Here is a 114692-nt window from a genome sequence, read left to right on the forward strand (position 1 = left end):
CAAAGACATCTATTTAGCCGCACAATCCGCAGCCACAGTGGTTATTTTGATGGGGATGCATAAACTAGCAGAAATCCTGTCCATTTATCAAAGTCACCGAGACGATGATTTACCTATAGCCATTATCCAAAACGGAACCAAAACAGATCAAGAGAAAGTAATCGGCACCCTTTCGACCATAAGTCAGTTAGTAGAACAAAACCAACTTTCCTCTCCCGCCATTATCATTATTGGAGAAACCGTTAGACATGCTAGTCTTGACCAACATTATTTGGAGAGTATGGGGGTAAAAGAGATTAGCTTATAGTCCTTAGTGAGTAGTCCCTAGTGAGTAGTCCCTAGTGATTAGTTCATAGTTTATAGTTTATAGTTTATAGTTTGTAGTTTATAGTCCTTAGTCTTTAGTCCATAGTAATTCGTTCTTAGTAATAAGTCTTTGAATTTTATACAGGATTTGAAGTTTCTATTTTCAAACGCTTTTTTATTTTTAATAAACTAATTAGAAACTACTATGGACTAACCACTAAGGACTACTCACTAGTGGCTAAGGACTATGTACTACACCTTACTCCAACGCCACCTTAACTTTGTACTGATTGGATTTCAAGATCGATTCAATGGTACCGAAAGTGGCAATGCTTTTTTGATACTCTCTTTCCTTTTTTAAGGCTATTTGTTGCACCCCATTTTCAAAACGACTCACCTCTTTCAGTGTAGTAAGTATAAGACCCGGAACGGGTGCGTTTCTTCCCTCTTTATCTTTGGAAACCATCGTAAAATAGGAAGAATTGCAATGTTTTATGACGCCAGTTTGTATGTTTTCGGCTTCGACTCTAATACCCACAATCATTGAACTATTCCCTACAAAATTAACACTAGCTTTCATAGTAACCAGTTCCCCCACTTCAATCGGTTTCAAAAAATTCACCGTATCTACCGAAGCGGTAACGCAATAATTACCAGAAAACTTAGAGGCACAAGCAAATGCAATTTGATCCAATAGCGATAAAATATAGCCTCCGTGAATTTTGCCACTAAAATTGGTATGAGAGGGCAACATCAATTCCGAGATGATTACATAGGACGAGCTTACAGTTTTAAAATTGATTTCCATATAAAAGAGATTGTCTATAATTATAATTTGGGCGTGCCCCGCCAGAAAAAGTCGGGTCTGGCTATACGTTCCCGCTTCCCGATGAAAAATCGGGAGAGCTCCACTGCCATCCCAATGTCATTAAGTTAAGAGGAAAAAGAAAAAAAATAGCACGCAGATTCAACAGATTTTAACTGATTTTTCTGCGTAAATCTGCGAAATCTGCTTGAAAACAAAAAGAGTAATTCCTTAACTTAATGACATTGACTGCCATCCCTCACGCAAAAAAAAAAGCGGTTTCCGAAACATTTTGCTTAGCGCTACATAAGCTAATAACTTTTTAATTTACTGATCAGTTTAAAGTCTTTTTTTTGTGCCTCACAAAGCGAACAGCAATAGGTGTCTGGCAGTTGTTCAAAAAGAGTGTCTTTTGCTATGCCTTGCGAGTCATCACCGTAAGTAGCGTTATAAATGGTTAAGCAATTTTGGCATTGATGTAATTCTTGAATGGTTTCCTCTTTTTGGGTCGGTATAGTACTAATCTCCAAAACAGAATTTCCTAATTTCTCAAAATACAATTTACTTAATTCAATCAATATAGTTGGTAATTCTAGTTTGTCTACATCTTGTGTATGAACAAGATATTCTTTGGTATTGGGATCAAAATTTTTTGCAAAAAGCACATTATAAGTGGGTCTGATTTTGATAGACTCCAAATCTTTTGGGATATCATTTCTTTCAATTACAATCGAAGTAAAATAATGTCCCTCTCTATTGTAGTCTGAAATCCCAAAGGTAAGTCCATAAGTACTAATGTCAAACTGATCGAGCGTTCTTACCAAAAAGGTTTTTAGTCCTAAAGCCCATTCTTCGGCCACTGGCAAATGCCAATTCAGTTCCAAAAGCGAATGCCTTACATTGATACCTTTCTTTCCTAAAAATTTTTCCCAATCTAATTTTCGTTCTTTTGGAATTCCTTTGACAATAAAAGATTTCCAAGGCGTGATGCAAATTTTACCAATTTTACAATCAAAACATAAATCGCACATTTCGTTCAAAAATTGCAAATCATAGAGATTGTTGCGCCAATACAAGCCCAGCCAATATTGGTCAATTCCCATTTTGTTCATTCCCTCGTAATAGGGGAAGGGATAAAACGGAATATGTAAGGGTTGATCTATCGTTCTATTATTGGTGTCTAAAGTTTCATTAATTAACTCAAAAATCATTTCGGCAGAATCAGGTTCTTCTACTAAAATGGCTTCTATAGCATAATAAAGGGATGCTATATTCCAACTGTAAACCAAAACAGGATAGCGATCCATTTTCTCCCATTGTGGCAATCGCAGATACAAAAACCAATAATCTTCATGTTCAGAGGCAATAAAGTTAACTTGTCCTGTAAAAAGGGGTACCAATTGCTGCTTTGGATCCGTTATATTGATTTTTAGCTTTGGATTTTCTTTGAATTGTTCTAAAACATACAAGAATTTGTTACCCGTAAGCCAAGGGGTGTTTCGAAAAATATCCGTCGAAACATAAGAAGAAACAATGTTGTTTCCACTTTGTTCATTTGGAAAAACAAAATGGTGTTTCCCTGTTTTTTCTTTATCAATAGTGTCGAAACCTAAACCTACTGGAAAAATAATATCCTGTCGGGATCCAAACGAAACGGCTTTTTGACCTTGAGAAAGTCCCATCGAAACTACCTCTTTCAATTCGCCTGGTGAGATTACGCCTCCTTTGACTATCAATCGTGTTAAATCCATATTTTGTATCCTTTTTTAGTGCTTAGTCTAACAGTATAAAATGCTACAATTAAAACTATTTGTATTTTGAAATGAGTTCTTTTACTTCGGTTTTACAACTGCCACAGCCCAAACCGGCTCCAGTTGTTTTACAGAGTTCTGTGAAATTTGTTACGCCACTTTTTATAGTTTCTTCAATATTTCCACTACCTACTTGACTACAGGAGCATACCAATTTACCTAAAACGGGTTTGGTATTGGAGCTGCCTCTTAGCAACGTATTTCTTTTGTCCGAAAGCTCGATTTTGCTTTCTATCATGGTCTTGAACTCGGCAAATTCGTTCTTGTCTCCCATCAGAATGGCACCAATAAGCAAATCGTTTTTGACAATGCATTTTTTATAATACCTTTTTCCTAAATCCGAAAATACGATTTCCTCATACGAATCATCGTTTTCTGGCACTTCGATTTCTCCAATACTGCATAAGTTGATATCTTCCAGTTTTAAAATATTCATCAATACCGAACCCTTGTAGTGGCTACTTACATCACCTGCCATATAATTGGCTAGAATATCGGCTTGCTCTTCGGCTGCCGAGGTGATACCAAAGAGTTTGTTTTCAAATTCAGCGATTTCTCCAATGGCAAAAACACTAGGATTTGAGGATTGTAAATGTTGATTGACTTTTACGCCTCTGGCACAAACAATTCCAGCTTCTTTGGCTATTTCGATGTTAGGAATGGTGCCAATCGTGTAAACGATAGCATTGGCCGTTAGGGTTCGTCCACTTTTTAGAGCGATTTCTAGTTCGTTGGGACGTTTGGTGCTAAATACAGTACTGACTTCATTGTCAAAGTAAATTTGGATGTCTCTAAGTTGTACTTCTTCGGCTAATAATTTACTCGAAATTCGATCCAATTGACGTTCCATTAAACGTGATGCTCGCTGAATAATGGTGATTTTTACTTTTTTATGTTTTAGAGCTGCGGCCAACTCCAGGCCTAATAATCCGCCACCAACGATTACTACGTGTTGGTCTTCAGAAGGTAGTCTAGTTTGATCTAGATAATCTCTAAGACGATCGGCATCTGCTTTTTTTCTCATCGTAAAACGGCCGGGTAAGTGCAATTGCGCATTTTCGGGAATAAAAGGACGGCTGCCTGTGGCTAAAATCAAAGTATCATAGGTATGAGAAATACCATTAGTATCAAGTATAGATTTCGTTGTGGGGTTGATAGCAGTAATAGCAACATTGGATTGTAGGGTAATGTTCAATTTAGCCAAAGCTTCGGCTTTTATTTTTTGAAGTTGTTCCCATGAAAGTTCAGCAGTCACATATTCAGGTAGTAAAACTCTATTGTAGAAAGGGTTTTCTTCATTCGAAAAGACAATGATTTCATCTTCGGTATTGAGTTCTCTATAGTTTTGAATGAATCGAAAGGCGGCAGCACCAGCACCAATTACGGCAATTTTTTCTATAGGTTTTACATACTTTGTAATGGCAACTGTGGTGTATTTAAAGTCGGGTTCTTTTGAAACAGGATCTACTAAAATATTCGTGAGATTGTTGGTGCGATTTAAATCGTTATCCAATTGTTTTCCCCAATGCATAGGTAGAAAAACAACAGACTCTCGAATGGTATTGGATACCTTTACTTTAACTCGTACTGTACCATTTTTGCTGGTAACTACCACAATATCGCCCGATTGTATACCTGCTTTATAGGCATCGATAGCGTTCATGTCCAATACTGGACTTGAAATGTGTGTCATTAATCGGGAGACTTTTCCTGTTTTGGTCATGGTGTGCCATTGGTCTCTAATTCTTCCCGTGGTAAGAATAAAAGGGAATTCAGAACTTGGGGCCTCCGAGGTATTTTCGATGGCTGTTGGAATATTGAAAATGGCTTTTTGAGAAGGAGTGTAGAATTTTTTATCTGTAAACAATCGAGGTGTGCCAGGATGTCCATAATCAGGCACGGGCCATTGAAAAGTGCCTTCGTTTTGTAGTCTATTATAATTTAAAAACGAAATATCGATAGTGGTGTTTTTGGTCAGCGAAGTATATTCACGATACACTTCTTCTGTTGTGGCATAATCAAAACCACTAAAATTCATTTTTTTGGCAAAGCGAGTGATAATTTCTACATCTGATAAAGCTTCTCCAGGAGGATTGATTCCTTTGGCTAAATAGGAGATGCGTCGTTCTGAGTTGGTCATCGTTCCTTCTTTTTCCAACCATCCAGCTGCGGGTAACAGCAAATCGGCGTATTTAACCGTATCCGAGCGATGCGAGATTTCTTGGACCACTACAAATTTGGCGTTCTCCAATGCTTTTTCTACCGCTCTTGAATTGGGCAGGCTTACTAAAGGATTGGTACAGATAATCCAAATGGCTTTCATTTTTCCAGAATTCAATGCTTCAATCATCTCAGTTGCAGTTAGACCCGGTTGTTCAGAAATATCAGAAACACCCCAAAAATCGGCAACTTCTTTACGATGTATTGGATTACTTAATTCTTTGTGAGCAGCTAATAGATTGGCCATTCCACCAACTTCTCGTCCTCCCATAGCATTGGGTTGGCCAGTTAGTGAGAACGGTCCCGAACCTGGTTTCCCGACATGTCCTGTCAGTAGAGAAAGATTTAATAGGGCAGTGTTTTTATCAACGCCAATAGCGCTTTGGTTCAATCCCATAGCCCAAAGAGATAGAAAACCTTTGGCTTTGCCTATCCAATCTGCCGCAAGTTTGATGTCATTAACCGAGACACCACATAATTTTGAGGCTTTTTCTAACGAACTCGCTCCAACTAATGCTTTATAGGCTTGGTAGTTTTCGGTATGATTTTTTATAAAATCCTGATCGGTATAGCCCTTCTCGATGATTCTTTTTGCAAGAGCGTGGTACAGTATAATATCAGTGCCTGGAATGATTTGTAAGTGTAAATCTGCATTTAAAGCCGAATCTGTTTTGCGAGGATCAATAACAATAATCTTTACTTTCGGGTTATTTGCTTTGTGTTGTTCAATTCGTCTAAATAAAATAGGATGGCACCAAGCAGGATTGGCTCCTGTGATTAAGAAAGTATCGGCAAGTTCTATATCTTCATAAGCTATAGGAACCGAATCTTCTCCAAAGGTTTTTTTGTAGCCCGCAACGGCCGAGCTCATGCACAATCTCGAGTTGGTATCTATATTATTGGTTTTCAAAAAACCTTTTACTAGTTTGTTAACCAAATAATATTCTTCTGTCAAACATTGCCCAGAAATGTAAAAACCCACACTATCAGGGCCGTGTTTTTTTATGATAGTCGAAAAAACTGCCGCTGCTCGCTCTAAAGCTTTATCCCAATTGACGCGCTCTAAAGGTTGATTTCTGCTCCAACGCATTTCGGGATATAAAATGCGATCCGAAATGTCATTGGCTACATAATGGAGATTCATTCCCTTAGAGCAAAGCATTCCTTTGTTTACAGGATGATCAGGGTCTCCTTTTACAATTACTCCATTTTTAGGGTCATTTGTAACGAGGATGCCACAACCAACGCCGCAGTAGGAACAGGTAGTTTTGATTTCAGAATTTTGCATTATTACACTTCTTTATTTACACTTTTCTTTATAATGATTATCTAAAATTGTATTTCGATAAATCAGTTGTAAAAATAAGTATTTTTACGTAAAAATACGTATGTAATTTATTTTTTTTCTTAAGTTTGAATAAAAATTCGAGATACGATAAATCCCAAGCTCATTTTTTAGAATACTACAATTTATAGCGTGGTAAAAGCAAAATAATGCAGGAAATCGTGACGGTTAATTATTTATGTAAAGTTTGAATTTAATTTTAAAAAGATACAATTATGAAGGAAGCCTTAGCACATTGCAATAGTTGTAACAATGAAAATTGTTTTATAAAAAAGCATTTGCATTTGGATAAAATGAAACCTTTTTTGGATAAAAAAAATAGCTTTTTATGTAAAAAAAGTCATCAATTTATAATTGAGGGTGCTCCTATGCAAGGGCTGTATTTTATAAAAAAAGGGAAAGTTAAAACCATAAAAACCGGTATTAATGGTAGAGAGCAAATTGTTCGCTTTACCAAAGACGGTGATACATTAGGTTTTCGAGGTTTTGGTACCAGTAAACGCTATTTGATTGGGGCTTACGCCTTAGAGGATACTGTTTTGTGTAATTTTAGTAATGAAGTTATGCTCGAAATTTTGCATACTGTTCCAGAATTTACCTATGATTTAATGTTGTTCTATGCAGAGGAACTCAATAAAAGTGAAAATAATATTCGGAAAATTGCACACATGAATGTTCGCGAACGTGTGATTGACTCTTTATTGTACATCCATAGAAAATTTGGTCAAACAGATGGCACTATAGACATAGCGTTATCCCGTAAAGAGATAGCAGATTTTGCCGGTACCACAGAGGAACAAGTGACCAGAATGATCTCTAGTTTAAAAAAAGAACAATTAATAGAAACTACTGGAAAAAGAATAGGATTGTTAAATATAACTAAGCTAAGAACCGAAATTATGGATCATAAATACATTTAAATTTAGATAGTTTACCGTATTTATTTGAAATGTAGCACGCAAAGCCTCTTTAATGAGGCTTTTTTTTTTATGTATTTGAATACTATAGCGTTGTTTTGTTGTGAACTAGTGGTAATTATCTAAGTATTGGTATTGTGCTAAAGGGCTGTTTTTATTGGGATTCTAATTTTTTTATTGCGAAAACGCATAAAATAGCCCGCTTTTTAGTACTATAAAAGAAGGGGTAAAAAGAGTTTTTTGTTTGTAAAATCACAATACGTACGTATAAATACTTAATTAAGTTTGTAATGTACTAATCAAAACCGAAAACTATGTTAACCAACAAAAAACATTCATTTAAAAAAGAAGTAGTAAGTACAGCAACAAAAGGATACAAAATCGCTTTACTAGCCGGAGTGATTACTCTTTTTTCTGTAAACACTACTAAAGCACAATTAACGGCAACAGGACAAATCAGAGAAAGGACAGAAATTAGAGCAGGATTTGGAACTTTACAAAAGAAGGGAGAGAAGACGGCCTTGTTCAATTCACAAAGAGCCAGATTAAATTTGGGCTATTCTGGATACCGTTTCAAAGTTTTTACGGCACTACAAGACGTGAGAGTTTGGGGGCAGGATGCTTCCTCAATCAATAGAACCACTACAGAAGTGAATAATGGTGTTTTGTTGCACGAAGCTTGGGGAGAAATAAGTTTGATAGATACACTAAGCACTATTCAAAATATGTCAGTAAAGATTGGACGTCAACAAATTTCTTATGATGATCAAAAAGTATTAGGGGGGTTGGATTGGTTGCAACAAGGACGTCGCCACGATGCCATTGTATTTAAATATGCCAACAAAGGATGGATTGCCGATGTAGGGGTAGCTTTTAATCAAAACAAAGAACTTAGTTCAGGAACAATTTATAATGGTACTAATCCTGCTTATGGCGCTGGTACTAATGGAATTGGGACGATGTACAAATCTTTTCAGTACTTATATGTTGACAAAAAGTTTTCTTTTGGAGACATTTCCTTTTTATTCTTTAAAGACGACTTTAATAAGTATACCACTGTAACTAGTGGAACACCAGCAGTGGTTACAAAAGTGAATACAGAAGGCGTTTGGAGCCGAAACACTGCGGGATTTTTCTTCAATACTTTTCTAACTCGAAAATTGAACCTTACAGGAAGCGTCTATCACCAAGGAGGTAAAGACAAAGACGGTCGCTCTATTAATGCAAATTTAGCTTCTGTTACTGCTACTTATCAAATGGGACGCAAATGGTTTGTAGGCCCAGGAATCGATTACCTTTCTGGAAATGACGGAACAAAAGCAGTGACTGCAACAAGTAAGAGCAATCGTTTTGATCCTTTGTATGGAACACCACACAAATTCTGGGGATATATGGACTATTTTTATGTAGCTAGTGGTTTTGGAAGCCAAGGGTTATTGAATTATTTCTTAAAAGCGAAATACAATGCTAAAGATAATTTGAGTTTCACTTTTGATTTGCACGGATTTGAATCGGCCAGTACCTTGGCAGGGAACCTTAACAAATATCTGGGTACCGAGTTAGATGTTACTGTGAAATATGGTTTGACTAAAATGATCAATTTAGAGGCTGGTTATTCTTATATGCAAGCCACCAACACTATGGCTTCTGCAGCTGTAAAAAACGTTGCTAATGCTGACTTAACGCCTCACTTTGGATATATTATGCTCAATATTACCCCTAATTTTTTAGCTAAAAAGTAATGCTATGGTGGGTGTTAGGTGTTGTGCATTAGTGATTTGATAATTCTGATTATTTCAAACCACAAACCACAAACCGCAAACCACGAACCACGAACCACCAACAATAAACTATAAAACTTAAAACAAGAAATATGAAAACATTAATAAACAAAACCATACAATCTGTTTTTTTGATTGTAACCGTCGCTTTTTTTCAATCCATTGCGGCACAAAATGACCCTGTACGATTAGGATTTATTCCTTTAACCGATTGTTCCCCAATCGTAATGGCTAAAGAATTGGGACTTTTTAAAAAGTATGGTGTTGAGGTAGTAGTGACCAAAGAATCTTCTTGGGCCAATGTTCGTGATAAGATTTTAACAGGCGAACTCGATGGTGCTCATTGCTTGTATTCTATGCCTTTCTCTGTTTACACAGGGGTAGGAGGGAAAGCAGGTTCAGAAATGATGATTGCCATGATGCTTAACGTAAACGGTCAAGCCATTACTTTATCCAATGATTTTTGTGGCAAAGTTGGTTTTAAACAAATGAATAAAGTTACCCCAGTAGTTGCGGCTAAATTGAAAGCCGAGAAAGAAGTCACTTTTGCTATGACTTTTCCAGGAGGAACGCACGATTTATGGTTGCGCAACTGGATGTCTGTAGCAGGATTGAATCAAAAAGCAGTCAAAATTATAACCATTCCACCGCCACAAATGGTTGCCAATATGAAAGTGGGAAATATGGACGGTTACTGTGTTGGCGAGCCTTGGGGTGGTGTTGCTGTAAAACAAGGGATAGGTTTTACACAAGTAGCCTCACAAGACATCTGGAAAGACCATCCTGAGAAAGCCTTGGTAGTTAACAAAGAATTTAGTGCCAAACGCAGAACCGATTTAGTAAAAGTTATGAAAGCGGTTATGGAAGCTTGTAAGTGGCTTGACGTACCTTCAAACAGAAAAAAAGCCGCCGCGATTATTGGTAAAGCGCCTTATGTAAATGCACCAGCTGATGTTATCGAGGCAAGACTTATGGGAGACTACAACTTAGGATGTAACCAAGGTGTTGAAATTTATGACAATGACTATATGTTGTTTCATAAAGGCGGAATGGTAAATTATCCTAGAAAATCGCATGCTATTTGGGCCATGGCACAGTATGTTCGTTTTGGCTACTTAAAGGAAGCGCCCAATTATACCGCCATTGCTGATAAACTTATTCTGGATGATTTATACAAAGAAGTGGCCAAAAGTATGAATGTAAAAGTACCCAACGACGATATGAAACCTTTTGCCTTAACGATGGATAAAACCGTATTTGATCCTTCCAATCCTGCGGCCTACCTAAAAGTGGTTAAAAAGTAAAGACAAACAATAATGAAAGTTGTAACATATAAGTTATTTAAGTGTTTAAAATAGAGAAAAAAACTTCAATGACTTATATGTTTCAAAAAATAAAAAAAATAGAAATTTAATTAGCATACTATGTCAGATAAAAACACCCTCACTATCGATGCTTTGAGTGCAGAAAGTATTCAAGAGCAAGCTATTGCTACAAGTAGCGATCAAGGAAAAGCAAACTTGAAATTGTTATTCACAAACCTGCTTCAAAAATCAAAATCAGCCCTATTGGCCTTAGTTGGATTGTTTTTGTTTGCCGGATTTTGGAGCCTTATGAGTTATTTTACAGAGCAAGCTTTGCCAGGTCCAGTAGCGACACTTACGGTGCTCAAGGAAATGTTGAGCGATCCTTTTTATGATTATGGTCCTAATGACAAAGGCATCGGATTGCAGTTGTTTACCTCCATCAAAACAGTGCTTTCAGGATTTTTAATTGGGTCATTATTTGCCATACCGATTGGAATATTGATGGGAGCCAGCACGATTTGCAAACAAATCTTTTATCCCATTGTGCAGTTGTTAAAACCGGTGTCGCCTTTAGCTTGGTTTCCAATAGGTTTGGTGGTTTTTAAAGACACCGGAATGGCTACTATTTTCATCGTTTTCATTACATCACTGTGGTCAACGCTTATCAATACCTCTTTTGGAGTAGGGTCCATACCACAAGATCATAAAAACGTGGCTAAGGCCTTTGGTTTTTCCAAAATGCGTTACCTCACAAAAATACTAATTCCGTATAGCTTACCACATATCATAACCGGATTGCGACTCAGTATCAGCGTGGCTTGGCTGGTAATAGTAGCAGGTGAAATGCTTTCTGGAGGCGCTGGAATTGGGTTCTTTGTTTGGGACAGTTGGAATGCCTTGAGCCTCGAAAAAGTAATATCGGCCATCATTATCATTGGATTAGTAGGACTACTTTTCGATAGGATTTTTACTTACATCGAGCATAAAGTTGCTTACAAAGGGTAAAAAAATGTTTAAAGTTTAAGGTTTAAGGTTGTTTAAACCGGATAAGTTCTTGAACAACTTAAACCCTATTAAACTTTAAACAACCTTAAACCTTGTCAAAACCTCAAAAAAAACAAATCAAAATGAGCTATTTAGAAATCAAAAATTTAGAAATATCCTTCCCAACTCCCAAAGGGAAATATACCGCTGTACGTGATATTAACTTATCCATAAAAAAAGGCGAAATCATTTCTATCATTGGGCATTCTGGTTGCGGAAAATCAACCATTATGAATGCCATCGCTGGAATGCTAACTCCCTCAGGAGGTACGGTCGAGTTAGACGGTAACACCATCAAAGGACCAGGCCCTGATAGGGGTATAGTATTTCAAAACTACTCCTTATTGCCTTGGTTGACGGTTCACGAAAATATTTTTCAAGCCGTAGATTCGGTAATGAATTGTTCCAAAAAAGAAAAACACGAGATTGTAGATGCCAACCTAAAAATGGTCAACTTGTTACAACATCGAGACAAATTGCCAGGCCAGTTATCTGGAGGAATGAAACAAAGAGTTGCCATTGCAAGAGCTTTCGCCATCAATCCTGGAGTACTACTTTTGGACGAACCTTTTGGAGCTTTAGATGCCTTTACCAAGAGTTCTATGCAATTGGAAGTGTTGAAACTTTGGAATCTCAATAATCGCGATAAAACCATCATTATGATTACACACGATATTGAGGAAGCCTTATTTTTATCGGACAGAATTGTGGTGTTAAAAGATGGTCCTTCGGCCACTATAAGAGAAATTGAAGAAGTGCATTTGCCAAGACCGAGAAACAAAATTGAGATTGTAAAAATGCCAGAATACATTGAGTTGAGAGATCGTTTGCTCCACTTATTGACCGATGCATTTTCTATTGAAGATATGGGAATGACCTATAAGAGTTAGTTTCAATTCAATTTGGTGGAAAGAATCCTTGCGTTGTTTAGGCAATTTGCAAGGATTTTTTATGGATTAAAGTAGCTTTTGAAAAGGAATGAGTTTAGCTCGTTCTTTTTTTGTAAAGTTTCAATAGAACTAAGCTTTAGTTCATTCTAATATTGTTTTGAATGTGCATTTGAATAGCAATGTTTACCCGTTCTTTTTTTGTAAAGTTTGAATAGGAATGGGCTTTAGCCCATTTTTTAAAATGAGATTCAAAAAAGGCTTTAGCCAAAATTTAACCTATTTTTGATTAAAGCCTATTTAATAATTATTCCCACTGCTGTGAGATGTATTTGTTTACATCAATCCTTGATTTGCGAAACTGCTTTGAATAATTCCCGTGTTATACAGGAACGTAAACAAGCAAAAAAAGGAATGAAAGTATATCCAAAATTGCTGGTATAATTTCATTCCTTCTTTCTTTCTTTCTTTCTTTCTTTCTTTCTTTCTTTCTTTCTTTCTTTCTTTCTTTCTTTATTTAAGTGCTAGTTACCCAAAGCGGAAGTAGTTATTCACTATCCTTTGTTTTGATGGCATATTTTACTGCTAAAACAATGATTCCTGTAATAAAGATGATGATTCCCAGTGTGTAAAAAGCATCAGTATAATCAATTAATTCTTTGGTTTTAGAAAGACCATTAGTATCAATCACGTCTTTTGTTACTTTAACTGCTTTTGCTTTAAATAAAAACGCAATTAGCATAGCACCTATGTTTCCTCCGGCTCCAACAATCCCTGCCACGCTTCCAACAGCCTTTGGATTGATAAAGGGAACAAGGCTATAAGTGGCTCCGTTTGCCATCTTTAAACTCATTCCAAAAAGAAACATTAAGAAGATTGCAAGCCCCAGCTGCTCTGTCAACCCAAAGAAAATGATTCCAATTCCTTCAACAATTAATAGCAAAGCAAGCAATACGTTTTTTCCAGAAAAACCATATATTTTGCCTGCTTTATCGGCTACAATTCCTCCTAAGGGACGACCAAAAATATTAATCATACCAAAGATTCCGGCGCATAATCCAGCCGTTTTTAGACTTGCTCCAAAAGTATCTGTAAAATAAATTGGAGCGAAATTGTCAATCGTAATTTCAACACCAAAACAAGCTGCATAGGCAACCGTTAAGACCCACGTGCGGTAGTCTTTTACGGCTAACATAAAGGTGTTTTCTTTATTTTCGTTGGCAATTCCTAATTCTTTATAATTCCCGTTGGGTAAATCTTTCGTATATCTAACATAGACAAAGGCGCAAATTAATAGTATAACTCCAGGAACTATCATAGCGTATCTCCAACTATCTTCGTGTGTACAAAATCCTAATCCTACAAAGCCAGCAGCAATTAATGGCATTGTGCTATTTGCTAAGCCAGCACCAGCATTTCCAAACCCTCCCGCTGTAGCATTTGCTGTTCCTTTTATTGAGTGTGCAAACATTACAGAAGTATGAAATTGTGTAATAACAAAAGAAGCTCCAATAACACCTATGGCTAATCGAAACAGTAAAAAGCTTTCATACGATTGTGAAGTTCCTATTAACAAAACCGGTACAGCACATATTACTAGCAGCCAAGTATACACCAATCTTGGGCCGTAGGCATCTACTAGTCGACCGATTAGTAATCGAGCTATTATTGTTGCAGAAACAGAGGCAATTTGAATATTACCCAATTGATCTTTGGTTAGATGTAACTGTTCTTTTGCCAAGGGCATTAGTGAAGCCATACCAAACTAGGCAAAAAAACTAAAGAAAAAGGTAAGCCATGTAATATGGAAAGTTCGCATTTGAACGCCTTTAAAGCTGAAAATGTTTAAACGAGTAAGCGGTTGGTGGGTTGAAATTAAGCTCATGTTCGATAGGTTAGTTATTTTACATTATTTTAATACGTAGATGAAATCCTTTGTTTAAGTATTTCGTGTGCTTTTACGGCAAAAATAATGACGAATGATGGAGTAAAACCTGTCAAAACGCAGTTTTTGAAAAATAATTAAGTATTTATACTTAATTTTTTATAAGTATTTTGCTTAAGGCGTTGTTTCGATAGCTGAAGAACTAACTAATAGTTTAAAAAAGACTTTTTTAATCGTTTTTATGGTAGCGTTGTATTTGGTGTAAACTGTAGGGAATCTATGAGGGATAGCTCATTTAGGAATTTATAAAGCAAAAAAAAGTGGTAAAATTACCACTTGTACGCATTGAATCAATAAGTTTTTGAATAAACACTAGAGCAGCGAATATTCTTTTGCTTTGTTTGCTAATTCAATTAAATTTTTAACCTTAAGTTTTTTCATCAAGTTAAAGCGATGCACTTCTGCTGTTCGTTTACTAATTTCAAGGGCTTCTGCAATTTCTTTATTGCCTTTTCCTGATAATAAAAGTTGCAAAATTTCTTTTTCTCTTTTGGTTATAACTAGCTCTTCGTCTAGTTGTCGTTTTTTTTCAGTGTTGAGTGGTGCGTTGCCATTAGTAAGTTGGTTAATTAAAATAGAGGAAATATCGCCACTAAAATATTTACCACCATTAGCAACAGTGTGCAATGCTTTTAAGAATTCTTCTTTACTAGATCCTTTAAGTAAGTAACCATCCGCGCCTGCTTTTATAGATTTTAATACATATTCTTCTGATTCGTGCATGGATAGTACTACAATCTTGAGTGGGGTGTTCTCTTGACGTATTTTTTCAACCACTTCAATGCCAGTAAAGTGAGGCATTCTAATGTCTACGATAAGTAAATCGGGTTTTTCAGAGGCTACTATAGTCAAGGCTTCTTGTCCATCTGTAGCTTCCCCAACAACTATAATATTATTTTCATTCTCTAACAGTGATTTGATACCATCACGAACGAACACGTGGTCATCTGCTAATACTACTCGAATGGGATGATTCATAAGTATTGATTTTTTTTTAAGTAAAATTAACTAATCTTGGGGCTAAGATACGTATTTTGTAATTATGTAGAATACATATCAAAACTATAAAGAGCGAATTCCTATATAGGAATATTGAAGGTAATTCGAGTACCTTCACCAGGAATTGAGTTAATAAAAATACGCCCGTTGATGTATTGTATTCGTTCTTGCATAAAAACAAGCCCCATTCCAGATGTGCTGTTGCGCTTTTTTTCTACAGATTGTAGGTCAAATCCTTTGCCATTATCATCAATCGTGATGCTTAAAATGCTAGTGCTATGCGATAATTGAACAATAATGTGTGTTGAATCAGCATATTTGATAGCATTATTTATGGCTTCTTGCGAAAGTCTATATATATTAATTTCCGTTAGTGAGTCCAAACGCTGTTCAAACTGACTTTTGTTATAAAAAACAATACTTTTCCCAGTTAATTTGGATAGTTCTTGACATAACTTAGACAAAGATGAGACGATGCCATGATCACTCAATTCGGGAGGCATTAAGTTGAAAGTAGCAGTTCGAACACCTTTTATAATGTCTAAAGAAAGTTGTTTGAGGTATTCCATTTTTTGGGAGGTCTTTTCTTTATCATCTAGATTGATACTCTCAAGACTAAACTTAAGGCCTGTTAGCATTTGGCCTATTCCGTCATGAATTTCCTTGGCAATGCGATTTTGTTCGTTTTCTTGATTTTCGATAATTTTACTCGAAATTATTTTTTGCTGATTGATTTTTGCCTCACTGCTTTCAATGTTAAGGCGCTCCACTTCTTGTTGTGCTTTTTTTCTTTCCGTTATATCAAAGCAGATAATCAACAGCTCAGATGCTCCTTTTTTTATAGTTACAGGAACCATAGATAAGTCCAGCCAAATGGTAGTGTCTTCTTTACTTGTAAAGGTAATTTCTCCTTGCCAACCGCTTCTATGTTTTTCTGCAATGATACGGTCAATGCTATGCTGTTCTTTTTCTGAAGCGGTAAGTACTTGTGAAAAACGTTGTTCAGTAGTGGATTTATTATAGTGTAATAATTTGGAAAATTTTTCTCCTATGTGAATTAAAGTTCCGTTAGGTGCTACTCTACAGTAAAGTAGTGTGTTTTCCATAGCATAATTTAAAGATTTGAGTTCTTTTACAGAGTTTTCTTTTATTTCACTCAAAACTTCGGTATTGTAAGCTAATTTAAGTGCTTTTCTTTCTGAGGTTAACAGTTTTGAAATTAGTATCTCAATCTTTTTATTAGTAGGTTTAAAGATAAAAAGGAATTCTAAAACCAATACCAGCAGGGTAAAAAGCAGTATGCCGTATTCTGTTTTGCTTTGTAACGTTACCTTTTCTAAAGCTTCTTGATCATATTGTTCAACAATTTGATTCATTTTGGTCAAAAAAACACGTTCATTGTCCAAAATAATAGTTATCAATTGCTTTAGCTTCTCAGGATTTTGCTCGTTTTTTTTAATTTGTAAATACTGATGGCTCGCGGCTATTATGGCTTCGAAATTGGGTTGAATCGATTGATACAATTTGTTCAATAGCGCGCTTTTCTCTTCAGGAAAACCTAGTTTTTCATTGCCATACACTAAAGCATTATGATTAAATTTCCATCTATTAAGAATAGAATCAATCCTTTTTTTTTCCATTTCAACTTTGGAGGGATCTGTTGCAGCATGAAGGATTAAAAGTTCTTTAGTCAACTTTTGGCTTAACATTCTTTGTTTTCCAGAAGTGTTGATGATTTTGGAATCACTTAATTGACGGTTGAGATTGTATTGTAGAATAAACTGACTTACCAAAACAGTCAATGCAATTGTTAATAGTGCAAAGAGATACAATCTCCTTAAATTTTTGAAGGAAATGGAGTCTATTGTGGTGTCGTTTTTTGAACTACTCATAGTCAATTATAATTCTAACGCTTCTTTTATGAGTTGTAAACTTGCCGTTGAAAAAGATAAGGTTAAGGCTGTTTTTTGCCCTTTTTCAGACATTTTGTTCCAGGTTTTTATAATAATATTTTTGAGCTTCTCAGTGTCGTGTTTTAGGATAAACTCTTCTAAATAATATTCAAGGAAGACCAAACAAATTACGTCTTCGAGCAATTGGGTTTCAGCATCTTTTTTGAGTAATTTTTTTTCAATTAGAAAGCAAACTCGGTCTATAAATGCGTTTTCATAACCAACTTCTTTCAGAATTGAAGTAGTTTTCGAAGCATGAAATTTTTTGAGTGCTTCTCTCCATTTTAAGTAGCCCACACGATCCATCGGATAGGTGTTTCTAGCAATTTCCCAACGGCAAATATGTTGCCCTTTGGCGGCAATTTGAATGGCTTCAGATGCATCGGGAGCAAAATCCATCAAGCGGTTTAGCATTCTATCAGAATACAATAATTCTTTTGCAACTATTGTGTCATCAATTACAACTTTATTGGGGTCTTTTGCATTGGCAGCATCAATGCGCTGTAGCGCATTTTGAAAACGATTCACATTCATTGAAAAGGAAGTTATAGACGTTTTTTTAATCGGCTTAAAATAAGAAAAAGCAATATTTTTTATCAACCAAATATACGTATTTAATCCAAAAAGCCAACGAATACTTCGTCACCTTCAATCTTTACTGGGTATGTTGCAATTTTGTAATCGTCTCCGTTTAGGTTGCTCCCGTCAATAAGAGAAAAGGTTTTTTTGTGCATTGGACAGGCTATTTTTGGAACGCCGTCAGCAGATCCTGTCATACCTCTCGATAAGACCATTTCCATTTTGTGTGGACAAGCATTTTGGCAAGCATACCAAGCATTTCTTCTTTCAAAATTGAAAACAGCAATTTGTTTGTTTTTGTATTTAATACAGCCACCTCTATTACTTGGAAAATCTTTAATGTTTCCTGCTTTGAACCAAATTTTTACATTTTCGGTAGCTACTGTTTCGTATTGATTTAATAATTCTTCCATATTTTTTTGATTTAAATAACGCTATACTCTTTCCAAGTTGAATAGAGGGAGGAAAGAGGTGGCGTTAAAGGGAAACGTTATTTTTTATATTTTTTACCAAGGTCTTGGCATTTTTTGATCTCTTAAAGGAACAAATTCTATGGCATCATCTTTCTCGTCAGTATTCACAAAATGACTAAAACGCTTTAAAAGCCTTGGTTTTTCGAGCACTTGCTTCCACTCGCATTCAAAAGTGCCCACTAGTTTTTCCATTTCATTTTCTAAAGTTTCACAGATGCCAATGCGATCGTGAATGATGATTTCTTTTAAGTAATCCAAACCTCCATCCAACTTATCTAGCCAGGTAGCAGTTCGTACTAGCGGGCCAGCGGTGCGGATATAGTACATCAAGAAACGATCGAGATATTTTATAACGGTTGCTTTATCTATTTGTTCGGCCAAAAGTACGGCGTGTTTTGGATTTGCCCCTCCATTGCCGCAGATGTAAAGATTCCAACCTCCTTCTACTGCGATTACGCCAAAGTCTTTGCCTCTAGCTTCAGCACATTCTCTAATACACGCCGAAACGCCTCCTTTGAGTTTGTGTGGGGCACGAATACCTTTGTATCGGTTTTCGAGTTCGATGGCAAAGCCAGCGCTGTCGTCCATACCATAGCGACACCAAGCATTGCCCACACAGCTTTTAACTGCTCTTAAGGATTTGCCGTAAGCATGGCCACTTTCGAAGCCATTTTCGATTAAAATTCTCCATATTTCAGGGAGATCACCCACGTGAGCTCCAAATAAATCAACACGTTGAGCACCAGTAATTTTGGTGTACAAATTAAATTGTTTGGCTACTTCACCAATCACGATTAGTTTTTCGGGTGTTATTTCGCCTCCTGCGACACGGGGTACAACAGAGTAAGTGCCGTTACGCTGAATATTAGCCAAAAAGCGATCATTAGTGTCTTGGGTCGTAACGTGTTTATTGGCTGTATCATTATAGATACTAGAAAAAATGGAGGCAACTACCGGTTTACAAACTTCACAGCCATCTCCGTTTCCATGGTGGTCGATTACTTCGTAGAAGTTGACATATTTATTGATTTTTACTAAATCAAATAGTTCTTGACGAGTATAATGAAAATGCTCACATAGGTTTTCTTTTACTTCTTTTCCAATTGATTTTTGAGCTGCTTTTACCAAGTCCACCACCATTGGTTTACAGCCACCACAACCCGAAGTCGCTTTGGTGAGTTTGACTACATCCGAAAGAGTTTCGCAACTTCCTTCGGTGATGGAACAGCAAATGGCGCCTTTGGTTACGTTTTCACACGAACAGATTACGGCTGTATCAGGCAAATCCATTGCGCTACCTATAGTGTTGCTTTCGCCTCCTCGAGATCCTAGTATTAAATCTTCTGGATTGGCAGGCAAAGCCAAAGCATTGTTGTAAATCTGAAACAGCGCATTATAATCGGAGGAATCGCCAACAAGAATACCGCCAAGTAAGGTTTTGCCGTCTTTGGTGACATTGATTCTTTTGTAAATGCCGTTGAATTTATTTTCGTAAACGATAGCAGTCACCTCTTCATTTTCTATGAAAGGATCACCAAAACTCGCCACTTCAACACCAATTAACTTTAATTGTGTCGACATGTCGATGGTGTCTCGCATCGTTTTTGAACCTTTGAGTATTTGTTCTGCCGCTACGTCTGCCATTTCGTAACCTGGTGCGACCAAGCCATAAATCATGTTGTGGTATAACGCTACTTCTCCAATAGCATAAACAAAAGGATCCGATGTTTGCATTTGATTATTGACTACAATTCCTCCACGATCACCAACAACTAATCCAGCGCCTCTTGCGAGTTCGTCACGCGGTTTGATTCCAGCAGATATGACTAGCATGTCTACTTTAAGTAGTTCATCGTTGGCAAACATCATCCCCTTGATACAATCTTCTCCATCAATATATTGTGTCGCTTTATTGAGATGGATACCTATGTTGAGCGCTTCGATTTTAGCTTGCAGCATATTACTAGCGCCCTGATCCAATTGTCTTGGCATTAATCGAGGGGCAAATTCTACCACATGAGGATTCAGTCCAAGATCTCTGACTGCTTTCGCAGCCTCCAGTCCTAGCAAACCTCCGCCAAGTACAGCAGCTTCAGTAGCACCTTTGGTTTTTATCTTTTTGGCATAGGCCATAATGGCATCTAAATCTTCGATAGTTCTGTACACGAAAACGCCTTCTTTTTCTACCCCTTTTATTGGTGGGACAAATGCCGCGGAACCCGTTGCTAGTACTAAGTAATCGTACGTATAATTTTTGCCAGTATGTGTGGTTATGGTCCGATGGGTAGTGTCGAGTGCAGTGACCAATTCGGAAGTATTCAATACAATGTTCTGCTCTTTGTACCATTCTGCTGTGGATAAGGCTAAATCATCAGCACTCTTGCCACTGAAATATTCGCTTAAATGCACGCGATCATAAGCTCTTCTCGGCTCTTCGCCAAAAACAGTGATTTCATATTTTTCTTGCCCCGATTTTGAAACAAATTTTTCACAAAATTTATATCCTACCATGCCGTTACCGACTACAATTACCTTGATCATAACTCAATAATTAAGTATTACAAAGCAAATATAAGTATAAATACTTAATTTCAAATTTGTTTTACGTATTTTTTTACGTAGAATTAAAAAAAAGGTACTTAACTTTTAAACTGCTTAAGGTTGAGTGCAAAAGTTCAAGATGTGTGGTAGTGGCGTCAGCAAGGAATACTTAAAAAGATTCCCAGCAATAGTTATAAAGTCAAAAGTAATAGTGGCTAATAAGAGAAATTAAGTTTCTAAGAATACTTTCTTTTGTAGATACCCAATGTAAATTGGTTCAGAATTAGAGACACGGTAGTGAATCAATATCGCAAAAATGTATCTCCCGTTTTTAAACCCAAAGTCAATTCTTCGAGGGTGGTATTTTCTAACATATTAGAAAGATCGTTTCTGATTGATTTGAATTTATCATGCATTGGGCACGGATGTTCTTCGGAACAATTGGATAAGCCTAAGCCACAACCTTTAAACACACGATCACCTTCTAACGCATTTACTATTTGCGAAAGTTTAATTTGTGACAAACGTTCTGTTGGGATTTCAAAACCGCCTCCGACTCCTTTTACAGAATCTATCAGTTTGTTTTTGGTTAAAATTTGCATGATTTTGGCCGTAAAAGCTTCTGGAGAATCTATTTTTTTGGCAATATCCTTTAGCCCGGATCTTTTGTTTTGATGCGATTCTGATGCCACAAAAATTGCGGCTCGAATGCCGTATTCAGTAGTTTTTGAAAACATAGCACGTTTTTTTACAAATTTATGATTTAATAGCCTCCAAAACGAACAAAGGAACCCAAAATTAGCATTGTAATCCCAATTATTGTAACACATAAAATATGCAAAGTCATTTCTGGTAAGTATTTTATGTTATTATTGAGTTTAGGGAGTACTTTAAATTGAGCACTTAAAGCAAAGAGTAGGGTTGCAAATAACAAAAGCAATTTAGTCGATACGATTTTTTCTATTGGTGTTGCAAATTCAAACCAATGCTCAATGGTCACTCCATATTTATATGCCATTAAAATCCCTGACAATACAAGTAATATCAATGACAGCATGCCTATTGGTTCAAACTTTTTTTCATAATTCAAAATATAGTTTTGATTTTTTTCTTTAATGGCTCGTGGTAAATAAGATGCAACCAATATCAAATGACCGCCAACCCAAAAAGTAGCACTCATTAAGTGAATAATAAGTAATAAATGATGGTTCATAATATTTTTATTTTACAAAGAAAACAATTGATAGTAATAGAAAGGATTCCTGAAGGCAAAAAAATACTCAGTGCAAAAAGTAGATGAGGATAAAATGGCAAAATTCCATTTTCTAAAAATTGCCAGATTCCTTGAAAAAAAAGTACAAGCTCTGTTGAACAAAATCCAATGATGATAAAGAGTATACCTAACTTGTATATTTTAGCCTCCTGATGAAAGAAGGTGCTTTTGGATAAAAATGCAAGAATGAAAAAAGTAATTATTCCCAACATTGACAAATGAATATATCCAATTATAAAAGGCCTTATATTGTGAATTGTTTTACTCATTTCAGGGTAAAGTAGTATAACTTGTAATCCTAATTTGAACAATAAAGAAAAAAATGCCAACTGATACATTTTTTTTTCAAGTTTTGTATTGCTAATGAAATACGTTTGGATTCCCTTGGTGGGCATTTTAATAAAATAACAAATTGCAATACATAGAAAAACTACACCTAAATTATTTAAATAATACAATATAGGGTGGGTTAGGGACCAACTTATAGGTAGCGAAAATGTAAGTAGTGTTCCAAGAACAAAGCATAAGTAAAACAAATTGAAAAATTTTTTCTCTAGCTTAATGTTGCTAATTCTAAGCAGCAAAGCTATTACTGTAAACAAAAACCAACCATTAAACTGAAAGTGCAAAAAAAACTGAATGGCAATTTGATAAAAGGCACTCGCTTTTCCCATTAATCCCACAGCAGGGCCTAAACACCAAACTCCTATTGTTGAAAATATCATAAAAAGTAATGCTGTGTCAAGTAGTATTTTTTCTTGGTATTTGGTGTTTTTTGTTTCTTTCCAAACCTTGTAGGCAAAGAAATAGCTACAAAAAATATGGAGTGTAGAGAAAAAAATCGATAACATTGCATAGCCTTCTATTGGGAAATCAATCATCATACCAACTACTGCAATTTCGGTTGTCCAAAATAAGCGATTAAAAACAGGTTTTTCTTGACTCTTTTTTGGAATGAAATAATGTATTATAAGACAAGAAATCGATAAATAAGTCCAGCCAAGCAAGGCAATATGAGAATGCCCATGAACTAAAAATTGAAAATTTATAGAAGGGATGGGACTAAGATACATCCACCGTAAGATTAGTCCCATTATGGCTGCCACAAAGAAATTAATCAAACAAACAATCAACCATGATTTTTTCATAATGACTAAATACAGAAAGCCCCAAATACCATCAGTTCATGCAGGAGTAATTGGGGCAAATCAAAGAATTAAGATTGAGCTATGAAGTCTTTTTCCAGAGCAACAGCTGCCGGAAATAAAATGTTGTTTTCTAAATGAATGTGTTTGTGAAGGTCTTGTTCAAATTCTTGAAGCATAGCAAAAGTTACTTTATAAGTGTTGCAAGCATCAGCTGGAGGAGCGTAATTAGAAGTTAACATAGCAATTTTTCTAAAACGTTCTCCTTCAGTATCATGTTCATGCTTCATCATTGCAATTGGATTTTCGACTGTTCCGAAATGAGGTTGGGAGATGAGTTCATCTGTAAGTGTAGCTTGTACCATTTTTTTTATAAATGGAAATAGTATTAATTCTTCTTTTTTCATGTGTTGCGCCAATTCACCAGAACACCCAATGAATAATTCATTAATCTCGAAAAGTTCCGGATGATGTGCGCCGTGTACTTTGCAAAGTTTACTCAAAAATGGTAATAGGACTTGTGTTTTCTCTACTACATAACGATGATGTGTCTTTTCTATATAGTCAGCTAATAAATCCAATGGCCAAGATTTGAAATCAATACTGTTGTCAGTTTTACTTTCTAAAACAGTTTTAATTTCAGCAAGTATGGTTTGGCTATCTGCGCCTTTTTTCTCGCTTGCTTCTTCGATAGTTCGATTTCCTTTGCAGCAAAAATCTATACCAAATTTTGAGAATACTGCTGCCGTTCTAAAATCTTTCGCTACAAATTCTCCTATGGTTGTGTTTTCAATGGTGTTCATAATGATATGTTTTAATTGGGTACAAATATATATAATTTTTAAATAAAAGATAAAATTATCTTTTATTGTTTTTTATCGTAAGTTATAGATTATCAGATTGGTTTTGTTTTTTTTATCATTACTAAAAAGAATATATTTAATTTATGATTTTTATCATGTTTTTACTTTTTAATATACTCTTAATTTGCTGTAATTAAATAAAAGATAAATTTATCTTTTATTGTTAATCAAAATTCAATACTAATAAAAACCATTTATTATGCTTTCAAAATCACAAGCTCGAGCATTTTTTCTGGGAGGAACTTTGGTCACCTTTTTAATCTTCATAGGATTGACCATTTATTCGTTTATGCCTAGAAATGACCAAACTAATTACAAGGCTATTACTAAACAAGTCGCCAGAGGAAAAGAACTTTGGGAATCCAATAACTGTATGGGGTGTCACACTATATTGGGAGAAGGAGCCTATTATGCGCCTGAACTTACTAAAGTAGTAGATAGAAGAGGAGAAGGGTATGTTAAAGCTGTTTTGATGTCGCCTGTACCTTGGGCTCCAAATGGTCGTAAAATGGTTGTTTATAATATGGGCGAACAAGACGCAGAGGCTGTTGTTGCTTACCTAAAGTGGATTGGTAAAATAGATTTGAATGGGTTTGACCGTGTGGTTTCACCTTTAGCGAAAGAGAATAATTAATAAATAACATAACAATTGAATTCACTATTGTAAGCAAGTTTACGTTTATCATCATTATTTGATAAAATCCGGGCAAAAATTGAATTCTAACAAGAAAAATACAAATATGAAATATCAATCACAAAAAGTAGCCTACTGGTTTTTTGCACTATGTATGCTATTATTTTCCTTACAGATTATCTATGGTTTTATAATGGGTTTTGACAGAATTGGAATCCAAGGATTGCATGACATTATTCCTTTTAATACCGCTAGAGCAGTGCATACTAATTTACTAGTAGTGTGGTTACTAACTGGTTTTATGGGAGCGGCTTATTATATTATTCCTGAAGAAGCTCAACGTGAGTTAATTAGCGTGAAGTGGGCTTACATTCAACTGATTTCATTGGCTGTTGTTGGAGTTGTAGCAATAGTAGGATTTCATTTAAACCATTGGGAAGGACGTAAATTTTTGGAGATACCAAGAGAATTAGATTTTCTGGTAGTTGTAAATGTTCTCTTATTTTTAGGTTTAATTTTGGGAACTTTATTTAAAGCGAAACGAAGAACTACTACAGCATTGGTTTTATCAATGGGATTGCTGTTTGCTGCCTTGTTGTATTTGCCTGGAATGATTTGGTTTGACAGCCAAGTAGTGGATTCTTTTTTCCGTTGGTGGGTTGTGCATTTGTGGGTTGAAGGTGTATGGGAATTAATTATGGGAGGTATTCTTTCCTATTTATTAATCAAATTGACAGGTGTTGATAGGGAAGTTATTGAAAAGTGGCTATATGTGATTGTAGGGTTAACGTTTCTTTCAGGAGTTTTAGGGACAGGACACCATTATTATTACATAGGAGTTAATAAGATTTGGTTAATCATTGGTGGGATTTTCTCTGCATTAGAACCTTTAGCTTTCTTGGCTATGGCTTTGTTCGCAGTCAATATGTATCGCAAAGGCGAAAAGAGTCATCCTAATAAAATTGCATTATTCTGGACTATTGGCTCGTCTATTGTTTCCTTTGTGGGGGCTGGTTTATTAGGTTTTGCACATACTCTTCCGCAAACTAATCTATATACTCACGGGACATTGGTTACTGCTATGCACGGGCATTATGCTTTTTGGGGTGCCTATGCTATGATAGTTTTAGCAATTATTAGTTATGCATTGCCCAATGTAACAGGTCGAAAACGATACCAAAGTAATACGGGAATGGCTGCTTTTTGGTTGTCAAATATTGGAATGTTGGGGATGACTGTTGCATTTGGAGTCGCTGGAGTGGTGCAAGTCTACTTGGAGAGAAAATTAAAAATGGAATTTATGATAGTGCAAAATGAAATAAGTATTCACTTCGTTGTATTACTCATCTGTGCGACAATGTTTACAACAGGAATTTCATTGTTTATATATGATTTTATAAAATATGGCCGCCCAACTAATGAAGCATTGATTGAACGATAGTTTTTTTTAATTGAAATTTTATAACGTTATTTTAATGATAAATCCAGTTTTAAGCCATAGGATTTAAATTTAATAAGAGGTGCAAATGAATTATTTAAGGATATAAAAGTTTTTTACTCAATAAAATAGATACATATAATATAACGATTCCATTTTTAACCGGAACGTTTGGATAATCGTTTAAGAATTTGCATTTCCATAGAGTGATTGTTCTACGTTTCGGTTTTTTATAATAATAAAGAAAATGCTAACAGATAATTTAATAAAAATCCCATATTACCAAGCTACAGGTAAAGAGACAGAAATCTTTGTTCATTCCTATAGTAACAAAATTCCTTTTTTGTTAAAAGGTCCTACAGGAACAGGGAAGTCACGTTTTATTGAGTTTATGGCACATCAGTTGAATAAAAAATTGATTACCATTAGTTGTCACGAAGAAACGTCTTCCACAGATTTGATTGGTCGATTCATCATTAAAGGAGCCGAAACGGTTTGGTTGGATGGCCCATTGACAACAGCTGTAAAAGAAGGTTCTATTATCTATTTAGATGAGATAGCAGAGGCTCGACCCGATGTTATTGTAGCTATTCACTCTCTTACTGATCATCGACGCCTGCTATTTATAGATAAATTAGGAGAGACTATACAGGCGCATGATGATTTTATGCTCGTAGCTTCTTTTAATCCAGGTTATCAAAGAGGTTTCAAAGAGCTTAAACCCTCAACTCGTCAACGATTTATTGCTGTTTCCTTTGATTATCCAGAACCAAAAATTGAAACAGAAATCTTAGTCAATGAAACTAATATTGACAGCGATACTGCCAAAAAACTAGTCGCAATTGGCAATAAAATTAGAAACTTAACCGAATTAGGATTGACAGAAACTGTTTCTACTAGACTTTTAGTAGATGCAGCCAAAATCATCCACAGTGGATTGCCAAAACGATTAGCCGTTCACGTAGCGGTTGTAGAACCATTAACAGATGATCTACAGACTATAGAAGCTTTGAAGGATTTATGTAATCTGATGATATGATCCCCCTAACCCCCGAAGGGGGAATTATAACTTAGAAAAATATGTTGTGTTAATAATGTTTTTTAACAATTTAAATCCTATTGACCCCTAATAGGAGTTCCCCCTTCGGGGGTTAGGGGGCTTATTATGGGTTTCGAGATAGATGAATATTTAGTTGGGAAGTTTTTCAAGCATTTAAAAAGCAGAAAAAAAATAAGTCCCGAAATAGAAGCCAGAACGGTGACTCTTGCAGAGATAAAATCGCGTCTGACCATAATGGCGCGTGCTTTGACTGGAAAACCTATCGAAATATTTCCTGCCGAAAGAGAGGGAGGGTACAAAAACAATAATTTTTTTCTGCCGATTTCCTTTGCTGAATTTCCAACTTTGGAAGAAAACCTTACTTTTTATCATTTTCGAATGCTTTATCTCTGTGTACAACAGCGGCTGAACTATAATTGGACATCTGAAGAAATAGAACCTGAATTGGCTCTTTCACAACAAAAAGCATTGGAAACATCCGATACTGTTCTTGCGATTTTGTTTGAGGAGTTTTCTATTGGCGAATCCTTTTTGGCGAAAGCCAAAGATTATTTTATCCAAAAATCAGATGCTAAAAAAGGTCCTGAGTTCTCTTGGCTTTTTGGCAAATGGATGAAAAATGAAACGGTAGTAGATAGCGAGAATCTATTGCAAAACTTCTCGGACAAGACCAAAAAACCTAATGAGATTCAGCCTTTAACGACGCTTAAAGCAAAAGCTGTTGAGGAAGTTATCACGGTGGAACTTGACAAAAAACAACAAGAGGATTATGTGATGTTGCATAATTTTGAGAAAGTAGAAACTGCTGAAGAATTCAATGGCAATTGGCGTGATTTTGACGGATCGGATGAACTCGAAGAGCATCAGGACGCATTGGAGGAACTCAATATGAAATACAATGTGCGTGTAGATGATACTGTGCATTCGGTTTATCTATCCGACTTTATAGAAAACACCACAATATCCGAAAGTGCTGAGGTAGATGAAAAAGGATTTCATCATAAATATAATGAATGGGATTGCAGTAAAAATAGTTACAAAGAAAATTTTTGCAAAGTATATCCAAAGTTGCAGTTAAAAACAGATTCCGATTATTACAAAAGAACAATAACCAAGAATGCCTCCACTTTGATGGGCTTGCGTAAAATGTTGACAAACGTTAATAACAAAATGCAACAGCAAAAACGCCAACCTCAAGGCGACGAATTTGATATCGATGCCATAACCGATTTGTATGTCGATGTGCATTCTCGAAAAACACCATCCGATAAAATTTATCTTGCGAATAGAAAAATAGAAAAGGATTTGTCGATACTGATCCTATTAGACATTAGCCTTTCAAGCGACGGATATGCTGCAGGAAATAGAGTCATTGATGTAGAGAAAGAAGTTTCTATTTTGTTTGGAGAAATCCTGAACGAGTTTAATATCGATTTTTCGATAGATAGCTTTTATTCCAAAACCAGAAATTATTCCACTTACCTAACGGTTAAAGATTTTGACGATAATTGGAATGTCGCCAAACATAAAGTAGGAGCTGTTGAACCCAGTGGTTATACTAGAATAGGAGCGGCTTTGCGTCATGCAGGAGTGCGCCTCGATAAGCGAAGTACCAAAAATAAATGGGTAATACTCATTTCAGACGGAAAACCCAATGATTATGATAAATATGAAGGTAAATATGGGGTCAATGATGTAAAACAAGCCCTTCGCGAACTCAATTCAAAAAATATTAATTCCTACGCCTTGGCCATCGAAGCCGAAGCCAAATATTATTTGCCACAAATGTTTGGACAAAACCACTATCAAATTTTGACAACTCCCGTTGAGTTGTTACAATCCTTAGTGAAATTATATGAAAAGATAAAACACCAGAAATAAAATTAAACATATAAGTCATATAAGATTTTTTGAGCTTGATATATTATGAAAACTTATATGACTTATATGTTTTAAAATTTAATTATAATGACAGAAACAATTAATTCCACAGCATTGCCGGAAGGACATCCCGTTTCGATTTACTTTCAGGAAAAAGAAATTATCAATAGCCTTTTGGAAGAAATTAAAGCGGTAAATCCTTTGAAAGATTTACCAAAATACACCAACATATTCAATCAATTACTTACAATTGAGAAACGATTTGCCCGCAAAGAGAATCAGCTTTTCCCTTTTTTGGAAAAGAAAGGTTGGGTTGGTCCATCTCAAGGAATGTGGTCGTTTCATGATAATTTGCGAGAGCAATTTCGATTGATTCAGTATTATCTAAAAATGAATAATCCCGAAAGAATAGCAACAAATACTCCTTTTTTGGTAGAGGGTATTTACCGATTAATTGGAGTTGAAGATACTGTGCTTTTCCCTAATGCATTAGATATACTTACCGAAGAGGATTGGATACAAATGCGAAAAGGCGAAGAAGAAATTGGTTGGATGTTGTCTCAAACACCACCGCCTTTCCCAAAAGTGGAATATGTGCATCCAAGTGAGGATTTCACCATCAGAGAAATGCCATTTTCATTGGAAAACACTTCGCATTATGATGAAGGATACATGACTGTAGAACAAGTGAATTTGCTTTTCAGAACAATGCCGTTGGATTTAACTTATGTGGACGAAAATGATAAAGTGATTTTTTATAATAGAGGCGAAGAACGTGTATTCCCAAGAAGTGCTGGAATCATTGGTCGAGAAGTAAAGTTTTGCCATCCTCCAAAAAGCGTAGGAACGGTTCTCAAAATTTTAGAAGAATTCAGAAAAGGAACTCAAAACGAATCGTCTTTTTGGATTAATTACAAAGAACGCCTGATCTATATTCGCTATTTTGCTGTACGAGATGCCAATAAAAACTACAAAGGCGTAATCGAAATATCGCAGGATATTACCGATATCAAAAAAATCGAAGGAGAGAAAAGATTATTGGATTGGAAATAAACAGGAATCAAACACATTGAATGATTGAGTTTTAATTTAGAAGGCTATGTTTATTGAAACTTTAAGAGTAACTTATGGAAAGATTAAAAATAAATTATAAGAATATCTACTATCCTCCTGGCGGAATCCTAATGTGGATTATCATTTTCTTAGAACTCATCACTTTCGGAATGGCATTGGTTGCATTTGTCTATTATGGGAGCGAGAACTCGACTGTATTTCATCAATCTCGATTAGAATTAAATACCACTTTTGGTGCGGTGAATACTGTTTTCTTATTGACAAGTGGTTTTTTTATGGCTAATGCGGTGCATTTATTCAAAGAGAAAGAAGTTTTGAAATCATCGGTATATTTTAAGTTGGCTATTTTGGGTGGGTTTTTATTCTTGGCATTAAAAAGCGTAGAATATTATCATAAAATTGAAAACGGAATTACATTAGACACTAATATGTTTTACACTTTTTATTGGTTATTAACAGGTTTTCATGTTATTCATGTTATTATTGGAATGGTTATTTTGGCTTGGACCAATTACGGAATGATAAAAAAAAAATCGGATACTGCTATTGAAGATGTAGAAGGCTGTGCTGCTTTTTGGCATATGTGTGATTTGATATGGTTGCTTTTATTTCCAACCTTATATTTAATCTTTTAGTATATGAAAAAATCACTTCTCTCAGTTTATGTTATTTTGTTATTCCTAACATTGGTTTCGGCAGTAATTTCAAGTGCTTCTTTCCTTTCAAAAACTATTGTTTTGCTGCTAATGGGATTAGCGGCAGCAAAATTTATATTGGTTGCTTTTCATTTTATGGAATTAAAAAAGGCACATATCTTTTGGAAAACAACCCTTATAGTTACATTATTCTTGATTATGTCTATAATGATATTGCTGAAATAATTCATAACAAAACGTTAAAAACATGATAATTGTCATTTTTTAAATAAAATAGCTATTTTAAATTTACACTTACAATAAAGGATAAATTCATCCTTTATTATAACTCAAACCTTTACAACCCAAAAAATGAAAACAAATTTTAGTATTCGCAATCGTTATCGATTACTCCCATTGCTTTTTATGGCGTTATTTTTCTTTTTTTCTTGTTCTAAAAAAGAAAAGGAAGCTCAAGATTATCATGATATAAAAATTGAAGGACAAAAAGAAGCAGAACTAACTGCACCACCCTTTGTGCCAAAACCTGTAGGAGATCGCGCTGCCACAAAATTGGTAGTCAACATGGAAATTAAGGAAGAAGAAGGCGAAATGGTCGATGGTGTAAAATATACCTATTGGACTTTTGGTGGATCGGTTCCTGGAAGTTTTATCAGAACTAGAGTGGGAGACGAAGTAGAGTTTCACTTAAAAAACCATCCCGATAATAAAATGCCACACAATATTGACTTACATGCGGTAACAGGACCAGGTGGTGGTGCAACTTCTTCACTGGTTGCTCCAGGTCATGAAAAAGTATTCAATTTTAAAACTATAAATCCTGGTTTATATGTGTACCATTGTGCTACAGCTCCCGTTGGAATGCACATTGCAAACGGAATGTATGGTTTGATTTTGGTGGAGCCAGAAGGAGGATTACCTCCTGTTGATAAAGAATACTACATCATGCAAGGTGATTTTTATACCAAAGGGGCCTATGGAGAACAAGGATCTCAACCCTTTGATATGAATAAAGCCATCAAAGAACAACCTGATTATGTGGTTTTCAACGGAAAAGTGGGTGCTGTTGCTGGTGACAAAGCCATTACTGCCAAAGTAGGTGAAACAGTACGTATCTATATGGGGAACGGTGGTCCAAACTTGGTTTCTTCTTTTCACGTAATTGGTGAGATTTTTGACAAAGTACATATAGAAGGAGGGGACATGATTAATGAGAATGTTCAAACAACCCTTATTCCAGCTGGTGGTTCTGCTATTGTTGAATTTAAAGTTGATGTTCCTGGGACATTTATTTTGGTTGACCACTCTATCTTTAGAGCTTTCAATAAAGGAGCTCTGGGAATGTTAAAAGTAGAAGGGGAAGAAAACAAAAAAATCTATTCAGGTACGACTCAAGAAGGAATCTATTTGCCTGAAGGCGGAACCATTCAAAACATGCCTAAAGAAAACGGAACTGCCAAAAAAGTAGCTGCAAAAACAGTTCCTGAACAAATTAAATCAGGTAAAGAATTGTATGGTAGAACGTGTTTTGCTTGTCATCAGTCCGAAGGACAAGGAGTTCCTAATGCATTTCCTCCATTGGCAAAATCTGATTTCTTAAACGCAAATACAGAAAGAGCAATCGGTGCTGTATTAAACGGTTTAAGTGGAGAAATTACTGTGAATGGTAAAAAATTTAATAATGTTATGACTAGTCAAAACTTAACAGATGAAGAAGTAGCTGATGTTTTGACATACGTATATAACAGTTGGGGAAATAATAAAACAGTGGTAACGGCTGCAAAAGTAAAAACGGTAAGAGCTAAACCAACACCAAAACCAGTTGCATCGCATTAATATTTTACAATCAATTATAATCTAAAAAAAAAAATCAATGAAAAAGTATGTTTTGACTAGCGCAATGCTAGTAATGAGTTGGTGTGGTTTTAGCCAAAATGCTGTTAAAGGAAAAGGAGTTTATGATAAAGTTTGTGTAGCTTGTCATCAGCCAACTGGGCAAGGTATTCCTGGTGCTTTTCCTCCATTAGCAAAATCCGATTATCTAAACAAAGATGTTAATCGCGCCATAAAAGGTGTAGTAAAAGGACTATCAGGACCTATTACAGTAAACGGAAAAAAATTCAGTGGAGCAATGCCTGCACAAGCTTTAAGTGACCAACAGATTGCTGATGCCTTAACATATGTCTATGCTAGTTGGGGAAATAACAAAACTGTTGTAACTCCTGCAATGGTCAAAGCACAACGCAAATAGATTGTTGTACAGTATAAAAGTGTAGCCATGAATAATCTTGAAGAAATAAAATTTCTAATACTTATTAGCATAAGTTGTACTCTTTTTGCCCAAGAAACAAGAATGGTGACCATCAAAGAGGGAAGTTTTGTCCCTCTTTATGGAGCTACCAGAAAGCAACCAATGGAAATAGGCTCATTTTTACTTGATGTTTTTCCTGTAACCAATGCTCAGTATTTAGAATTTATCAAAAAGAATGAAGCCTATACTCGTTCTAATATAAAAGGTTTATTTGCTGATAAGAGTTATTTGAATCATTGGGTAGCCGATGATGATTTTGGCTCTCAAAATAAAAGCAATGCCCCTGTGACTAACGTCTCTTGGTTTGCAGCTAAAAAGTATTGCGAATGTCAAGGGAAGCGTCTACCCACTATAGACGAATGGGAATATGTTGCAATGGCCGATCAAAATCGTACAGATGCTAGATACAAAGAATCTTTTAACAAATATATTTTGTCTTGGTATGAAAAGCCTAAAACTTATCTAAACCCTGTAGGAAAGACATTCAAGAATTATTGGGGAGTTTATGATATGCACGGTTTAGTTTGGGAATGGACCTCAGACTTCAATAGTATTTTTCTTTCGGGAGAATCCAGAAAAGACAAAGCTACTGATAAGAATCTTTTTTGTGGAAGTGGTTCAGTAAATGCAACCGATTTGATGAATTATGCAGCCTTTATGCGCTATGCTTTTAGAGGAAGTCTCAAAGCAACTTTTACTACAAAGAATCTCGGTTTTCGATGCGCAAAAAACCTTTAAACGTATTTTATCTTTTTTAAATCATAACGATATGAATAGCACATTTCAAGACAAAACGAATTTTAAATGGCATCCTAAGTTAATAGCTTTGGCGATAACTTTTTTCTTTGTTTTATCCAGTATACAAAGTTGTAATAAGATTGAAAAAGTGACCAAAGACAAATCAAATTCAGATTTATCAATCTATAACCTGCCTTCTCAATGGACTAATCACAACAATGAAAATATTGTTATGAAAGATCTAAAAGGAAAAGTTTTAGTGATGGTAATGATTTATACCTCTTGTAAAGCAGCTTGCCCAAGGTTAGTGGCCGATATGCGCAATATTGAGTCACGTTTGCCAGAGAAAATTAAGGATAATGTAAAACTTATACTCATTAGTATTGATCCTGAAGTGGATACTCCAAAACGCTTAAAATCTTTTGCTATAGAAAATAAAATGGATACCCCACAATGGGAGTTTTTGAGATCAACAGAGGACAATACTAGGGAATTTGCTGCTGTTTTGGCAGTAAATTATAAGAAAATAGCGCCACTTGATTTTTCGCATTCTAATATAATTAGTGTATTCAATACCCAAGGGGAGTTGGTTTTTCAGCAAGAAGGGCTTGGGGTTAATTCAGATGCTACAGTGACTAAAATAATTGATGAAGCAAAATAGTTGTATTCTTATTAGTTTTTCTGTTTTGTAATTAAAAAAAACATTTGTTTTGTTGATTTTTACTTTTAATTAAGTACTGACTTTCAAAATATTATGAGACTTATTAATTCATTTTAGAAAACTAGAACCAACAATTATACATTGATTGATTCTAGTTTTTTTCTTTTTTTTTAATTGATGATGTTTTATTCCTTGCTATGAATAGGTCATCAAGGCTTGTGGATATAACATCGAAATAATTAATTGAATAACTATAACTGAAATGAGATTTGGTCTCAGATACACTTATTGAAATTTTGCTGGTTTAATAAATAGTAACAAATTCTCCAAAGAATAGTTATAAAGACATACTTTCTTTAATTTTTTACTTCTATTAATGTGTTGTTTAATAATGGATTATATATCCTTGGCTCAAAATATTGTTATACTTGCGCCATTTTAAATATGCATATTCATATTTTTTTTAATAAATTTAACATAAAATGATTTTTATCATAACAAAGGATAAAAACATCTTCTACCTTTGAATCGTAATAAAAAAAAATATGTGTATGACTACTTTGAAAAGAATAGTACTGACTGTTTTTATAGTTGTAAATGCCAATGCAATTGCACAAGAATTTGATATAAATCTTCAATTACGCCCTCGTTTTGAATTCAGAAATGGTTTTAAAAGTCCTCTTTTAGATACAGAGGAAGCCACCTCGTTTATTGCACAACGTTCTCGATTGAATCTTGCTTTTCACCAAGAAAGATTGACCGCCAAATTAAGTGTTCAAGACATTCGAACTTGGGGCGATGCAGCTACGACGGCCACAGCAGGTAAAAATGGTTTAGCTGTTTTTGAAGCTTGGGCCAAATACTATTTTAATGAAAATTGGAGCACAACATTAGGCAGACAGGTACTTTCTTATGATAACGAGAGGATTATGGGGGGAATTGATTGGTTGCAACAAGGGCAAAGCCACGACGCAGCATTAATCAGCTACAAAAAAGAGAATAGCCTTTTGGATTTAGGTTTTGCATTAAATGCTAATGCTGAGAATTTGGTAGCCTCCACAACGCCGTATACTACTAATTACAAAGTAATGCAATATGCTTGGTTGCACCACAATTGGACAAAGGTTGGTTTGAGTTTGTTATTTTTAAACACAGGTTATGAATTTCAGAAAAGTCAAAACGATTTAGAAGTAGATTACAAACAAACTTTTGGAACGTACATAACGTTCAAAGACAAAAAATGGGATGCTAATTTTGGATTTTATGGACAAACAGGGCAAAGCGTAGGTAAGCAACTTGGTGCGTGGTATGCTTCAGGTTATGTAAATTATGCTATTGTCGATAGTTTTTCTGCAGGATTAGGCTATGAATTTCTTTCTGGTAAAGACCAAAACGATACCGATACGAAGCTAAAATCCTTTACTCCATTGTTTGGAACTAATCATGCTTTCAACGGATTGATGGACTATTTTTATGTTGGAAACCATCAAAATAATGTGGGTTTACAGGATGCTTATTTGAAATTAAATTATAAAAATAAGCAATGGCAATTTGCTTTAGTTCCTCATATTTTCAATGCTCCTAATAAAGTATTGGATGCGCAAGGCAAACAAATGGATAGCTATTTAGGAACTGAGATTGATTTGACCGCGTCTTATATAGTTCAAAAAGATATTGTGATTTCGGGTGGTTTCTCTCAAATATTTACCTCTACTACTTTAGAGCGAGTAAAGAATGTTACCAATGCTGCTGATGCCAATAACTGGGCTTGGCTAATGGTGTCTTTTAGTCCAAAATTATTTAGTACCAACAAGAATTAAATCTAAAGAATTGATTTTCAGATTTTTTTATTAAATTAGATACTTCTAAGGTTCTTTTATTTGATTTTGAAGTTTTACCATAAATTTTATACGGCACTCTCTATGAATAATTTAGCGCAGTCACACAAAATTCTTTTTCTAAATACCTTAGCATTTACCATTTGCTTTGCCTGTTGGACACTCAATGGTGTATTAGTTACTTTTTTGGTAGATAGAGGTATATTTAACTGGAGTGTGGTTGAAGTGGGGTGGCTTCTCGGAATTCCAATTCTTTCAGGGTCAATATTTAGATTGCCTATCGGAATTTTAACCGATAAGTTTGGTGGAAAAATAGTTTTTTCTATTCTATTATTACTCTGTGCGATTCCGTTGTTTTTACTGCCTTTTGCTACTAGTTTTTGGAGTTTTGCTATTTTGAGTTTTCTTTTTGGGATGGTGGGTACCAGTTTTGCAGTAGGCATTGGGTTTACTTCGGTTTGGTATCCGCAGCATTGGCAGGGTAGAGCCTTAGGGATTTTTGGAATGGGAAATGCCGGTGCCGCTATCACAACTTTTGTAGCTCCCACTTTGCTTACAAATTTTTCTCAAGATAATCCTGCAGAGGGTTGGAAAATGTTGCCCGTCACTTATGGTGTGGTCTTAGTCGTGATGGGGTTGCTTTTCATCTTTTTGGCTAAAAATAAAAAACCAGCTGTTGAAGCTAAAGAGCTTAAAAATCTTCTAAAACCTTTACAATCGATGCGTGTTTGGCGTTTTGGAGCGTATTACTTTTTGGTTTTTGGATGTTTTGTAGCGTATTCCCAATGGTTGTTACCCAATTTTATGAATGTATACCAAACTTCATTGGTAATGAGCGGTATGTTTGCCACCTTATTTAGTTTGCCTTCGGGTGTAATCAGAGCTTTTGGTGGGTATTTATCGGATAAGTTTGGGGCACGAAAAGTAATGTATTGGGTATTGGGTTCTTCTATTGTAATCAGCTTTTTATTGATGTTTCCAAAAATGGAAATATTTACCGCAGGTCCAGGTGTTTTGGCTACCGAAAGTGGGGTAGTAACCCAAGTGAGTTCTAATGTCATACAAATTGACGATAAAGTACATACTGTAATTCCTCGGAAAACTGTTGAACATGAAAAAACAGCCATTTTACCTGAAAAAGCATCTTGGCAAGAAATTGTGGTGAAGCAGAATCAATCCGTTAAAAAGAAAGAACTAATCGCTAAAGGAATCACACAAATTAAGTTTGAAGCGAATATGTGGGTATACTTAGTTTTAGTGATTTTAATCGGAACCTCTTGGGGAATTGGTAAAGCAGCAGTTTACAAACATATTCCAGAGTATTTTCCAAATGAAGTGGGTGTAGTTGGAGGAATGGTTGGATTAATAGGTGGTTTGGGTGGTTTTTTTGGGCCTATTATTTTTGGGTATTTGCTCAGTACTACTGGTCTGTGGACGAGTTCTTGGATTTTCATTTTTGCCATTTCAACGATTTGTTTGATTTGGATGCACAAAACCATTATCAAAGCCATTCGCGTTCAAATTCCTCAATTTTCAAATCATATCGAGCATAAATAAAGCCTTTGCATAACAAGCTTAGGCTATTCAGATTAATAATTTTCAAATAGTACTAACAGTAAATAAACATCATATGAAAACATGGCTAGACAAGTGGGAACCAGAGGACAATGAATTTTGGCAAAACACCGGTAGTGCAATCGCTTGGAAAACACTCACCATTACTACACTTTCATTAATCTTATCCTTTGCTTCATGGTTCATGATGAGTGTCATTGCTGTAAAATTACCTGGACTTGGATTTGCATTTTCAAAAGACGAATTGTTTTGGTTGGTGGCTATTCCTGGTTTAGCTGCTGGTTTTCTTAGAATCATTCACACCTTTATTTTGCCAATTTTCGGTACACGACACGTAGTAGCATGGGCAACTTTAATCAAATTGATTCCTGTAGTAGGTATTGGATTTGCGGTTATGGATACGAGTACACCTTTTTGGGTATTTGCAGTATTAGCTTTTACCTGTGGTTTTGGTGGTGGAGATTTCTCATCTTATATGCCCAGTACAAGTTTGTTTTTTCCTAAACGATTAAAAGGAACCGCATTGGGTATTCAAGCGGGTATTGGTAATTTTGGGGTGTCTTTGGCTCAATTTGTTACCCCGCTTATTTTGGGTGTTAGCCTTTATGGAGCTAGTGCTGTTTCTACCAGTATTGATGCTAAAGAGGCGCTGTCCGTTTTTCAAACTGTCGAGTCAACCAAACAAAAAGATGTATTTAGTGCATTAGAACCACAAGTACAAACCGCATTATTGTCATCTGTAAAACCTGCTGTTTTAGATTCGGTAAAAGCTACTATTAGTACTACTGATGATGCGACTCTATTTGTTGCATTACCCGCCAAAGCAAAAGCCAAAGTTATGGCAAATGCTAATCCAAAATTAGCTGAAAAAATAATGAATCAGATGAGCCCTGATACTAAAGCTGTCGTAAATAAATCCATTTATATTCAATCGGCAGCCTTTTGGTATGTTCCATTTCTTATTATTTTATCGATTATCAGCTGGTTTTATCTCAGAAGTATTCCGATGCATTCTTCTATAAAAGAACAAATGGATATTTTTGGTAACAAACATACTTGGTATTGTACCATAACTTATGTCATGACTTTTGGAACTTTTGCTGGACTATCAGCAGCATTTCCCTTAATGATTAAGTTTTTATATGGTGATTTTCCTAATGCTCCTGATCCTTTAGTGTATGCTTTTTATGGACCATTAATTGGTTCCGCGAGCCGTGTTGCCTTTGGTTTTGTAGCTGATAAAGTGGGGGGGGCTATATTGACAACGCTGACAGGAGTAGGGATTATTGGAGGGGCTATTGTTTTAATTACCCAAGGTTTGGTAGCGCCAACTAGTTTAGACCAATTCCCAATGTTTGTAGGGGTTATATTTTTAATGTTCTTTTTTACTGGTGTGGGTAATGCTGGAACTTTTAGACAATACCCTATCATATTTGCAGATAACCAACGTCAGGCTGCAGGTGTTATTGGTTGGACGGCTGCGATTGCTGCTTTTGGACCATTCATTTTTTCTAAACTTATTGGGGGTAATTTAACGCTTAATGGTACTGTTAATCAATTTTTTATAGGTCTCATTCTTTTTTGTATCTTAGCTACTATCATCAATTGGTGGTTTTACAATAGAAAAGGCTGTGAGAAACCAAGTTAGAAGTGAAATCTAAAAGTATTAATTTGTTATGCTATACAATGAAAAATAAAAATCTTAATACTAAAGCATTATTAATAGCAACAGCACTTTCCATCGTGATGATTGCCTTGGTGTTTTTTGGTTCTAGAAAATTGCAAAATTTCGATGCGGCTTTAATTACGTATTTGTTTGGAACTGTTTTCGCTTTTTTCGGAATTGTCTATCGCTATTCGGTGTGGTTGCAACGACCGCCCACTTGGATTTATTTCAAAAGAGGCATTACGTATTTGGTTACCGGAAAGGTGTTTTCTCATTTTTGGTTTGCTACCAAAGAGTCTATTGAAAATATCGCTTTTCAAAAGTTTATTTATCCTAGAGGAAAATACCGTTGGGTGGCGCATTTTATGATAGCCGTGGGCTGTACCTCTGCTTTTTTGATTACCATTCCACTCACCTTCGGTTGGATTCACTTTGCTATGGCACCCAATACCATTTCTACCTATGAAGCCTATTTCTTTGGATTTAAAGTAATGGATTTTGAACTCGATTCCATTATGGCGTTTCTAACTTTTCATGCCTTGAATTGGTCTTCTTATTTAGTAATTTTTGGGTCTTTATATTATTTAAGAAGACGTTTGACCAATCCTGGTTTGATTGCTACTCAAACTTTTGAAGGGGATTTATTGCCGCTGATTTTGTTGATAGCTATTTCAGTGACAGGTTTAGGATTGACCTATTCGTATCAATTCATGAAAGGTTTCGCTTTTGATTTCTTGGCGGTTTTACATGCCGTTACCGTGATTTTGTTTTTGATTTGGATTCCCTTTGGAAAGTTTTTTCACATCATTCAAAGACCAGCCCAAATTGGCGCACATATCTATAAAAAACAAGGAATGAAAATGGGTATGGCCGTATGTCCTCATACTGGAGAAGAATTTGCTACCAAATTACACATCCAAGACTTGAAAACGGTTACAGAAGAATTAGGATTCGATTTTTCGCATGAAGATGGTACTTCTCATTTGGATTTGAGCCCAGAAGGCAAAAGATCACGATTGGCACAAGCCCATTTGAAGGCAAGACAAGCGGGAGGGAATTTGTTTGGATAATTTCAGAAGTTAGAAGTTAGCCCTTCGACTCCGCTCAGGATGATGAGGTAAAGGATAGAAGGTAGATTTTAGAAGTAAGGAACGGAATACTGACAATTGTAAAAAATATAAAATGGCAAAATTACCAGTCGCAGAAGAAAATATTATTGCCAAGTTTGGTCCACATTTGAATTATGCTCCCAAAGATGGCTATGAAGGTAGAGATGAACCCGATAAAAATGTAAAAACCCATTGTTGTTTTTGTGGCATGCAATGCGGTATCGAATTGTTGGTCAAAGACAACAAAGTGGTTGGTTTTGAACCTTGGATGGAATTTCCATTTAATGAAGGGAGATTGTGTCCCAAAGGCGTACAACGCTATTTGCAAAACAACCACCCCGACCGATTACTCTCACCTTTAAAGAGGGTAGAAGGACAGGGATTTATGCCTACTAGTTGGGATGACGCCATGGAAAAAACCGTTTCTGAAATTCAACGTATTCAAGAAAAATATGGGAAAGATGCTTTTTCGATGCTCTCAGGTGTTTCCTTGACCAATGAAAAAAGTTATTTGGTGGGTAAATTTGCTAGAGTCGCTTTGAAAACCAAAAACTTAGACTATAACGGTCGTTTGTGTATGGTGAGTGCAGGAGCGGGTAATAAAAAAGCTTTTGGTTTGGACAGAGCCTCTAATAATTATTCCGATTTAGAGTATGCTGAAGTAATTATTGTGGCGGGTGCCAATATTAGTGAAACGTTTCCAACCCTAACTCATTGGATTTGGAAAGCCCGTGATCGTGGTGCTAAGATTATTGTGGTAGATCCGCGCATGATTCCTTTGGCTAGAACTGCCGATATTCATTTGGATGTTCGTCCGGGAACGGATTCTGCCTTGTATGGAGCCATGTTAAACTATTTAGTAGCGCATGATCTTTTGGATCACGATTTTATTGATAATTACACTTCCGGATTTCAAGAAACAATTGATGCGGTAAAAGACTATACGTTAGAATGGGCTGAGGAAGTAACTGGAATCGATAAGAATAAAATAAAAGCTGCCGCCGAATTATGGGGCAAAGCCAAAACCAGTTTTTTATTACATGCTCGAGGAATAGAACACCATTCCAAAGGAGTGGACAATGTTGTAGGCTGTATTAATCTCGTGTTGGCTACGGGTAGAATCGGGAAACCTTATTGTGGTTATGGAACGATAACTGGGCAAGGAAATGGTCAAGGCGGTAGAGAACACGGGCATAAATGCGACCAATTGCCTGGAAATCGAGATATCGAAAATCCAGAACACCGTAAATATATTTCGGAAGTTTGGGGTATCAATGAAAAGGATTTACCCGGAAAAGGATTGTCTGCTTATGAAATTATAGAAGCTATTCATCGTGGTGAAATAAAAGGATTGCTTTCGATTTGTTTCAACCCTCTGGTGTCTTTGCCTAATAGCAATTACGTTCGCGAAGCCTTAGAAAAATTAGAATATTATGTTTGTATTGACTTTTTCTTGAATGAAACAGCTCGTCATGCCGATATGATTTTGGCGGGTTCTTTACAAGAAGAGGAGGAAGGTACCACCACCTCGGCAGAAGGGCGCGTCATTCGTATTCGTCAAGCGGTAACCCCTCCTGGAGATGCAAGAACAGATACTTCCATTTTATTAGAATTGGCAGATCGTTTGGGGGCCAAAGATAAATTTACCTACGACAATAGTGAAGCCATTTTTAATGAATTGCGAGTAGCGTCCAAAGGAGGAACAGCCGATTATAACGGAATCACTTATAAAAGAATAGAGGATAATATGGGCATTTTTTGGCCTTGCCCTACCGAAGATCACCCCGGAACACCCCGACTTTGGGAAGATAAAAAATTTAAAACCCCCGATGGAAAAGCCCATTTTAACCCAGCACCTTATAAATTACCAGGTGAAGTAGTCGATACAGAATATCCCGTGGTTTTGACAACAGGTCGAGTGGTTTCTCAGTATTTGAGTGGTACGCAAACCCGAAGAATAGGTAAATTAGTAGATCAATTTCCAGAACCCTTACTAGAAATTCATCCCAAATTAGCTCAGCAATATGGTATCCAACAAAGAGAATTGGTAAAAGTGTCCACCCGAAGGGGAGAAGGAATTTTTCCAGCGAATATCGTTGAAACCATTAGAGAGGATACGGTTTTTATCCCTTATCATTGGTCAGGAAAAAAATCAGCGAATCAGTTAACACCAGGAACTTTAGATCCCGTTTCTAAAATACCCGAATTTAAAGTGAGTGCTTGCCATTTGGAACCTCTAAAAGAAATAGCGGGGCCATCTAAAGAATCAACAGCTTATGCTAGTGTTTAATCTATAAAAAAGAAATATGAACTACACCAGTTTCAATACAAACGAGGAATTTTTTGTAGACATGCAACGATGTATAGGCTGCAAAGCGTGTGAGATGGCTTGTGCCGAATGCGAAACCAATGGGCAAGATTCTATGATTCATGTCAATTATGTAGATAGAGCTTCGACCATTCAAACTACGGTACAGGTTTGTATGCATTGCGATGATCCAGTGTGTGCTAATGTGTGTCCAGCTGATGCTATTTCAAAAGATGAATTTGGTATAGTGCATACTGCCAATACCGAGCGTTGTATTGGTTGTTCTAATTGTGTGATGGCTTGTCCGTTTGGCGTGCCTAAAAAGGAAGAATCCTACGATTTGATGATGAAGTGTACTATGTGTTATGACCGAACAAGTATTGGTAAAAAACCCATGTGTGCAACCGTTTGTCCTAGTGGAGCATTATTTTATGGTACTAAAGCAGAAATTGAAGAAATGCGACCAAATAGTACACCCATTAATACGTTTGTATTTGGAAAAGAAGTGGTCAATACCAAAGTTAATATAATGATGCCTAAAGGAAGTACGGAATTAATCATTTATTAGAAATTCCCAACTCCAAAGGGTAACTTCACAGCACATTGAATACCCATAACTTACAACTCATAGCAGAAAACCCTTAACTGATAACAGAAAACCGAAAACAGATAACTGTCTTATGTCAAAAGAAGATAACCTAAATAAAAATTGGAAGAAAGATTTTCCAATTCTCAAGCAACAAGCTAGTAATGTGAGTCGCCGCGATTTTGCCAAATTCCTCACCCTGGTTTCTGGTGGATTGATGGTGGGAAGCGGATTAGTTGCGGCCAAAGCCTATATACTCCCAAAAGAAGTAGTAGAAGGCGAACATTTCGTGTGTAAAAAAGACGAAATTCCTGTAGGAGGTACTCGTGCTTTTGTGATTGAAGGCAGCACCATTCCTTATATTTTAATTCATTTAGAATCGGGGGAATTCAAAGCCTATGAACAAAAGTGTACTCATTTGTCTTGCTCTGTTTTTTATAAGCCCGGTACGGATATTATTTATTGTCCTTGTCATAATGGTTCTTTTGATGCCAAAACAGGAGAAGTATTAGCCGGTCCTCCACCAAGAGCATTGCCAAATCTAGAAGTATTTTTAAAAGGGAATGACATTTTTGTAAAAGCTTCCAGCAGTGAAGCACAGTCGGTTTAAACTGAGAAATAAGTATCAGTAATGCAAATAGAGCATAAACAATAAACTTAAAATAAACGGATAAATGAGCACTTTTAGAACCCGTCAAAATCAAGCGAATCCCAACAAACTGAATAATATTCTCTCCACCTTGATATTTATATTGATATTGAATGTTACGATACAAATTTGGTTATTGTATGCTTCTTTGAACAATGCTTTAGAAAACAATCGAGAGATTTTGATTCCGGCATTTATTGCCTCACTGATTCTTTTTTTAATTGGTTTTGGATGGTTGTATTATTTGCCTTCAGGGAATAAACAACAACAATAAATGCAATTTATGTTATATTCTGACACCGTAAAATCAATTCGGAATTGTACTTTTGAATGCATCAAAAACTAATTTTATGATTACCGTTTCAGAAGCGTTTTCAATTTTACAAAATAATCTACCTACTCTTAAAGAAGAAAATTGCTCTTTGCTTGAAGCTAGAAAAAAGACACTTTCACAGTCCATCCATTCTCCAATCCACATGCCACCTTTTCGACAATCGGCTATGGATGGTTATGCGGTTGGTATACACGATAAGCTGACCTATGAAATTATTGGTGAAATCAAAGCGGGCGATGCCGAATCTTTTGTTTTGCAACCCGGTCAAGCGGTGAAGATTTTCACAGGGGCTCCTGTCCCAGATACAGCCCAAGCTATGATTCCGATTGAAAAAGTTACTGTGACACAATCGGTTTTGACAGTACAAAGTGTGCCAAAACTAGAGGATAACATTCGGCCGATAGGCGAACAAATCAAAAAAGGAGAGCTAGCCCTAGAAAAAGGAACTGAGTTGGATGCCGCAGCCATAGGTTTTTTGGCGGCTTTAGGAATAACGACTGTTCCGGTATATAAAAAACCAAGTGTTGGAATAGTAGTAACGGGCAACGAATTGCTTACTCCAGGTACACCTTTAACGTATGGGAAAGTGTATGAAAGCAATGGTGTAATGCTTGAAGCTGCTTTAATGGATGCTTTTTTTCAAGAGGTTGCGCGTTACGCTGTAAAAGATGATTTTGAAAGTACCAAAAACACCCTTCAAACCGCCATAGAAAAGCACGATGTGATTTTGGTTTCTGGCGGAATATCAGTAGGGGATTATGATTTTGTTGCCCAAGCATTGCAAGAGTTAGAAGTAAAGACGTTATTTCACAAAGTCAATCAAAAGCCTGGGAAGCCTCTTTTTGCCGGAAAAGTAAATGAAAAGATGATTTTTGCATTGCCTGGAAATCCAGCCGCTTGTTTGACCTGTTTTTATGTGTATGTGTTACCTACCTTAAAAAGAATTTCTGGACAGATTACGCAATATGAAGCAATGAATAGCTTGCCATTAGAACATCATCTTTCTGTAAACAACAGCCGAGCTCAATTTTTGAAAGCAAAAATCACGAATGGTAAAGTGGCGATTCTATCGCATCAGGCTTCTTCTATGTTAAATACTTTTTCAACAGCAAATGCTTTAGTATATGTAGTTGATGGGAATTATGATTTGAAAGAAAATGAATTAGTTACGGTATATGGGGTAAAGAATTAGTATTTTATTTGCAAAAAGATAATACTATTTTTATACTTTTATGTAAAATATAATACAACTATTGATTAGTTAGTTTAATAATAACCGAAAAAATAGCCGATATGATTTTAGAATACCAAGGTACGCACAAGGGTGTTCCAACAAAATTTACGATACGAATTGTTGGAAACAATTTATCAAAAAGTAGCTCCAATTATCAATTGGACTTGTATGTAGGGGATAAACAATTGCCTATGTTTACAACCTTTATCCATCAAAGTTTGTCCAATTGTTTAAAAGAAATCTATTTATTTAGAAAGCACAATCAAATGACTTTTGATAGCCATTCTGAAAAGATTCTTTCATTATATGTGCCTTACGATAAAGTACTGTACAATTATCATAAGGGAATGATATTTAGAGCTTAGTATCTAGTTTTAAATGAAAAGCTGTCCAAAAAGGGCAGTTTTTTTTATGCGGATATTGGAGAAAAAATTTCAGTTGCACGAATTAGATATGTAACAGATTCAATGCGATAATCAATTTTTTATAAAATCAAATTCGTTATATTTGTGAAAGCATAACGAATAGTTTTAAATCTAAAGTAAGTACAGATAAATAGTAACCGTTATCAAAAATAAATTTTACAGAATGAAAATTAAAAGTAAAATTTGGATTGAATCCGAAGAGGGAGTTTTGATTAGCGAAGGGCGAGTGCAATTGCTAAAGCTAATTGATGAAACGGGTTCGCTAAACAAAGCGGCAAAAGCGATGAATTTGTCTTATCAAAAAGCGTGGAAGTTAGTCGATGAATCCAACAAGGCAGCATCAAGCCCTTTGATTACTACTCAAATTGGCGGAAGCAAAGGCGGAGGGACTGTGTTGACACCTTACGGGAAATCGTTAATCGCTTCTTTTGAAACGATCAATCGCTCTTGCTGGGAGTATTTAGACGAACAATTAAAAAAACAAAATCTATGACGGTTGCCACACTTTTTGATTCACCACTTCTGCTACTTTTATTGCCTATAGTTGCCTTTTTGTATGCAAGTGTGGGACACGGAGGCGCTAGTGGTTATTTGGCATTGATGAGTCTTTTTTCATTTCCAATGACTTTTATGAAGCCTACAGCTTTGGTGCTGAATATCTTGGTTTCGGCAGTATCGTTTTATTTCTATTATAAAGAACGAAAAATGAATTGGTCGTTGTTTTATCCCTTTGCCCTTACTTCGATTCCGTTTTCATTTTTAGGTGGTTTTTTGACCATCAACGCTTTTTATTACAAAATAATTTTGGCGACTGTTTTGGTTTTTGCAGTACTTCGATTGCTGGGGGTCTTTGGTAAAGAAAATTCAGAAATAAGACCCGTATCCATTCCTATGGCGTTGACCATTGGAGCCATTATTGGTTTTTTGTCGGGCTTGTTGGGAATAGGAGGAGGAATAATCTTAAGCCCTGTTTTGTTATTGCTACGATGGGCTACCATCAAACAAACCGCAGCGGTTTCGGCCTTGTTTATTTTGGTAAATTCTATTTCAGGTTTAATAGGATTTGCGACCAAAGGCGGTACGTTGCCAGAAGCTTCCTTACTATTAATTGCGATTGTCTTTGTAGGTGGAGTATTGGGTGCTTTTTTTGGAAGTAAAAAAATGAATACGAGTCAATTGCGATATGTTTTAGCTTTGGTTTTGGGAATTGCTATTTTTAAATTATACACGACCGCATAAGAAGATGATAGAAAATAGACGAAAGATAAAAGACTAAAAAAATCGATTTATACTTCATTGAATATTTTTCAATTAATTGAATAGAGCTATGGAAAACACAATAACTGCTTATGTTTTAGCAGGAGGAAAAAGCCAACGAATGGGTACCGACAAAGGGTTTTTGGAATGGAAAGGGCAGTCTTTTGTGGTCAACATTATCGCTGCTTTAACTCCCGTAGTGGGGAATAATATCGTACTAATTTCTTCAGATGAACGATACGATGCTTTTGGGGTAACCCGAATTTCGGATATCGTGACGAACAAAGGTCCTCTTGGCGGAATTTACACGGCATTGAAACATACCACAACCAAACGCAATCTGATTTTGAGTGTGGATGTTCCAATGATTTCTTCCGAATTGTTACAGTGGTTGGTCAATTCACATTCGGATGCCTATCAAATGACACAAGTGCAAGTTAATGATAAACCAAGTCCGTTGGTCGCGGTGTATGATCGTTCCGTTCGCATTTTGTTGCCTGAATTTTTAGCAGGAAACCAACTGAAAGTAAGAAAATTTGTGGACGAACTCACACACCAAACAATCAATGTCCCTGAACAATGGAGTGCGCAATTGCAAAACATCAACACACCAGAAGAATATAAAAATTTAAAAGGATGAGCGTTACCCTAAAATATTTTGGCTTACTGGCAGAAATTACCCATTGCAACGAAGAACAAATGGAGTTGACTGCGTATGTCAATACGCTTTTGGGATTGAAAAGTGCGGTAGAACATCGTTTCCCTGCTTTTCAAAAAACAGCTTATAGCATTGCTTTGAATCAAGCGCTTTGTAATGATGACCTTGCTTTGAAAGATGATGATGAGATTGCTTTTTTGCCTCCTTTTGCTGGTGGATGATAAAGCACTTTTTAGCTAATCACTAATTACTAATCACTAATTACTAATCACTAATTACTAATCACTAATCACTAGTTACTTTAAAAAAATGCACAACAACACCCGCTATTCCCGACAAACCATTCTCCCAGAAGTGGGAGACCTCGGTCAGCAAAAATTACAAAACGCTCGTGTTTTGGTGATTGGTGCTGGTGGTTTGGGCTGTCCGGTTTTGCAGAACTTAGTAATGGCTGGTGTTGGGCATATCGGAATTGTAGATGGTGATGTAGTGGACGAATCCAATTTGCATCGTCAGTCCTTGTATACTCATTCGGATGTGGGACAACAAAAAGTTGTGGTGGCCAAACAAGCGCTACAGGCACTCAATCCTGAAGTTGACCTAGTCGTTTTTACTGAATATTTCGATTCGAATACTGCGACTATGGTCGAGAAGTATCAAATCATAGTCGATTGTACCGATGCTATTGGTGTTCGGTACTTGATAAACGATGTGGCGGTGGCCAAAAGAATTCCAGTTGTTTACGCCTCGATTCATAAATTTCAAGGGCAGGTTTCGGTGTTTAATTATCAAAACGGACCTTCCTATCGTTGTTTGTTTCCAGAAAAAGAAGAAGGAATCACCATTCCGAGTTGCGAAATGTCGGGAGTGCTGGGAGTAGTTCCGCAAGTTTTAGGGAGCTTTCAAGCCACCGAAGTACTGAAAATTATTTTAGGAGTTGGGGCGGTCTTGTCGGGTAAACTATTACTATATGATGCCCTTCGTGCTCAAACCCAAATGATGACTTTCGCTAAAAATCAAAAAGCGATTGAAAAAGGTATCATCAACGGAAATAAGATATTGAATACTAAGAAAAAGCACAACGGTCTAGATGCAACAGCTTTTTTAGAAAAATGCAATTCACCTGAAATTATAGTGATTGATGTTCGGGAAGTGGAGGAACTTCCGGAGTATAAAGGAACGAATATCATTCAGGTTCCTTTGGGAGAACTAGCAGCGTACAGTAAGCATTTGAATAAAAATCAGGAAATAGTATTGTTTTGCCAAACGGGTCAGCGTAGTCTTGCAGCGATGCAGTATCTAGAAAAATCAGGATTTACTAACATTTTCCATTTAGAAAAGGGTGTAATATCATTACAAAACCAATTACAATAAAAAATTAAAAAGATACACTAGAATAATGTCAAAAGAAAAGCCAAAGAAAAGTTCCTTTATCCAAGGACAAATCACCGCCGAGTTCATTGGGAATTCAATCGCCAAGCACCAAAGCAAAACCAGTATTGGAGCACATAATATTTTTCTAGGTCAAGTACGTGCCGACGAAATTAACGGAAAAAAAGTAACCGCCATTGACTATTCGGCTTATGAAGAAATGGCAGAAGCTTCATTCCATACCATACGCGAATCGGCTTTCGAAAAGTATGAATTGACTTGTATGCATATCTACCATAGTTTGGGCAGAGTGAATGCGGGCGAAATTTGCCTTTTTGTTTTTGTTTCTGCTCCAAGACGCAAAGTGGTTTACGAAGCTTTGGAATATTTGGTAGAGGAAATCAAAGAAAAAGCACCCGTGTTCGGGAAAGAAATTTTTGAAGACGAAACCTATGTTTGGAAAGATAATAGCCCCCTAACCCCCGAAGGGGGAACAACATAGCTTGTTTTAAATTTTTGGTTGAAATGCTAAAACTCTAAATCCCAATTCCCAAATCCTAAATTCCAAATCCTAAATTCCAATTCCTAAATCCTAAATCCAATGGTAGACATTACTCATAAGATAATCACCCAACGTATCGCAACCGCTCAAGCGATAGTAAAAGTTGGGACAACTGCTACAATGCAAGCGATTGTAAACAAAACGGTGCCCAAAGGCGATGTTTTGGAAGTGGCTCGAACTGCTGGTTTGTTTGCGGTAAAAAATACATCGAATGCCATTCCGGATTGTCATCCAATACCGATTGAATACACCGGAATTGAATACGAATTATTAGAGGATTCTATACTAATAAAAGTAACCGTAAAAGCCATTTACCGAACTGGCGTTGAGGTTGAAGCCATGCACGGTGCGTCAATTGTAGCCTTAACGATGTATGACATGCTCAAACCTATTGACAAACAAGTCGAAATTTCAACCATCAAACTCCTGCATAAAAAAGGCGGTAAATCCGATTTTGGTGACAAAGAGAGACGGGATTTGTCTGTAGGGGTTATCGTGTGTTCCGATAGTGTGTCGGCTGGCAAAAAAGAAGATCGTGCGGGTAAAGTGATTACGGAGAAAATAACGAATTTAGGGTTGAAGGTATCTCATTATGCTATCATTCCAGATGAAATCAAAGACATTCAAACCACTATCAACCAGCTCTGTGAAGACCAAAAAGAGTTAATTATTCTAACCGGCGGCACAGGTTTGTCCAATCGAGACGTTACACCAGAGGCGATTATTCCATTATTAGATCGTCGTATTCCTGGTATTGAAGAAGCGATTCGTTCGTACGGACAACAGCGCACGCCTTATGCTATGTTATCTAGAAGTGTGGTGGGTTTTAAAGGCAATACGTTAATTATGGCTTTACCAGGATCTACGGCAGGAGCTAGCGAATCTATCGATGCTGTTTTTCCATCGGTCTTGCATTTGTTCCAACTTTTAAATGGCTTCAATCATGGGCAATAATTCCCCTTTGTTGCAGGATACGCACCAGCGTAATCATTCTTATTTGCGCATTTCGATTACCGAAAAATGCAATTTGAGATGTACCTATTGCATGCCTGCCGAAGGAATTGCATTAACGCCAAGACCGCACTTAATGACCGAAGACGAGATTGTTACCATTGCGCAAACCTTTGTGGATTTGGGCGTGACCAAAATCCGACTCACAGGCGGTGAGCCTTTAGTGCGTAAAGAAGCCCATTCCATTATCGAGCGATTGGGACAATTGGGGGTGCAGCTTACTCTGACGACCAACGGATTGTTGATTCACGATTTTATTTCCACGTTTAAGAAAGCAGGAATAAAAGCCTTGAATGTAAGCATTGATAGCTTGCAAAAAGAAAAATACAAAGCCATAACGCGTAGGGATTCTTTTAATCAGTTATGGAGCAATATTGCATTGCTACAGCAAAATGAGTTCCAAGTCAAATTGAATGTCGTGCTAATTAAGGGGTTTAATGACAATGAAATATTGGATTTTATTGCATTAACCAAAAAACAAAACCTCCAAATCCGTTTTATTGAGTTCATGCCTTTCGATGGCAATCAATGGAATAAAGAAAAACTCGTTTCTTATGCGGAAATCATAGAACAAGTCCATTCGGTGTATTCAGAAACCCAATTGCTCCGAATACAAGACCAGCCCAACGATACCGCTAAAAATTATAAAATCGATGGGTTTAAAGGTAGTTTTTCGATCATCAGTTCGGTTACCAATCCGTTTTGTAGTACCTGCAACCGAATTCGCTTAACTGCCGACGGAAAACTAAAAAATTGCTTATTTTCCAATTCAGAAACGGCTTTGTTGCCCACTTTGAGAGCAGGAAACCCCATCGAACCGCTTATTTATGAAAACATCCAATCCAAACACGCGATGCGTGGCGGTATGGACAACGATGCCAAGTTTCAAAATCCAGACTTATTTTCTCAGAATAGAAGCATGATTAAGATTGGTGGGTGATTTTAAATTGAAATTTACACCCTTCTTTAGAAAAAGTCAAGTCATAGATAGTCATATTGGAACAAATGATTTTTTATTATTTAACCCAGATCCGCATTAGACTTCGTAGCGAAACTGAATTATTCAATAAAAGCAAGTGTTCACGAACAATTCTTGAAGAAGGAAACTTGGTTCATCAAATACCTATGAAAAACAATGTTTTATTAAATTCTCATCGAAATATAATAATTGATTTATACTTTTAGGACAGTCTCTTTTTTTATTACAGGAAATAGTTTTAATTTTGCAGTTTTTTATTACCAAAATAAACTTAAAATGAAAAAAAACTGTACCCTTTTGTTCTTTTTGTTTTCCCTGTTTGCATCAGCACAAGGCAAGCTAGTATTCAATTATGATACAGCAGGCAATCAAGTGTTGCGAGAGATTTGTTTGAGTTGCACGTCTAAGAATGTAAAAGCTATTGAAGACCTGAAGGAAGAGGATTTATTAGTTATGGACGAAATATCTTATTATCCTAATCCGGTTTCAGAGGAATTATACCTGAGTTGGGAATTAGTGGATGAAAAAAAAGTTTCCCAACTTCAAGTACTATCTATGAGTGGCCAAACAATAAAAACTATAGTACCTGATAGAGGTCAACTCACGCTGGGTTTTCAAGGATACCCAAGCGGAGTATACTTCATTGTATTTTCTTATAACAATGGAGAAGAAAAAACCATCAAAATTTTAAAGAAGTAAACATGAAGCATTTTTATACGATTTTGTTTTTGATTAGTAGCCTTTTTGTAACGGCACAAACTGGAAATTCATCAGAAGTGGGTATAACAGAGGGAGAACTTTCGGTTTCTTTATCAGGAGGTGCTACTTATTCAACTCCTTTGGCAGTGCCTCCTGGAATAAATGGTGTGGTTCCACAAATAAGTTTGGGGTACAATAGCCAAAGCGGGAATGGGGTAGCTGGTTTTGGTTGGAACATATCTGGAATTTCGAGTATTACACGAATTCCCAAAACTAAATTTCATGATAATACAGTTGATGCTGTAAGTTTGAATACAAATGATCGATTTGCTTTAGATGGTCAACGATTAATTGTTAAAAGTGGTACCTCAGGGGTGTATGGTGGTGATAAGACTCAGTATGAAACAGAGAATTTTTCTAATATAAAAATCTCGTCCATTGGTGTTCATCCTAGTGGAGTAAATTATGGACCTGCTTACTTTATTGTACAATATCCAGATGGTTCTAAAGCGTATTATGGTAACTCTACGGATTCAAGGTCGATAGCTTCTTGGTCAATAACTTACTGGGAAAACCCACAAGGAGTGAGAATTAGTTATAACTATTTAAATAGTAATAACAATTTGAATATTGAATACATAAAATATGGTAGTACATCAATCAATACGCCTATTAATCAAATTCAATTTATATACAAAACGAGACAGCGGCCCGAACAGGCTTATATTGGGGGCCAAACTTTTCTAAGAAACACGATATTGAGTCAGATAAAAGTTTCCTCTAATAGTGTGGGCTTTAGAAATTATGCGTTAAGTCATGAGATAACTTCTTTGGGATACGAACGTCTAACAAAAATAACGGAGACAAGTGGAGATGGAACTAAAAGTTACAACCCTACTGTTTTTACTTATGATACAAGACAAGAATCTATTGTAAGCGGTTCTATTGTTACCAATATAGATATGTCTGACGTTTCTGCATATAACACTTCTTACGTTTCAGGAGACTATAATGGTGATGGAAGCATAGACTTTATTTTATATCCAACTTATGGTACAAACGCTAAAAAAAAGTATTGGTTTTTTTCTGGATTAAAAACCGATGGAAGTTTAAATATTCCATTGGAGCAAAATATTGGTGCTTTTGATGAAATTTTTACTTCAACAATTTTAACGAACTATGCTGGTAATTATAAGTTATTACCCAAACAAGGCTGGACAATAATCAAAAATAATCCCGCTACAAATACGGCTGTTTTCTCGAGTTATGCAGCTGAAACAGGGGTAAGTCCTATTGTTCTACGTAGTGAAAAAACTATTCAGTTTCCTACTTTCTCATGGGGATATCCTGCGATTTGTGGGAATTATTCTAGTTATGTCACTAAAACATATGAAATTCCAAAGAAATTTTTCAATGGCGATTTTAATGGTGATGGACTAACAGATGCAATTGCTATAGAAGAGTCTTTGATTTATAGGTCAACCTGTGATAGAACGGATTTGCGACCTGGAGGGAATGTTTATTTTGCAAATTTGGATCCAAGAATTACCACAACTTCCGCAATTAGCGCAGGAAACATTAGTAATTATTCTGGGGGAAATGTGCAAGTTGCTGATTTTAATGGAGACGGTAAATCTGATGTATACATCTTTGGCTATCAAAAATGTAGTATTTATGGGATGAACGCTAACGATCAATTTGTATTACTTACTGAAATTACAGGTGACATTAATATTGCTTCTACTAGGAAAGTGCTATTTGGGGATTACAATGGTGATGGTAAAACAGACTTTTATATTCAAAAAGTAGATAATGGTAATGACTATGTAAGGTATTTATCTTCAGGAACTACATTGATAAAAAGCGCAACTGTGTTTACCCCTACAGCCGTTACTAATCCAGCCAATACTGGATTAACATGTAACAATACTTTTGTCCAATTAATACCAACAGATATTAACAAAGATGGGAAAACAGATTTTGTTTATATCGGAAAGAGTAGTTGTAAAGAGAGTTCTAGTTCTAAGTTAGTTAATACTACTCTTTCTATTAACTTGTTCAAGAATATGGGGGAAAGTTTTTCTCTCGAATCTTCTACCAGTTTATCAAATAGTTCGCCTATTGGAACATCTGCACTACCCATATTTCTGAATTTTGATAAGATAAATTCTAATATGGAAATTGATTTTATTTCAGATAATAAAATTTTCAATTTTGTTTCCACTAAAGATTTTAGTATTGAATCGCTCTTGAAGTCTGTAACTACAGGAAACGGAGTTATTCAATCGATTGCCTATAAACCTTTAGTGCCTGAAAATTGTTCCTTTAATTGCAAGCCCTTATATGCACCAGAAACTTTAGTAGAGAATTATCCAAATGTTGATATATTTTCAGCACCAAGTTTTCAGGTGGTTGAGAAGCTTGAAAAAAAGAGCGCCTCAGTAAACAAAAAACAAGTATACAGCTATTATGGGGCTGTCTCCAATGTATCGGGTTTAGGCTTTTTGGGCTTTAAAGCAACCATGAAGACCAATTGGCATGATGATACTACATCAATTATTTCAACTATTTCTAAATTTGACATTTCTAGACGTGGAGCCAATACTGAAACTTATACTGTAAATTATCAATCTTCTCCAAGCAGTAGTTTTGCCCCAACAGATTTTATATCTAAGGCTGTAATGACATACAATACAGCAATTGATGCATTACAAGCCAACAAAGTTTTCAAACTTACAAATTCCTCATCACAACAATTTAATGGATTAGAAAATACTAGTTCAGAAACAACTACTGTATTTGATGGTTATAATAATCCAACTAAAGTTACTACGGTTGTAAAAAATGCAGGTACTCTTGAGCAAACTACAGTTACAGATATTGTTTATGAAGACCAGCCAAATGCACAAGAATATTATGTAGGACGTCCTTTAAGTAAAGTGCAAAGTGTGACTGCCAATAGTCAAACATTATCTAGTGAGGAATTGTATACTTACACCAATCATTTACTTACAACCATCGAGAAAAAAGGAAATGACCCAGAGTATATAACTGAGTATAATGCATATGACTTATTTGGGAATATTACCACCAAAACGATAAAAGCACCCACTATAGGATCAAATCCAGCACCGAAGCCAAGAAAAACTAGCTATGCGTATGACACAACAGGTCGCTTTTTAATTAAAAGTACAGATATTGAGGATTTGTCCACTACTTTTGTTTACAATACTGATGGTACCCTAAAATCAGAAACCAATCCGTATGGTTTAACCACAACTTATACTTATGATGCATGGTTCAAGAAAACCAAAACTACTGATTATTTAGGCAAAAGTACTACCTATACCTATACTCGAAGCGGAAGCACTACTCTGGTAACGTCTACTGGTGATGATGGGAGTAGTAGCCAAGAAACATTTGACGATTTAGGCCGAAGAATCAAAACGGGTGCCAAAAATTTAAATGGAGTTTGGATATATACAGATTATTTGTATGACATCTACGATCGAAATTACAAAACAAGTGAGCCTTATTCTGGAGCTACTGCCAGCCAATGGAACGAAACCGTTTACGATGTCTATGGAAGACCTACTCAAAGCAAGGCTTTCACAGGAAAAATAATAACAATAGATTACACTTACGCTACACTTGTTACGACGGTTACTGATGGGCCCAAAACAAAAACAACCACTAAGAATGCTATTGGGAACGTAGTAACAATGACCGAATCACCAGGAGGCACTATAAAATATTCGTATTATGCTAATGGTAATCTCAAAGAAACGGATTATGATGGGATAATAACAACGATTACTCAAGATGGTTGGGGTAGAAAAACTAAATTGGTAGATCCCTCTGCGGGTACTTATTATTATGGGTATAACGGTTTTGGAGAAACCACTTCGATGACTACACCTAATGGAGTAACACTATATGAATTAGACGATTTTGGCAAAATCAAAAAGAAGACTATTACAGGTACTAATACTAATAGTTTTACGGATTATGTATATGATGCTACTTCAAAATTGTTGCTCTCCACTACATTTACAGATGTAGCGAATGCGAATGCGAAAACCACTAATATTGTGGAATATGATCCTAAGAAACGAATAATTAAAACTACCGAAACAACACCTTATGCTAGATTTATAAAAGACTTTACCTATGATGCTTTCGGAAGAGTAGAAAAAGAGACCAGTACCGCCACTTTACTAGCCAGCGGAAAATCAAGTACGAAAACAACAAAAAATACCTATCAAAATGGGCAATCCTATCAGTTATTAGATGACGCAACTAGTCTAGTATTATGGCAAGCTACTACGGTAAACGCAAGAGGACAACTGCTTACCGGAAAAATGGGGAACGGCATTGATATAATCAATAGCTACGACACTTATGGCTATGTTACCCAAATGAAACACGACAAAGCAGGTGCCACTCCTACAAATATCATGACACTAGGGACCGTATTTGATATTCAAAAAGGAAATTTGGATAGTAGAACGAATAGTTTGTTTACCTATAACGAAGCGTTTGCTTATGATAATTTAGACCGATTGATTAGGTATCCTAATGCTCTTGGAGTAAAAGAAACACAAGACTATGATGATCGAGGCCGTATCACACAAAACAGTATAGGATCTTATAAATACGAAACTACTGCGAATCCTTACCAAAATAGTTCAATTGTCCTAACGCCAGAGGCAACTACTTATTACAAAAACAGGTCAGCCACAGCCAGTACAGCCAAGGCAAGTGCACTAAAAATACCACCACCGCAACCAAAGAGTACTATTGGCTTAGAAATTACTTACAATGCTTTTAAAAGTCCTGTATCGATAAAAGAAAAGGGAGGGAATGAGCTGTATATTGACAAGGTAGACTATACCTATAATGACGACAACAGTCGCAGCACTATGTTTTATGGAGGGTTGCAAGACGACAAACTCCTTCGTTCCTTACGCAAACACTACAGTGCTGATGGCAGTATGGAGATTAAAGAAAACCGCACCACAGGTACTGTAGATTTTGTTACCTATCTTGGTGGAGATGGTTATACGGCTCCTTTACTAGTAAAAAGTGATGGTACAACACAAAATTATTTGTACCTTCATCGCGATTATCAGGGCAGTATTTTGGCTATAAGCAACAGTACAGGAGTAGTTGTAGAAAAGCGCCTTTTTGATGCTTGGGGTTCTTTGATAAAATACTGGAATGCTAGTGGAGTTACCGCTGTCCCAACTGGTGCAGGAGGTTTACTTTTGGATCGTGGTTATACTGGTCACGAGCATTTGTTAAGCTTTGGGATTATTCATATGAACGGTCGTTTGTATGACCCCAAGTTGCATCGTTTCTTGCAACCTGATAACTTTGTACAAGAGCCTTTTAATACGCAGAATTATAATAGGTACAGTTACGTTCTTAATAATCCATTGAAGTATACTGATCCTAGTGGGGAGTTATTTTGGATGCCCATAATTATTGGAGCGGTCATTGGAGCTTATAGTGGTGGAACACTTGCAAACAATGGAGAATTAAATCCTTTTAAATGGGATTATAGTTCCGGGAAAACTTGGGGTTATATGTTAGGAGGAGCCATAGTAGGGGGGATTTCAGGTCATGCTGCAAATATTGTTGCAACAAGTGGCGTAGCTTTTGCAAACACCCAAGCTATTATAGTAGGTTCTTATATAAATAGTGTAGGGACTTTTATGTACACTGGAGGCAAAACAGATGTAAGTGTTAGCTTCGGTATAGGTTCCTTCAATTTTAGTACTGGAGAATTTGGCTATCTTGGTAAAAGAGGGAATTCGTTTATGGAGAATTTAGGTTATGGATTAGGGGCTTTGGCAAATGTTTCAGATGCCTTGGCAGGAATGAAACCTGGGCAAGTACAATTAAATACTGAACATTCTGACGCAATAGGTCATAGTGCATTAACTAAAGTAGGCGAAACAGATGGTCTAAATTCATTAGTTTCAGTAGGACCAGATGTTACTGGAAAAGGGATTTTTAATCCACTTAATTTTCAAAATAAAGCCGTTAATTGGCATAATTATGTTGATGTAAAGGGGACTTGGAAAAAAGTTGTAGAGGGTGTAAATTTAAAATCTTTGGCAAATTACAGCAAAGGTTTAGCAAACGGAGCAAAATATAATTTATACTTTTCAAGTTGTGTAAATCATACCGCTAGGGCATTAACTATGGCAGGTGTTCCAGTACTGGGCATACATCCATTTATTTTAAATGCTCAAATTTACTTGAGAAATGTAGGATTTAGACCCTCTTTATTTTCTTATCATTTACAAAAATAACTATTATGAGACTTATATTTTTATCAATGCTTTTAACAATTTATTCAAATCGAGTAGAAAAAAATGAAGATAGATTTATATACCAATCAAATAAGTTTCCTTGGTATATTTTTTATGACTCAAACAATGACGATTGTGATTTTATCGAAATTGGAGGTATCAAATACGGATACATAGATAAACTTATAAAAGTGAACCAAAAAGATACAATTTCAAAAAGTGAAAAAGGCATTTTGTTTTATAAAAACAAAAAATTGTGTTATTACAGTAAAGACTTAAAGAAAGAATTTTTACTTGTAAAAGTGAATTATAAAGATAGTTTTAAAGATAAACGATTTAAAATTTTTGACACATATGCTTTCTTTAAAGGCAAGTCATTCTTATTAACCGAAAAACAGAATAAAGATTTTTATAATATTGTAAAATCTGATTTTGAAATTTTTGAGGGTGCTAATAAACGTAAATGTAAAAATTTTAATTTTGAGGATTTTTTAATTAAATCCAAGAATAATTGATTAAGTAGCAGTTTTATTTAGCTATGTTAAACAAAAGCCGAGCGAAATATTCGGCTTTTCTGTTTATGAAATACTTTGAATTTTCCTTTTAGCAATAAAAGCCCCAGTTCTGCAAAGTGTTCTTATTAATAAATAAATGTGTTGTGTATGCTGTGCAAAGTGTCCTCACTTTGCGCCCTTTTAAATCGTTTGCTAATCCGCAAAAGTGTTAAAAGTCTCCCGATTTTAATCTTGATCTTTTTGATAGATTGAAATTACATTTGTTGTCCGTAAAGTGTTTAGAGGTATGATTAGTCATAATTGTTTGTGAGCTTCACGAGAATCTACTCGCTTCAAAAGACAAATAGAATCGATTACAATATGTTTAAAACCATTTTGTTATGAAGTGTTTTTGTTTTGGAAATACTAATTAAAACTAGGTTTCAGCAATGGTTTTGTCGCTTACTTCATTTTTTTTTTTGCGTTAGGGATTGTAGTGGAAATCCTTTTTTGAGGCTCTTTTTGCCTCAAAAAAGATTGTAGCGTAAAGCCCGACCCTTGTGGTAACGCCCAAATAATTGAAATGTTGTTAAATACGAAACTACTGCAAATCCTTACCAAAACAGTTCAATAGTCTTAACACCAGAGGCAACTACTTATTACAAAAATAGGTCAGCCACAGCCAGTACAGCCAAGGCAAGTGCATTAAAACCACCACCGCAACCAAAGAGTACTATTGGGTTAGAAATTACTTACAATGCTTTTAAAAGTCCTGTACTAAAAAAGGGAAGCCTACAACAATAGGAAATACTTTCTCAGAATTTCTTGATTTGTATCTGAGTAATTCGATAGAATTACAATTTGATAAAGAAGAAAGTTGAAAAAATAAAGTAAAGCCGCTAAGGGAGTAAGTAACGTAGTTTGCCATTCAGTTGAAGCAGGAGTAATAAATATGTTGGTATTACGAATAATCTTGCACGTAGAGTAGCCCCGACGTCCTAGATATGCAGTAAATATCTCGTGAACGGATAGTGCAGATACAAGTAAGAGCAAATAAAACAAGTGAAAAACTAAAAAACCTCGCAGTCTATCTATTGCGAGGTTTTTTGTGTTTTATAGCATTGCTATGTTTTTAGCGAAAAAGCCTTTGAATTTTTTTGGGTTAAACTAAAATTTTATAAAAATAAATTGTATTCTATTTATTATAAAATGATGCTATTCTAATAATTATTCTTTACTAGGAAACATAATAGATGCTATTACAGATATCACTAGTATACCACCAATAACCAATAATGAGTAAACAGATTCAATATGGTAGAAAGGAGAAATTATCATTTTGATACCAATGAACGACAAGATGAAAGCTAAACCATACGTAAGTTTACTGAATAAATGAATGAAATTATCTAAAAGGAAAAACAAAGCTCTTAATCCTAAAATTGCAAAAATATTAGAGGTATAAAGGATAAATGGATCGTTTGAAATGGCAAAAATTGCTGGAATAGAATCTACTGCAAATAATAAATCAGTAAACTCGATTACGGCAACCACTACTAAAAGAGGTGTCGCTAATTTTTTCCCGTTTTCGTAGGTGAAGAATTTATCCCCATCGTATTTATCAGAAACACTAAAAAACTTTCTGATCAATCTCGCTCCTCTTGTATTGTTGTAATCTTCATCATCATCATCATCTCCAGCAGACCACGATTTGATTCCTGCATACACAAGGAATAATCCAAAGGCTGTCATGATTAAATTAATATCGTATTTGAAACCTTCTATTCCAACAAGACTTAAAAGTTTGTTTAAGTAAGTAAGTTCTATTAAAAATGCTCCTGAGAATATAAAAATGGCTCGTAAAACCAAGGCTCCTATAATTCCCCAGAATAAAACTTTGTGCTTGTTTTCGTTTTGTACATCAAAAAATTTAAAAACTAATATGAAAACAAAAAGGTTGTCTACAGAAAGTGCTTTCTCGATCCAATATGCAGATTGGAACTCATAAAATTTACTTGGCCCTGCAAAATGATAGATTAAACCACTAAAAATCATGGCTAAACTTATCCAAACTAATGACCAAGTAATAGCTTCTTTATTACTTACGACATGGCTTTTCTTGTTGAAAATTCCCAAATCCAGCAATAGCATGATCAATACAGCGACCGCAAATACTATTATAAGTCCTGGATGTTCTGAAAAAATAGGGTGTTGATTCATTTTAAATATTAATTAAGTTAGATTTTAAATTATTTATTGGCCATTGTAACTACTATAACTCTGCCGCCTTCTTCTTTAGAAAGCAGTATTTTTTTGCCGTCGGTAAGCTCCAGCATGGTTCCGATTGGAATTTCTTTATCTTCGGTAATATCTTTTAATGAGGAGAGTTTTTGATTGACAAATACCCACTTATCATTATGAAAAGTAAAATAACCTACAGGAACCTTTTGTTCTGATGAAAGCTTTTCATTTCTGGCAATATTACGATTAACATGCCATTGAAACAAGTATTGGTCGTTATAAACCATCAACCTATGATTCTCAGGTTTCCAAACGGTTTCCTGAAACTGATAGTACAAGTCTAAAACAGGAAGTGTACCCTTGTGAGAAGTACCACAAAAGGGACATCTAGGTGTATTGGTATTGTCAAAAACGTACCATTTTTGTTCACAGGAAAGGTTATGGCATTTCTGCATTAAATCGGTTGTTTTGAGTAGTGCAATTTCCCATTCTTCGGCAGTTGGTCTTTGCATCGGATTGTGTAATCCATCTATAAAGACTTTATCAAATAGGGTTTTTAAATATGGGCCGGTTATTGTATAAGGCAATTTATCAATATCTGCCCAAGGCAAATCCCACTTTGAAACCTGATTAAGTTTTGGTCGGTTCATTGGGTCTGTTGGATGCTCAATAAACATTGCCTTTTCTCCCATCGATAGCAAATCGTCTTTTTCTGTGTCTAAATCGTGTACTTTACCTCCTTTTAATGGATGTCTATGTAATAAAAACATATAGATTAAAACCGGCAACGCATGTAAATCTGTTAATCGGTTTGGTAATTTTCTATTTGGGTCTGATTTGTCTAAATGTTTTGTCGAAAGTACTTCTGGAGCGATAAACTCGGCAGTTCCTATTACTTCTGCGGGAAACAATCCAGGTACGACTAATCCGTCCAAATCAATCATACAAGCTGATTTATTGATCGGATCAATCAAAACATTATTGTATGATAAATCAGAATGCGCTAATCCCATTGCATGCATTTTTTTTACACCACGAGACAAATTGACACAAACCTGAAAGTAACTTAGCCAATCACCTAGCTCTGATTTGGCCACACGAAGAGGAAAATGCGGGTTCCTAAAATTTGATCCTGCAAACCATTTTCCGTTTTTCTCTTTTCCTTGAATTAAATCACTGGTTTCGTATCCTTTTTTAAAGAAAAATTTAGAATCATAGATAGGAACAATAATTCCTGTTAATCCTCGATGTTCAATAACATCTGTCGGCCATCTGTACACCTCATTCAAATAATAATCGCCAGCATCACCGTTTTGAATCTGAGTTAAATATTTATTGGTAATTCTTTGAAGTCTTTCTTTTTGATTAAAATCTAATTTATCCCGAAATATGGCAACAACATATTTTTTATCAGGACTAAAATAGACATCTTTTACACCACCACGCATGGGGTCACCATTATCTACAAATTGATAAGATTTTGAAGTATCATTAATTGATTTTACTGAAATAGTAGTCATACTTAATAAATTATAGCAAGGGTTCTGTCATCATGATTTCCCGGGCTCCAAAAGTCCATCCATGTCGAAAGTTGCTCATTAACATCGAGATTATTTTTATCAAAATCTACTTTGATTTCTTCTTCATTTTTTCCTTTTAAATCTTCTAGGAATTCATTCCATTTATCTATTTTTTCTAAATTGGCTTCAACGACAAATTTTGGATCGTAAATTCCGTCTGTCATTAGCATTAAATAAGAGAAATCGTCAATAAGTTTAAAACCGAATCGGGAAGAAAATTTATCATTCTGAAAAATTTCCGGCATGGTAATAAAACGCGTTCCGCCGCCATAATCGCCAACATCGAGCCAGTTCATTAATTTGATTTCGGTGAGATTCTTATTTAACAATCCGATTGGACAATCACCAACTCCAAATGTTAGAATGGCATATCCAAATTCATACTTTTTGACCAAAGCAAAAATTAAAGTGGCATGAAAATACTTCAGCTCTGTTTCGTTTTTTATCGCAAATTCTTCAATTTGCTGATGTGCAAAATGTGCTGCTTTAGAAAGATTCTGATACACAAAATGACTTATTTTTTTTGATGTTTCATCAGTTGCTTTTGCATGATGTTGAACCAAAACCTGATCAAATTCTTTTAAGCTTTCTACGTTTAAATTCTCTTCAAAATAATGAATAACAGATTCACAAGCTATTTTTGACCCTTTTCTTGATAATTTTGCGGAACCTGCACCATCTGAAACGGCCAAAATACTCCAACCAATTTCTTCAAGATTTTTAAACGCAAAATCATCTTCCCGAAAAGAACCTACATTGGCATGACTTCTTCCTCTTTTTGAAGCTACTACAATGCTTTTATCTAAAAAATTAGAGGCAACAGCTTCGTTATCCGCTTTCCAATAAGGATCATTTTTATCACTTTCCATGTTTTTCCACAACGATTTTGGATCAGGATTTATAATTAGTGTTATTGTTTTTTCATTTAAAACCGAATCTTCCGCCTCGTTTTCGATTCTAAATAAAATCTTTATTTTTAAATCACCGCTTATTTGAGGAATTCCAAAAAGTAATTCATCGGTCTCATTAAACTCAAGTCCTGTATTTTCTAAGCCTTTCATTTCAAAGAAAATAAAATCATTCCAACCCAAAGTATTGAAATCAATTTTTGCTTGATATTTTTTATTTACCGTACCATTTGGTATCGATACAGTCTGCATCAAAATATCATCAATTCTGTTTTTCAATATCCAATTTTGCATGATCATTTTTTGGTTTTCCTGAATTATTTGTACTGCATTGATATTCTTTTCATTCGCAATAAACGCATCAAAAAGAGCTGTTTTACCTGAAGGAATGTCAATTTTCTTTTGAGATAAAAAAGACTGAATATATCTCTTAGTCTCTTCCATGAATTATCCTTGTGTTCTGTTTACGTCAAATCCACCTTCACCATAACCATAGCTCCCTTGATTATTACACCACGGGCACGTACTTATATTTTCATCGCCTATGCAATGTATTTTACCACAGACGCAAACCGCAAAAGCAATTTGATTACCACAGCACGGACAAGTGGGGGCGCCAATTAGTTCTTCTGTGTTCACTTTATTGTTGAAATTTCCTGAATCGGCCAATTCAAAATACGAATTGTCAACCTGATAAGCGCCAATTAATTTGTAATTTTTAGACGATAATTCAATACCAGCATAAATAGACTCTGCAATTGTCTTACGGTATTTCATTAAATAGGGTCTTTTAGTATTTTGACATTTCCCGTTCAAAACCACAAAATTGTCATCTACATATTGACGATTGGGTTCAACTTTGGTTAAATCTATTTTCGAAAGGGTTTCTCCGTCTAATTTTGCTAATTCAAAACCACTTGAATTATTTTCGACGCTAATACTGCTGGTTTTTATGGAATCTGTTACCCATTTAAAAAACTCTTTGTATGATTGAACATTTGTGTTTTTAAAATGCAAAACATTCTCTGTAAGCTCGCCTAATAATTTTGTATCTGTTTCACTTCCGAAAGAGATTGCAATTAAATTAGCGGTTCTTTGCCAGTTTCGTTTCCATTCGTTTATTACTGCCTGACTGTCATCTGTAGGAACTCCGTCTGTAAATAAGAAAACAATAGGTTTCCAATCTCCTTTTACCTCATACGTTGTTTTAACGATATTAGTTCTTAATTCATACATTAAATGTCCTAAGCCTTTGCTTAAAGAGGTTCCGCTGCCAATTGGGAATTTTGGTGGATAAAAGCTCACGATTTCTTGCAAAGGGACAAGGGTTTTAGGTTGTCCAGCAAATACTATAATCGAAACAAAAACGGTTTCCAGCGCATGTGGATCTGTTTTTAAAGCCTGAATGATAGTAGCTAATCCTTCTTCAACCTGCTGAATTGGTTCTCCAACCATTGACTCCGAAATATCGATCAGAAAATATATGGGTAATCTTCTCATTTTAAAGGAAATTTAATAACATTAAAAAAATAATTAAAAGCAAAACCTGTGTCATATCAACAGCTAAACCAACTCCAACCTGAAAAGGTTGTATTATTGTTTTTAGAGAATTGAATATTGGAGAGAAAACACTATTGAAAAAATCAAAAATGCTTCGGTATTGTGGATTTAATTTGTCTTTGTACGGCAATAATTTGGAATACAAAAACAGACCTACAATCAAAATCTGAATAAAAATTTTTATAATATTCATTTATGAAACAGCTTTTAATAATTCGTTTGCAATTTCTTTAAAAACCAGTTCTTCAGCAGTATTTGTTTTTTGGGTACCATATACAGAAACACCATTGTTTACGGTCATAAAATTGATTGAAAAAGATGCGCCATAACATTTATTCCCATCATTATAAGGAATAGCATGCATTACTTTTATATACATACAATTTTGACGTGTAATAATATCATCTATGTAAAAATCATTTTGTACATAGCGATTTAGTAGAGTGCGTCTGGCATTTTCAATTGAAAAATTATTAATTCCGGCAGTTTTATAACAAATGTTCAAACTGTCAATATTCATGTTGTCTAATTTTTCTGCTTCTGTAAATTCAGGAATAACCTGATAAGTCGTATCCGTGTAAGAATTTGTGCTGCTACTGCCATATGATGAATTATCGGCTTTCTGAATTAGGTGCACAATTAGACCAATAACAGATATTATAATTGAGAGTACTTCCATTATATCACTACTATTATTTCGCTCGGAGGCGGCGGTAATGTTACACTTTCACCTGTTCCTTGGCTTTTATTTCCTTGTTCAATTGTTTCAGAAACCCATTTAAAAAATTGTTTTAAAGTTGAACTATCAGCAGATGCTAAATGCACAACATTATCGCTTAATTCTTTTAAAATTTCATCGTTAGCCATATGTCCAGCGGCGCAGCCTACCACTGCACCAAAACTCATATTTCGTATTTCCTGCGTTTTTTGTCTGTAAAGTTGAATGTCTGATGGTTTTCCGTCTGTAAAAACAAAAAGCAAGGGTTTCCAATCACCTTTTTGAGTTTCAGACCCTTTAATAACCTCTTTATTTACTTTTTGAATAACAAAATCAAGCCCTGCTCCAGTATTGGTAGGACCACTTTGTGGACAAGTAATTTCAGGCAGTTGAAAGTTTACCAGTTCGGTTAAGGGAACAATTTCTTTTACTTCACGATCATAGGTTATGATACTGATCCATAACGAATCTAAGGCCTGAGCATCTGAACGTAATGTGTTGATCATACCGCTTAGTGCGTTATTCAATGCTTGGATGGGTTCACCATACATAGAACCCGAAGTATCTAATAAAAAATATACTGGTAGTCTTCTCATATTACTTTTAAAAACGTTATAACAATGAAATTAGTTAACTTTCAAATGCGTTTTAGAATTTGAAAGACATGCTTGTCTTAGCATAACATCCTTAAAAAGATGTAATACTCAAAAGTGTATTTAATGTAAACGGCAATATAAACTCCGCCTTCTCAAAACTTAAACTACTATGTTTAATTCTGATGGTGGCGGAGGTAATTCTTTTAAATTTGTAAATTCTTTTCCTGAATCTTCAACTTTTGTTGAAGTTACACCAATGGAAGCGGTTACCCATTGAAAAAACTTTCCTATACTGGCACTATCAGCTGTGTTAAGACTTACTACGTTATCCGTAATTCGTTTCAAAATAGCGGTATCTGCACCTCCACCTGCTGCGCACGCAACTGTATAAGCCGTTGTTACTTTCTTAAACTCATTTAGACCACTTTCCCAATTATCCGTTGGTATTCCGTCAGTCATTATAAATACCAATGGTTTCCAGTCGCCTTTTTGTTCTGTAGTTGTTTTAGCGACTTCGGTTTCTATTTTATGAGTCAATAATCTTAATGCTTCTCCCAATGCAGTTACGCCAGTTGCTTTAAGGTCGACCATTTGAAAAGAAGCCAAATCGGTTAACGGAATAATTTGCTGTGCTGTTGTATCGAAGGTAATTACGCTTAAAAAAGCAGTTTCTATGGCCTGAGGATTTTGTCTCAATGCACTAATCATCATTTGAACACCATTTTTAACGGCTTCGATAGGTTCGCCAGTCATTGAACCAGATGTATCTAATACTAAGTAAACAGGCAGTCTTCTCATGGTTATGTTTTTTATACAGGAATATTATAAGTTGGTGTTTCAGTAGTATTGCCTGCCTGATTAGAGCTTTCAACACCATTAATATTATATGTATTTGTGTTTGCTTCAGGGTCATGCTGGGTTAAGTGACTCATAACCTCCGGAGTTAAATCTTTACCACCTACAATATGATGGTAAGCAGAACCTATTGTGTAAATTGGTCCCCATGGAATTCCCCACCAGCCCACAATTAAATTCAGAAAAACGTAACCATATGAATATTTAAATGTATTTTCTTCAGCTTTAATGAAATAAATATCTGAACTTCTTTTTAAAGTCATTAATATGAATGATACGGTATATGGAAATACAACAAATTTAGCTCCCTGTTGAACCATGTCTCTTATTTGTGAAACTCTTAGTCCTTCGATGTTTTTGATTTCCATTATAGGTAAGACTGAACAATTTTGTGGATAGTCTGCCCTAAAAATGTATCATCTGTTGGATCACCAATTGCACTGAATTTCCATTCGCCATTACGCTTGTACAATTTACCCATGATAATTGAACGTTTGTTTACATACTGTGCTTCTGCAGAAACGTTATACGAAGCAAATTCTGAAACTACTCTTGTTGGGGTTCCTTCATACATTCTGATTTTTGCATATGGAATTTGAGAGAAGTCTTCTTTTCCTGCATTATTTAAAAAGAAAAATATCTGATTTACTTTGGCATCAACTTTAGAAAGGTCTACGGTAATAATTTCATTATCCAAACCATCATCACCGCCTGTATCACCTGCAAGGTCATCACCGGTGTGTTTTAGAGCTCCGTCAACACTCAATAATTTGCCTTTTGGTAAACCAAACTGCTGTAATACTTCTACTCTGTATAGAGGGGAATACAAATGATCGCAAAGTTTATTTTGGTCGTCAATAAGTATGCAACTTAGATCTAAGTCTACTTCTGTTACGTTTTTTGATAATCCCAAAAATCCTTTTGTTTCAATTGCACCCCAGTTTACACCGACGCAAAAATTGGTTAATGTTTCACCGGTTGATTTTCGCAAATCAATTTTTTGTCCTTTGGTTAAGTTAATTGCCATACTTTTTAATTGGTTTTAAATTAATTATATTTATTCAAATAATCTTGTAAGCCACCTTTCATTCCTATTCCAACTGCTTCAAATTTCCACTCGTTGTTTCTTTTATAAATTCTTCCAAATTCTACTGCGGTTTCAATAGAAAAATCTTCGTCAAGCTCGTATTTTACCAATTCAGTGTTTGTCTGATCCAGAATTCTGATAAATGAATTTCTGATCTGTCCAAAATTTTGTCTTTTTGTGTCTGCCTGATGAATGGTTACTACAAAAGAAATTTCGTGTACCTCTGGAGAGATTATGGATAAATCAATTTGGATTTTTTCATCATCTCCGTCACCATCACCGGTTAAATTATCTCCTGTGTGAACTACCGCTCCGTCAGGTGATTTCAAATTATTGTAATAAACAAAATGGTTGTCATTGGGAATTTTTCCGTTTGCACCAACTAAAAACACTGAAGCATCCACATCAAAACTTGATCCTGTGTTGCTTGAATTACTATCCCATCCAAGACCTACAGTAAATTTTGGTGCATCAATACTTTGTCTTTGTCCTTTTTCTAAATTAATTGCCATTTTATATCTTTAATTAATATTTATATTCAACATTGTTTTTAAAATATTGGTTTGTTCATCAACATTTTGAAGTTCTTCCAGAAAATCTACTGATGAAATTTTTTCATGATATTCTTTTAATACTTCCAAAACATTTTCGGGCAGCGTTGTTTTGATGACACTAAGTTCTCTCTTCAGATTTGCATTTTTATTGTTTAAATCTCTTATGATTTCTTCTTTTGCGGAACCATTTCTTGAAACATCAATATCTTTTACGTCTTCTTCGTTCAAAAAATAAAATGATTTTTCATTGGCTACAAAAACAAATTTATCGTTGGAATCCCTAAACTCGTAAATTTCAATTATTTCATTATTACAAACCAGTCCGCATGAAAACTTAATTTTAAAATTCAGGATATTCAAACGCCCAAGTAGCTTTTTTTCAAATTTGGCGCATGTGTTTTCATATACGCTTTTATTTTGTTGCGAAAGTCTTTCGTACTGTTCAATAGTTATTTCCCTGTAATATTCGGCCTGAATACTCTGAGAAAAAGTCATTATGTCATTCCAATTAAAAAAAACATCTTTTTCAGAAACAAATAGCTGATAGAGCTCTTCTATTTTTCTGGACATATTCTGAGCATGCAGTTGCATTTGTTTCGCAAATTTGCTATCTACTATTTCCAGTTTCAATTTTGATAAAATATCTTCATTAATATATATTTCATCACTTATTAAAACATGTTGTTGTTCTTTTGATTTTTTGATTTTTTGAAACAAATCAATAAGACTACTTGTAAATTGAATATGAAAGAGTTCTAATTTATTACTATCTAATATTCTGTTTTTTTCAAAAAGGGCATGTATGATTTTTGTCCTTACCAAAATCCCGACAAGATCCTTGTGGTTAAAGAAATTGGATAACAATTCTAAAACCACAAGTTTTCTGTTACTGTCTTTTATTATTTGAAGATATCTCTCTTCTTCTTCCTCCCGCATTTATCTAATTTCCAATATTCAAATTTTGTAATCTCTAGCTTACAACGCCTTTCTTTAACTCTTGTTCCAGGCTTTGTAAACCAGCATCAAGCTGTCTTCTGGTTTCTGTTCCTTGCTCGTGAATTTGTTTCACTTCTGTCAAAGTATCGATCAAAGATTTTGTTGTCATTTTCAGCGTTTCCAAAGAAACAATAGTGTTTTCGTTTTCTCTGGCAACTTCAATACTATTTTGTTTTAGCATTTCAGCATTCTTTTGCAAAATCGTATTGGTTGTTTCAGATACTTTTCTTTGAATTTCAATGTTTTGTTTTTGTCTTTGAAGTGCCACTGCCAATGTTAATTGGTTTTTCCAAACCGGCATTGTTGTAGTAAGGATAGATTGAGCTTTCTCTGCAATTGAAGTATTATTATTTTGCACTACTCTAATTTGAGCTAAAGACTGTAGCATGATAAAACGCACAATTTTCATATCGGCAAGACGTTTGTCTAGTCTATTAATGAACGTCCTTTTATCCGAAATTTGATAATCCTGATACTGTGTACTATTGCCTTCCATTACAGCAAGTTCTTCGTTTAATTCCTTAAAGCGAATCTGACCTGCAATGATGTGTTTTTCCATTTCTTTAATAAGACCAACGTTACCGTCAAACATGGTTTGAAGTGCACTGTTATCTTTCACGGAATTGATCATTCCGGCTTTAACTTTGTTACTGATTTTGTCAATATTTACAGTGATCTTATCGTATTGCTGAAATAGTTTTTTTACGTCAACAACCAATTTATTAAGCAATGGGATTTTAGACAAAAATCTTTTAAACGGACCTTGATCCAGCTGATCAACATCTACATAATTCAATTCAGTTAGCAGATCGTTAATCAACGTTCCTACTTCTCCAGAGTTATATGTTCTAACATTAGTTAAGAAAGTATCACTTTGTTTTGCGATTGAATTTTGAATTTCTGCTCCGTAATTCAGAATCGAATTGGCATCATTTTCATTTAACTGATTCGAAATAGATTTGTAATTATTTGCATCAGCTTCTGTGATAGCAGTTAAATTTACGTTTCCATCTTTGTCAATCAAAGCGGTATTTTCCTGAGTAACTAATTGATTTTGCTCCATTTTTTATAAATGATTTTGTTGAATTGTAACGATAGTCTGTTCTAACTTTTTGTCATTTGTAGGTACTCCAACTGCACTAAATTTCCATTCGTCATTTCTTTTATAAAACACTCCTAAAACCATAGAAACGTTTCCTGCAAAAGTAGCATCGTTTGCTATATCAAAACGTGCAAATTCTTGGCTAACTTTAGTAGGTGTTCCTTCGTAAATACGGATAGAAGCGAAAGGAATATCTTTAAAATCCTGTCCTCTAAAACTGTTTATAAAAAAAGCGACATGGCTTGCTGCAGGTGTTAATTGTGAAAAATCTAAAGTGATAACTTCATTGTCAAGACCATCGTCTCCGTTTAAATCACCTGTTAAATCATCTCCGCTGTGTTTAATAGCACGATCATTTGAAATTAGTTTTCTGAAGTTAACAGAATCGATATGATTTTTTTTATCGTCGTAAACGGCGCAGCTTGCATCTAAATCTACAGCTTCTTTTTTTGAACCAAAGAATCCCTTTTTTTCAATTGCTCCCCAATTTACTCCAACACAAATATTTTGTAATTTGGTTCCGTTACTTTTTTCAAGATTTATACGTTGTCCTTTTTCTAAGTTAATTGCCATGTTTTTAGTTATATTTATTTAAGTAATCTTCTAATCCGCCTTTCATTCCAACGCCAATAGCTTCAAATTTCCATTGTCCGTCTTTATTGTAAATTCTTCCAAATTCTACAGCGGTTTCAATAGAAAAATCTTCTTCAAGCTCATATTTCACCATTTCAGCATTGTTGCTGTCATCAACAATTCTTATAAATGAATTTCGAACTTGTCCAAAATTTTGTTTTCTATCTATTGCATCATGAATAGTAACCACAATACAAATTTCTTTTACTGCTGGATTTATTTTTGTTAAATCAATTTTTACTTGTTCGTCATCTCCATCTCCATCACCAGTTAAGTTGTCTCCTGTGTGAATTACTGATTCGTCTGGAGATTTTAAATTATTATAAAAAACAAAATGAGAATCAGATAAAATTTTTCTGTTATCTCCTAGTATAAAAACAGAAGCATCAAGGTCAAAGCTAGAGCCCGTGCTACTATTATTAGTATCCCATCCTAAACCAATTGTGAATTTTGGGGCATTTATATTTTCGCGTTGCCCTTTTTGTAAGTTGATAGCCATAATTTTAATCTATTTTTATTACATTAATATTTGTTTTGTATTCTAATATCTGGTGATAGTTATTGCTTATAGCCAAATGAAATAATTCATCACTTTTTTTGGAAGAAATGCTATTGATTAAGAAATAGAATTCATCTTCATTTAAACTTAAAATAAATTTCACTATTCTGGTATTGTATTGAAAGTTTTCACTGTTTATTACCGAGATGATATCTTCAACATTTTTAATATCAAAGTAGTTATAATGATTTTCAATATTAGGATGAATGTCTTTATTGACCAATTCTGCGAAGTAAACAAAAATAAAATCTCCGTTTACATCATATTGATTCAATATCTTGTTTACTGTATGCTCATGACTTCCGGTTATTTTAATATCATCTACAAAAATGCAGAGTTTATTATTAATGAAATTTCGATCAATATAATACGTATCGTTAGATATTAAATTTACCCTTTCGTTAAAATCTAAATTCCCATAATCGGTAACGTAAGTTTGATTACGATAGATTTTTGATTCAATACTAGCTTTTTTACCATTCCTAAATAAAAAGCTGTTTAATTCTTTTTTAAAGTAGTAACATAAAAAGTTTGAAGCAGTTGGTATAGACAAATAGGGACTTGGTAAAATGACAATTTCCTCCTTTGAAAGCAGTAATTCTCTACATTGATCTATAAATCCTGAAAATAGTTCTTTGGCAAATTTTTCTGCATAGAATTTGTCGCCAAATTTAAATCGGCTGTACTCATTTTCTTTAAATGGACAATTATCTTTGTCAATGATTTTATGTAAGCTGTAACGTTTATTCACTTTTAAATTTTTAATAGATGTGCATCAAATCCAAAATTGATTGCGCCATTATAATCTGCAATACTATTATCTCCTATGTGTAACACTTCGTTTTTTTGTATTTTTTTTGATTCTTTTACCTTATCAAAAACCAATTGAAAAATTTCTTTATTAGGTTTTGAAAATCCAACTTCGTCTGAATAAATTTGAAAGGAAATAAAATTTGATAATTCATAATGAGAAAGCAGTTTCCTTAAACTTTTCCCTTTTATGAATCCGGTATTGCTTAGTATGTTGATTGATTTTCCTTCTGTTACAATCTTTTCAAATTGAAATTTAATGTCTGGAAAAATTAATTCTGGTTTATTATTAAAAAATAAAACTTCTGTTTCATCATAAAATAATGCTAACCTTTCTAAGCTATTTGATTCTAAATTCACATGGAGAGAACCCAATATTAAGTAATAAATTTCATAAGTACTTAAGTTAGATCCTGTTTTTTCGTTGATAGTATTACAAAGAACATCATAATGTCTGATTGTTTCAGATATTTTTTCGATAGTTGCATTAATTTCAAAAAAATCTTTAAACAACTGATTTCTCTTTCGTTTAAATTCAGGGTTAGATCGTATTAATGTTAGCCATAAATCAAATGAAAAATGGTTGTAATTTGTATAATTTAATTTCAAAATTTATTTTTAAAAGGGATCTCGATGTCTTAGTTTTGGGGGCTGATTATTAGGTTTTTAAAATATTATTTTATTATTTCTCCAGAAAAATATTTTTCTAGAAAAAATCCTAAATCTGCTTTATATCCAATTCCTGAAGCTTCAAATCTCCACTGATTATTTCGTTTGTAAAGCCTTCCGAATTCAACTCCCGTTTCAATTGAAAAGTCTTCGTCTAATTCATATTTGGCAATTTCTTGCCCATTTGCATCATCTACGATTCTAATATACGAATTTCTAACCTGACCAAAATTTTGTTTTCTTCTCTCAAAATCTTCAATAGTAACTACAAAAAGAATTTCTTGGACATTTGAATCAATTTTACTTAAGTCTACTTTTATTGCCTCATCATCATCTCCGTCGCTGTTACCGCCAGTTGGGTCATCTCCGGTATGCTCTAGTGCACCGTCAGGAGAGTTTAAATTATTGTAAAAAACAAAGTAATTCTCATCTAGAAGTTTACGATCAGCATTAATCATGATTGCTGATGCATCTAAATCAAATTCATGACCTGTTCCTTCATTTGGATCCCAGCCTAATCCTACAGAAATTCTGGACAGACCAATATCGATTTTTTGTCCTTTTTGTAAATTTATTGCCATTTATTTATTTTTCAATTTTTATTACATTGAATGAGCCATTCAAATATAATTACTTTCGGATAAAAAAAATCAATCGCTTTGAAATTTATTTTAACAATCTTCTGTCAATTTTCGCTTTTGCCTAAATGTTTTAGAATTCTTTCTTCTAAGAACAGTATGGCTATTGCTTTATTTTTTTAGATAAAGAACAACTATTACAGACTTTAGTGAAATGGCAAGAAGTGTGATGAAAAATTATCAAAAAAAGCGTTTCTGTTTTTTTATTTAACCGGCTCAACAGGTATTCGTCGAATGTTATTAAGTTAAGTTTTTTTAAATCATTTAGACGAAGACAACACCTTAGTTCAGCGTAGCTAAATCACATCAAGTGAGTTACTAGAGTGGTTGCTTCGCTAATTCGCTACGCAAGTTTCCTCATTATCTAGGAATGATAAAATGAAGGCTGGATATGCTTAACTTAAAAACATTAGGTACTCATCTGTGACGAATAGTTACTTACATTAAAAGATAAAGTAGTGTTTGCAGGACAGTTAAAATAGGGAAGGCTATTTCAATAACGGAGCGCGTCTTTTTACTATCTGAATACACCAGATTTGGAGTTTGGAATTTAGAATTTTAATTTGGAATTTTATTTTCTTCTATTTCAATTCAAATGTCATCCAAATAGGAACGTGATCCGAAATTTTTCGGGCGTCTTTCAAGCTAGAAAAAGCAGTGTAGAAGGGAAGAATTCCAGATTGGTAGACCTTGGTTTTGGAAGAATGATAAAAGAAATTGTCGAATTCTGAAGCCAAACAAGCGTTGTGCTGACAAGCTCTTTTCAAGGAGGTTTTTTGCCCTTTCAAAGCGGAGTCATAACCCATTTTCTTCAAGGGAGTAAAAACAGAGTGGGATTGCGGACAGTTGAAATCACCTAAAAACAAGAGGTTCAATTGCGGGTATTCAGCAGGTAATAACTTAAAATATTTGATTTCTCGTTCGGGTTGTTGGCTTTTGGTAATGGCATGAAAATTAACGAGAGTGACTTCTTTTTGGTTGATTATAAAAGTGGCCAAATACGGTTCGCGGTCTATTTCGAGTTGGAAGTTGGACTCCAACCACGGTTTCCCTTTCAGGCGGGCGCGACTCGTTTTCCATAAATACGCATATCGTTCCGTTTTGTAAGCACTGCTGCTGGTGGGATCGCTGATGGCATAGTCCCATTTTGCTCCTTTGCGGTTCAATTCGTCTGCTAATTTAGCCACGGTTTGCGCACCACCATAACCGGCCACGACTTCTTGTAGGGCTACGATATCATAGTCTTTGACAGTAGTAGCCATAAAGCTAATCTCACTATTGGATTTAGATTGCCCTAAATTTTCGATATTCCAAGACAAAAGCCGAGTTTGAGCATAAAAGGAAGTACATAAAAGTAAAAGAAACAGGCTGTAGGTCTTGTTCATGAATGGGGGAATTTGGCCCCCAAAGATAAAGATTGTAAAAGAAACATCAGTCTTCCCAACCACAGAGAGAAAGACCAAAATTTTCGGCTTGCGAGAGACTTACTTTGACAGTTTCATGTTTACAGGCACTTAGACCGCGACAAGAGGCCGTAAGATGGTATTTCTTGGCGCCTTTTGGACCGCAAAGGTATACTTGAGTAGTCACAAAAGTACTCGCGAAGAGGCTGATACAATAGAGAATTGCAATTGATTTCATTTTTATTGAATAAAGATTAATGGACTCTCAACTCATAATAGCGTCCTCGTTGGTCTTTCCCTTTTAGTACGCCATAATCGATCCATTCTACTTCTACGGCAAGCGTATCTTGGTTTTTGTCGATGAGAATTCCAGCGCCATATTTTCCTTTGATGTTGATCAAGCCGGTGATGGAGTCTTTGGTCTCATTCAGCCCATGTACTTGGTATTGGTACTCATAATTTCCAGATGTCCCTGTGCGGTATTCGTATTGATATACCGTGTCCCGATGGTACGTTTTTGCTTCCTCTGGCGTAAGGGTTTTGACGTCATCTGGAGTGATTTTCTCTTGATAGAAAGATTGGACTTTAGGCTGAGTGGGCTGTTTTTGGCAGGAAAGGATGCAACTGAGAAGAATGAATATTAACAAAGTATGTTTTGTCATTATCAAATAGATTGATTATCGATAAATTTTTAGTAAAACGTAGTGTTTAGTTTGAAAGAACTGCTTTTAGTAGAATATCTAGATTTTATCAAATCTTAATTGAGTCAATATTTCCAATGTTAAGTTTTATTTTTGAAGATTTAATACTTTTTCCATTCAAAACTTTTAAAGTTGCTTTCTGTCGCCCATTTACGCCAAACTTCCTCAAGAATTTCATTATCTCTCAGTCCTCTCGGATTTGTATAAATTTGTAATCTAGTGTTTTTATCTCTTTCAGCTGTTTCTAAAACGTGAAGATTGATAAACTGATTTTTTTCGTTTTTTACTTTTGGTAAGCATAGCGAAATATTCTCTTTAAGTGCAGTTACTACATCAACTTTGTTAATTATGCAATATTGTCTTATTTTTTCTATTTCTGGATTTCCGAAATAAAACTGATTGTTAGAGTTTTTTCCTCTATATTCCAAATAGCCGTCAGTGAAAATGTAAATGTGATTGTCGTAATTGATAAATGTTGAATCTATGCCATTAGTCAAAACCGTGTTTTTCTTGATAATTGGCTTGTTTTCAATTTTGTCAATAGTAACGCTAATTAAATCTAAACCTTTATTTCGTATGTTATCGTAGGCATTTTTTACTTTCTGTTTAAATATCCCAGCTTCATATTTCAAGCCGTTGTTTTGATACTTGCCTGTTGAGTTGATAAATTGTTGTTTTGCCCCTAAATCTTTTATTTTATCAATATCAATACAAGCAATAGTTTCGTCTGAAAACGTAGAAAATGAAATACAAGATTTATCGCCAATTTTCGCACCTGGCTTTACACATTCGTCATTGAAAAATTTGAGAATTTTATCAATCTCGTTTATATCTTTTGATGGATATTGTTGATTGGGAATATTACCGTTTATTGTTGGCTTAATTCTATCAGACAAATCAGATAAGATGATGATGTTTTGATACGTCAAACTTTTTTTTTGGGCTTCGGGCATACAAGATTTCAACAAAATTAATGTCCCAAGAAACGCTAAAAACTGCTTCATTTATAATTAAAAATTATTGTTGGTTATTACTTGTTCAATTAGTCTAACTCTGTTTGCTACTTCTCTTTCTGCGTATAGTTCAGGCAAGTATTCAATATATCCCGATTTATAAGCTGTTGAAACACTATTTAAAATTTCATCTGTAAATATTTTGCCACTAGTTATTCTTGTGATAAAATCATCATAAATTGCTCTTATGTTTTTCAGCATCTCTGTGAAAATATTTTCAATATTATTCTCTTGGTTATTTATTTCTCTTTCTAATCGCTCCAATTCAGTATTTTTTTGCTTTAATAAATCTTCCTTTTCTTTGATTCTATTAGAAAGAAGTTCTTTTTGTAAATTAAGATCGAGTAATGCTCTATCTAATATTTCTATTTGCTTATTTTTTTCTGCATCAACAGTTTCTCGCTGTGATTTTCGGTAAGCATTTACAATAGCTTCAATTATAAAGTGAGTGATTATTAAAGGTAACATACCGAAAACAAAGATTAGTCAAAATTCACCGTGTGCAGGGACTTGCCAAATTTTTAGTTGGGATTCTTGACCAATTAATAAATTTTTTATCTCATCTGTATTCATTGCAACCATAATAGATACAACAATATCAAATACCAAAATGCCTACCCAAAAGCATAATTTATTTACCCATTCTTTTTTACTGCCAATTAATTTTAGATTAGATAACAACACAGGAATTAAAAAGAAAAACAAAGCCATTATGCCAAATAATGCCCCTTGTGTTGTGAATATTTTCAGAATTGCATTTGCATCTACAATTTGAGGAAGACCAGGATTTACACCTGCTTCTAACGAATTTCGAATAATGTTTCCTTCAAAAAACACTTTATACATTGCTGATGCAAAAAACATTGATAGATAGAATACTAAAATACCCAAAATAACTATCTTGAAAATTGTTCCTACTGTCCAAAATTTTGTTATCACAAATGATGATTCTAAAGAATTTCTTTCAAATCTATTTTTTTCAATATCGTTGTTGATTTGTAAAAGTCCTTTTTCACCTGTGATTAGATTGCCCGATTCAAAAATTGATTTTTCTTGTTTTATTTCCGAAATTTTTGAATTAAGTTGTCTCAATTCAATTTCGTGATTTGATTTTACGGCTTTAAGTTCATTTTTTTTGTCAATTTCTAATTCAGCTTTTTTGCTTTCTAATGCTGTATTGATGTTTTGAGTTATTACATTTTTTTTACTACTCAAAGTATCATCTGTTGCAAACGTTTTTATTTGTTCTTTGATTTCTCCATAGTTTGTGCTGAAAATCTCTATATTCCCTGCGCTATCCTTTGAATTGTCATAACCTTGCGTTCTGTAACTTTCTGTATCTATGTTGGCTGTTGCATATACAAGATTTTGCAATTGTTGAGAAAAAGAATCAGTCGTATTTATTGGTTGAATAACTTTTGTTTTTGTAATAACTTGCTCCATTGGGTTTACCGAATTGATATTTACGTCTATTTGATGGTCAATATTATATTTAAGTCTTTCAAATTCAGCAAACAATTGTCTGTATGTATTTGGGTCGTCTGATACTTGAATGTTCTCAACATTGTTGTTGCTTGCGTTGTAGGAATAGTTGTAAGAACCGTTAATAGTTAATGTGTTGTCAATGAGGCAAAATTTATGGTGCATCATTCCACGCTCATCGCCAGTTTCAAATGCGTGAATACTGACATTGTTATCCTTAAACATTTGCTTAACCGTTTCATTTTGAGCATTTGAGGATAATATTATGTCAACATTAATAGTTCTGTTTTTTGCAGCAATAATTGCATTTGCAATATCTCTATCTGTAAACCAAGCCATTGCAAGAAAAATGTTTTGATTTGCTTTTTGAATTTCAGAAATAATTCTCTGTTTGATTTCTGCTCCGTTTGTTATGATGTCATTCATTTTATATTTAATTTTTTGAATATTCGGTTTCTAAAATTTCGGTTGTTTCATATTATCCTGTTGAAACAACATTTGCAATTCTAAAATGTCAAAGTTATCATCGGCTAAAGCCATTTGATAAAGTCTAAGAAAATGGCTTTTTAATTCTATTGTTATCATTTTTAAAATATTTATTTAGATAAATTTTCGCATGCAATTCCATCATTATCAGCATCTAAATTTTTATAGCACTCTTTATTGCTATTATAAATAGATTGTGCTTGAGCTTGAGTTGTAAAATCAGAACAATTTTTGCTAGGACAGTTTGTTTTATTAGACTCTTCAGAACATGAAATTGCTAAACCAAAAAGCGCCATTATTAGAAATATTCCTACGCATCCTTTATTGTTTTTAATTGAATAAGGACTTGATTTAGTACTAGTATAATGCCCTTGAACATACGTTCCGTCTTTTTTATAATATCCTTTTCTATAGCCCATGATTATTGATGTTTTATTATATAAATTAAAAATGTTATGATCCCTATTAAAAAAATCCCAGTACAACCACTTCTGCTAGATTTGAAGGTGTTATTGTATGAAACACCTGGAATTCCTGTTTTCGCTGATATTTTTTTATTGCTTATTGAGCCAAATTGAGTTCTTAAACTAGGAGATATACCAGACTTACTTATGTTTAATCCGAATCCACCTCCTAGATTTATTCTTTTTTGAAATTTAAATCCCATGATTTTTAGCTTGTATGACAGGCATTTGAGCAAGTATAACAGCCATTGGATTTTGTATATGTTTTCTTCGCTTCTCTAACTGCATCATTACAATTTGAAAATTGTCCTAAGTATTTTTTATCAGAAGGAATATAAATGCAATCACTAGTATGAACTTCATGATCTCCGTTTGATTGCGCTTTGTTGTTTACATAATAAGTTTTCATATTTTTACTTTTTTAATAATTGCCTACTATTTACAGGGTTTTCGGCTATTCCCTTTTTTTGGTTATATATTAATTATTCTCAACTTCATATAATCCCACTGTCTCCAACAACTCTTTTTCAAACAAATAGATGTCATCGACAGTTTGGATAGATTGGCGGATTTCGCTTTTGTCAGCCTTGAAAAGACCAAGGTATTTTTTGCCACCGTTGAGGTGTAATCGGCATAAGGGTTTGCGGTTATTGTCGTCGAGGAGAATGCCAAAATACGATTGGGTGTCACGGTATACGATGCGTTGGGTGGGGAGTTTGCGACGGAGTATGGCCACGACAATGCGGTACCCTTCAAGTTCTTCCTCACTAGTGATTACTTTGGATTCTTCGACTTCTTCGATCTGGTCTTTTTCTTGAATAATGACCTCTTTGTTCAAGGCAAAATGGAGACGTTCATTGATCTTTTCGCCTATCAATTGTCCGTAAGCTTTTTGAACCAGTTCTGTAAATTCGTCCATTACTTTTTCGGTCAAGCGACCGCTGTATAGTTTGGAAGCAAACAACCGTACAAATTCAGGAGAAGGATTTTGTATCTCCAAATCAATTTGTTTTCGGATTTCTTTGATGTATTTCAAAGAACTGGCATTGTCTAGAATTTTGTTGACATCAAAACTGGATTTGTGAAATTTGGCAATTTCATTGACCGCAGGATCTTTCAATGAGCAAATGTCAAATTCAAAAAAAGGCTTTTGGTCCATTTTGTTTTTTTCATCCAAATCGGTAAAAAATTGATAGTGAATACCATTGGTGAGTAAAGCAAAACGTGTTTTCGAGACATGAAAATACCGAAACAGTTGGGAGTTATGAACACTCAGATTTTCTTTCCAATTCTTGCATTCAATAATCAAAATGGGTTCGTCGTTCTGAATAATGGCATAATCTACTTTTTCGCCTTTTTTTAGCCCTAAATCAGCGGTGAATTCAGGAACAACCTCAGTTGGATTAAAGGTGTCATATCCCAAAAGTGTGATAAAAGGCAGTACAAAAGCATGCTTGGTCGATTCTTCAGTTTCAATCTTATCTTTTAGCAAATTAATTTTGTCCGCTAATGATTTTAGTGCCACTTGTAATTCCATAGTTGTTTTTGTATCAGGTTAATAATTGTCCAAACTTAAATCCATTACAAATCAATTCCTTACGGTTTTCCTCATTGGGTAAAAAAAAGTTGATTTATAATACTGGTAACGCTGCTTTTCCTTTTCTTTTTCTATGCGAACGCTTGCTTTTAGTAGAAAAGTTATTGTGGGGTTGGAATACTTTCGATATAGGCAAATGGGTATATGAAGGGAAAACATAAGCTCCTTTGGGAAGAGGAGAGGATAAACTATCCCCGTCAATTGAGGAGGAGAAAGGTTTAGCTACTTTTCCTTTGGCACAAACCATAAAAAAGGAAAACAACAAGAAACAAACTAACGTTTTGGTACAGTGAGAAGGTGACATAGGGAAGTAGCTTAGCGTTATTTTTGAATACAATCAAAAATAAGAGGCTATCTAGCGACTTCCTTACGGAAAACCGTAAAGGGATGTTTTTTTACTACAGCAACTACTTATTGGAGGAAGAGGGTTTCTCTTTTTAAATCAAGCCTAAATCTTTGGTAATCGACACCAAGTGGGTCGTATTAAGTGCCTTGAAGTAGATTTTGAGTTTACTGATGCGCTTTTCGATGGTGCTTTTGCTGTTAGGCGTAATGCCGGCTTGTTTCAAGACCGATTCCATGGCTTCTTGAGAAACGCCTTTCGAGAGATAGTCCAGCAATTGAATGTCATAATCATCTATTTCATTGACCAATTTATTCTGAAAAATATATTGTAAATCTGCGGGTAAATAGGTAGCGTCATGATTAGCCACGGCTTCTACGGCTTTGCGTAGCTCGATGATAGTGTTGCGTCCTTTCATGACAAAACCGTTAATGCCCAAATGGTCAAACAACGATTTGATGCGATAGGATTTGTCTTCAATAGAAAAAGCAATGATTTTGATTTCGGGAAATAATCCTTTTACGGCTTCGATTAAGGCTTCACCCGAGGTGAGTTGGTTCGTGCGATGGTCAGCTTTGAAAGACAAATCGGTAATCAATAAATCATAAGGCGCATGGTCTAAATAGCCTCTCTTGAGTTTGAGCAAGGCATCATCACAATATTTGGCAAAATCAATTTGAGGTACAGCTAAGGCTTCTAGTACACTGACTGCCGCTACATCATTGAAATCAATATCATCTACAATTAAAACTTTTTGGAACATAGTAGGTTTTATTTAGGGAATAGTAGTTCGATTTTTAGCCCTTTTGAGTGGCTAGGGTCAAAAATAATACTTCCGCCAATGGCACGAATACGGTTTTCCACATGGTGAAGTCCATTTTTTGAAGGAATGGGATGGGGCATACCAATACCATTGTCTGAATAATGCACCAGGAACGCTTTGGCATTGATTTCAAATCGCAATACTACAAAGGAACCTTGGCTGTGCTTTTTCATGTTGACCAAGAGTTCTTGCAATACCCTATACAGCGCAATTTTTTGCTCCTCTGCTATTTTGTCCCAAGGAATAGTACTGATGTCTTTTACAATGACTTGTACTCGAGAAGACGAAAAGCCTGAAAGCATTTCTTTTAGCGCCATTTCGTAGGAATCACCCGTACCTATGGCACTGTTTTCTCGGGATATATTGCGTGTTCGAGTGTAAATTTTATCCAAATTATCCAATAGTGTTTCTTTTTGAATAGGGTTGTGCAAGTCTTGGGTTTCGGCAAAAGCAATAGTTTGATAGACATCATTGGCCAACTCGTCGTGCAGTTTTTTGGCAATCCGAGTTTCGCTCTCATAAATAGCGGCTTGCTTTTCTTTTTTGCTTTTATTTTTCTGATAAGAATACAAAATTACCACCGCGATCAGCACTAACAATAGTATAAAAAACAGTAAATAATTGTTGAATCGTTGTTGGGCTAAGGCCAAGTCATTTTCTGCTTTTTCCGCTTTTAATTGTAAATTCTCATTGCGCTCTTGAGTCGCATCGTATTTGATTTTGGCAAACTGATTTTTAGCGATTTGCTTGACTTTACTAATACTATCGTTGAGTTGTAGGTAGTGTTTAGTGTAGTTGCGAATTTGCGATGGTGTACTTACTTCCATCAAGAGTGCTAAAGCCAACAAACGATCTTCAGTACTCTGGATGGCAGTAGCTTTGGTATAGGATTGTTGGGCATAGGTAAAAGCCAATTGGGGTTGGCTCTTTTGATAGTATTTTGCCAAATTACTGTAACTGGTAATCAAGCCATAATCAAATTGCAATTTTTGGTGAATGGCTAAGGCTTTCTTTAAATAAGCACCACTTCTGGAATCTTGGATTTTAAAATAACAAAAGCCTAAATTGTCCAAGACTCTGGCTTGATGCTCCAAATTATTCTGTACGATAGATGATCGAGAGAGAACAGTCAATAGTTGAATGGCTTGCTTGTAGTGCTTTTGTTCCATATACACCACAGCAATGTTGTTTTGAATGATTGCTTTTTGTAGCGGTGTATCGGCCAAGGCACTCGCTTTTTGATAATACTGAATGGCATTGGCGTAATCAAATAAGTTTTTGTAGTTAATGCCTAAGGTGTTGTAAATCGCCACTTTGTATTGGGCTTCAGTATTTTTTTGAAAAAAGGGTAGGGCTTCGGTAGCGGTAGCTTCACTACCCACATAATCGCCTTGCGTTTGCTGAATAGCTGCCATTTTGAGCAAGGAATAGACTATTTTATCCCCTTCGGTTTTGGTACTGCTTTGCGTTCGAATTTGATTGTAGTAATAGTAAGCGCTGTCGTAAACGCCCTTGGCATAAAAATCTTCTGCTGTAGTAATATATTGATGATAAGCGCTAACAGGAGTTACCTCGTTTACAGTAGGAGTTTTGCGAGTACAAGAAAAGAAAAAACATCCCAACAACAGTTGGATAATAAAAAACGGGAAATGTACTTTTTGAAGTATCATTTCCCGAAAATATCAAATTAATTCCAATTAATGGAGCATCATCTTTTATTTTTTTGGAGGGGTGGTTGGGGTTTGTCCACTTGAATTCCCGCCCGTACCATCGCCATCATCGGCTAGGACTGAAGAGGTTGCAGAAGGCGTACTTGGTTCTATTTCATCATTGGTGCAAGAAACAAAGGCCATAGTAGACAATAAAAAACACGAAAGGATAACTATTCTTTTCATTAGATTTGATTTAAAAATTAGACATAGGAAGGGCGGTTCGATCATGAAATCGAAGATTTTGGATAAGGAGTGTTTCCTTAAAAGCCCTTTGGATTACTACTACTGGGAAGTGAAGTGTGCTAAAACAGTTGATCCAGAATTTATACTTCCCAGATAAACCTAACCCGCTGTTTAGCAACACTTTTTTTTGAACTAGTTTTGTACATTTGTTCTTATCGCGAAATAGAACAAGAACTAATTCTGTAGCAAAGGAATGTCGTTTGTGTTGAATGATTTCAATGGAATTCCAGTAATTCTAGTAATTCCAATAGTTTCCATTAAATGTTAATTAATTCCAGTAATGATATGAGTAAAATTATTTTCGATGATTATAAGAGGACTATTAGAACTCAATATGAGAAGAAGAAAATGGAAGATATCACCGGGATTCTGATGAATCCAAGTCCTGCGCAACTTCGTAATTTGTGTTTAATTCTTTTTGATCAGTCCCTTTCCAATAATGATGAAATAACAATGAAAAACTTTTTCTCTGTAAAAGAAAAAGAGGGTTTGAGAAAGGCTATTGAGAAATGTGAAATAAGTAGATTTAGACCTATACGATCTTTTTTGTTGGGTGAAAAAAATTCAGATGATATTGGGAGAATTGATATGGGAGCCATTCTCGTAGATTTTAATCCAAGACCTTTTAGTAATTTTTTAGCAAATAAAAAGAAGGAGATAAAAATAAAGGAAGATTCTTTACAAGACATTAAATGCAAAAAAGAAGATCCGGTACTTTCTTTAGTTTCTGAAGTTGGTAATGAGATAAAAGGTCTTCCGGAGAAATCAATACTCAACCGTTATAAAAAGGCATTGACGAAAGTTGCTCTGTTGTGCAGTGTAGGAATAGGGGTGGTCACATTACTCCCTAAAAAAGAATGCATGCAGTGGAATACCAATCATTATGAAGTAGTAGATTGCTCCACAGAAAGCAGTAGTTTTTTAGACCCACGAATACCAATAAACAAAGATAGATTAGATTTAAAAAAATTGGATCCACAGACTATAAAAACCTATTTTGAAAATGGCAACCCAATAATTTGGTACGCTAAAAACGGGGATGAAATAGAACTCTTCAATCAGCCAGGTTTGCATCCCACCACAGACAAAACGCTAAAACCTATTACTCCTTATATTATCAATAAATATCTTAGAGAGTAGTAGCTGTAATTTGCTTGAGTAGGATTGGTCGTTTAAAGAGGTAGAATAACTAATCTTGAATTAGGCTTAGTAATAAATAAAAAACAGAGGATATTTGAAGGGGATAGGATTTTGAAAATTTTAGTGAAGTATTTATTGGAAATTACTACATGAAGAAGTTTCTAATTTTAAATTTATCTTTTATACTCTTTTAGGAACAGACTGTAAGAATTTCTTCTTTATTTGGTTTTTACCTTTAAAACGTAGGGATTATTTATTTTTTGAAGGCTTACAATACAGATAAAAAATAATTATATGTTTTAATAAAATAGCAATAAGTTTGATAAAAAATTATCAAAAAAGTATTTCTGTTTTTTTTATTTTACTTAAATGCAACAATTATTTAAAAAATTAATAATATTGTCATTCCAAAACAAATTGTATTATTATGTCATTAAATTCCAGTTTAAAGGATAAGAAACTGCTTTATGAGTTATCTCAAGGGAGTGAACTTGCTTTTACGGAATTGTACAATACATATAAAAACAATATCTATGCTACTGCTTTAAAAATAACGAAATCCAAAGATTTGTCAGAGGAAGTTGTTCAGGATGTATTTTTGAAAATCTGGCAAAATCATAAAAAGTTAGCAGACATTGAGAATATAGAAAACTATCTTTTTATTATATCACGCAATCATATTTTTGATATGCTAAAAAAAATAGCCCGAGAAAATAATATAACGGCTGGGGTAGAGTATAAGAATACGTTTGCTAACGATACGGATACTGCCATAAAAGACAATCAATACAATACTATTCTTAACCAAATTATAGAACAACTTCCGCCTCAACAACAAAAAATATATAAAATGGCGAAATGGGAAGGACTAAGTCATCAGCAAATAGGTGAAGATTTAGGAATTTCCCCAGAAACAGTCAAAAAACACATGGCTCAGGCCTTAAAGTTTGTTCGTAACAAAATTTCTCCCTACCTCCATCTCTTCCTGAGTATTCATTTGTTTTTGGAGGGATAAAATATTTTTTTTTGTTTTTTTTAACTTTCGACTACTCCCTCCCTTTTTTTGAATCGTCTTTATACTAAAGAACAGTAATTGTTTTCGGTTGCCCTCTTATGTAAGGGGTTTTTGAAAATAAATAATGAAATCTTTTAGTAGACCCCAAATCTGCCATTAACATAACTATTGTAAACTAAAAACTATAATGCAAATGCAACAAAAAGTATTTGAAGAATTATTTGAACGCTACCTGCAAAACACCATTACTGAAGTAGAAAAACAACAGTTAATGGAGTTGGTTAAAAATGAGGACTACGAGGAATTCGTCAAAGAAAAAATCGCGTTGCTGCTTGAGGAGAAAGAAAATATAGTGGTATTAGACAAGCAAAAAAGCGATGCTATTCTTACTTACATTTTAGCTGCTACTCCAGAAACTAAGGTGATTGCGATGGATTCAAGAGAAAAAAGACATAAGCAACTAGTTCGTGTTTTGTGGGCCACAGCGGCTTCAGTAGCTTTGTTTTTACTAGTTAGGAATACCATATTCACAACAAAAAACATAGATACAGCTCCAACCAAAGTTGAACAAGTAGAAACTGTCGATCCGATATTAGCGTTTACAGGAAAGCAACTGATTCACTTACCTGATGGGAGTACTATCCTCTTAAATGAGAATAGTAGTATTCAATATGACCAAACTACTTTTAATGACAAAACAAGAGAAGTAAGATTGTATGGTGAAGCATATTTTGACATCAAACACAATAAATCAAAGCCCTTTATAGTCCATACCGGAAAAGTGCATACCAAAGTTCTAGGAACTGCTTTTAATATCAATGCATACAAAAACGCTCAAAATATTGAAGTAACCGTAACGCGAGGTAAAGTACAAGTTGGGGATGCTGAAAAAGTATATGCTATAATTACTCCAAATCAACAAATTAGAGTGAATAAAAACACATTAGCTTATCAGCAAAATATTGTGGATGCCGAGGAAATAGTAAAGTGGAAGAGTAATTACTTAATACTCGAAAATAACAATATGGAAGAAGCCATTGCGCAAATTTCGGATAAGTATAAGGTGACCATAACTCTTGGGAATGAAAACATTAAAAACTGTAGCATAACGGCAAGTTTTCTAAACGAAGAAAATTTGGACCATGTACTAAAAGTTATTTGTAGTGTGACTGAAACCAACTATCACTACACTGAAAATGGCTCAATTGTCATTGAAGGAAAAGGCTGTGAATAAATAGATAACCCTTAAAAAATAGAAAACTATGAAATAAAAAAAGCCATCCAGCTCCTACACCGGATGGCACAGATTCTTAATAATTAATTCCAAGTAACCATTAAAAACATGCAAATTTATGAAATTACGCTGTAAATCAACCTCGTTTGAAAGGAAAAAGAACACCTCTTTGTTTCGTCTTTCAAAGAAAACCATTATGATCATGCGAATCAGTCTTTTCCACATCTTTTTACTGACCTGTGGCACACACATGGTTTTTGCCAACAAAATGAACGGTCAAAGTCTAGAGTCTATATCAGTAGATATAGAACTCCGCAATCAGGATATTAAAACCCTGTTTAAGAGCATAGAAAATAAAACAGGATTGCTTTTTGCCTATCAACCTCAAATGATTGCCAATTTTCCAAAGATTTCTACCCCCCGCGGGAAGCGTGCAGTAAGTGAAATTTTGGATAGCGTACTCGAAGGGAGTAATCTCGGGTACAGGCAAGTAGATAAAAATGTAGTGATCTACAAAAAAGAAACAAATAAAGCTAATGCTAGTCCAAATAGTGCTTTTAGAGCTAAAATTCCTGATGCATTTGTGTACAGTCTCGTGGGTAAAGTCATCGACGAAAATAATTTGCCTTTACCAGGGGTAACTATTTTAGTTGTGGGAGAAAATCAACAAGGAATATCTGACTATGACGGCCACTTTTATATTCAGTTAACACCTGGGAAACACGTTTTAAAGGCTTCTTATTTAGGCTATAAAACACAAGAAGTTACCGTTGAAAATCAAAATTCGGTAACAATCAAGATGCAACCAGATTTGGCCAAACTTGATGAGGTAGTGATTATTGGATATGGTACAACAACCAAAAGAACTACTACAGGTTCTGTGACCAAAATAACGGCAGCTGATATTGAAAAACAACCCGTAACCAATATTCTGCAAACCTTACAAGGAAGAACGCCAGGGGTGTTTGTTTCTCAAACTTCGGGCTATGCAGGAAGTGATATTAACATTAACATTAGAGGGACTAATTTTATGCAGTTGCCTGGGTCAACAATCAACAAAAATTTACCTTTATATATAGTGGACGGAATTCCTTTTATCGGAAATGATTTAAAGGAACAAGCGCAACAAGATCTTGTTATTAGGGGAGCACAAAAAGCGTCTAGCCCTTTAAATATTATCAATCCAAATGATATTGCTAGTATAGAAATTTTGAAAGATGCAGATGCTACAGCCATTTATGGTTCTAGAGGAGCCAATGGTGTAATACTTATCACAACCAAAAAAGGGGAAGCAGGTAGAACGGTATTCACTGTAAATACGAGTTCAGGTTTATCGCAAGTAGCCAATAAGGTAAAAACACTTAAAACACCTGAGTATTTAAATATGTTGCGTACTGCGTTGAATAATGCGAACGATACACCAAGTGATTTTAGTAATGGTATAGCCCTTATAGATTTTGATCAAAATGCATATACAGATTGGCAAGATAAATTAATTGGGGGATCTGCTAATTTCAATGACTTTTCGGCCAGTTTAAAAGGAGGAGACGAAGTGACTAATTTTTTATTAAGTGCTGCTTATCATAAAGAAACGACGGTTTTGCCAGGCGATTTTGGATATAATAAGTTTGCTACTAACTTTAATATAAATCATACCACTTTAAATAAAAAATTAAAAATAGGAGGTTCAGTGGTATTTGCAACCGATCAAAATAAGCTCCCTTATTATGATATGACCAATTATGCCTTACATACGGCTCCTAATCGACCTATTTACAATCCTGACGGAACCTTTTACTGGTCTCCTACCTATTTTAGTGATATGAATCCTATCGCAGCAATGGATAGAAGAGTAGAGGACAAAGGGAATAATCTGATGACTAGTTTGAGTCTTCAGTACCAAATTGCCAAAGGCCTATCCTTTAAAACAGATCTTGGTTATGGAAGAGCCCAAATGATTACTAAGCAAATATTGCCTGCTTCGGGGATGAACTATGTTTATTATCAAAACTTTGATATTGATGTTAATGGTTCAAGAGCATACAATGTATCCACTAATTATACTAATAATTTTACTTTTGACCCTCAATTAAATTATACGGCATCAGTATGGAAAGGTAATTTAAGTGTGCTATTGGGTGGATCTTGGCAAAATAGAAAGTCAGAAATGCCTTCTTATGTAACTAGTTCAGGATACAGTTCAGACAATCTAATTGGAATTACAGGAACCGCAGAAGCAGTTAACTCTTATAATGGATCTTCAGAATATAAATATGTCTCTGCTTTTAGTAGAGTAAATTATAATATTTTGAATAAGTACATTTTGAATCTCAATTTCAGAAGAGATGGTTCTTCTCGTTTTGGCGCCAATAATCGCTATGGAAACTTTGGTTCTGTAGGAGCAGCTTGGGTGTTTACAGAGGAAGCATTCTTAAAAGACAACACTTGGTTGAGTTTTGGTAAACTGCGTTCAAGTTATGGTGAAGTAGGGAGTGATGCTATTGGAGATTATGGATTTGCGGATACATTTGCAGCAGGTTCTTATGGAGCAGGAAATGCTTCTTTGCAAGCTGCCAGAATTGCAAATCCAAATTATCAATGGGAAGTATCTAAAAAGTTTGAAGCAGCATTGGATTTGAATTTCCTTAAAGATCGTATTTCGTTTACTGCGGCGTATTACAGAAACGTTTCTGGAAATCAATTAGTGGGCTATCCATTAAGTCCACAAGCTGGTTTTACCACTTATCAAGCAAATCTGGATGCAGAGGTTGAGAACAAAGGATGGGAGTTTACTTTAACCACTAGTAATATTAATTCAGATAAATTCAATTGGTCAACCTCTCTTAATGTATCAACAAATTCAAACAAACTATTGTCTTTTCCAGGAATTGAAAACACTAGTTATTACACCACTTATGTGGTAGGGAATCCATTAAGTTCATATTATTTGTACAATTTCACAGGGGTAAACGCCAATGGTATCCCTCAGTTTGAAGACATCAATGGCGATGGAAGAATTTCTACGGGTTTAGCTCAAACAGGAAGAGGAGACAGACAATATCATGGCGCTTCTTATCCTAAATATTATGGAGGTATTTCAAATACTTTAAGTTACAAATCATTTTCCCTTGATTTTTTATTCCAATTTGTAAAACAAGACGGAACAAACTTAATGTCTTCTATCGGAACACAACCAGGGTATCCTTATGGACAAGCGAATTATCAAGTAGACGAATACAATGCCTATTTGGCCCAAGGAAATGTCTTAAGTGCTAATTTTCAAAATAGTTTCTATAATTATATTGGTTCTACAGCAACATTAATTGATGCCTCGTATATTAAATTGAAAAACGTAAGCGCTTCTTATACAATTCCATTGAGTGAAAATACTCGGAAGTTTCTTCAAAATGTGCGTCTGACATTGCAAGGGCAAAATTTAGTGACTTTTACTAAATACAAAGGATTTGATCCAGAAACACCAGGGGTAGCTTTACCACCATTGCGCACGGTAACAATTGGGACTCAGTTTACATTTTAAATCTTAAAGACATGAAAAATAATTCAAGAAAATATACCTACCTAGTAGCATTCTTTTTGTTAGTAGGTCTAATTAGTTGTGATGATATGCTGGAGGTAGATCTTCCAAGTAATGAATTGTCTTCTTCAACAGTGTACGCTTCAGATGCTACTGCCGAAGCCGCGGTTAATGGAATTTATCAAAGTATGATAACCGATACGTATTATAACTTTTTGCACTCCAACCTTGGGCAAGCATCTGATGAATTAATACCAAATTCTTTTATTTCTAATGTTTTTGTAACTAACGAAATTCCAGAAACTGATGGAACCATTGGGTCTATGTGGTCTCAGCTCTACAAAACCATCTACAATGCTAATAATGTAATAGAAGGGGTTTCCGCAAGCACTACCTTAAGTGCAGCCAAAAGCAAGCAATGGATCGCTGAGGCAAAATTTACAAGAGCCTTTTGTTATTTTTATTTGACTAATTTATGGGGAGATGTGCCTTTGATTCTAACAACAAATATAGATAAATCTGCTTTGGCACCTAGAACAGCTCAAAGTGAGGTGTACAACCAAATTCTTCTTGATTTAGAACAGGCTTCAGTAAATCTTCCAGTTAATTATGAGGCATATCGTTCTCAAAAAATTAGAGCTACCAAATGGGCGGCAGAAGCCTTATTGGCAAGAGTGAATTTATATTTAGGAAAATGGACCGAGGCTTCAACCCACGCAAGTAATGTTATTGATCAAGCTGGAATCTTCAAAATGATTTCGGGATTGACAGCTAATAACAGCCCTTTTATTGCAAACAATGAGGAAGCCATACTACAGCTACCATATTATAATTATTTGTTTTCATATGAAGGATCATCAGTTTTTACGGATGCTGGTGGGTATTTGTTACGAAATAGAAATTCCTTTTTTGAACCTGGTGATGCTAGAGAAACAAATTGGGCCATTAGTATTGTTGCAGAAGATGGAAATACCTATTTAGCTCCATTGAAGTATAAAAATGCCTATGTTAGTTCTCCTGTAGAGCGTTCAACAGTACTCCGATTGGCTGAATTATATTTGATAAGAGCCGAAGCCAAAGCAAGATTAAATAATGGTACTGGAGCACAAAGTGATCTTAATGTTATCCGAAATAGAGCACTACTGTCTCCTACGACAGAAACTGATCCTACTCAATTATTAGCATTAATCGCTGCAGAAAGACAACGCGAACTATTTGCAGAATTTGGACACAGATGGTTTGATTTGAAAAGAACAGGAACAATAAATCAAGTGCTTGGGGCAACCCCAGATAAAATCTGGGCTACTACAGACAGCCTTTTCCCAATCCCAGAAGAAGCAATTCGTTCCAATCCCTTTTTAACCCAAAATTCAGGATATTAAACAATACAATTCAAGCAAGAATGTGTTTGCTAAAAACACATTCTTGCTATTTTAAAAAACACTATGGAAACAACAATTGTAAGAGTTGAGGATTTGTCGCATCAATACAGTAAGGATTGGGCAATACAAAATATAAGTTTTGAAATCAAAGAAAACCGAATTCTAGGACTCTTAGGGTCTAATGGTGCTGGAAAATCGACCACAATGAATATTCTTTGCGGCGTTTTAAACCAGACACATGGGAATATCTTTATTAACGGAATTAACCTGAAAGAAAACCCTGTGGAAGCAAAAAAACTAATTGGTTTTTTACCCCAAACACCACCTTTGCATTTAGATTTAACAGTAAACGAATATTTAATTCACTGCGCACAATTGCGACATGTTAAAAAAGAAGATTTACATAACGCTGTTGAAAAAGCCAAAGAAAAATGCGGTATTGCACATTTCAGTCACCGATTAATTAAAAACCTATCTGGTGGATACAGACAACGTGTGGGAATTGCACAAGCCATTATTCATGAACCCAAACTGGTAGTTTTAGATGAGCCAACCAATGGGCTAGATCCAAACCAAATTTTAGAAGTTAGAAATTTAATTAAAAAAATTTCGGAAGATAAAGCGGTTATATTCTCCTCTCACATTCTTTCTGAAGTTCAGGCTACATGTCAGGATATCAGAATGATTGAAAACGGACACATGGTTTTCGCTGATACGTTAGACGCTTTCAACAATTATATCGAAGCCGATAAATTAACGGCAAGTTTCGAGAATCCGCCAACAATCGAGGCCTTAACTGCAATAGATAAAGTTACAGCGGCAGTTTATCTTTCTCCCAAAAAAGTACAAATCACTTTTGAAGGGAATCAAGAAATCGCTGAAAAAATTATTGCTCTAAGTATCCATAACAATTGGAGATTGCGTGAAATTCAATTCGAAAAAGTGTCATTAGACGAAATTTTTGCTCAATTATCAAAAAAAGCACCTGCTAAAAATTCACCTACTTCTTAAAAAATAAATAAATGAAAACAATATATAGAATAGCTAAAACGGAACTCAATACCATGTTTTATTCGCCTGTGGCGTGGGTTGTTTTAGTGATTTTTTCCATTCAGTCGAGTTGGAAATTCTTTGATACACTGGAGCGATTTGAGAGAGCACAAAAAATAGGAGAAGGTCTTAATAACATAACTCAAACAGTCTTTTCAGGATATAGCGGCCTTTTTACTGAAATGCAAAATTATTTATACTTGTATGTCCCTTTATTGACTATGGGGTTAATGAGCCGAGAAATTAATAGTGGTTCTATTAAGCTTTTACTATCCTCTCCCATAAAAATTAAAGAGATTGTTTTAGGAAAGTTTCTTGCCATTGCAAGTTACTGTATCTTATTTATGGCAATTCTAGGAATACTAGGAGTGGTAGCCTATTTTTCAATTGAAAATGTAGATGTGACATTTATTTTGTCAGGACTTATTGGTCTTTACTTATTGGTTTGTACTTATGCAGCAATTGGGCTTTTTATGTCCTGTCTCACCTCCTACCAAGTAGTAGCTGCAATCAGTACTCTAGTGGTATTGGCGGGTTTAAATTTTATTGGTACGCTATGGCAAAGTGTTGATTATGTTAAAGACATCACTTACTTTCTATCGATTGCGGGCCGTGCTAACCAAATGATTGAAGGGCTCATTGTAAGTAAAGATGTATTTTATTTCATTTTAGTAAGTACACTTTTTATTGGGTTGAGTGTGTTTAAACTACAAACGGGTAGGGATGCGCAAACCACTTCAAAGCGAGTGATGAAATATGCTAGCTTGGTGACTGTAGTTCTGGCATTGGGATATATTACTTCTATTGCTCCACTTACTTTTTACAAAGACATGACATTTACCAAAAATAATACCTTGACCGAGTCTAGTCAGGATATTGTAAGCAAGATAGAAGGGCCAATAAAAATAACTACTTATGCTAATTTACTGGATATAAATTACTTTATGGTTATGCCATATTCTCAAAATCAAGATGTATCTAGTTTTTCACAATATTCTCGATTTCTTCCTCAGTTAAAAATGGATTATGTCTATTATTATGATACGTCTAACAATACAGCCTTGTATGCTCAAAATCCTGGCTTAAATGACAAACAACTTGCCGAAAAGTTGATCGAAACACAGTCTCTCAAGCTCAAAAAATTATACACGCCAAAAGAGATTGCCAAAATAATAGATTTAAAACCTGAGCAAAACAGAGTGGTAAGAACGGTTGAGTATAATGGAAAAAAAACATTCCTAAGAATGTTCGATGATTTATACAAAGTACCCTTTGAGAAAGAAATTTCAGCTAGTTTAAAACGCTTAATTAGTACTCCTATAAAAGTGGTATTTACCACGGGCAATATGGAACGTAGTATTGAAAAAAATGGAGATAAGAATTATAAAATAGGGGTTAACGAAATAACATTCAGAAATTCTTTAGTAAATCAAGGGTTTGATGTGGCAGCAATTGATATTAATGCCCAAAATATTCCAGAGCAAACCGATATTTTAGTAGTGGCTGACCCAAAAGCAAAATTAAGTCAAGGAGCAATCGATCGTATCAGTAAATACATTGATAAAGGTAAAAATGTAATGCTTTTGGCTGAGCCAGAAACCAATAGCGCATTAGCAGCTATTACTGAAAAGTTAGGCGTAGGGTTTACAAAACAAGGATTAGTTCAAGAAAGTGGAGATAATTCTCCAGATTTTTTAGTGACTGAATTTCAAAAAAATATAGATAGCACTGTGATTAAATTTACTAAAAGCAGTTATCCAATTCCAGTATTAGGTAGTAGTGGAATTACAATAGCCAAAAATGCAGGATTTAAAATAACACCTTTGCTTACAACCAATGCACAACCCGTTTGGGAATCCCCATTAGGAATTAATGTAATAACGGAGGAAATAAAGAGAAAACCTTCAGCGAAATCAGTGCCTCTTGTAATGGCTTTGACAAGAAAAATTAAGGGTAAAGACCAAAAGATAATTGTCTCTGGTGATGCTGACTTGATGAGTAATTCGGAATTAAATAGATCCCAATCAGGTACTTTTCAGTTCGTAACGGATGTTTTTTCTTGGTTCAGTGATTATAAATTTCCTATTGATACAACACGACCTAAAAGTATTGACAATACCATCACTATTGGAACAAACCAACTCTACAGTACTAAAATCATAATTATTGGCTTGTTCCCATTGTTGATTATGCTTAGTGGTGCTTTTATATTGATCAGAAGAAACAGAAGATAAAAAATTAAAAATGACGAATAAAATAAATATTGTACTAGGATTGTTGATGCTATGCGTCCAAAGCAATTATTCTCAATTTAAGACAACAATCCCGCTGGATAAAAACGTTACAACTGGTAAATTAAAGAATGGTTTAACTTATTATATTTTACGTAATGAAGAACCTAAAGATAGAGCGAGCTTTTATTTTGTTCAAAATGTTGGAGCTATTTTAGAAGATGATAATCAAAATGGATTGGCACATTTTTTAGAGCACATGGCTTTCAACGGAACGGAACATTTTAAAGGGAAGGGTATTATAAAAATGCTAGAAAAAAATGGAGTGAGTTTTGGGAAAGATATCAATGCATATACTGCCCAAGATGAAACAGTCTACAATATTAGTAATGTTCCCTTAAAAAACGCAACCTTAATAGACTCAACGCTGTGGGTATTACATGACTGGTCCGGCTCTTTATCACTAACAAACGAAGAAATCGATGCCGAAAGGGGAGTAATCCGAGAGGAATGGCGAACACGTCGAACAAGTGATTTTAGATTAAAAAATCAAACAGATCAAGTACTATACAAAGGATCAAAGTATAGTGCAAGAGATGTTATTGGAGATTTAAATATCATCAATAATTTTAAATACAACGAGTTAAGAGACTATTATAAAAAATGGTACAGACCTGATTTGCAAGCAGTAATCATTGTTGGTGATATCGATGTGAAAGCTGTAGAGCAAAAGGTGAAAACAATATTTTCAAACATTCCTTTAGATAAGAATGCCATTGCCCGAAAATATTATGATATCCCAAAACATAATGAATTGTATTATGTAGCCGCTACTGATAAAGAAGCAGATAATACCATAGTTACATTACGATATGTTTTGGAAGAACCTTTAGTAAAGGATAGTGCTGTGACTCGAAAAAATGTAATGAATTCTTTTTACACAAACATCCTCAATAACCGACTAAGAGAAAAGATACTTAAAAATCAAACGGAAAGTTTATTATTGCAAAGTTATTTTGAACCGATTTCAAGGTTAAACACTTCTTTTAATCTTGTTTCTCAAGGGAAAAAAGGGAAAGCATTAGAAGCCTTTCAGGAGGTGTATACAGAGGCTGAACGTATAAAACGATACGGAGCGATTCAGGCAGAACTAGATCGGACTAAAAAAGATTTTATAAGCTCATATGATGATTTTATTCAAAACAAAGATAAGATTGACAATGATAGTTGGGCGGAAAGGCTAATAAATTATTTCTTGAAAGCAAAACCTTTTCTATCGCCACAAGAGGATTATAATCTTGCCGTTAGCATCATAAAAAGTCTTACGATTCAGGAGTTCAATGATTATATCAAATCAATACAATCCAAAACAAATCAGATCATAACCATTACTGGTGCTGAACAAGATAAAAATGATTTCCCTACAAAAGAGGCCATTGTAGCGGTACTGCAAAAAGTGGAGAATATGCCATTAGATCCATATGCTAAAAAAGAGAATACCAAGGCTTTGGTAGAAAAAGATTTAAAGGCAGTAGGGATTAAAAAGACATTTAAAATTCCAGGAATTGCGGATTCAAAAGGATACACACTCGAAAATGGGGCTAATATTGTTATTCTGCCAACTACTCATTCTCAAGATCAAATAGAGTTTTTTGCATTTGGTAAAGGAGGAAAATCTTTAGTAAAAACAGACGATTTGGCTTCGGCAGAAATTGTTACAACTTTGGCGAGATATTCTGGACTTGGTAATTTTGATACTACAGGATTAAAGGACAAACTCTCAGGTAAAGTAGCACAACTCATACCATATATTACTGAGAATACCCAAGGATTTCAAGGGAGTTCGAATAAAGCGGATCTCGAAACCTTATTGCAGTTACTCTATCTTTCTTTTGAATCACCACGTTTTGACCCTGCTATTTTTGGCATTTTAAAAAATCAGTATCAGGATCGTCTGGAGAACATCAAAAAAGACAACGAAAATGCATTTAATGATACCATAGCCTTGGCCAATTCAAATCACAATCCGAGAACTATTGTTTTTGATGAAAAGTTTGTGCAAACAATTGATATACAGCAGGCGGAGAAAATTTACAAAGAGTTAATGCATAACGCCGCCAATTTTAATTTCATTTTTGTGGGTAATGTCCCTGAGGAGGCTCTTGGGTTAATCCAAAAATACATTGGTAATATACCAGGTGATAGTAAGAACACCATGTCATTTGTTGATCATAATGTAGGACCCAAAAAAGGCAAAACCGTAGTACATTTTGAACGCCCAATGGAAACGGCTAAGACAACAGTTTATTTGCATTTGACAGGAAAAATTGAATACACCCCCGAGAATGCTCTTGGAATGTACACCATTGGACAGTTATTATCGAAACGTTTTTTGCAAACTATTCGCGAAGAAGAAGGTGGTAGTTATGGGGTAAATGTGGGTGGAAGTTTGGATATTCTTCCTAAACCTCAATTTGATCTTGCCTTAACTTTTGACTGTAATCCAGAAAAGCAGGAAAAATTAATGCAAATTGTGTGGAAAGAAATCAATGATTTGAAATCAAAACCATTGAATAGTAATGATTTGGAAGACATTAAAAAAGCACTCTTAAAGAACAGAGAAGAGTCTTTAAAAACAAACTCATTTTGGATTGATATTTTGCAAAATATTCTTTTAAACCAAATATCATTTAAGAATGAAGCAGAGTACAAAAAAATAATTTCTAAAATGGATCAAAATACTATCCAAAAGTTATGTAAGTACATAGTGGATAGTTCTAGCAGTATCGAAGTAATTATGAATCCTGAAACAGTAAAGGAGAAGAAATAACTTTAGAATACTTTATTTTTGTTTAATTAGTCATTAAAGGTTATCTGTTTCCAGATAGCCTTTTTTGTTTTTTGCTTTTGGTACATAGATGATTGTAATAAAATCCCTTAAGTTATTTGTTGATTTGAATGTTTTAAAATAGATGATGATGACAAGAGGTTGATTTCCTTCTCAGGCATTAAAACTCGATAATAGAGTAAAAATTAATCAGTAAAAATAGTTCAACGATTACTTTCCTTAATTCATTTCAATTTTACTGGGTTTCATTGAATGGAGCTATCAAAAGAGCCCTTGTTTATTGAATTTTGTCTCGTTCAATAAATAATAACTTTTAGATTATGAAAATTAAATCATTCAAAAACAAATGGCAGTTGGCTATTCTTGCAGTTCTTTTTAGTGCATCATTTTACGCTCAAAATAAAGTGGAAGGGGTACTTTTAGATCATAAAAAAGAGCCAGTTCCCTTTACACCAGTGCTATTGATGACTGCGATAGACACATTAAAATTTGATTATACGGTTACCGATAACAAGGGGAAATTCCTTTTTTTACCAAAACAAATAGGAACGTACTATATCAAAGTAAAAGCTATTGGTTATAAAGAATTCAAAAGCAAGGAATTCAATATAAATAATAGTAATCAAGAGACTAAAGTCTTAGATGCAATTTTTCTGGAAGAAAACACTACTCAATTGAAAGAAATAGTTGTAGTTAGTAAGAAACCATTATTTACTCAGAAGGTAGATAGATTGGTTTTTAATGTAGAAAATTCTCTTGCGTCACAAGGGGGTGATGCTTTAGAAGCCCTAAAAAGTACACCTCTTTTAAAAGTAGATGATGGTAGTATAGCAATGATTGGGAAGAGTGGATTGAATGTACTTATAAATGGTAGACCAATAACGCTAACAGGAGAGGCATTGATTTCCTATTTAGGTACAATTTCAAATGATGCGATTTCAAAAATTGAAATTATTACAACACCACCGGCCAAATATGCTGCCGAAGGAAATGCAGGCCTTATCAATATCATTTTAAAAAATAATCCTAATGTAGGTTGGAATGGTTCATTAGCCACCTCAGTAACACAACGAACAAACCTTTCATCCAGAAATACAGCACTTTTTAATTACCAAACAGAGAAATTTAGTTTGACTTCAAATTTGTTATACAGTGGGACGAATATGGTAGCGTATGAAAAAGATCAGAATACATTTAATGATGGTTTTTTTAGTGCTAATCGTCAAGATAAAGTTATGAAGTCAAATAATTTGACGCCCTCAATCAATCTCAATTATAAATTGAATCCAAAAACCGATGTTACATTCCTATACGAATTTAATAATTCCGATTTTACATCAGATGATGCATCCAAAAGTTTATTTTATGAAAAGGGGAATATTACCAATGAGCTACAAAACAAAGGATTTGGTGAGGTTAGAAGTGATTTTAATCGAATACATAGTTTCTTAACAAAAGAACTTGATACAATTGGTACATCAGTAGAACTGGGTTTTCAATTCCTTGACAATGCTATCAAAAATGAAAGAAATAATAACATCATCCAAAATTCAACCGCAGCTGCGACACAAAACTTTTCCTTAAATAACTACAAATTAGGTATCGCAAATTTAGATTTTAATTTACCATTCAAAAAAGTTAAATGGGTCACTGGAGCTCAATACACTTTTTTGGATAATAAAAGTGACGTGCGTTTTTTTGATATTATAAATTCAAATCCTGAATTAAATCCAGCACTTACGAATGCTTTTAATTATAAAGAAAACATATGGGCGACATACGCTTCGGCAGAGATGAAACTCAATGAAAAGTGGACTATTCAAGCTGGTTTAAGATATGAAAATACAGAGTATGAAGGAAAGTCCGTGGGCAGTACAAACACCATCAAACGTAATTATGGTAATTTTTTTCCAACGTTCTACAGTAACTACAAGTATTCTGAAAAAGCAGACTATTCATTTAAATATTCAAAACGAGTGAATAGACCAAAGTTAGAACAGTTAAATCCATTTCAATGGTATATCAATCCATTTCAATATGTAGAAGGCAATCCATTATTACAACCTTCCTTTACGGATAATTTTGAAGTAACTTATTCAAACAATTCAAACTTCAGTGCCACAATTTACCATTCAATAACAAAAGATCAAGTAAGTTATTTTGCCGAATTTTTAGAAGAGGGAAAAGTACAACGATACAGCTATTATAATATTTTGGATGTCAATCAATATGGAATGTATGCTAATTATACTTTTTCTAAAATCAAGAATTTACAAATGCAATTGAGTGGTAGTTATTTTTGGCAAGAAACAAAATCTGAAAAAAAGGATTTATTACCCTCTACTGATGGATCTGGTTCAAATGTTTCAATTAATAATTCCTATAAATTAGGCAAAAACAGTTTGTTACAATTGAATTATGCACACAACTTTCCAAGTTTTGATGGTACTTTTAATACTGATTCGTATGGGTTTTTAACATTAGGTTACCGCACCAGTTTTATAGATAAAAAAGTAACTTTAGGCCTTACCGCTTCAACTATAATAAGCAAGAAAAGTGAGGTAGCCTACAGTCAGGGAAGGATCAATGCTTCAATTAACGGTCAAAATGAATATGATTATCAAAGTGTACGACTAAATATGGCTTACAAATTTGGTAATAATAAAGTGAAAGGAAGTAAAACAAAAAGTGAAGTTCAAGAAACATCAAGGATCAAATAATGTAAGTAACTTTGCCTAAATTTTTTATAAAACATGAAAAAAATTGGTTCAATTATAATCGTTTTGCTTGCGCTGCTATTATTCAATAGTGTTCAAACATTTACCTATTATCTAACTAGAATTGGAGGAGATATTGACTTTTATGATGTACAAGCACATTTTTCAGCCTATATAAATGCAATAGGTTCGCTATTATGCACACTGATGGCTTGGAAATGGTTGAGTAAATTTAAAATCAAAAAATTTAAATTTCTGTATGCCTTTTTAGTAACTATTCCGCTTTTCGCGATTTACGTCTCTGTATTTCATATACTGATAAGAGCCTATTATGGTGGGACAACAACAATTGAAATGTTAGGACTCAATTTTGTCTTTATGCTTTCCTTTTCACATTTTTATGTGTCAGGTTTTACAATTGCTTACCTCTTTTTTGATGAGACCAATACATTAAAAGAAGAATTAATCGAAAAGAAATATGAGATTGAAAATATGCAATTGCAGATGCTGAAAAAAAATATTGAACCTCATTTTTTATTTAATAATTTAAGTGTTCTATCATCACTAGCTAGAAAAGATAGTGGACAAATTGACGAGTTTATTGAGGAATTAGCTGCTGTGTACCGTTACTTTTTACAACATAATGCAACGGATAGTGTAAAACTAAAAGAAGAATTGAATTTTCTAGAAAAATATTGTGCATTAACCACTAGACGTTTTGATGGTGCGTACTCCATTTGTAGTACTATTGATAATGAAGAAGGATATATCATTCCATTTGCTTTGCAGATTTGCCTTGAAAATGCCATAAAGCATAACGAAGGAAGTGAAACGAATCCGCTTAAAATTGAAATAACAAGAGAAAAAGATATAATTCGAATAACCAATCCTTTACGTTTGGTTGAGAACACATCAAATACAGGACTTGGGCTGTCAAATATTACAAAAAGGTACCAACTGCTATTTAATAAAGAATTATTTTTTGGTACAGTAAACGATACCTTTGTGGTAGAAATTCCAATTATCGCAATAAAATAATGAGTCTATGAATATAGTTATCGTTGAAGATGAAAATCTAAACGCAGAACAATTAGCGTTCTTCATAAAAAAATATGATCCCACTTTTAATGTTGTTGCAATTTTAAAAAGTAACAAAGAAATTATGGAATGGTTTTCAAAAAATCCAATGCCTTCTTTAGTATTTTGTGACATTAAAATTTTAGACGGTACCGTATTTACTTCCTTACAGAAAGATGTTATTTCTTGCCCCATAATTTTTACAACAGCTTTTAATGATTTTTATCAAGAAGCTTTTGATAGTAATGGAATTGCTTATCTATTGAAACCCATCAGTTATAAAAGCTTTGAACTTGCAATGAGTAAATTCAAACGATTAATACCGGAAAACCATGCCATAAATTGGTTGGATTTTTCTGCTGTAATCAAAAAGATGAATGCAAATTATAAAGAGCGAATTGTTATCAAAACTGTCAGTAGTACTTTCCTGCTAGAAGTTAAGAATGTAATGTATATCTCTACTAATCAAGGAGTTTGCGAAGCGGTGGACAAACAAGGAAAGTCTTATGAGTTTAGGCAAAAAATTTCTGATGTCATGCAGGACTTAAACCCAGAAGTATTCTTCCAAATCAACAGAGGAGAAATTGTTAATATCAATTACATTGAAGTAATAGAGCCTTATTTTAATGATCGATTATCTATTAAAATAATGAACAAAACCAAACGATTGATTACTTCAAGTGCAGTGACCCCTGAATTTAGAAAGTGGATTGAACGTTAATTAATTTAAAAAACAACATATTTTGTATATTGAATTTAAACCCAGATTTCTATTGCAGAATTTGGCTTAAAATAGTTAATGACTACAAGAAGTTGATTTTTGTGTCATAATTTTTTAAAAAAGAATTGATTACAAGAGCAGGCACTCTGATTAACAGAAGGCCTGTTTTGTTTGTATATCATACATACTCAGGATTTAATTTGTCATAACAAATTTATCAGAGTGTTGAAAAACAGTGGAATAATGATGGCTTTAACATTAGTTACATTTTGGTTTCCAAAAGACCAAAATGCATTTCGATTTTTTTTAGCCTAGAATCCGTGTTAGACTTCGTAGCGAAACTGAATTGTTCAATAAAAACAGGAGCTCACGGACTATTTTTGAAGAAGGAAACAACGTTCAGTGAATACCTATAAAACATATAAATCAATGAGCTAATACTTTTGTATTTTGAGTTTAAAAATGGGAGAACCAAGCGTAGCGTATCTTGAACTCCATTAAAAATATAAACTCGTGAAAAGAGTTTTTGGTTTTGAAGAAGACATCGAAGATTGCATTTGACCAAAACAACTATATTAAAAACAAATGAAATTCATTCACTGAACTCCGCTAAAAAAAATAAAAATGGTGAACTAACTCAGTTGTAGTAGATTTCTAATTCAGAATCTGGGTTTAACTCAAAATTTGAAGTAATCTTCGGTTTATCTGCTTTCATTATCTAAAATATGTAATAGAATTTATCTACAAGTATTTATCTCGTTTTATTAATCTACGGGACACGATTGTACGATGTTTTAGAAATTGTCTTTACAAGTTTAAGACTTTCCACTTTAAGAATTTTCTAAAGTGTACTACATAAAAAAAGTTGTTTTTAATTTTCCAGTTTTCCATATTTTATCCACTGTGAAAATAGGAATAATTGGAGATGTGTTATGGAATTATTTTTAAATCTGTCCAAATTTAGCTTGATTTTTTAAGAGTTTCAATTGTATACTGTGGCCTCTTTTTTTTTAGGGGGAAGGTTTTTTTTATACTACACTTAAGGGTAGTATTTGGTTAGTTTTCTGAAAACTAGCATTTTGTGTAATGACAAGAGTAAACTGTAGTGATAGTTTTGAAAAAAAAAAACATCACATGATACTAAAAAACAACCCCTTATCCGAGATTAGTCAAAATGAAATCTTCAACATGTCAAAGTTTGTAGTGACAGAAAATTTCAACCATCATGCAAATGAAGTATTTTCTAATACTTACCAAAATGATATCAATTCTGTGTACAATGAAGAAATGGAGTTTCTGAAAAATTCTAAAATATTCATTTACAAAAGTGATCTTGGTGATCTAATAGGCACCATTAGAGTTTTGAAATGGGATTTTATCAATCCTCTTCCTATTCAGAAAATGTTTGGTATAAATCCTTTTATTTTTACAAATGGAAATGATATTAATGAAATCTGGCATATTGGACGTTTTGCTATTAAGAAAGGGGTTCGAGATATTAATTTGCTTAAAAAACTGTTGGTTTGTGCTATTGGGCCAGTTTGTGCTCATAAAAACAACATTGCCTTTGCTGAAATAGATGCAAAACTTCTACGTGTTTTGAGACTGATGGGGATCAAAGCCAAAACGATTGGGGAATCTATTGATTATCTGGGATCAGAAACGATACCGGTAAGCATGTCCTACAGTGACCTTATAGATTTTTATAATGAGAATAAATATTTGATTTTATCTGATGAAGCGATCAAACTTTTGGGCGAGAGCTAAAAACTACCCAATAAGGTAGTATTAGATGTCAATAGATTGAACTACACTTTGGTGTAGTGATAAGTGAGATTTTGTAATGTAAGTTTACTTCAGTAAAAAGGATTAAAAATTAGTTAGGCTTTTCGTTATTTTTTACCGCCGCTTTCAATAAGCAGAATAATTTGCTTGGATCAATTGTTCTTATAAAACTAATCACGATATCGGTTTCAGCCCAGCTATATCCGATCTCTAAAAAATGAAAATTATGGATAGAAAAATAGGTTGGCATGTTCTTTATGTAAAGTACAGACATGAAAATAAGGTATACAAAGAGTTAAAAGAAAAAAAAATTGAGGCTTTTCTTCCTATGGTTACAAGTGTAAGAAAATGGAGTGACCGTACAAAAAAGATTCAGGTTCCATTATTTCCCAGTTATGTTTTCGTAAATATTAGATCAAATAAGGATTTTCATGATGTTTTAACCGTAGATATTGGATGTTCTTTTTTGTCTTTTGGAGGTGAATATGGACAGGTTTCGGAAAAAGAAATACAGCAAATAAAATTTCTTGTTGAAGGAAAAGACTTTAATGATATTCAAATTGGTAAAGTATTTCCCAAAATTGGCGATAAACTTAAAATCGAGCATGGTCAATTGTCAGGTCTAGAATGTGAAGTTTTCAGAGTAGAAAATGAGCATAGAATTAATGTGAGACTAAGTTCCTTACGTCAGGATATATCGGCAATAATTCCATTGTCTTATTTATCTAATAATAATGGAAACAATTTTGCACAAGCATAGCTTTTTAGATTTTTTTTTCTAAAAAGAATAGTCAGTCAGAATTCCAGAGATGGAGATTATTTATGTATAGCTATAGAACGTTATTACGATTTATAAGTGTTATTACTTTAATGATTAATTCTAAGAGAGTCCATTTTATAGATTCTATTAAATTTTACAACAATGTTATCTTTTCAATATTTATCTAAATTATAAAAAAGCAGTCTGATGAAAAATAATGTCACAAGCGTACAGAAATACATATGGCTTGACCAGATTCTAGAGAGTGATTCTCCAAAATATAATATTGGCGGCTATGCATTTATTAATGGAAGTATAGATGTTGATCGTTTTAAAAAAGCATTTGATATTCTGATTAAAGAAAATAATATCTTTTGTTTTGTTTTTGAAGAAAAGAGTGGTTTTCCTGTATATTCCCTTCAGGAAACAGATGGAGATTTAGTATTAAATTATAGAGAAGAATCAGATGAATCAAAAGCGATTCAGATGATAAATGAAGATTTTAAAATTCCATTTGATATCGAGAACGAAAGACAGCTTTATAAAATGTGGCTTGTTAAAATAGCTCCTGAGTCTTATATATGGTATTCAAAACTTCACCATATTATATCTGACGGTTTTTCGTTTCAGTTATTATATAAGAAGTTAAAGAGAATTTATGAACAATTATCTACAGATGTTATATATGATGATTTATGTATAGAGAAAAATGCGATATCTTATGAAGATTTTATTGCATTAGAAAATACATATAAAGCCTCTGAAGATTTTTCTAATGATAAAAACTTTTGGTTAGAGCGTTATAAAGATTTACCTTTTTTAATATACACAGGTACAAATAAGTCTGTAAGCCACTGCAATATAGAAATAGCACTTAGTGAACTAGAAAATAAAGCATTATGGGAGTTTGTAAAAACCGAAAAAATGAGTGTTTTTCATTTACTAATTGGATGCTTCTCAATTGTACTTTCTAAGTACTATAATAGGGAAGAAGTAAATCTTGGAATGCCCATTTTAAACAGGAAAAATGGTGTTGAAAAGCGTACTATAGGACCATTTTTAAGTTTGTTACCATTAAAAATTACTTTAGAGAAAACGTCATCTATTCTTGATTTTGTAAACGAAATCAAGAGCACACTTTTTACATGTTATAGACATCAGCGTTTTCAGCAGGCTGATATATTAAGAAATCTTCCTCAGACAACTTCAAAGCTTTATGATGTACGATTGTCATATGAAAGTATGCAATATGAGTCTGAATTTGCTGGTAATAAAGCTACGATACACCCTTTGTCTAATGATAGCGAGGAAGACCCTATCTCTATACACGTTTTTGAGGATATAAATGCGCAAATTAGATTTAGATTTGATATTAATGAAAAATATGTTTCAAAATTTGAAGTGAATCAGCTTATAACTTCTTTTATAGAAGTATTAACTCAACTAAAAGATATTAAAGATACTCCTATCTCAGAAATTCAAATTGCAAGTAAAGAGCAATTAAAGGAAATAAAAGAAATTTCAAAAGGACTTACTCTAAAAAGGCCGGAAGAAACATTTCTAAATCTATGGAATACAGTATTAAGCAATTGTTCTTCTAATACAGCAATTTTACATCAAAGTAATTCTTTGACTTATAAAAACCTTGAAACCTCCGCTAACACAGTAGCGGCATACCTGCAAAAAAAGGGAGTTAAAAAGGGTGATAAACTTGGTGTTATGCTCTCAAGATCAGAAAAAAGTATTATTGGTATTCTTGCCGCATTAAAAACTGGTGCAATTTATGTTCCTATTGATGATGCGTATCCTGATGAAAGAAAACAATATATTATAAACGATGCTCAGTTAGATTTTATCTTAACAGATTCATTTTCTCATTCTATTATAGAAGAGAAAGAATGTAACATAGATCGTATTCTTAAAGCGCATTCATCTTTAAAAGAGTATATTCCTGTTTCTTTGGAACCTAAGGATGAAGCTTATATCATTTATACTTCAGGCTCAACAGGAGATCCAAAAGGTGTTGTTATCAGTCATAGATCTTTATATGATTATATTCTAACATTTAGTACTTATTTTAATCTTACTGAAAATGATACTGTTTTGCAACAGGCTTCTACTGCTTTTGATACTTCTATAGAAGAAATTTTTCCTATACTGTCCGTTGGAGGAAGTTTAGTGATTGCATCGGATACTAAAGATTTTAATGAACTATTTAAAGACTGTGAGCGATTTGGGGTTACTTTGTTAAGTACCAATCCTTTTGTTTTGCAATATCTAAATGATAACCACAAAAGTTATCTTTTAAATTTTAAAACGATTATTAGCGGTGGCGATACCTTAAAATTACATCATATAGATCGACTTATTGATATTTACGATGTTTATAATACATATGGACCTACAGAAAGTACAGTTTGTGCAACTTATTGTAAAGTTGACAAAACGGATGATATAATTTCTATAGGAAAACCTATTACAAACAGGGGCGTTTATGTTCTTGATGGAGACCTAATGCTGCCTAAAGGTGCCATTGGAGAGATTGGACTTTCTGGTGAAGGTTTGGCGGTCTCTTATTTAAACAAAAAAGAATTAACGGATAAGGCTTTTGTAAACATTAATGGCGAACGAATCTATAAAACCGGAGATTTAGGGAAGTGGAGTATCGATAATAATTTAATTTTTTATGGCAGAAAAGATAATCAGTTAAGTTATAAAGGATATCGAATTGAAGTAGGTGAAATTGAAAAGGCAATACAAAAAGTAAATGCGTATGTAGTTGATACATATGTTTGTATAAACGAGGTTACAGGCGTTCCTATTCTTGTTGCATATTTAGTTGCTAACGAATCTTTTATTAATATAGCTTCATTGGTAAATGATTTAAAAGATTATTTGCCAGAATTTATGATTCCTACGCATTTTGTAATTATTGATGCTATTCCTTTAATTTCTAACGGAAAAATAGATATAAAAAGTTTACCTGAACCTAAAATCATAAACATTAAAGAAGCTGTTCAATTGCCAACTACAGATCAGGAAAAAGAGATTGCAGCAATCTGGCAAGAATTGTTAAGACTTGATGAGGTTGATGTAAGTGTAAGTTTTTTTGAATTGGGAGGGCACTCACTTCTCGCCAATCAGTTTGTTAGTAGTTTGAGAGATCATAAAGGAATTGAATTGCCGTTAAAAGATTTTTATAAATCTCCTACTATTAAAGAGATAAGTAAGCTAGTTCCTTTTTTAGATAAGAAAAAAAATCAAAATATTACTGCGCCTAAACAGGAACTATATCCATTGTCTTTTTCGCAAGACAGACTATGGTTTTTAAATCAATTAGATAATAAAGATACTTCTTACCATGTATCACGAGCGATGAAACTTGTCGGACATGTAAAAGTTAGTATGTTGGAAGAAACCCTTTCGAAGCTTATAGAGAAACATGAGATTTTGAGAACAGTTTTTGTTAATAAGAATGGGGTACCTTATCAAAAAATACTTCCCCCATACTCTTATGTGATTCCTATTACTGATTATACATTTATAAAAAAAGAAAATAAGCAAAAAGTGATTGATGATTGCTTGGAAAGAATAGAGAGTCACGCTTTTGAAATAGAACAAGGACCACTTTTTAGAGTTGAATTATTAAAGTTTTCAAATAAAGAAAGCGTTCTTATATTTTGTGAACATCATTTAATTTTAGATGGATGGACTCAGGGAATTCTATTTAGGGATTTTGTTGATATCTATAATGAATTACAAATAAATCCTGAATTTAAGGTAAAGAAACCCGAAGTCACTTTTAAAGACTACGCATATTGGGAGAAAAATACTTTTACCGACAGTCTTCTCAACGAGAAATTAAATTTTTGGGAAAATAAATTTGAAGGTTTTTCAAATCAACTATTAGTTCCTCTAGATTATGAAAGAACTGAAACGTCTATAAAAAAAGCGGGTACGATAGAACATGTTTTTTCATTAGATTTCTCTGAAAAATTAAGACATTTTTCTGAAAAACAAGGTGTTTCATTGTTTATTTTTATGCTTACTGCCTTTAAAATCACTTTGCATAAATTTAGTAATCAAACAGACGTTTGTATAGGTACTGCTGTAGCAAATAGGAGATACAAAGAGTTTCAGGAGGTTTTGGGTATGATTGTAAATACAATTGCTCTAAGAACAACATTTAATAGTGATGATTCTTTGCTAGATATTCTCAACGAGGTAAAGGAAACCTGTCTTGAAGCATATGTGTATGATGACACCCCTTTTGGTAAAGTTGTAGAAAGAATCAATCCAGAGAGAGGGGTACATTTAAATCCATTATTTCAATATATGTTTAGTTTTGTAAATGTTCCTACTCAAAGTATGTCTTTATTAGATGCAGAGATAGAAATTTTAAAGGGACACAATAAAACATCTCGATTTGATATTAGTGTTGTTGTAAATACAGCTTATGAACAAACAGATTTTTTAGAAGAAAATAAACCAGACAGAAGAATTTCAATTGAATGGGATTACAATGCGGATATTTTTAAATATGCTACAATGGAGCGTGTTTTAACAGTATATCTTAAAGTTCTTGATGAACTTATTGAAAATCCTGCTCAGTCTTTGTCTAAATTAGATTACATACCAGAATTAGAAAAAGAGATCCTTTTGCAACGCTTTAATTCTAAAAAAACAAATTGTACTTTAAATAAAACAGCTGTTTCTGTGTTTGAAGAACAAGTTGCAAAAACACCAGATAGTATTGCTTTAATATTCGAAAACAGAAGTTTTACCTACAACGAATTGAGTCGTATTTCAAATCAATTAGCTCATTATTTGCTAAATAATTTTGATATTGAAATTGAGGATTTAATAGCAGTAAAGTTGGAACGTAGTGAGTGGATTTATATCGCGTTATTAGCTGTTTTAAAAGTAGGAGGTGCGTATGTTCCTATAGACCCTACTTATCCTGAACAAAGAATCATTTACATAGAACAAGATAGTAATTCTAAAGTCGTAATTGATGAGCATTTGATAATGGATTTTATTTCTAATCAGGATACTTATAAGATAACATTACCTGAAATTTTAGTTTCCCCCAAAAATTTGATGTATGTAATATATACATCAGGTTCAACAGGTAAGCCAAAAGGGGTAATGATTGAACACCACAGTTTAGTAAATTATATTTCAAATCAGGCTAAGGTATTTGGGGTAGATAGTTCAGAGCGTGTTTTACAATTTTCAAATCCAGCTTTTGATGCCTCTATGGAACAAATCTTTTTAGCTTTTTTTAGCGGAGCATCGCTAGTAGGAGTGTCAAAAGATCGCATTATCGATCCTCTTGATTTTGTAAATATGCTACAGGAGTATTCAATTACACATTTGCACACCACTCCAAGTTATTTGAGCTATTTGAATAATCTTTCTTCTTGTAAAACATTAAAAAGAATTATTGCTGGAGGAGAAATTTGCTCAAAAAAATTAGTTGAAAGAATAATTAATATTACGGATTTTTATAATAAATACGGGCCTACAGAAGCAACAATCAGTGCTACAATGGGTAAAGTCACTAAAAAGAGTTTAGAAAGAAATATTATTTCTATTGGAAAGCCATTGAATGGTTCAGAAATCTACATTTTATCAGATGATCTTAGACTAAAACCCATTGGAGTTTTTGGAGAATTATGTATTTCAGGAGACAGCCTTTCTAGAGGATATTTAAATAATGAAGAGTTAACAGCAGAAAAGTTTGTTGCGCATCCTTTCACAAGAGGGGCAAAATTATACAGAACTGGTGATTTAGCACGATGGATGCCTGACGGTAGTATAGAATTTTTAGGACGTAAAGATGATCAGGTTAAAGTGAGAGGATACCGTATAGAATTAGGAGAAATAGAACAAGTAATTTCATCTCAAGATAATATTAGTCAATGTGTTGTTGTAGTGAAAAACATAGAAAATGAACCAATGATTGTAGCTTATTTGGTCACAGAAATACACATAGAGAAACAAGAACTTCATTCAGTATTGACGAATTATTTACCTGATTACATGTTACCAAGTTATTATGTTTTTATGGATGAGTTTCCTCTTACTCCTAATGGTAAAATCGATAAGAATGCATTACCCTCCGTAAGCACAGATGATATTATTCAGGCTGAGTATGTAGCTCCAAGAAATGAGATTGAAAAACAATTGGTTGTGATCTGGCAGGAGATATTAGGATTGGAACAAATAGGTATTACCGACAATTTCTTTGAATTAGGCGGGCACAGCTTAAAAGTTACTTTGTTGGTGAATCAGATCAATCTTCAATTAGGCTATCAAATTAGCGTTAAAGATGTTTTTTTGAACCCTACAATTTCAGGTATTATATCTAAATTAGCAACCGTTGCTTTTGCAGCCATACCCAAAGTAGAAGATCAGGAGAGTTATGTTTTAACATCCTCACAGCATCGTTTATGGATATTAAGTCAGTTTGATGGAGGGAATCAAGCTTATAATATTCCAGGGTTGTTTGAATTAGAAGGTGTTTTAGATGTAGAAAACTTGACAAGAGCATTTAATACAATTATTGCCAGACATGAATCTTTAAGAACATTTTTTAAAAGAAATGAAGAAGGAGAAGTTCGCCAGTTTATAGTTGATGCTGCTACTATTGATTTTAAAATTGATAGTTTTGATTGTAGTAACGTTGAACATCAATATGCAGCTTTACAAACAAGAATTATTGAGAGTTATCAACATGTTTTTAATTTAGAAAAAGCCCCTTTATTACGTTTAGATCTCATAAAATTATCAAAAGATAGACATGTATTACTTTTTAATATGCATCATATTATTGGAGATGGCTGGTCTATTGGAATATTAACTAAAGAATTAATAACAGTTTACGATAGTCTAGTACATGGCAAAAATATTAGTTTGCCGAAACTTACTATACAATATAAGGATTATGCCTCATGGATGAGGAGTGAAAAACAGTTATCAAAATTAAAAATATCAGAGGCTTATTGGTTAGATGTATTTAATGAGCACATTCCTGTATTAGAGCTTCCCGCCAATAAATTGAGACCCAAAGTTAAGACCTATAGAGGAGATTCCGTTGGATATAACTTCTCAGAAGAAGCAACTTCAAGATTAAAATTGTTTTCAGAAAAATACCATGCTAGTCTTTTTATGGTATTAATGGCAGGAATTAATGGATTGTTCTCAAGATATGCCAATACTAGAGATATCATTTTAGGTACCCCAATCGCAGGAAGAGACCATAGTGACTTAGAACATCAAGTAGGATTGTATTTAAACACATTAGCAATTCGAACCACTTTTGATGAAAGAGTAAATTTTGAATCATTATTGGCTATCCAAAAAGAAGTCTTATTAAACGCATATTCCCACCAAGACTACCCACTTGATAATATTGTAGAAGCATTAGGTTTAGGTCGCGATACCAGTAGATCCGCTCTTTTTGATGTCTTGGTAGTATTGCAAAATCAGCATGATTTATTTGGATTGGATAATTTACATATCGAAGGATTAACTTTAAAACCATTTGAAGGATATCAAAGAAAAGTAAGTCAGTTTGATCTAAGTTTTATATTTTCAGAGAAAAAAGGTCAGTTATCCTTGCATGTAGAGTACAATACTGATATTTATGAGCTTTCTTTTGTAGAACGTTTGGTTGCACATTTTGATACATTTTTATC

The 114692-nt window shown here is 34.4% G+C and carries 95 protein-coding genes and 1 pseudogene (1 of these 96 only partly in view); 52 read left to right on the forward strand and 44 right to left on the reverse strand.

Translation table 11 applies throughout. The features are described from left to right. Positions 1-307 carry the 3' end of a uroporphyrinogen-III C-methyltransferase gene (cobA, locus tag WFZ86_RS11300; RefSeq protein ID WP_342692011.1) on the forward strand. The gene continues 467 nt to the left of window position 1, outside the view, so 307 of the gene's 774 nt are visible here — the last part of the coding sequence; the start codon falls outside the window, past its left edge; it ends in the stop codon at positions 305-307. A 258-nt stretch (positions 308-565) separates the two neighbouring features. On the opposite strand, the gene WFZ86_RS11305 is transcribed toward cobA, so the two are convergent. The 3 genes from WFZ86_RS11305 to WFZ86_RS11315 form a co-directional block, all read right to left on the reverse strand. Continuing rightward, positions 566-1114, reverse strand: a complete 549-nt coding sequence (locus WFZ86_RS11305; RefSeq protein WP_342692012.1) for an acyl-CoA thioesterase — start codon at positions 1112-1114, stop codon at positions 566-568. A gap of 308 nt (positions 1115-1422) precedes the next feature. Further along, a complete protein-coding gene (locus WFZ86_RS11310) occupies positions 1423-2862 on the reverse strand; it encodes a rubredoxin (protein ID WP_342692013.1) in 1440 nt (479 codons plus the stop codon). A gap of 55 nt (positions 2863-2917) precedes the next feature. Then, positions 2918-6430, reverse strand: a complete 3513-nt coding sequence (locus WFZ86_RS11315; protein WP_342692014.1) for a molybdopterin-dependent oxidoreductase — start codon at positions 6428-6430, stop codon at positions 2918-2920. A gap of 272 nt (positions 6431-6702) precedes the next feature. Here WFZ86_RS11315 and WFZ86_RS11320 point away from each other — a divergent pair, with 272 nt between their 5' ends. The 5 genes from WFZ86_RS11320 (at position 6703) to WFZ86_RS11340 (ending at position 12426) form a co-directional block, all read left to right on the forward strand. Then, a complete protein-coding gene (locus WFZ86_RS11320) occupies positions 6703-7407 on the forward strand; it encodes a Crp/Fnr family transcriptional regulator (protein WP_342692015.1) in 705 nt (234 codons plus the stop codon). A gap of 311 nt (positions 7408-7718) precedes the next feature. Continuing rightward, entirely contained in the window at positions 7719-9146 is a 1428-nt protein-coding gene (locus WFZ86_RS11325; RefSeq protein ID WP_342692016.1) for an alginate export family protein, read from the forward strand. A 131-nt stretch (positions 9147-9277) separates the two neighbouring features. Beyond that, positions 9278-10489, forward strand: a complete 1212-nt coding sequence (locus WFZ86_RS11330) for a CmpA/NrtA family ABC transporter substrate-binding protein (protein WP_342692017.1) — start codon at positions 9278-9280, stop codon at positions 10487-10489. A gap of 120 nt (positions 10490-10609) precedes the next feature. After that, entirely contained in the window at positions 10610-11497 is an 888-nt protein-coding gene (gene ntrB, locus WFZ86_RS11335) for a nitrate ABC transporter permease (protein WP_342692018.1), read from the forward strand. Between the two features lie 122 nt (positions 11498-11619). After that, complete coding sequence (locus WFZ86_RS11340; protein WP_342692019.1) at positions 11620-12426, forward strand: ABC transporter ATP-binding protein; 807 nt, start codon at positions 11620-11622, stop codon at positions 12424-12426. 544 nt (positions 12427-12970) lie between these two features. On the opposite strand, the gene WFZ86_RS11345 is transcribed toward WFZ86_RS11340, so the two are convergent. The 10 genes from WFZ86_RS11345 to ric form a co-directional block, all read right to left on the reverse strand. Continuing rightward, entirely contained in the window at positions 12971-14182 is a 1212-nt protein-coding gene (locus tag WFZ86_RS11345) for an MFS transporter (protein WP_342692020.1), read from the reverse strand. A gap of 498 nt (positions 14183-14680) precedes the next feature. After that, positions 14681-15346 carry a response regulator gene (locus tag WFZ86_RS11350; protein WP_342692021.1) on the reverse strand — a complete coding sequence of 222 codons (666 nt, stop codon included), beginning with the start codon at positions 15344-15346 and terminating at the stop codon, positions 14681-14683. Positions 15347-15447: 101 nt separating this feature from the next. Beyond that, positions 15448-17259, reverse strand: a complete 1812-nt coding sequence (locus tag WFZ86_RS11355; protein WP_342692022.1) for a sensor histidine kinase — start codon at positions 17257-17259, stop codon at positions 15448-15450. Positions 17260-17265: 6 nt separating this feature from the next. Beyond that, the gene (locus tag WFZ86_RS11360; RefSeq protein ID WP_342692023.1) at positions 17266-17853 is read right to left on the reverse strand and encodes a DUF4202 domain-containing protein; all 588 of its coding nucleotides are present in this window, start codon (positions 17851-17853) and stop codon (positions 17266-17268) included. An 80-nt stretch (positions 17854-17933) separates the two neighbouring features. Next, positions 17934-18311, reverse strand: coding sequence for a nitrite reductase small subunit NirD (gene nirD, locus WFZ86_RS11365; RefSeq protein ID WP_159686525.1), 378 nt, complete (start codon positions 18309-18311; stop codon positions 17934-17936). A 93-nt stretch (positions 18312-18404) separates the two neighbouring features. Further along, positions 18405-20912 (reverse strand): nitrite reductase large subunit NirB, encoded by a 2508-nt coding sequence (nirB, locus tag WFZ86_RS11370; RefSeq protein ID WP_342692024.1) that lies wholly within the window; start codon positions 20910-20912, stop codon positions 18405-18407. Positions 20913-21214: 302 nt separating this feature from the next. Further along, the gene (locus tag WFZ86_RS11375; protein WP_342692025.1) at positions 21215-21649 is read right to left on the reverse strand and encodes an RrF2 family transcriptional regulator; all 435 of its coding nucleotides are present in this window, start codon (positions 21647-21649) and stop codon (positions 21215-21217) included. Positions 21650-21675: 26 nt separating this feature from the next. After that, a complete protein-coding gene (locus WFZ86_RS11380) occupies positions 21676-22125 on the reverse strand; it encodes a copper resistance protein CopD (protein WP_425402875.1) in 450 nt (149 codons plus the stop codon). Continuing rightward, positions 22122-23333, reverse strand: a complete 1212-nt coding sequence (locus WFZ86_RS11385; protein WP_342692026.1) for a hypothetical protein — start codon at positions 23331-23333, stop codon at positions 22122-22124. Before WFZ86_RS11385 ends, WFZ86_RS11380 begins: the two co-directional genes overlap by 4 nt. A gap of 68 nt (positions 23334-23401) precedes the next feature. Next, complete coding sequence (gene ric / locus WFZ86_RS11390) at positions 23402-24133, reverse strand: iron-sulfur cluster repair di-iron protein (RefSeq protein ID WP_342692027.1); 732 nt, start codon at positions 24131-24133, stop codon at positions 23402-23404. Positions 24134-24392: 259 nt separating this feature from the next. Between ric and WFZ86_RS11395 the strand changes: the two genes are divergently transcribed. The 32 genes and pseudogenes from WFZ86_RS11395 to WFZ86_RS11550 all read left to right on the forward strand — a co-directional run bounded on the left by WFZ86_RS11395 (position 24393) and on the right by WFZ86_RS11550 (position 59742). Beyond that, positions 24393-24827, forward strand: a complete 435-nt coding sequence (locus WFZ86_RS11395; RefSeq protein ID WP_159686515.1) for a c-type cytochrome — start codon at positions 24393-24395, stop codon at positions 24825-24827. Between the two features lie 106 nt (positions 24828-24933). Further along, positions 24934-26268, forward strand: a complete 1335-nt coding sequence (locus tag WFZ86_RS11400; RefSeq protein WP_159686513.1) for a cbb3-type cytochrome c oxidase subunit I — start codon at positions 24934-24936, stop codon at positions 26266-26268. A gap of 244 nt (positions 26269-26512) precedes the next feature. Beyond that, a complete protein-coding gene (locus WFZ86_RS11405) occupies positions 26513-27304 on the forward strand; it encodes a CbbQ/NirQ/NorQ/GpvN family protein (RefSeq protein WP_342692028.1) in 792 nt (263 codons plus the stop codon). A 126-nt stretch (positions 27305-27430) separates the two neighbouring features. Next, the gene (locus WFZ86_RS11410) at positions 27431-29206 is read left to right on the forward strand and encodes a nitric oxide reductase activation protein NorD (RefSeq protein ID WP_342692029.1); all 1776 of its coding nucleotides are present in this window, start codon (positions 27431-27433) and stop codon (positions 29204-29206) included. An 87-nt stretch (positions 29207-29293) separates the two neighbouring features. Then, a complete protein-coding gene (locus WFZ86_RS11415; RefSeq protein ID WP_342692030.1) occupies positions 29294-30259 on the forward strand; it encodes a DUF438 domain-containing protein in 966 nt (321 codons plus the stop codon). A gap of 74 nt (positions 30260-30333) precedes the next feature. Then, positions 30334-30915, forward strand: coding sequence for a cytochrome c oxidase subunit 3 (locus tag WFZ86_RS11420; protein ID WP_342692031.1), 582 nt, complete (start codon positions 30334-30336; stop codon positions 30913-30915). 3 nt (positions 30916-30918) lie between these two features. Next, positions 30919-31161, forward strand: coding sequence for a cytochrome C oxidase subunit IV family protein (locus WFZ86_RS11425; RefSeq protein ID WP_342692032.1), 243 nt, complete (start codon positions 30919-30921; stop codon positions 31159-31161). Positions 31162-31287: 126 nt separating this feature from the next. After that, positions 31288-32772 carry a copper-containing nitrite reductase gene (gene nirK / locus WFZ86_RS11430; RefSeq protein WP_342692033.1) on the forward strand — a complete coding sequence of 495 codons (1485 nt, stop codon included), beginning with the start codon at positions 31288-31290 and terminating at the stop codon, positions 32770-32772. A 91-nt stretch (positions 32773-32863) separates the two neighbouring features. Beyond that, positions 32864-33187 (forward strand): annotated as a pseudogene (locus WFZ86_RS11435) (c-type cytochrome); the annotation flags it as partial. A 27-nt stretch (positions 33188-33214) separates the two neighbouring features. Then, entirely contained in the window at positions 33215-33985 is a 771-nt protein-coding gene (locus WFZ86_RS11440) for a formylglycine-generating enzyme family protein (RefSeq protein ID WP_342692034.1), read from the forward strand. A gap of 31 nt (positions 33986-34016) precedes the next feature. After that, complete coding sequence (locus WFZ86_RS11445; protein WP_342692035.1) at positions 34017-34646, forward strand: SCO family protein; 630 nt, start codon at positions 34017-34019, stop codon at positions 34644-34646. Between the two features lie 551 nt (positions 34647-35197). After that, positions 35198-36466: an alginate export family protein gene (locus tag WFZ86_RS11450; protein ID WP_342692036.1), complete on the forward strand. Its 1269-nt coding sequence runs from the start codon at positions 35198-35200 to the stop codon at positions 36464-36466. Between the two features lie 102 nt (positions 36467-36568). Further along, complete coding sequence (locus tag WFZ86_RS11455) at positions 36569-38041, forward strand: MFS transporter (RefSeq protein WP_342692037.1); 1473 nt, start codon at positions 36569-36571, stop codon at positions 38039-38041. A gap of 73 nt (positions 38042-38114) precedes the next feature. Further along, a complete protein-coding gene (locus WFZ86_RS11460) occupies positions 38115-39707 on the forward strand; it encodes a magnesium transporter MgtE N-terminal domain-containing protein (protein WP_342692038.1) in 1593 nt (530 codons plus the stop codon). A gap of 38 nt (positions 39708-39745) precedes the next feature. Then, on the forward strand, positions 39746-40795 hold the full coding sequence (locus tag WFZ86_RS11465; RefSeq protein WP_315142514.1) for an MFS transporter: 1050 nt from the start codon (positions 39746-39748) through the stop codon (positions 40793-40795). A 112-nt stretch (positions 40796-40907) separates the two neighbouring features. Continuing rightward, a complete protein-coding gene (locus WFZ86_RS11470; RefSeq protein WP_342692039.1) occupies positions 40908-43124 on the forward strand; it encodes a molybdopterin oxidoreductase family protein in 2217 nt (738 codons plus the stop codon). 16 nt (positions 43125-43140) lie between these two features. After that, positions 43141-43710 carry a 4Fe-4S dicluster domain-containing protein gene (locus WFZ86_RS11475; RefSeq protein ID WP_159686473.1) on the forward strand — a complete coding sequence of 190 codons (570 nt, stop codon included), beginning with the start codon at positions 43141-43143 and terminating at the stop codon, positions 43708-43710. Between the two features lie 112 nt (positions 43711-43822). Further along, positions 43823-44338: a Rieske (2Fe-2S) protein gene (locus tag WFZ86_RS11480; RefSeq protein ID WP_342692040.1), complete on the forward strand. Its 516-nt coding sequence runs from the start codon at positions 43823-43825 to the stop codon at positions 44336-44338. Between the two features lie 64 nt (positions 44339-44402). Further along, the gene (locus WFZ86_RS11485) at positions 44403-44651 is read left to right on the forward strand and encodes a DUF6755 family protein (protein ID WP_159686467.1); all 249 of its coding nucleotides are present in this window, start codon (positions 44403-44405) and stop codon (positions 44649-44651) included. Between the two features lie 76 nt (positions 44652-44727). Next, positions 44728-45903, forward strand: coding sequence for a molybdopterin molybdotransferase MoeA (locus WFZ86_RS11490; RefSeq protein WP_342692041.1), 1176 nt, complete (start codon positions 44728-44730; stop codon positions 45901-45903). A gap of 101 nt (positions 45904-46004) precedes the next feature. After that, a complete protein-coding gene (locus WFZ86_RS11495; protein ID WP_159686461.1) occupies positions 46005-46310 on the forward strand; it encodes a hypothetical protein in 306 nt (101 codons plus the stop codon). A gap of 223 nt (positions 46311-46533) precedes the next feature. After that, positions 46534-46863, forward strand: coding sequence for a winged helix-turn-helix domain-containing protein (locus tag WFZ86_RS11500; RefSeq protein ID WP_342692042.1), 330 nt, complete (start codon positions 46534-46536; stop codon positions 46861-46863). After that, positions 46860-47609 (forward strand): sulfite exporter TauE/SafE family protein, encoded by a 750-nt coding sequence (locus WFZ86_RS11505; RefSeq protein ID WP_342692043.1) that lies wholly within the window; start codon positions 46860-46862, stop codon positions 47607-47609. The genes WFZ86_RS11500 and WFZ86_RS11505 overlap by 4 nt, the downstream gene beginning before the upstream one ends. Before the next feature lie 88 nt (positions 47610-47697). After that, positions 47698-48267 carry a molybdenum cofactor guanylyltransferase gene (gene mobA, locus WFZ86_RS11510; protein ID WP_342692044.1) on the forward strand — a complete coding sequence of 190 codons (570 nt, stop codon included), beginning with the start codon at positions 47698-47700 and terminating at the stop codon, positions 48265-48267. Continuing rightward, entirely contained in the window at positions 48264-48506 is a 243-nt protein-coding gene (locus WFZ86_RS11515; protein ID WP_342692045.1) for a MoaD/ThiS family protein, read from the forward strand. Before mobA ends, WFZ86_RS11515 begins: the two co-directional genes overlap by 4 nt. 88 nt (positions 48507-48594) lie before the next feature. After that, the gene (locus WFZ86_RS11520) at positions 48595-49659 is read left to right on the forward strand and encodes a ThiF family adenylyltransferase (RefSeq protein WP_342692046.1); all 1065 of its coding nucleotides are present in this window, start codon (positions 48595-48597) and stop codon (positions 49657-49659) included. 25 nt (positions 49660-49684) lie between these two features. Further along, complete coding sequence (locus WFZ86_RS11525) at positions 49685-50158, forward strand: molybdenum cofactor biosynthesis protein MoaE (protein ID WP_342692047.1); 474 nt, start codon at positions 49685-49687, stop codon at positions 50156-50158. A gap of 99 nt (positions 50159-50257) precedes the next feature. Continuing rightward, the gene (gene moaCB / locus WFZ86_RS11530; RefSeq protein ID WP_342692048.1) at positions 50258-51172 is read left to right on the forward strand and encodes a bifunctional molybdenum cofactor biosynthesis protein MoaC/MoaB; all 915 of its coding nucleotides are present in this window, start codon (positions 50258-50260) and stop codon (positions 51170-51172) included. Next, on the forward strand, positions 51162-52169 hold the full coding sequence (gene moaA / locus WFZ86_RS11535; protein ID WP_342692049.1) for a GTP 3',8-cyclase MoaA: 1008 nt from the start codon (positions 51162-51164) through the stop codon (positions 52167-52169). The genes moaCB and moaA overlap by 11 nt, the downstream gene beginning before the upstream one ends. Positions 52170-52484: 315 nt before the next feature. Then, a complete protein-coding gene (locus WFZ86_RS11540; protein WP_342692050.1) occupies positions 52485-52907 on the forward strand; it encodes a T9SS type A sorting domain-containing protein in 423 nt (140 codons plus the stop codon). A 2-nt stretch (positions 52908-52909) separates the two neighbouring features. Further along, positions 52910-59227 (forward strand): FG-GAP-like repeat-containing protein, encoded by a 6318-nt coding sequence (locus tag WFZ86_RS11545; RefSeq protein ID WP_342692051.1) that lies wholly within the window; start codon positions 52910-52912, stop codon positions 59225-59227. A 5-nt stretch (positions 59228-59232) separates the two neighbouring features. Further along, entirely contained in the window at positions 59233-59742 is a 510-nt protein-coding gene (locus WFZ86_RS11550) for a hypothetical protein (RefSeq protein ID WP_342692052.1), read from the forward strand. A gap of 1206 nt (positions 59743-60948) precedes the next feature. Here WFZ86_RS11550 and WFZ86_RS11555 read toward each other — a convergent pair. The 31 genes from WFZ86_RS11555 to WFZ86_RS11705 form a co-directional block, all read right to left on the reverse strand. Further along, positions 60949-61941, reverse strand: a complete 993-nt coding sequence (locus tag WFZ86_RS11555) for a TerC/Alx family metal homeostasis membrane protein (protein ID WP_342692053.1) — start codon at positions 61939-61941, stop codon at positions 60949-60951. Between the two features lie 29 nt (positions 61942-61970). Beyond that, positions 61971-63482 (reverse strand): helix-hairpin-helix domain-containing protein, encoded by a 1512-nt coding sequence (locus tag WFZ86_RS11560; protein WP_342692054.1) that lies wholly within the window; start codon positions 63480-63482, stop codon positions 61971-61973. Positions 63483-63484: 2 nt separating this feature from the next. Beyond that, positions 63485-64894, reverse strand: coding sequence for a PP2C family serine/threonine-protein phosphatase (locus WFZ86_RS11565; protein ID WP_342692055.1), 1410 nt, complete (start codon positions 64892-64894; stop codon positions 63485-63487). Between the two features lie 3 nt (positions 64895-64897). Next, the gene (locus WFZ86_RS11570; protein ID WP_342692056.1) at positions 64898-65950 is read right to left on the reverse strand and encodes a TerY-C metal binding domain-containing protein; all 1053 of its coding nucleotides are present in this window, start codon (positions 65948-65950) and stop codon (positions 64898-64900) included. 1 nt (position 65951) lies between these two features. Further along, positions 65952-66203: a hypothetical protein gene (locus tag WFZ86_RS11575; protein ID WP_342692057.1), complete on the reverse strand. Its 252-nt coding sequence runs from the start codon at positions 66201-66203 to the stop codon at positions 65952-65954. Continuing rightward, positions 66204-66689, reverse strand: a complete 486-nt coding sequence (locus tag WFZ86_RS11580) for a hypothetical protein (protein WP_342692058.1) — start codon at positions 66687-66689, stop codon at positions 66204-66206. It lies immediately after the preceding gene. Further along, positions 66689-67324 (reverse strand): vWA domain-containing protein, encoded by a 636-nt coding sequence (locus tag WFZ86_RS11585; RefSeq protein ID WP_342692059.1) that lies wholly within the window; start codon positions 67322-67324, stop codon positions 66689-66691. The genes WFZ86_RS11580 and WFZ86_RS11585 overlap by 1 nt, the downstream gene beginning before the upstream one ends. Before the next feature lie 159 nt (positions 67325-67483). After that, positions 67484-68122 carry a vWA domain-containing protein gene (locus tag WFZ86_RS11590; protein ID WP_342692060.1) on the reverse strand — a complete coding sequence of 213 codons (639 nt, stop codon included), beginning with the start codon at positions 68120-68122 and terminating at the stop codon, positions 67484-67486. An 11-nt stretch (positions 68123-68133) separates the two neighbouring features. Continuing rightward, on the reverse strand, positions 68134-68547 hold the full coding sequence (locus tag WFZ86_RS11595) for a hypothetical protein (protein WP_342692061.1): 414 nt from the start codon (positions 68545-68547) through the stop codon (positions 68134-68136). Continuing rightward, the gene (locus WFZ86_RS11600; RefSeq protein WP_342692062.1) at positions 68547-69206 is read right to left on the reverse strand and encodes a TerD family protein; all 660 of its coding nucleotides are present in this window, start codon (positions 69204-69206) and stop codon (positions 68547-68549) included. The genes WFZ86_RS11595 and WFZ86_RS11600 overlap by 1 nt, the downstream gene beginning before the upstream one ends. 20 nt (positions 69207-69226) lie before the next feature. Further along, a complete protein-coding gene (locus WFZ86_RS11605; RefSeq protein ID WP_342692063.1) occupies positions 69227-69778 on the reverse strand; it encodes a TerD family protein in 552 nt (183 codons plus the stop codon). A gap of 9 nt (positions 69779-69787) precedes the next feature. Then, complete coding sequence (locus WFZ86_RS11610; protein WP_342692064.1) at positions 69788-70696, reverse strand: hypothetical protein; 909 nt, start codon at positions 70694-70696, stop codon at positions 69788-69790. Positions 70697-70790: 94 nt separating this feature from the next. Beyond that, positions 70791-71879 (reverse strand): toxic anion resistance protein, encoded by a 1089-nt coding sequence (locus WFZ86_RS11615; RefSeq protein ID WP_342692065.1) that lies wholly within the window; start codon positions 71877-71879, stop codon positions 70791-70793. Positions 71880-71882: 3 nt separating this feature from the next. Continuing rightward, positions 71883-72491 carry a TerD family protein gene (locus tag WFZ86_RS11620; protein WP_342692066.1) on the reverse strand — a complete coding sequence of 203 codons (609 nt, stop codon included), beginning with the start codon at positions 72489-72491 and terminating at the stop codon, positions 71883-71885. A 4-nt stretch (positions 72492-72495) separates the two neighbouring features. Further along, on the reverse strand, positions 72496-73050 hold the full coding sequence (locus WFZ86_RS11625) for a TerD family protein (RefSeq protein ID WP_342692067.1): 555 nt from the start codon (positions 73048-73050) through the stop codon (positions 72496-72498). Positions 73051-73054: 4 nt separating this feature from the next. Further along, positions 73055-73861 carry a phosphoribosyltransferase family protein gene (locus tag WFZ86_RS11630; protein WP_342692068.1) on the reverse strand — a complete coding sequence of 269 codons (807 nt, stop codon included), beginning with the start codon at positions 73859-73861 and terminating at the stop codon, positions 73055-73057. A gap of 2 nt (positions 73862-73863) precedes the next feature. Next, the gene (locus tag WFZ86_RS11635; protein ID WP_342692069.1) at positions 73864-74529 is read right to left on the reverse strand and encodes an HAD family hydrolase; all 666 of its coding nucleotides are present in this window, start codon (positions 74527-74529) and stop codon (positions 73864-73866) included. Between the two features lie 65 nt (positions 74530-74594). Continuing rightward, positions 74595-75170: a TerD family protein gene (locus tag WFZ86_RS11640; RefSeq protein ID WP_342692070.1), complete on the reverse strand. Its 576-nt coding sequence runs from the start codon at positions 75168-75170 to the stop codon at positions 74595-74597. A 638-nt stretch (positions 75171-75808) separates the two neighbouring features. Next, positions 75809-76612, reverse strand: a complete 804-nt coding sequence (locus WFZ86_RS11645) for an endonuclease/exonuclease/phosphatase family protein (protein WP_342692071.1) — start codon at positions 76610-76612, stop codon at positions 75809-75811. Between the two features lie 272 nt (positions 76613-76884). Further along, positions 76885-77292 carry a hypothetical protein gene (locus WFZ86_RS11650; protein ID WP_342692072.1) on the reverse strand — a complete coding sequence of 136 codons (408 nt, stop codon included), beginning with the start codon at positions 77290-77292 and terminating at the stop codon, positions 76885-76887. Between the two features lie 140 nt (positions 77293-77432). Next, complete coding sequence (locus WFZ86_RS11655) at positions 77433-78335, reverse strand: hypothetical protein (protein WP_342692073.1); 903 nt, start codon at positions 78333-78335, stop codon at positions 77433-77435. Positions 78336-78341: 6 nt separating this feature from the next. After that, a complete protein-coding gene (locus tag WFZ86_RS11660) occupies positions 78342-78812 on the reverse strand; it encodes a hypothetical protein (RefSeq protein WP_342692074.1) in 471 nt (156 codons plus the stop codon). An 18-nt stretch (positions 78813-78830) separates the two neighbouring features. Continuing rightward, a complete protein-coding gene (locus WFZ86_RS11665; protein ID WP_342692075.1) occupies positions 78831-80252 on the reverse strand; it encodes a phospholipase D-like domain-containing protein in 1422 nt (473 codons plus the stop codon). A gap of 170 nt (positions 80253-80422) precedes the next feature. Next, positions 80423-80731 carry an excalibur calcium-binding domain-containing protein gene (locus WFZ86_RS11670; RefSeq protein WP_342692076.1) on the reverse strand — a complete coding sequence of 103 codons (309 nt, stop codon included), beginning with the start codon at positions 80729-80731 and terminating at the stop codon, positions 80423-80425. Between the two features lie 2 nt (positions 80732-80733). Continuing rightward, positions 80734-80979 (reverse strand): DUF4236 domain-containing protein, encoded by a 246-nt coding sequence (locus WFZ86_RS11675; protein ID WP_342692077.1) that lies wholly within the window; start codon positions 80977-80979, stop codon positions 80734-80736. A 5-nt stretch (positions 80980-80984) separates the two neighbouring features. After that, positions 80985-81185, reverse strand: coding sequence for a hypothetical protein (locus WFZ86_RS11680; RefSeq protein ID WP_342692078.1), 201 nt, complete (start codon positions 81183-81185; stop codon positions 80985-80987). Between the two features lie 69 nt (positions 81186-81254). Beyond that, positions 81255-82313, reverse strand: coding sequence for a type I restriction endonuclease (locus tag WFZ86_RS11685; RefSeq protein WP_342692079.1), 1059 nt, complete (start codon positions 82311-82313; stop codon positions 81255-81257). Between the two features lie 94 nt (positions 82314-82407). Then, positions 82408-82677 carry a hypothetical protein gene (locus WFZ86_RS11690; protein WP_342692080.1) on the reverse strand — a complete coding sequence of 90 codons (270 nt, stop codon included), beginning with the start codon at positions 82675-82677 and terminating at the stop codon, positions 82408-82410. A 133-nt stretch (positions 82678-82810) separates the two neighbouring features. Next, positions 82811-83479 carry a response regulator gene (locus tag WFZ86_RS11695; RefSeq protein WP_342692081.1) on the reverse strand — a complete coding sequence of 223 codons (669 nt, stop codon included), beginning with the start codon at positions 83477-83479 and terminating at the stop codon, positions 82811-82813. An 8-nt stretch (positions 83480-83487) separates the two neighbouring features. Further along, positions 83488-85209 carry a tetratricopeptide repeat-containing sensor histidine kinase gene (locus WFZ86_RS11700; RefSeq protein ID WP_342692082.1) on the reverse strand — a complete coding sequence of 574 codons (1722 nt, stop codon included), beginning with the start codon at positions 85207-85209 and terminating at the stop codon, positions 83488-83490. Positions 85210-85254: 45 nt separating this feature from the next. After that, complete coding sequence (locus WFZ86_RS11705; protein WP_342692083.1) at positions 85255-85434, reverse strand: hypothetical protein; 180 nt, start codon at positions 85432-85434, stop codon at positions 85255-85257. A gap of 345 nt (positions 85435-85779) precedes the next feature. Here WFZ86_RS11705 and WFZ86_RS11710 point away from each other — a divergent pair, with 345 nt between their 5' ends. The 14 genes from WFZ86_RS11710 to WFZ86_RS11775 form a co-directional block, all read left to right on the forward strand. After that, entirely contained in the window at positions 85780-86634 is an 855-nt protein-coding gene (locus tag WFZ86_RS11710; protein ID WP_342692084.1) for a hypothetical protein, read from the forward strand. 427 nt (positions 86635-87061) lie between these two features. After that, positions 87062-87649 carry an RNA polymerase sigma factor gene (locus tag WFZ86_RS11715; RefSeq protein WP_342692085.1) on the forward strand — a complete coding sequence of 196 codons (588 nt, stop codon included), beginning with the start codon at positions 87062-87064 and terminating at the stop codon, positions 87647-87649. A gap of 193 nt (positions 87650-87842) precedes the next feature. Beyond that, entirely contained in the window at positions 87843-88883 is a 1041-nt protein-coding gene (locus WFZ86_RS11720) for a FecR family protein (RefSeq protein ID WP_342692086.1), read from the forward strand. A 118-nt stretch (positions 88884-89001) separates the two neighbouring features. Further along, positions 89002-92421: a SusC/RagA family TonB-linked outer membrane protein gene (locus tag WFZ86_RS11725; RefSeq protein ID WP_342692087.1), complete on the forward strand. Its 3420-nt coding sequence runs from the start codon at positions 89002-89004 to the stop codon at positions 92419-92421. An 11-nt stretch (positions 92422-92432) separates the two neighbouring features. Then, entirely contained in the window at positions 92433-93800 is a 1368-nt protein-coding gene (locus WFZ86_RS11730; protein WP_342692088.1) for a RagB/SusD family nutrient uptake outer membrane protein, read from the forward strand. Between the two features lie 63 nt (positions 93801-93863). Further along, the gene (locus tag WFZ86_RS11735) at positions 93864-94811 is read left to right on the forward strand and encodes an ABC transporter ATP-binding protein (protein ID WP_342692089.1); all 948 of its coding nucleotides are present in this window, start codon (positions 93864-93866) and stop codon (positions 94809-94811) included. An 11-nt stretch (positions 94812-94822) separates the two neighbouring features. Further along, positions 94823-97084, forward strand: coding sequence for a Gldg family protein (locus tag WFZ86_RS11740; protein WP_342692090.1), 2262 nt, complete (start codon positions 94823-94825; stop codon positions 97082-97084). A 10-nt stretch (positions 97085-97094) separates the two neighbouring features. Continuing rightward, positions 97095-99911 (forward strand): M16 family metallopeptidase, encoded by a 2817-nt coding sequence (locus tag WFZ86_RS11745; RefSeq protein ID WP_342692091.1) that lies wholly within the window; start codon positions 97095-97097, stop codon positions 99909-99911. A 338-nt stretch (positions 99912-100249) separates the two neighbouring features. Beyond that, a complete protein-coding gene (locus tag WFZ86_RS11750; RefSeq protein WP_342692092.1) occupies positions 100250-102649 on the forward strand; it encodes a TonB-dependent receptor in 2400 nt (799 codons plus the stop codon). A 33-nt stretch (positions 102650-102682) separates the two neighbouring features. Next, entirely contained in the window at positions 102683-103684 is a 1002-nt protein-coding gene (locus tag WFZ86_RS11755) for a sensor histidine kinase (RefSeq protein ID WP_342692093.1), read from the forward strand. Positions 103685-103691: 7 nt separating this feature from the next. Continuing rightward, positions 103692-104444, forward strand: coding sequence for a LytR/AlgR family response regulator transcription factor (locus WFZ86_RS11760; RefSeq protein WP_342692094.1), 753 nt, complete (start codon positions 103692-103694; stop codon positions 104442-104444). A gap of 1134 nt (positions 104445-105578) precedes the next feature. Further along, complete coding sequence (locus tag WFZ86_RS11765) at positions 105579-106211, forward strand: hypothetical protein (protein ID WP_342692095.1); 633 nt, start codon at positions 105579-105581, stop codon at positions 106209-106211. Between the two features lie 244 nt (positions 106212-106455). After that, positions 106456-106989, forward strand: coding sequence for a UpxY family transcription antiterminator (locus WFZ86_RS11770; protein ID WP_342692096.1), 534 nt, complete (start codon positions 106456-106458; stop codon positions 106987-106989). 207 nt (positions 106990-107196) lie between these two features. Further along, on the forward strand, positions 107197-114692 hold a 7496-nt coding region (locus WFZ86_RS11775; protein WP_342692097.1), incomplete at its 3' end, for an amino acid adenylation domain-containing protein.

The sequence above is a fragment of the Flavobacterium polysaccharolyticum genome, from assembly GCF_038739875.1.
GTDB lineage: Bacteria > Bacteroidota > Bacteroidia > Flavobacteriales > Flavobacteriaceae > Flavobacterium > Flavobacterium polysaccharolyticum.

What these genes read in the sequence shown, in the direction of transcription:
- WFZ86_RS11670 (WP_342692076.1), bottom strand. Translation starts at nt 80,731, where the DNA reads ATGGGCTATAGAAAAGGATATTATAAAAAAGACGGAACGTATGTTCAA.
- WFZ86_RS11410 (WP_342692029.1), top strand. Translation starts at nt 27,431, where the DNA reads ATGGGTTTCGAGATAGATGAATATTTAGTTGGGAAGTTTTTCAAGCAT.
- WFZ86_RS11305 (WP_342692012.1), bottom strand. Translation starts at nt 1,114, where the DNA reads ATGGAAATCAATTTTAAAACTGTAAGCTCGTCCTATGTAATCATCTCG.
- WFZ86_RS11310 (WP_342692013.1), bottom strand. Translation starts at nt 2,862, where the DNA reads ATGGATTTAACACGATTGATAGTCAAAGGAGGCGTAATCTCACCAGGC.
- WFZ86_RS11320 (WP_342692015.1), top strand. Translation starts at nt 6,703, where the DNA reads ATGAAGGAAGCCTTAGCACATTGCAATAGTTGTAACAATGAAAATTGT.
- WFZ86_RS11770 (WP_342692096.1), top strand. Translation starts at nt 106,456, where the DNA reads ATGGATAGAAAAATAGGTTGGCATGTTCTTTATGTAAAGTACAGACAT.
- WFZ86_RS11400 (WP_159686513.1), top strand. Translation starts at nt 24,934, where the DNA reads ATGAAATATCAATCACAAAAAGTAGCCTACTGGTTTTTTGCACTATGT.
- WFZ86_RS11615 (WP_342692065.1), bottom strand. Translation starts at nt 71,879, where the DNA reads ATGGAGCAAAATCAATTAGTTACTCAGGAAAATACCGCTTTGATTGAC.
- WFZ86_RS11600 (WP_342692062.1), bottom strand. Translation starts at nt 69,206, where the DNA reads ATGGCAATTAACTTAACCAAAGGACAAAAAATTGATTTGCGAAAATCA.
- WFZ86_RS11375 (WP_342692025.1), bottom strand. Translation starts at nt 21,649, where the DNA reads ATGTTTTCAAAAACTACTGAATACGGCATTCGAGCCGCAATTTTTGTG.
- WFZ86_RS11725 (WP_342692087.1), top strand. Translation starts at nt 89,002, where the DNA reads ATGAAATTACGCTGTAAATCAACCTCGTTTGAAAGGAAAAAGAACACC.
- WFZ86_RS11650 (WP_342692072.1), bottom strand. Translation starts at nt 77,292, where the DNA reads ATGACAAAACATACTTTGTTAATATTCATTCTTCTCAGTTGCATCCTT.
- WFZ86_RS11515 (WP_342692045.1), top strand. Translation starts at nt 48,264, where the DNA reads ATGAGCGTTACCCTAAAATATTTTGGCTTACTGGCAGAAATTACCCAT.
- WFZ86_RS11595 (WP_342692061.1), bottom strand. Translation starts at nt 68,547, where the DNA reads ATGGAAATCAAAAACATCGAAGGACTAAGAGTTTCACAAATAAGAGAC.
- ric (WP_342692027.1), bottom strand. Translation starts at nt 24,133, where the DNA reads ATGAACACCATTGAAAACACAACCATAGGAGAATTTGTAGCGAAAGAT.
- WFZ86_RS11755 (WP_342692093.1), top strand. Translation starts at nt 102,683, where the DNA reads ATGAAAAAAATTGGTTCAATTATAATCGTTTTGCTTGCGCTGCTATTA.
- WFZ86_RS11385 (WP_342692026.1), bottom strand. Translation starts at nt 23,333, where the DNA reads ATGAAAAAATCATGGTTGATTGTTTGTTTGATTAATTTCTTTGTGGCA.
- WFZ86_RS11735 (WP_342692089.1), top strand. Translation starts at nt 93,864, where the DNA reads ATGGAAACAACAATTGTAAGAGTTGAGGATTTGTCGCATCAATACAGT.
- WFZ86_RS11555 (WP_342692053.1), bottom strand. Translation starts at nt 61,941, where the DNA reads ATGAATCAACACCCTATTTTTTCAGAACATCCAGGACTTATAATAGTA.
- WFZ86_RS11395 (WP_159686515.1), top strand. Translation starts at nt 24,393, where the DNA reads ATGCTTTCAAAATCACAAGCTCGAGCATTTTTTCTGGGAGGAACTTTG.
- WFZ86_RS11705 (WP_342692083.1), bottom strand. Translation starts at nt 85,434, where the DNA reads ATGAAAAGAATAGTTATCCTTTCGTGTTTTTTATTGTCTACTATGGCC.
- WFZ86_RS11460 (WP_342692038.1), top strand. Translation starts at nt 38,115, where the DNA reads ATGAAAACATGGCTAGACAAGTGGGAACCAGAGGACAATGAATTTTGG.
- WFZ86_RS11690 (WP_342692080.1), bottom strand. Translation starts at nt 82,677, where the DNA reads ATGTCACCTTCTCACTGTACCAAAACGTTAGTTTGTTTCTTGTTGTTT.
- WFZ86_RS11405 (WP_342692028.1), top strand. Translation starts at nt 26,513, where the DNA reads ATGCTAACAGATAATTTAATAAAAATCCCATATTACCAAGCTACAGGT.
- WFZ86_RS11545 (WP_342692051.1), top strand. Translation starts at nt 52,910, where the DNA reads ATGAAGCATTTTTATACGATTTTGTTTTTGATTAGTAGCCTTTTTGTA.
- moaA (WP_342692049.1), top strand. Translation starts at nt 51,162, where the DNA reads ATGGGCAATAATTCCCCTTTGTTGCAGGATACGCACCAGCGTAATCAT.
- WFZ86_RS11520 (WP_342692046.1), top strand. Translation starts at nt 48,595, where the DNA reads ATGCACAACAACACCCGCTATTCCCGACAAACCATTCTCCCAGAAGTG.
- WFZ86_RS11355 (WP_342692022.1), bottom strand. Translation starts at nt 17,259, where the DNA reads ATGAGTAGTTCAAAAAACGACACCACAATAGACTCCATTTCCTTCAAA.
- nirB (WP_342692024.1), bottom strand. Translation starts at nt 20,912, where the DNA reads ATGATCAAGGTAATTGTAGTCGGTAACGGCATGGTAGGATATAAATTT.
- WFZ86_RS11710 (WP_342692084.1), top strand. Translation starts at nt 85,780, where the DNA reads ATGAGTAAAATTATTTTCGATGATTATAAGAGGACTATTAGAACTCAA.
- WFZ86_RS11665 (WP_342692075.1), bottom strand. Translation starts at nt 80,252, where the DNA reads ATGAATGACATCATAACAAACGGAGCAGAAATCAAACAGAGAATTATT.
- WFZ86_RS11330 (WP_342692017.1), top strand. Translation starts at nt 9,278, where the DNA reads ATGAAAACATTAATAAACAAAACCATACAATCTGTTTTTTTGATTGTA.
- WFZ86_RS11550 (WP_342692052.1), top strand. Translation starts at nt 59,233, where the DNA reads ATGAGACTTATATTTTTATCAATGCTTTTAACAATTTATTCAAATCGA.
- WFZ86_RS11415 (WP_342692030.1), top strand. Translation starts at nt 29,294, where the DNA reads ATGACAGAAACAATTAATTCCACAGCATTGCCGGAAGGACATCCCGTT.
- WFZ86_RS11525 (WP_342692047.1), top strand. Translation starts at nt 49,685, where the DNA reads ATGTCAAAAGAAAAGCCAAAGAAAAGTTCCTTTATCCAAGGACAAATC.
- WFZ86_RS11450 (WP_342692036.1), top strand. Translation starts at nt 35,198, where the DNA reads ATGACTACTTTGAAAAGAATAGTACTGACTGTTTTTATAGTTGTAAAT.
- mobA (WP_342692044.1), top strand. Translation starts at nt 47,698, where the DNA reads ATGGAAAACACAATAACTGCTTATGTTTTAGCAGGAGGAAAAAGCCAA.
- WFZ86_RS11315 (WP_342692014.1), bottom strand. Translation starts at nt 6,430, where the DNA reads ATGCAAAATTCTGAAATCAAAACTACCTGTTCCTACTGCGGCGTTGGT.
- WFZ86_RS11360 (WP_342692023.1), bottom strand. Translation starts at nt 17,853, where the DNA reads ATGAATGTGAATCGTTTTCAAAATGCGCTACAGCGCATTGATGCTGCC.
- WFZ86_RS11505 (WP_342692043.1), top strand. Translation starts at nt 46,860, where the DNA reads ATGACGGTTGCCACACTTTTTGATTCACCACTTCTGCTACTTTTATTG.
- WFZ86_RS11470 (WP_342692039.1), top strand. Translation starts at nt 40,908, where the DNA reads ATGGCAAAATTACCAGTCGCAGAAGAAAATATTATTGCCAAGTTTGGT.
- WFZ86_RS11585 (WP_342692059.1), bottom strand. Translation starts at nt 67,324, where the DNA reads ATGAGAAGACTACCAGTATATTTTTTATTAGATACTTCGGGTTCTATG.
- moaCB (WP_342692048.1), top strand. Translation starts at nt 50,258, where the DNA reads ATGGTAGACATTACTCATAAGATAATCACCCAACGTATCGCAACCGCT.
- nirD (WP_159686525.1), bottom strand. Translation starts at nt 18,311, where the DNA reads ATGGAAGAATTATTAAATCAATACGAAACAGTAGCTACCGAAAATGTA.
- WFZ86_RS11565 (WP_342692055.1), bottom strand. Translation starts at nt 64,894, where the DNA reads ATGGAAGAGACTAAGAGATATATTCAGTCTTTTTTATCTCAAAAGAAA.
- WFZ86_RS11495 (WP_159686461.1), top strand. Translation starts at nt 46,005, where the DNA reads ATGATTTTAGAATACCAAGGTACGCACAAGGGTGTTCCAACAAAATTT.
- WFZ86_RS11490 (WP_342692041.1), top strand. Translation starts at nt 44,728, where the DNA reads ATGATTACCGTTTCAGAAGCGTTTTCAATTTTACAAAATAATCTACCT.
- WFZ86_RS11655 (WP_342692073.1), bottom strand. Translation starts at nt 78,335, where the DNA reads ATGAAGCAGTTTTTAGCGTTTCTTGGGACATTAATTTTGTTGAAATCT.
- WFZ86_RS11500 (WP_342692042.1), top strand. Translation starts at nt 46,534, where the DNA reads ATGAAAATTAAAAGTAAAATTTGGATTGAATCCGAAGAGGGAGTTTTG.
- WFZ86_RS11480 (WP_342692040.1), top strand. Translation starts at nt 43,823, where the DNA reads ATGTCAAAAGAAGATAACCTAAATAAAAATTGGAAGAAAGATTTTCCA.
- WFZ86_RS11640 (WP_342692070.1), bottom strand. Translation starts at nt 75,170, where the DNA reads ATGGCAATAAATTTACAAAAAGGACAAAAAATCGATATTGGTCTGTCC.
- WFZ86_RS11740 (WP_342692090.1), top strand. Translation starts at nt 94,823, where the DNA reads ATGAAAACAATATATAGAATAGCTAAAACGGAACTCAATACCATGTTT.
- WFZ86_RS11455 (WP_342692037.1), top strand. Translation starts at nt 36,569, where the DNA reads ATGAATAATTTAGCGCAGTCACACAAAATTCTTTTTCTAAATACCTTA.
- WFZ86_RS11730 (WP_342692088.1), top strand. Translation starts at nt 92,433, where the DNA reads ATGAAAAATAATTCAAGAAAATATACCTACCTAGTAGCATTCTTTTTG.
- WFZ86_RS11580 (WP_342692058.1), bottom strand. Translation starts at nt 66,689, where the DNA reads ATGGAAGTACTCTCAATTATAATATCTGTTATTGGTCTAATTGTGCAC.
- WFZ86_RS11440 (WP_342692034.1), top strand. Translation starts at nt 33,215, where the DNA reads ATGAATAATCTTGAAGAAATAAAATTTCTAATACTTATTAGCATAAGT.
- WFZ86_RS11380 (WP_425402875.1), bottom strand. Translation starts at nt 22,125, where the DNA reads ATGAACCATCATTTATTACTTATTATTCACTTAATGAGTGCTACTTTT.
- WFZ86_RS11685 (WP_342692079.1), bottom strand. Translation starts at nt 82,313, where the DNA reads ATGGAATTACAAGTGGCACTAAAATCATTAGCGGACAAAATTAATTTG.
- ntrB (WP_342692018.1), top strand. Translation starts at nt 10,610, where the DNA reads ATGTCAGATAAAAACACCCTCACTATCGATGCTTTGAGTGCAGAAAGT.
- WFZ86_RS11620 (WP_342692066.1), bottom strand. Translation starts at nt 72,491, where the DNA reads ATGGCAATTAACTTAGAAAAAGGACAACGTATAAATCTTGAAAAAAGT.
- WFZ86_RS11645 (WP_342692071.1), bottom strand. Translation starts at nt 76,612, where the DNA reads ATGAACAAGACCTACAGCCTGTTTCTTTTACTTTTATGTACTTCCTTT.
- WFZ86_RS11560 (WP_342692054.1), bottom strand. Translation starts at nt 63,482, where the DNA reads ATGACTACTATTTCAGTAAAATCAATTAATGATACTTCAAAATCTTAT.
- WFZ86_RS11345 (WP_342692020.1), bottom strand. Translation starts at nt 14,182, where the DNA reads ATGGCTTCACTAATGCCCTTGGCAAAAGAACAGTTACATCTAACCAAA.
- WFZ86_RS11625 (WP_342692067.1), bottom strand. Translation starts at nt 73,050, where the DNA reads ATGGCTATCAACTTACAAAAAGGGCAACGCGAAAATATAAATGCCCCA.
- WFZ86_RS11750 (WP_342692092.1), top strand. Translation starts at nt 100,250, where the DNA reads ATGAAAATTAAATCATTCAAAAACAAATGGCAGTTGGCTATTCTTGCA.
- WFZ86_RS11575 (WP_342692057.1), bottom strand. Translation starts at nt 66,203, where the DNA reads ATGAATATTATAAAAATTTTTATTCAGATTTTGATTGTAGGTCTGTTT.
- WFZ86_RS11760 (WP_342692094.1), top strand. Translation starts at nt 103,692, where the DNA reads ATGAATATAGTTATCGTTGAAGATGAAAATCTAAACGCAGAACAATTA.
- WFZ86_RS11680 (WP_342692078.1), bottom strand. Translation starts at nt 81,185, where the DNA reads ATGAAAACTTATTATGTAAACAACAAAGCGCAATCAAACGGAGATCAT.
- WFZ86_RS11340 (WP_342692019.1), top strand. Translation starts at nt 11,620, where the DNA reads ATGAGCTATTTAGAAATCAAAAATTTAGAAATATCCTTCCCAACTCCC.
- WFZ86_RS11475 (WP_159686473.1), top strand. Translation starts at nt 43,141, where the DNA reads ATGAACTACACCAGTTTCAATACAAACGAGGAATTTTTTGTAGACATG.
- WFZ86_RS11675 (WP_342692077.1), bottom strand. Translation starts at nt 80,979, where the DNA reads ATGGGATTTAAATTTCAAAAAAGAATAAATCTAGGAGGTGGATTCGGA.
- WFZ86_RS11445 (WP_342692035.1), top strand. Translation starts at nt 34,017, where the DNA reads ATGAATAGCACATTTCAAGACAAAACGAATTTTAAATGGCATCCTAAG.
- WFZ86_RS11570 (WP_342692056.1), bottom strand. Translation starts at nt 65,950, where the DNA reads ATGAGAAGATTACCCATATATTTTCTGATCGATATTTCGGAGTCAATG.
- WFZ86_RS11695 (WP_342692081.1), bottom strand. Translation starts at nt 83,479, where the DNA reads ATGTTCCAAAAAGTTTTAATTGTAGATGATATTGATTTCAATGATGTA.
- WFZ86_RS11350 (WP_342692021.1), bottom strand. Translation starts at nt 15,346, where the DNA reads ATGAATCATCCCATTCGAGTAGTATTAGCAGATGACCACGTGTTCGTT.
- WFZ86_RS11590 (WP_342692060.1), bottom strand. Translation starts at nt 68,122, where the DNA reads ATGAGAAGACTGCCTGTTTACTTAGTATTAGATACATCTGGTTCAATG.
- WFZ86_RS11465 (WP_315142514.1), top strand. Translation starts at nt 39,746, where the DNA reads ATGAAAAATAAAAATCTTAATACTAAAGCATTATTAATAGCAACAGCA.
- WFZ86_RS11325 (WP_342692016.1), top strand. Translation starts at nt 7,719, where the DNA reads ATGTTAACCAACAAAAAACATTCATTTAAAAAAGAAGTAGTAAGTACA.
- WFZ86_RS11715 (WP_342692085.1), top strand. Translation starts at nt 87,062, where the DNA reads ATGTCATTAAATTCCAGTTTAAAGGATAAGAAACTGCTTTATGAGTTA.
- nirK (WP_342692033.1), top strand. Translation starts at nt 31,288, where the DNA reads ATGAAAACAAATTTTAGTATTCGCAATCGTTATCGATTACTCCCATTG.
- WFZ86_RS11765 (WP_342692095.1), top strand. Translation starts at nt 105,579, where the DNA reads ATGATACTAAAAAACAACCCCTTATCCGAGATTAGTCAAAATGAAATC.
- WFZ86_RS11745 (WP_342692091.1), top strand. Translation starts at nt 97,095, where the DNA reads ATGACGAATAAAATAAATATTGTACTAGGATTGTTGATGCTATGCGTC.
- WFZ86_RS11660 (WP_342692074.1), bottom strand. Translation starts at nt 78,812, where the DNA reads ATGTTACCTTTAATAATCACTCACTTTATAATTGAAGCTATTGTAAAT.
- WFZ86_RS11485 (WP_159686467.1), top strand. Translation starts at nt 44,403, where the DNA reads ATGAGCACTTTTAGAACCCGTCAAAATCAAGCGAATCCCAACAAACTG.
- WFZ86_RS11700 (WP_342692082.1), bottom strand. Translation starts at nt 85,209, where the DNA reads ATGATACTTCAAAAAGTACATTTCCCGTTTTTTATTATCCAACTGTTG.
- WFZ86_RS11540 (WP_342692050.1), top strand. Translation starts at nt 52,485, where the DNA reads ATGAAAAAAAACTGTACCCTTTTGTTCTTTTTGTTTTCCCTGTTTGCA.
- WFZ86_RS11720 (WP_342692086.1), top strand. Translation starts at nt 87,843, where the DNA reads ATGCAACAAAAAGTATTTGAAGAATTATTTGAACGCTACCTGCAAAAC.
- WFZ86_RS11605 (WP_342692063.1), bottom strand. Translation starts at nt 69,778, where the DNA reads ATGGCAATTAATTTAGAAAAAGGACAAAGACAAAGTATTGATGCACCA.
- WFZ86_RS11425 (WP_342692032.1), top strand. Translation starts at nt 30,919, where the DNA reads ATGAAAAAATCACTTCTCTCAGTTTATGTTATTTTGTTATTCCTAACA.
- WFZ86_RS11420 (WP_342692031.1), top strand. Translation starts at nt 30,334, where the DNA reads ATGGAAAGATTAAAAATAAATTATAAGAATATCTACTATCCTCCTGGC.